The organism is Microcoleus sp. BR0-C5, assembly GCF_036705045.1.
Taxonomy (GTDB): domain Bacteria; phylum Cyanobacteriota; class Cyanobacteriia; order Cyanobacteriales; family Microcoleaceae; genus Microcoleus.
In genome coordinates this window covers 57,672-173,014 of sequence record NZ_JAUBTR010000004.1, presented here as the reverse complement: position 1 = coordinate 173,014, position 115,343 = coordinate 57,672, and the positions used below count along the sequence as shown (strand labels likewise).

Genomic DNA, 115,343 nt, shown 5'->3' with positions numbered 1-115,343 from the left:
GGGGGGCAAGAGCGCGTTAAATGTTGGGGAAGTCTGCTTCTGTATCAACACCCAAATAATGCCGCTGAATTACCTCTACACTATTACCGCAAGCGGTAGCGAGAAGTAATAAATCTGTACCAGCGTGTGCCATAAGGGTAATAAAAGTGTGACGAGTATGGTAGGGGGAGAGGTAGCAACTTATCTTACCTTCCTCAACTAATTGAGTAACTATACCGGGGTAGCGGTAGACCTTACCTTTTGTGCCACATCGAGCCTCTTGCCATAAGTCACCCAAAAGGTTTGTATTGTAAGAATTGCCTTGTGTGTTAACAAAAACTAAATCGGTCTGATTAACATCCGCAGGTTTGATGCGTAGCAGTAAATCATTAAGGTTGGGATAGATTTTAAACAACCGTACCTCACCCGTTTTAGTAACCTGAGTGTTCCTAAGCCTTCCGTTATAAGACTTGTTAAACCTGATATAGTTTTTGTCGCGACCGATGAAAACATCTTGCCACCTTAAGGCGAACGCTTCACCGCTGCGACAACCTGTTAAAAACAAAAACTCAATTAGTGAGGCTGCTTGTCGGTGTCTGCGACTTGACGAATTATAGAAAGCATTGACAATTGCGTCACGTTCCTCCTTGGTAAAAGCGCGTCTGTCTTCTTCCTCTGGATCGACACCAATACCATCAACCTGCCACCATTCTTTAATATCCCCAGACGGTGTTATTGTTGACTTGTATTTGTCAGCTTTATTTTCTACATTCTTGCTGATAGTGACAAACGGATTAACCGTAAGCTTAGTTTTGCCTAATGACTGCAAGCGACCGAAGGCTTGAGAAAGTTCAGCCTCGATTCTAGTTCTATTCCTAGCACTTGCAGTCTGTTGAGCAATTCGTTGCTCTAGCCTACTGTCATTGACTGACAGGCTATATATTTCACTCCCGTTATCAATAAATTTGTGCTGAGAATGATCCCAGTGCAGTCCTTTAATGATATTGGTGTAAGTTCCACAAAAAATGGTTTTGAAAGTAGTAGGTTGTAATTGAGGTTGCTTCCAGATTAGGTAGTCCTCCCACATCTCACCTACTGTTATCTCAGGCTCCGGTTCCGGAATTGGTGTTGCCAGCTTTAATTCAGCGGTGTACTTAGTTTTTAGGCCGTACTTGGCAAAAGTTGGATCGAACAGTTGTTGCCAATCTGGATGTTGCAAGTCACCTTCGATCCGCCACGCAATAGCGATCGCCTTTTGGTAGTTATCAGGGGTATCTTTCATTCCCAGCCCCTGATGCTTGCGCTTGCCCCCAAAAATGGGATTGTACTTGGTGCTGAACTGCAACCGGAGTGAACCATTATCAGATTGAATCTTGACTGTTTCAGGGAGTGCTTGTGTTTTGGCGTACATATTCTGTTTTCAACGTTCTGTATGGGTTTCAGGCTTCTATCAAGTTTCTAGCAAACTTTGATAAATCGAGCCGTGTGTGTATCTCGATTGAAGCTAGAAGGTAGTATATCATGGTTAACGTATGAGTGTACTGACTTTGATGCTAATTTTGGCTACGAACCGACGATCAATTGCTGCTGGGGCAAACTGTACGTTACCACTGAGATATTGCACCATTCTCAATTAGCCTTTTATGAACAGGCTGGACGGCCTGTTCCACAAGAAAATTTATCTCTTGTGGAACAGGCCGTCCAGCCTGTTGCTGACAGTGATGCAAACTTTACGGTATCAGGAGTGAAGGGCAATTTAGGCCGATCGACCCGCGCGCCCGATCGAATAGCTTTAATATTAAGAAACAATAGCAGGTGCTTGAGAAAAGAATGAGTCAGGACATGAAGCGGGAATTTGCCAGCCGCGACGAATTAATTGCCTACGTGCGCGAACAGTTCCCCGAAGCCGCCGGGGACAGCAGCCTACCCCCAACCCCAGGCGGGCGGAAAGCAGCCGAGACAGCCCTGCAACAAGTCGATCCCGGCCAGTACGCCTCAACCCGCAATTTCCTCAACGGTGCGGTAACGCGCTTGTCGCCCTATTTGCGCTACGGCGTTTTGAGTCTTGCCGAAGTCCGGGATGCCGTACTGGAGAAGGTGCGGCATCCAGAAGAGGCAGTAAAACTCGTCAACGAGTTGGGTTGGCGGGATTATTGGCAGCGACTGTACGCCGAATTGGGCAACGGGATTTGGCAAGACCGGGAAGCCTACAAAACTGGTTACACTGCTAAAGATTACAGCGAAACTCTGCCGCAGGATGTCGTCGAGGGCACGACTGGTTTGGTTTGCATCGACAGTTTCAGCCGCGAGTTGCGAGAAACTGGTTATTTGCACAATCACCAGCGGATGTGGATGGCAGCTTATCTCGTACACTGGCGCCGCGTGCGTTGGCAAGCCGGAGCTCGCTGGTTTTTGCAACATTTGCTAGATGGAGATCCGGCGAGCAATAATCTTTCTTGGCAGTGGGTAGCAAGCACATTTAGTCACAAACCTTATTTTTTTAATCGGGAAAATTTGGAGCGTTACACTAAGGCGGTTTATTGTCGCGATTGTCCTCTGTATGGGCAATGCGATTTTGAGGGAACTTACGAATATTTGGAAGGGCAGTTGTTTCCTCATGGAGAAAAGGTCGATCGTAGTGGCGGTTCTAAAAGTTGGGATCGGCCTAAAAAAGGTCGCAGAAATTAAAATGTCAGTTGTCAGTAGTCATTAGTCAGTAGTCAGTAGTCATTAGTTATCAACAGTTAACAGTTAACAGTCAACAGTCAACAGTTAACAGTCAACAGTCAACAGTCAACAGTTAACAATTACTAATTTATGAACAATCCGATTATTTGGCTGCACGGTGACTGTTTGAGTCCTGAAGGCCCGGCTTTTCAAGCGCACCCACAGGCACCGGCAATCTGGGTTTGGGATGATGCGCTGATTGATGAATGGCAGTTGAGTCTCAAACGAATGGTGTTTATTTACGAATGTTTGCTGGAGTTGCCGGTAGTTATTCGGCGGGGCGATGTGGCTGCAGAAGTTATCGCTTTTGCGATCGAATCCGGCGCGAATCAAGTGGTAACTACCGAAAGTCCCAGTCCTCGATTTCAGGATATTTGCCGGGAAATTAAGCGATCGCACCCAGTAGAAGTTTTGCCACCGGAAGCCTTTGTCCGCTACGATGGTTACATTGATTTGAAGCGTTTTTCTCGCTATTGGCGCGTCGCTGAAAAATATGTTTTCTAATTGTAATTGGAAATTGGAAATTGGAAATTGGAAATTGAAAAGAGGTGTTCTTTTCTCTTCTTCCCTCTTCCTTCTTCCCTCTTCCTTCAACTCCCCTTCAAACGCTCCAACAGCCATTGAAATCTCGATGCCGCCAAATCTGGATTTTCGACATTTTGCGGGATGCCGTCCTCGCCGTCGGGATCTTCATATATTAAACCATCACTATCATCGCCGAAGCGTTTGACTGTACCCCGCAGTCTCGACGACAGAAATTTGGTAATCGCCCGATAAAACCGCAGGGAAAAAAGCACGTCTTGCTCGAGTTTTTCAGTTAGCAGCCGGCGGGGAATTGACAGGATGAGGCACTCTTCAATTGCCGTGACGCTAGCAGAAGGAAGCCTCCCGTCTACAAAAGACATTTCGCCTAACACTTCCCCGGAAATAATTTTTCCAATTTCTTTGTCGCCCAAAGATGATACAGAAACGCTCAAAGTTCCCTCCAGAACTATGTACAGGGCGTCTAAGGGCTTACCTTCGGTGATCAGGGTTGTGCCGGGGAGGACTTGGGTGCGGGTGCCGTTGGCGAGCATCCAATCGATGTCGCGATCGCTCAATTCGCCTAATATCACTAGAACTTTGCTCATAAAGTCAGGTTGAGATGAGATACTTTGTATTTTTTTAGTTGTTTACTAGCGTGCAGTTGTTAGATGGTCAGACCCTGAGCGAAAGCGAAGGCTAAACTTTACAAATAGAAGACTAAATTTTACACAATTTTCATAATATGCAGTAATTTTGACACGATCGAGCCCCAACTCTTTCTCGGATCGGTGGTATTATTCTACATTACTTGTCAGGGACTGTGCAGCAGCCGATCGCGTTGTATTAACTGCACTTGCTTGGGACGGCGGGGTTGCCCAAACTGTTTTGAAAGCTTGCTGTCTCTTGGTTTCGAGCTGGTGCGCGCTCAAAAACCGGATTTTTTCGGCGTGGCTGCGAGTGCAGCGCCCCCAAGTAAAGTATTGTAGGATGCAAGCGAGGCGAACGATCGACCCCTCAATTAAACAGGATTAAGGATGAAATCATCCCTAGGATTGATTTTTTGCCGATCAATCGGTAAATTTAAATTAGCCTCTAAACCGGCCGTCAGTTCTTAAATCTAATCAGCTTGAGAGTTGACTCTTCAACGGTTGAGTGCCAATCTAGGAACAACACAACTCATATTTGTGTCTTTTTTTAGCAAAGCTCTCGACGGTCGCCCTCAAACACTTACACTTTTAACACAGCCTTCATTGAGGAGTTTCTATGAATAGTCTATTTTCCAAGTCTACTTTTGCGTTAATAAATCTTGCAGCTTTAGCTGTTTGTTGCAGTGCCATGTCAGCGAAAGCTGAAACTGGCAACTTGCCCGATGTCGCTACAACTGCAACAATCGCAGCTCAAAATATTGACCAAATTTCTGAGCCGACGGCAACTTCAGCAGTTAAACCCGACGCAGAAACAACGGCTAGTAATAAAAAAATTGATTCAATCAGTTGGAGCGAACTAACAGAAGCGGGAGAGCCAGCAGCCTCTGAACAGGCCGCCAACTTGCAAGTATCTATGGCTGCACCCGAAAAATCGGAAGCAGCAACATCTGAAATTGCTGAGACAGAAACAGCGCAAAATACCTCCATTGCTGCTGAGACCCAAAAGTCCGAAGAAACCGCTAAAATTGCTGATAATGGTGTGAAAGTGCAGTCAACAGTCGAGACTGTCAAAAAGAGCGATCGACCTACCTCAATTGTTGCCGAGAGTAATAATTCTGAACCGACTGCAACCAAAGAAGAAAAAGAAGTCAAAACAGCACAAGAATTGTTGAGCAATCCTGTCAGCACTTCCGCCTCAGCTTTGACAAACCAACCGAAAGTTGCTGAAAAACCGCCAACTGTCTCGGAACCAACTGAAAAAGTAGCTCAAGGAACTCAAATCCGACCAGGCCGGGCTACCCGTTCTGGGCCCAGCTACATCGGCATTGGCGGCAATCTAGGTTTTGGCGGAGATTCAGCTTTAGGCGACGGTTCATTTGCCATTATTAGCAAAATCGGTTTGACGAACAATTTATCGGTCAGACCGACTGTTTTGTTCCGCGACAACTTAGCTTTTCTAGTTCCTGTTACCTACGATTTTGTATCTCAAGAGACCGTCGAAGTCAGCGAGGATTTTGTGATTACTGCTGCTCCTTATGCAGGTGCTGGCGTGCTAATTTCTACCGGCGATGACGGTACTTTTGGCTTCCTGATTTCGGGGGGTGTAGATGTGCCGCTGTCGAGAAATTTTACAGCCACAGCCGGACTGAATATTGGTTTTGTAGACGGAGCTGAAGTGGGATTGTTGGTCGGTGTCGGCTATACGTTCCCGAATATTGCCCGGTAGTGTTGCTGTTTGAGCAAACGCAGGACAAATAAATAAGCGCGGGGTTGGCTGTAGGAATACAGTCAACCCTTTTTGATGATGGAAAATCTGCCTATGCGATCAATGTAGGGTTCGCCATAAGCACAGAGCGGTAATGTAAGGTTTGAAATCTTCGCAGAAACCGGGTTTCTTTACTCGTCCTGGACGCACAAGCCCGATAGATGAAGGATAATAGGTCGTTTCAGCCATCAATCTAAGTCCAGAAAGCCGGGATATTCGTGACAGCGCGCAAGTCTGATAGTTGTATAATAGACAGACTAGCCAAGCGTAAAAAGTAGAATCCTATGCCGCAGGGAATCTTCAACAAAATCCTCAATCAGCTTGACACTCTGGAACTGCTAGAACTACAGCAACTAGAGCGCGCTATAGGGATATATCTGGCCCAGAAAGAACAAACTGCTCAACGGACAAAATTGCACCAAGCGCTGTTAACTTCTGGTTTAGTAAAAAAAATTAAGCATTCTTCTGGGAGTCAGCAAACAGAACGGCGACTAATTCAGGTACAGGGTAAGCCTGTTTCTGAGACAATTATTGAGGAACGCCGCTAGATGACAATTTATTTTGTAGATAGCAGTGCGCTGGTCAAACGCTACATTAATGAAATAGGTTCGGCATGGGTTTTGAGTTTGTGCGATCCTGCACTTAACAACGATAGATATATTGATTGGTGCTATTACAAGTGTTGAAATTGTTGCTGCAATTACCAGAAGGTCGCGCAGCAGAAGTATCTATCAATGCGACAGATGCTACAGCAGCCTGCAATCAGTTCAGGAGTGACCTACAATCTGAATATCAGGTTGTAGAATTCACCGAAACCATTATTAACTCTGCAATGGCATTAGCTGAAACCTACGGATTGCCAGGGTATGATGCTGTGCAGCTAGCAACAGGCTGTGGCATAAATAACCTTTGCACAGCTAACAGTTTGCCTGCGATGACTTTTGTATCTGCTGACAAGCGAATTTCAAAGGTGGTACCCGCCACGTGATTTATCCGTGGAATCAATCCCAAATCTCAAATCTAAAATCCTCAAGAAAGAGCATTTATCCGTGGGGTCGCCTCTAAAATCTAAAATCTAAAATCTAAAATCGATTGACGGGGAGCTGAATGCAGCAGCAACAAGTGAGGGTTTGATAGTTGAAAATGCCAACAACTACCCGTAAGGTCGCAAGCCCGTACAGTAAAAACCGCACAAATCTCGTTTGTAGCCGAGTATCGGGATGCTCCCGGATCGATCGTACTTTCTCACCAACCACCCGAAAAAACCGTGACCAAAACAGAAATCTTAGCAGCACTCAAAAATCTGACAGCAGAAGAACGCCTAGAAATCATCGAAACAGCTTCGCGGATGATGCGCGAAGAAATACAAGAAAAAGCCCAGCGCAAAGTTGAGAGAAAGCGGAGACTCAGAGCCGCAGCAGAAGCAGCAGTTCCTTTGTATGAACCAGGAGGGCCGCTGCACGATTTGTGGTCGCCCGACAGTGAACCGTATTTCGATTCAGAGGAAGAATACCTGAGCGCAGGGGTATAAACTAATGCGTAAGGGCGAAATTTGGCTTGTCAGACTAGATCCAACGGTGGGAGATGAAATTGGCAAAACTAGACCTGTTGTGGTTGTCAGTGATGATGAAGTGGGAAATTTGCGGCTCAAAGTAATTGTTCCAATTACAGCATGGAACGATCTTTTTTCCCCGCTTGATTGGATGGTGCAGCTCGAACCGACATCAGAAAATGGCTTGGCCAAACTCTCCGCCGCCGACGCTTTTCAAGTCCGTTCCGTTTCTCAACAAAGATTTGTCCGACAACTCGGAACCCTGTCTGAGACAATTATGGAAGAAATTACAGAAGCACTGACAATTGTTCTGGATCTAGATTGAATAACTAGGCAACAGCGTACAAATAGTGTTATTTATAGATAGATTGTATGGCGCGATGGCCTAAATGATTCCTATACAACTTACACTCAAAAATTTTCTCAGCTATCGCGAAGCTGCTTTAGACTTTCGCGGCTTGCACACTGCTTGCATTTGCGGGCCTAACGGTGCTGGCAAATCCTCCCTCTTAGAAGCCATATCCTGGGCACTTTGGGGCTGTTGCCGCAGCGATACGGAAGACGATATCATCCATATCGGCGAAATTGATGTGCGCGTTGATTTCACTTTCTCCACCGGCGGCCAAATCTACCGGGTGATTCGCAACCGCCGGCGCGGACAATCGGGAAGTTTGGAATTTCAAGTAGCAACAAACCCCCCCTTCCCCCCCCTTGGTAAAGGGGGGCCAGAAGAAGTGAATTCTTCCCTTGGTAAAGGGGAGCCAGAAGAAGTGAATTCTTCCCTTGGTAAAGGGGAGCCAGAAGAAGTGAATTCTTCTCCCCCCCTTGGTAAGGGGGGGTCGGGGGGGGTGAATTTTCGCACGCTCACAGACAAAGGTCTGAGAACAACTCAGCAAAAAATCCTCGAACACATCAAACTAGATTACGATACTTTCATCAACTCGGCGTATTTGCGGCAGGGGCGAGCTGATGAATTTATGCTCAAAAAGCCGATCGAACGCAAACAAGTTTTAGCCAACCTGCTCAAACTCGACTCCTACGACACTTTATCCGACCAAGCCAAGGATACGTCCAAACAATTTAAAGCTCAAGTCGAAGTGCTCAAACAGAGTTTGCTAACCGTACAAGAGCAACTGCAACAAAAAGAGACGATCGCCTCCGAACAAACTCAATTGCAGCAAGCAACCGATTTGCTTCAGCAGCAGCAGCAAGCCGACACAACCGAGTTACAGCAACTGCAACTCCAGCACCACAACCGTCAAACTTGGCAAAAACTCCTCGCCGGCCACCAGCAACAACACTACAATATCTCTCAAGAATGCCGCCGCTTGCAGCAAGAACTCGCCGCCGCCAAACAGCAGCAAAATGAGCTGCAAGCCCTCCTGGAGCAAGAAAATGAAATAACAACAGGCATTGCGTATTTCCACAGCTTGCAAGCGACAGAAGAAACTCTGGCTGGCAAATTCAAAGCTAACCAACAAGCCCAAAATCAGCGTCAAAAATTGCAAGAACAGCAGAGGCAAGAACTGAGCTTTTTGCAAAGCAAAATTCAGCAGTTGCAAGCTCAATTAGATGTTTTAGAACAGGATGAAAAAGATGTTCTGGAGATTCTCAAACAGCAGCCGGAGGTTGACAAAGGACTCGCACAGTTGCAAGCAGTTCGATCGCGCCTCAACGAACTAGAGCAACTGCAACTGCAAGTTTCGCCGCTGCTACAACAGCAGCAGCAAAAACAACAAAAGCTCGATCGCGCCCGCGCTGGTTTAACCGCCCGCTTAGACGAAATCAACCGACAGGTGCAAGTTCAGCAGCAGCAGCGACAACCGCAATTACAGCAGGAAATCTCAGCCATCGCCAATCAAATTTTGCAGTTGGAAAACAAGCGAGTTTATCAGCAGAGAGTCCGCGAAAAAGGTCAAGAAAGACACGACTTTCTAGGAAACCTGCAAGCCAAAAGCCGCGACTATCAAACCAGACTCGCCGAGATCGACCAAAAACTGCAACTGCTGCGGAAACATGAAGGAGAAAAAACCGCAGGCGAAGGTAAAGCCTCGAATTTTGCGGAAAACGAGCCATCGAATTCCCCTTTAATGGTGCGGGATACAAATTTTGGCAATTGTCCTTTGTGCGATCGACCTTTGGACGAACACTACTGGAACTTGGTAGTCACAAAACACCACACCCAACAGCAGGAAATCTGGAACCAACTGTGGGTTGTCCGTGAACAGTTGGCCGTCTCCGAGCGCGAAATTCAAGTCCTCAGACATGAATACCGCGAACTAGAAGAGGAATTAGCGCCCTACCAAGAATTGCGGGAACGCCGCAGTCATTTACAAGCACAATTAGATAGCCTGGGCCAAGACGAAAACCGGCTGCAAAGTATGCGTCAAGACGCGGCAGAAATAGAGCGGTTGCTACGCACCGGCGAGTATGCAGCCGATGACTTGGGCCAACTCCAGCAAATTGAACAGCAACTGCAACAGCTCAATTACAGCGATAGCAGCCACTCCCTCGCCCGCAGCGATGAAAAGCGCTTGCGGTGGGCGGAAATTAAGCAAGCTCAAATCAAAGATGCTCAACAGAAACTAAATAAAATTAATGCCCGTCGCCCGGATTTGCAAACTCAATTAGCCACCGTACAGCAACAGTTAGAACAGCAAAAAAATACCTCGGAAATACAGCAGCAAATTCTGTCTTTAGATAGATACATTGCGGAAGTTGGCTATAATTTGGAACAGCACGAACACGTCCGCAGCGAAATGCGCCGATCGCAGTTTTGGATCGCGCGCGCCGAAAAACTGCGATCGGCAACTGTGCAGTACCCGCAAGTGCAGCAGCGGGTTAATGAAATAGCAAATTCTATCGCTGTGCGCGATCGAGATTTGCAAGCTGTCAGCGCTCAAACTTCAGCGATGAACCAGCAGTTGCAAGAACATCCCGATCCCACAGCCCGCATAAGTGCGATCGAACAGCAAATGGGTCGCCGCCGCCAGCAGCTAGACCAACATTTGGGAAGTCTCGGACGCCTCCAGCAGCAGCAGCAAAATCTGGAAACTCTGCAAGTTCAGCTAGTAGCTCAAAAAGAGCAAATGCAAGTTGCCAAACGCCAGCAGCGAGTTTATCAAGAGTTGGGTCAAGCCTTTGGAAAAAACGGCATTCAAGCTTTAATGATTGAAAATGTTTTGCCTCAACTCGAAGCTGAAACCAATCAGATATTGTCGAGATTGAGCGCGAATCAATTGCACGTTCAATTTATTACTCAGCGGGCTGCTGCTTCTAAAAAAGCAACTAAGTTGATTGACACTTTAGACATTTTAATTGCTGATGCTCGCGGGACTCGCGCCTATGAAACTTACTCTGGCGGTGAAGCTTTTCGGATTAATTTTGCGATTCGGCTGGCGCTGGCGAGACTGCTGTCTCAGCGGGCGGGTACGGCTTTGCAAATGTTGATTATTGATGAGGGGTTCGGGACTCAGGATGCTGAAGGGTGCGATCGACTGATTGCTGCAATTAATGCGATCGCCTCCGACTTCGCCTGCATTCTCACCGTTACCCATATGCCCCACCTGAAAGAAGCTTTTCAAGCCAGGATTGAAGTAAGCAAAACTGCTCGGGGTTCTTGCATCAGCTTGTCAATTTAAAAGGGTTGATGACCCGGATGGAAGGAGGAGAAGAAAAAAAGTTGAAAATATCAGGGTAAGCGCATCTTGTCAATAACGAGGGGTTTTAGGACAATAACTCGGCTTTATTGTTGTTTATTGAGAACGGCTTTTCCACCTATAGCGCTTTTGTCTCTACTCAAACGCTATATACGGGAATGTAGAAATTAGATGCGCTTACCCTGTTGAAAATATCAGTATATTCACCTTCTGTTTTCTTTCCGTCTTCGGTATATTCACCTTCTGTTTTCTGGATAAGTGCCTAATGCCTTCGGTGATACTAATTTCCCAAAAGAAGGCAACTGTAGACCCACGATCCAAACCACGATCTAATCAGTCATTGCCAATCCAAAATCTAACATCTAAAATGGTATTACTCGTCTCCCTCGCCGACTTTTTTGGGCTGCTGACTTTGTTAACAAAGCTAAACTAAAAATAAGATTATAGAATAAGAATGGCTTAAGGTGTTTAGAATTTTTATTCTTCTGTCCGCTCCGAAGGAGCGTGAATATTGCTACAGATGACAACAGACTCTTTCAACCTGTCTCTCCTAGAACGGGCGATCGCAGCGTCGAGCAACAGCATCCTCATCGCGGATGCTCGCAAGCCTGACACACCTATAATTTACTGCAATCCTGCTTTTGAGAAACTGACCGGTTACAGTACCCAAGAAGTTATTGGACGCAACTGCCGATTTTTGCAGGGCCCCGATACCGATCAGGCCGAATTAAATAAACTCCGCCGCAGCTTGCAAGCGGGAACGGAAATTCAGGTAGTTCTCAAAAATTATCGTAAAGACAAAAGTCCTTTTTGGAACGAATTAATGGTTTCCCCCATTCTCGACAATGAGGGAAAATTAACTCATTTTATCGGAGTTCAGAACGATATTACCAAAAGAGTAGCAGCCGAAACAGCCAGGGAAGAAAGCGAAGAAAGATTGCGGGCGATCGCCACTGTGACTCCCGTTCCTATGTCAATTACGCGCCTAGAAGACAACCTTATTTTGTATGCAAATCCTGCTCTCGGTGAAAGTTTAGGTTTGAGTTACGAACAAGTTGTCGCACGCAAAAAAATTGAACTTTATGCCAATATCAATGACCGCCTTCACTTGCTAGAATTAGTCAAACAAAACGGCTTTAGTGACAGCGAAAAAATCTGCCTCAAGAAAGCAAATGGCAGTTTTTTTTGGGTAAAAATGTCGATGCGAGCGATTAATTTTAATGGCGAAGCCGCAATTTTATCGGCATTTTACGATATTACCGATCGCGTAGAAGCAGAAACCGCACTACGGCAAAGCGAAGCGAGGTTTCAAAAACTAGCCGCCAACGTTCCGGGAATGATTTATCAATTTCAGTTAGCCGCAGACGGCACTATGTCATTCCCCTACGTCAGTTCCGGCTGCCGCGAACTCTGGGAATTAGAACCTCTTGTACTCCAAAACTCAGCTATTCCCGCGATCGAAATGATTCATCCAGACGATGCGCCAAGCTTCCAGGAATCTGTTGCTATCTCAGCTAAAACTTTAGATCCTTGGCGGTGGGAAGGCAGATTTGTTTTTCCCGGCGATCGGATTAAGTGGATTAGCGGGGCTTCCCGACCAGAACATGGCGAAAAAGGTGACATTATTTGGGACGGCGTGTTGATTGACATTAGCGATCGCAAACTTGCAGAATCAGCACTGATCCAAAGCGAAGCCAGATTCCAAAAAATGGCCGCCAATGTGCCGGGAATGATTTATCAATACTTGCTGCATCCCGACGGTTCAAATGAATTCATTTATGTGAGTTCCTGCTGTTGGGAACTCTACGAATTAGAACCAGAAAAAGTTCAACAAAACTCCGATTTAATTTGGGCAAGGGTGCATCCAGAAGACCAAAAAAATCTGTTAGAATCAATCGCAATTTCCGGCGAAACTCTCAAACCTTGGATATATGAAGGGCGGATCATAACCGGATCGGGAAAAGTGAAATGGATTCGGGGCATTGCCCGCCCCGAAGCGCAGCCTGGGGGCGATATACTGTGGGAAGGGGTGACAATCGACATCAGCGATCGCAAGCTAGCAGAAATCGCCCTCAGCGAGTCAAAAATCGCCCTGCAACAAGCCAATCAAGAACTTGAAAAGCGCGTCCTAGAACGCACGGAAGCCTTGGAAACATCGCAAAAAATGCTGTGGTTGGTAATCAATAACATCCCTCAGTTAATCGCCTGGAAAGATCGAGATTTAGTTTACTTGGGAGGCAACAAAAACTTTGCCAAAGTCGCAGGTTTCAATCACCCCAGTGAAATCGCCGGTCTCACCGACTTCGATATGCCCTGGAAGCCGGAAGAAACAGAATTGTTTCGAGCCGGCGACCGCCGCATCATGGCAACCAACACCCCAGAATATCACATCATAGAATCCAAAATGCAAGCCGACGGCACCCAGTGCTGTCTGGATACAAATAAAATACCTTTACACGACAATTCCGGCAATGTTGTCGGCATTTTGTCTACGTTTGAAGACATCACCGATAGGCTTTCTCTAGCAGCTCAAGTCCGGGCCAGCGAGGAACTATTTCGCACAATTTTTGAAGATGCACCCATCGCTATCTACTTAGCTAATTTAGATGATAACAAGTTAGTGAGAGTCAATAAAACTTACTGCGAAATGCTGGGATATACTGCAGCAGAATTGCTCGGCAAAACATTTATTGAACTTGGGCATCCCGAAGATTCTCCAAAAAATTTCCAAGTTGCTGATTCTCTGAAGCGGGGAGAAATTACTCACTATCAAATCGAACTCCGCCAGATTGCCGCTACAGGTAAAATTGTTTGGGTAAACGTGACAGCTACTTTGATTCGAGACGGCGAAGGAAAACCTATTTACAACTTAGGGATGATTGAAAATATAACGAACCGCAAAATTTCCGCCGCCGCACTCCAAGCTTCCGAATCTCAATTAAGAAAACAAGCCGCCCAATTGCAAGAAGCCTACGAACAGCTACAAAACGCTCAAATCCAATTAGTTCAATCCGAAAAGATGTCGAGTCTCGGTCAGATGGTGGCTGGGATTGCCCACGAAATCAACAATCCGGCAACTTTTATTAACGGCAATATTTCTCATACTTACAACTATTTTCACGATTTAATTGAACTGTTAAGTCTCTACCAGGAATGCTATCCGTCCCCAGTACCTCAGATTGCTGAAAAAGTTAAGGAGTTAGAGTTGGATTTTCTGAAGGAAGACTTGCCAAAAATGCTAAATTCCATGAGAGTAGGAGTCGAAAGAATCAGTAATATTGTGTTGTCGCTGCGGAACTTTTCGCGACTGGATGAATCAGAAATGAAGTTGGTAGACCTTCATGAAGGAATTGACAGTACACTGTTAATTTTGCAGCACAGATTGCATCATGAAAGTATAAAAAGCGGGATTGAAATTATTAAAGAATACGGAAAAATATCGAAAATACACTGTTGTGCGGGGCAGTTAAACCAGGTATTTCTAAATATTATCAGCAATGCGATCGACGCTCTAGAAAACCAACCGGAACCTCGGACGATCGTGATTCGCACCCTCATGAAAAAAGCTGGGTTGAAAAGCCACAGTAAAACCCAGCTCAGTGATTGCGATCGCATTGTAATTTGCATCGCCGACAGTGGGCCGGGAATGAGCGAAGAGGTTCGCAAGCGGCTATTTGACCCGTTCTTCACCACCAAGCCCGTAGGGGCTGGAACCGGCTTAGGATTATCCATCAGCCATCAGATTGTGGTAGAAAAACATAAGGGAAGCCTGCGGTGCATCTCAGCGCCCGGACAGGGAGCGGAATTCTGGATTGAAATCCCCTGCTGAGCGATCGTCCATTAATCTAAAAGTTTAAATATCTAACTTTTAATTCCAAATTGCCGTAGGTACTTGAGTTATCAGGGTTTGGAATTAACCGCACTCAGAGGCCGGAACAAATCGCACTCAGCGGTGTGCTAATCTGCTGCCCTTATTCGCTAGGCAAATATGCTGAAAAAACTACCTTTATCCTGGTCTCGCTACATTCCAGCCGGGTTGACGCTGGCTTTGGGTGTCGGGCTGTCGGCCCTGGCATTCGCCTTGGTTTGGGACTGGGAAGACAAGCGCCGCGATTACGAAATGCACCGCCGCATTGACGATATTTCGATCGGCATCGAACGCCAGCTCAACTCCGACTTAGATACTGTTCTGGCCCTCAGCGACTACATGAAAGCCTTCAGCGCCGTCGAGCGTTCCTCTTTTGCCCGGTTTGTCGCCCGTCCCCTATCCGTCCACCCCAGCCTGCAACTCCTGGCTTGGGCCCCCCGCGTCCCCAATTCCGAGCGGCGCAACTACGAAACCAAAGCTAGAACCGAAACAGATCCCAGCTTCGAGATTACAGAGCGCGGCCCGCGAGGAGAACTCCGCAAGGCCCTCGAGCGTTCCGAATACTTCCCGGCTTTCTACGTCGAACCACCCACCGGAAACGAGACAGTATTAGGCTTTGACCTCGCCTCACACCCTGAAATCCGCGCCGCCCTCGATCAAGGGCGCGATACAGGAGAAATGATTGTCACCAACTACATCGGCTTAACTCAGGGCAATTCCCCGGAACTAGGTCTTTTGGCTATAGTTCCGATTTACGAAAACAGCAGTAAACCGACTACCCTGGAATCCCGTCGCCAACTGCTACAAGGATTTGTTCTGGGCGTATTTCGAGGCAAAGATATTTTCCAAACCTCTTTAAAAGGACGCAATACCGACTACCTCAATATTTATCTCGTTAGCGAGGCTCCAGACAAGCAACAAGCACCCTCGCTATTACCCCAAACGGCCAACCCGGTTCTCAAAAATCTCCCTGCTGAGAGGCAAATTCAGCAATTTGCGGTGCAGTTCCAATCCGCGAGCCAACAAGTGCTTCCAGCATCAGCCGCTGCTGACCGATCCCTCATGCAAAACTGCCCAATTCTTGACAATCCAGGCCCTAACTATACAGCTTGCAAAAGGCGGCTGAAAATTAGCGGCCGCCAGTGGTCTATGTACGTGTCAGCAACGCCGGAAATTCGCAGGCTTCGCAAGCACTGGCGCTCTTGGGGAACTCTGACGATGGGGATGCTGTGGACTCTGATTCCGGTGACATATATGCTGACATCTTTGAGCCGCACCGCCCAAATCGAAAAGCTAGCCGGAGAAAGAATTCGCCAAGCCGAACAGTTGCAGGCTGCTTACCTACAGTTGGAACTCGAACAAGCTAAATCCGAGCAACTGCTGCTAAACGTTTTGCCCGCAGCGATCGCCCTGCGTTTGAAGGACAATGAACACAATATCGCCGAAAGTTTTGCGGAAGTGACTGTGATGTTTGCCGACATTGTGGGGTTTACAGAGCTTTCGTCGAGAATTTCAGCGACGGCGGTGGTGGAAGTGCTCAACGATATTTTTTCGGCTTTTGACCACTTGGCCGATCGCCACGGTTTGGAGAAAATTAAGACTATTGGTGACGCTTACATGGTTGTCGGCGGTTTGCCTACGCCCCGAGACGATCACGCCGAGGCGGTGGCGAACATGGCGATCGATATGCTGCACGAAATTAGGCTGCTGAGTTTAGAACATTCGGAACCTTTCAGCATTCGGATCGGGATTAGCAGTGGCCCTGTCGTTGCCGGCGTTATCGGCTTAAAAAAGTTTATTTACGACCTCTGGGGCGACACAGTAAATATTGCTTCGCGCATGGAATCCCACGGGATTACCGGCTGCATTCAAGTCACCGCCGAAACCTATGAGATATTAAAAGATAAATATACTTTTCAGAAGCGTGGCGCCATTCAAATCAAGGGCAAGGGATACATGGTTACTTATTTGCTGACTGGGAAAAAAGATTATTAATCCAGCCCAAAAACGGATACAAGCCTCCGATTCCCCGATCGACTAAGACTTTCGATCGCCAAGCTAAGATATGATAAGCTCAAGGTATTCTATCACCCCTGCACCAAAAAAAGGAAAAACCATGACGACGCTGCTAATTCAAACCGAAAGCGTCCCACTGACGGTCAATTTCCCTGCGATCCAATCGATGACTGTTGAACAGTTCTATGAATTCTGTATAGTTAATCGCGATTTGAGAATTGAGCGTACTGCCAGTGGGGAAGTCATTATCATGTCACCAGCTTTTTCAGATACAGGGAATCGAAACGGTAAGATTTTTCAGCAACTTGCAAACTGGGCAGAAGAAGATGGCACAGGTGAAACGTTTGACTCCAGTGCAGGCTTTACCTTGCCGAATGGAGCAACCCGCTCTCCCGATGCCTCCTGGATTAAACTAGAGCGCTGGAATGCCTTAACTGAAGAACAAAAAGCCTCATTCGCACCGATTTTTCCAGACTTTGTGATTGAATTGCGGTCTGCTAGTGACACTCTCAAGGGATTGCAAAACAAGATGCAAGAATATATTGAGAACGGTGTATCGCTCGGCTTTTTGCTCGATCGCAAAAACAGAAAAGTCTACATCTACCGTCCCGATCGCGAACCGGAAATCTTAGATAATCCTGAAACAGTCAGCGCAGATCCAGAGTTACCGGCATTTGTCTTGCGGATGGCAAAAATCTGGTGATTTAGATCGTTACACCATACTCAAAGACATCAATTCATCTGTCATTTCAAAATTAGCTGTCACGCTTTGTACGCCGTCCAAATCTTCCAGTGCATCCATTAACTTAAGGAGCGATCTAGCTTTTTCAGGAGTGTCTATTTCTACTGTATTGCTGGGAATCCAGCGATTTTCCGAGTGCAAAAATGCAAAATAATTTTGTTTCAAATGACACTACCCGCTCTTTCATAGACTGGCATTCTTGGTTCATAGATACCTTATTTTTTAGCTCGAATCACTAAATCAATTAACTGTTCTCTTCCCCAGAGTTGTACCCCATTCGCTTGAGCCAGTTTATGAGCATTGGATGTAAACATACTGTTTGTAATAACGATCGCATCTTGCGCCCCGTAATACTTAACCGCACTAACCACTTCTTGCACGGCGGAATTTCCCACTTTTCCTTGATAGCGTTTTGCCTGGACAACGGTTTTATTGCGGGCTTTAGAGAGAATCAAGTCCGCACCAAAATCCCCCGTTTTGGGTGTCATTTCGACCCCATAACCAAGATTGCGGAAACAGCAGGCTAAAAATTCCTCAAACTCTTCTCCCGTCATGCGATCGACCTGATCGATTAAATATCCAATCTCTGGGACTTCTAACCGCGTAGAACCTGCTAAAATCTGCTTAAAGTTTTTCAGCAGAATTGCACTCAACTTAGTAGAAGGAGAATGAGTAGATCGAGAGGGAGTTTGTGATTCAGTATCGATTAAATCAGCAATCTTTGGCACGTCTAATAGTGTAGCAACTTTTAATATTTTTTTGAAGTTTTGCAGCATACTTGAACTCAATTTATTAGTATAAGAATACGAAGATAAAGAGGGAGTTTGTGATTCAGCTTGGACTTCAGTTTGTGCTTCAGTGGGTTGCGATACCGCATCCTCGATTAAAGTTGGCTGGGGTTGTTTTTTCGCTTGCTTTCTTTTGCTCAAAACAGCCCGTTGAATTGTCAGCAAAATTTTTCCTTCTTGTTGATTAATTTCACCGTCAGCCTCGATAATCTCAGTGCATCGCTTTAAAAGTGGTTCGGCAAAGTCGAGTTCGAGTTGTTCGAGTAAAATATCCAACTTGGGAAGCAATTTAGACTTATTTGTCACAGCTTCAATCTCAGCTAAAGTCCTGGGATTTAAATTCGCAGCTTGTAATTCCGGTAATAACTCATCCCATCGGGTGAATTTTTGGCTGGCATAGACGACATACACCAAAATCCAATCCATCACCGTTTCTTGTGCGATCGCTTTTTCTAAATATTGCTCACTTTCCGCTTGCAATACCTCTCGTAAATCTTCGAGCTTAGTTTCGATTTCCGAGGAGTCGAGATGCGCTTCATAAAACCGACAAGCACCGTATCCCAGCGCGTAAATCATTGCTGCACTGGCGCTAGCATTAATCACGGCACCCGCCAAGGGAATATTGCTGACAAGGGTAACTCCAGCTTCGATCGCTAAATTGCTACCCAAGGATAAACCGAAAATAGCGACAACTTCTGCTTTGCGATCGCTCGATCGCAAATCCATGCCATAGGCGGCAGCAATTTGATAAACCAACTCGGCAGATAACGCCGTCATTGCCGCTAAATCCATGCCAGACAACGCCAAAGCCACGCCGGGAACTAAACTGCTCACCAAGCCACTTCCTGCCGCTAGCAAGGCTTTTTCCACCATCAAGTGATGTGCGATTTCTTCGGGTTTCTCGTGAGGATATTGGCGCTGTAACTCTCGAACTTGCGCCTCGGCATTTACGACATCAACTTTATCGATCGCACTGACTAACCAATCAATTTTGAAATTTTCAGTGAGTTTTTTCAGGATAGGACTCTGGGAAATCAAACCAAGGGCTGAACCAAAAAAATTGGGAAATTGGAGTGCTGCACTTCCGGCATTCCCTACCGCATTGCCTACCGCACTCGCGGTATTAACAACCATCTCACCTCCAGCACTGCTTGCTGCATTCCCCACCGCACTCGCGGTATTAACGATCGCACTTCCGGCATTGCCTACCGCATTGCCTACCGCACTCGCGGTATTAACAAAAATTGCACTTCCGGCACTGCCTGCTGCATTCCCTACCGCACTCGCCGTATCAACAATCGCACTTCCAGCACTAACGGCTGCATTCCCCACCGCACTCGCCGTATCAACAATCGCACTTCCAGCAGTGCCGGCGGCATTCCCCACCGCACTCGCCGTATCAACAATCGCACTTCCAGCACTCGCCGCTGCATTCCCCACCGCACTCGCCGTTGCAGAGACGGCTCCGAAAACGGAACCGAACCAATTGGATGTATCCTCTGGTTTAGCCTGCACCTCCGATTTGGATTGATCCTTGGTTTCTGATACTTCGGTTGCTGAGAGAACTTCTTGTGAGTGGGTGCTGTCTATTTTGCTTTCGTTGTTATCTAGCATGGCTTTACTGTGGGTTGAGATTTTCAATGCAGCTTTTTGAGCAATGCGTTGGATTGACACTCCCCACTCGCGTACAGATAGGGATTCGTTTCCTGGTAATAGTGTAGCGCGATCGTCCCGCTGGCAATTTTTCGTCTTTTGCAGCAGTGACAGCAGGACGATCCCGATCCCTCATCTTTAAACCATTAAACCATGACCGAAGACATCAATTCATCTGTCATTTCAAAATTCGCCGTCACACTTTGCACGTCGTCCAAATCTTCCAGTGCATCCATTAACTTCAAGAGCGATCTAGCTTTTTCAGGAGTGTCTATTTCCACTGTATTGCTCGGAATCCAGCGATTTTCCGACTGCAAAACAGCAATTTTTTTTTGTTTCAAAACATCAGCCAACTGTTCCAAATTAGCCACACTTGTAAATACTTCTGCACCCTCAGTATCCTCATCAAGTAATATCAAATCATAAGATTCCGCAGCCGCCTCTAGCGACGCTTCAAACAATTGTTCCTCATCAATCGGGCCGCGTACCGTACAAACTCCTTTGTGGTCAAACATCCAGCCGACACAACCAGTTTCGCCCAAATTGCCGCCATTTTTAGTAAAAGCTTCTCGCAAGTCAGCCGCCGTGCGGTTGCGGTTGTCTGTCAGCGCTTCAATCAGAATAGCAACCCCGCCAACGCCGTAACCTTCGTAGCGAATAGCTTCTAATTCCGAACTTCCCCCCGCCAAGCCGGCACCTTTGGCGATCGCCCTTTCTATGTTTTCATTAGGAATACTCGCCGCCTTGGCTTTTTCTATAGCCGTCCGCAGTTGAAAATTGCCAGCGGGATCGGGTACTCCGCTGCGGGCCGCGACAATAATTTCGCGAGATATTCTAGCAAAAACCTTGCCTTTAACGGCATCAACTCTAGCTTTTTGGCGTTTAATATTCGCCCACTTACTGTGTCCAGCCATACCGATTTAAGATTTTCAATTTAAAATGTGCGATCGAGATTAAACAATAACACTCCGATTCTCACTGATCGGATTAACGTAGGGTGCGCCCGGTCGCGCACCTTACACACATAGCATAAAATGCGATTTTTCGCACGAATCTCAAGTTTAATTAAACCGGATAACGGCTTCAGAGTCAGTCAGGTGAGAAGTATCGCCATTAAGTGCGATCGACCATCCTGCATCTTGTCGCACCACTTTCACCAAACAGCATAGAGAAGCATTAATTTCCGTTTCCGCACCGCCCGCCAGCCCGATCGCAGTTCCTAAAACCGACGCACCGTGACCTACTAATAACATATCTTCGGGAAACTCTGCCGCGAGGCGTTTAGCACTTTCCCCCGCCCTTTTGAAACAAGCTTCCCCAGTTTCGGGATAATTAGGAATACCGCCTTTGTAGGAAGCATCAATCCGGGGAAAACGCCTGCACAAATCCTCTACAGATTCAGTTTCTGGCATTTCTGTCATCCATTCCGGATTCAGCCATTCGCACAGTCCCCACTCTAGTTTAATTGACAAATCGAGAGCTTCGGCCGCGTGATTTGCTGTTTGGACAGTTCGCAGAAAAGGGGAAGCAAAAATATGAGAAATTCCTTCACCTTTGAGGCGATTTGCGAGTTGTTTAGCTTGAACCTGACCGTCTTCGGAAAGGTGGGGATCGTAGCGGTGTTCTGCGGTGAGAAACCAGTCGGGGGTAACAAAGTCGATGCGGTTTCCGTGTCGTGCGATCCAGACTGTTTGTGGCATGAGTTGGTTTGAGTTTTGCTTCTAGGTGTAATATTATATCAAAGATGCTGATTTGGGATCTTTATGAAATTCGAGTGGGATGAAAACAAGGCTGCGGTAAATTTGTCCAAGCATGGCATCTCATTTGAGGAAGCCAAAACGGTTTTTGACGATCGCCTCTACGTCGATTTCTACGATCCGGATCACTCTGATGAAGAAGAGCGCTATATTATTGTTGGAGAGTCCCAGCAAGGTAATTTATTGATAGTGTCGTATACAGAAAGAGCAGATTTTATTCGTTTGATTAGCGCCAGAAAAGTAACACGAGTGGAGCGAGAAGTTTATGAAGAAGGATGAAACAGGGATGGACGACGATCTTCGGTCGGAATATGATTTGAGGAAGTTGCGTGTAAGAAGGGTAGGCTCTGGACGAAAGACCTTTGGTGGTGTAAATATTCGTTTAGAACCGGATGTTGCAGAGATGTTTCCCGATTCTGAAGCAGTGAATGAAGCTCTGCGTTTTTTGATTAGAATTACTAAAGAAAACGTGGTATCTGAGAAATAAGCTGGCGAAATAAGCCCCAGGATCGATCCGTGAGGTCGCTTTAAAGTCTTTAATTAATTTTATCGCAACTGTGCCTTATAGTATGTGCAACTATTTGACACTGCGTTAAAATTACATCAGTCACTCTGTATTGTCCAATGGCTCAATCTATAAAGCAACTCCACCCCCAAATTCAAGCCATGCCCAGCGATTCGGTTAAGGCGATCGTGCTTTCATGGCTGAATCAGTCCAACGGTAATCTCAGCGACTTTGAACGCCTAATCGCAGAAATTGCCGAGGAAACGGAGGGATATCAGTGGGGCGAAATTGACACAGCAAACGAGTTTCAACCCCTCAGCGAAGAACAAATGATCGCCAATAGTCTGGCAGCCTTGCAAGATTACCAGACAAACAAGACGGGTATTGGACACGATCGGGTTAAGCAATGGGCAGATAGTCTAGGTTATGCTGAGTTTTTTTTGCTAACTCGCAGCATCTTATTCCCACCTTTTTGAAACTCATAAGGAGCCTCTTGAATTTCTACACTAAAACTTCTTTTTTTCAAGTCTGTGAGAATCGGATTTAAGTGATCGGATTCCTCCCCGCTAAAACTCTGCAATAGAGGGAATACCCGGACTTCCTTCGCAACCCGACACATTTCTGTAATTGCTGACCGATGAAATTCTTCGGAAAGTAGGTGAGAATAAGCAAATAAGAAATGGCTGCACAAAGCTAAATCGAATTGACCGTTCTCGAAAGGCAAAACTGGCAACTCAGCATTAATGTAGCGGCCTTGCTGCAAGCCAGATGGAAAATCTTCTAAAAATTCCTGCATCGCTTTCATTCGCACTTCGCCTAGCTGGTACGGGGATTCAAAATTATTCCACAGGTAGCCGTCTACATTGGCTTTAACACCGTCAATCACAGTTTGATATGTTTCTTGGATGCGATCGCCAATTTCCACCGCAGTAAACTGATAAACTGGATCGCAAGAAATTACCTTGTTACCTTGGCGAGTCATTTCCGCATTGAAACTCGCAGGGCCGCCCGCACAATCAAGAATTGCTAGCTTGAGGTCACTTGAGGTCAAGCTAAACATTCCTATGTATTCATCCAAGCAGCGCCCCCAGGGAATTACTTTATCCAATTTTAGTGACACTTGTCTTTGTCCTGCAGATAGAATTATCTAATATTTTACCTCAAATCAGGGCGGTTTTTTCCTATCTCCTTTCTTCGGCGGGTTGATTTGTATGCGGACTTATGTATGAATAATTTTGCTCAAACGAGATATTAATCCTGACAACAGTTGGCGGGCTTTACACTTTCTTTACAAACAAGGCACAAAATAGTTAAGTACGATCGCACAATTTTTATGCTTGCACCTGTGGATTTTGGAGCGAAGCGAGGCTACACTGGACAGCAGGGAAAATAAACTAAAATCCACTAGCTAAATTGCTCTTGTTCAATGGCAGGCTGCCACCAGGAAAGAAAGATGAAACATACCATTCAAACCGCTACAAGTCTGAGTTTGTCAGCACTCCTGGTGCTATTGAGTTCGCTGCCCAGTATAGCTCAGTTGCCTGCCGTCAGAACTCCTGCAGGCACTCCTAACCCAAACAGGCCGAGAGTACCGCCGCCACCACCTCCGGGTTCGAGTTTGCCGGGGAGCGGAAATTCTGGTTCGCTGACACAAGAAGCAGCTTATACTTTAGGATCGGGCGATCGCATTGCTTTAGAGATATTCGGCGTCCCTGAATTCAGCAGAGAATATCAAGTGTTAGTTGACGGGACGCTCAATTTGCCAATCATTCGCAGCGTCTCAATTCAAGGGTTGACGCTGCAACAAGCTGCTAACGTAATTACCCAGCGATACGAACCCTTCATCAATGTTCCCGTTGTTACCGTAACTCTGATCGTCGCTCGCCCCCTAAATATAGGTCTTGCAGGTGAAGTTACTCGCCCGGGTTCCTACAAGATTAATCCCACTAGAGAAGGAGGAGGAGTAAAATTCCCGACTTTGATGGAAATGCTGCAACTTGCACAAGGGGTGACATCAGCAGGAGATATGCGAAATGTCCAAATTCGTCGTCCCCGCAGAGGCGGGCAGGAGCAAGTTACTAATGTTGATTTGCAGGATTTTTTAGACACAGGAAATTTGCGTCAAGACGTTACCATTCGAGATGGAGATACAATTTTTGTACCGACAGCAAGGGCCCTTAATACTCAAGAAGTTCGTCAAAGAGCCAGTGCTAATTTTTCCGCTGATATTACTAAACCAATTGGCGTGGTAATTGTCGGGGAAGTAAACCGGCCGGGGCCTTATACTGTATTTGCTTCGGATGTGCGATCAAGCAACCAACAAACAGACTTGGCTTTTGTATCTATCGACCAACAGCAAGGAGCAGTTGTGGGCTTACCAACGATAACTAGAGCATTGAAAATTGCTGGTGGTATCACTACAGAAGCTGACATTCGCCGAGTGCAAATCCGCCGCCGAGTCAGAGGTGGCAATGAACAAACTATCATGGTAAATCTGTGGGATTTGCTACAAAAAGGCGACGCAACTCAAGATATTTTGCTGCAAGAAGGAGATAGCGTAATTATCCCGACAGCAGCTACTGTAGACTTGGCTGAAGTTTCTCAAGTCGCAAATAGCAGTTTTTCTCCGAACGCGATCAGCATCAATATTGTAGGAGAAGTAATTAGGCCTGGGGCTTTGCAGGTGCGGCCTAGTACATCCCTGCACCAAGCTTTGCTGACCGCAGGCAGTTTCAATCAATTGCGGGCTAAAAAAGACAAGGTAGAACTATTGCGATTGAACCCCAACGGTACTGTTTCTCGTCGCACGATCGAGGTGGATTTTGCTCAAGGCTTGAATCCTAATAATAACCCCACTCTCCGCAACAACGATGTGATTCTGGTAGCGCGATCGGGCTATGCTAGGGTAGGAGACAATATCAACAGTTTCTTGCAGCCAATAACAGGAGTAGCAACTGGGGTTAACACTGTTGGTGGCATTTTTACGGGGTTTCAAGCAACTATCAACGCTTTTGAAAACTTATTTTTGGGAGGGGATTTCCAGCGGCGAAATCAGCTCAGACAGCTTCGCGAACAACGTCAAGACAGACAAGAGCAACGTCAAGACAGACTGCTAGACAGAGAGCTACAACGTGAAGACAGACAGCGGCAAGCTGAAGACAGATTGCTGCAACTTGAAGACAGACGCTTGCAACTCGAAGACAGACAGCGGCAAATAGATCTTGAGAATCAGCAGCTTCTGATTCAGCAGCAGCAACTTCAGCAGCAAAATCAGCAGCAGCAAATGCAGCCACAGCAAATTCAGCCAACTACTCCTTGATCAGACTCGGGCGTTGAAAGTTAGCCACCCTCTTTATGAATCGGCGGTTGAAACCGCTGCATAGAGTCAAACTGTCGTCCGAGCAAAGGCAGGGCTGTTTCATTATCCGTAGGGGCCGTGCCAAGAGTGCCGGCCCTCTTGGTCGGATCTGCCGATCGAATCGTCTAGGTCGGGGGTAGGCATTCTTGGCACTACAAGAGTCAAAATTCATGTTTTTGGTGAGAATGAAACAGCCCTGCGAGCAAAGGGGGTATTAAAGCCGGATTTGCTATTACATGGCACATCCCAAATCTGCGGCAAACATCCTGGCGTTGCTGATTTACGGTATGAAACGTTAAATATGCCCGTCAGAGAAACCAGTATCCACAAAGGTGGTGGATTTTAAAGTTATTTTTTTTCATACCCTGATTAAGTAACGCCACCTTGAGATTGCTTCACTGAGTTCGCTGGGCGACAGAAATACGTTATTTTTGCGTAAGTCCTGTAATCCTAACAATTCGAGCCTTGAAAGGTATAAGTTGCTACATCAAAGGTAAAGGTTCGATTGACATTGTTCCCCTTTCTCCATGTCCCAAACTACATCAATCATGAGAAATTTTTTGTATTCGGGAAAATTAATCAACCTTTCCCCCTCAACAATTCCGGCTGCAAAACCTGATTTAATTTGCCACTGCGAAATCCCTCCAAATCCAAAGTCGCGTACACAAAACCAAACTCCTGAAACACCGCCACCAATGCAGGCAAATCGGTATTTAGCACAAACTCCTTAATCTCCTCTGCAGGTAACTCAATGCGTGCCGTATCTCCATCCGATCGCACTCGCAGATTTTTCAGTCCCAACTGCCGCAAATACCGTTCAGCGCGCCCCACTCTTTGCAACTTTCCAACGGTGATTTCTTCGCCGTAAGGAAAGCGCGAACTCAAACAAGGTTGAGCCGGTTTGTCCCACCAAGGCAAACCCAATTCTTTTGCCAATTGCCGCACTTCCAATTTAGTCATACCTACTTCTGCTAAGGGCGATCGCGCGCCCCGTTCCTTCGCAGCCTGAATTCCGGGACGGTAATCCTTTAAATCGTCAGCATTAACCCCATCCACCACATAAGGATAACCCTTTGCTAGTGCTAGGGGTTTCAAAGTATCGTGCAGTTCGCTTTTGCAGAAATAGCAGCGGTTAACTGGGTTAGAAGTGTAATTGGGATTTGCCATTTCCTGAGTTTCTACTTCCTGGTGGGCAATGCCAATTTCTGCTGCTTGAATCCGCGCATCTTCTAAATCTTCTGGCAATAAAGACGGGGAAACTGCCGTCACTGCCAAAGCGCGATCGCCCAATACATCAAAAGCGATTTTTGCCACCAAAGTGCTGTCTATTCCGCCGGAGTAGGCAATCAAAGCCCGTTCCATTTGTGCGAAAATATTTTTTAATTCTGCCAGTTTTTCTATTAACATAATTTCACCTTTTTTTAGCAACATATAAGTAAGAAAGCCAACTCAAGAAAGAAGGATGAAGACAGCATATCTCGATCGGGTTCTCTTTTTCCCTCGAACCTCTTCTTTCTTCCGACTTCCATCGGACTTCTAATGCTATTCGGGATCGATACCGAGGGCTGCCAATCGAGCCAAAAGCTCTTGATTTCGCTGTCTTTCCTGTTCCAGCAGCGTCTCGGCTAACTCTTTGTGTTGCTGTTGGCGATCGGCTCGCTGGCGTTCATTTTCTGCCCTTTCTTCCGGCCACAAAAGCAGTTCTCCGCCCTCCGTCCACCAGCGCAGCCAATATCCCGTTCTACCTTCGCGAGTTCCCTGCCACACTCCCAAAAATAGATTTAATCCAGGTATTAAATAACGGCCGTTTTCATCAGGATTTTGATTGTCATAACGATCGGATTCAAGCGCATAAACTTCTATTCTGCCTGTATGGGGCCGAAAAATGACATAGCGAGGAACTTTGATTACTTGTTCGTAAAAAAACCACTTGCCGATTTCTTCTGTGTGTTCGACAGAGTATTCGTCGCCGTAAGTAGCTGATAGAAATTCCATCACTACAAAAGGGACAGTTCCTTCGGTATGAGGCGTGTAACTGCGGCGGGGATAGTTGTGAACCCAAGGTTGAACTGGCTGCACGTACATCCAGTCTGGGGCTTTGCAAATAGTGCGATCGTCCACAGCAGCACACAAAGCAAAATTAGAAACTATTAGTGCGTCTTGGATTAGTTCCGGGGAATCCACTACAGACGGGCGCAAACCGTTAGCTAGCAAGGGATGGTTTATATCGTCTACAGGGTCGTCTGGTAGGATAAAATCATCGGGAAGCAGGGGCCAGGTAATTTTTAGCTGCGATATCGGTTTGTGAATTACAGTAGTCATAAGTCACCTCATTTTACCAATAAAAATTTTATTTTTAGTCGAGATAGGCGATCGATAACCTTCTCTATATCTTAGCGCGCTAAGTCGATCATAAAATTGTTTGTAGTGAGGATTTTAGTCTTCACTACAAACAATTACCCTGAAGGTGCGGAATGCGCGTTTTAAAATTCCCGGCGGGAAAATATGGCGATCGCAACTGACAGCAGCAGCACCACATACAGCAAACCGTAGCCAGCATCTGTAATCAAACCTGCCAAGTAAGGAACTTGTCCGTAAACAGCATCATTTCTCAAATTGAATCTGGCTAAATCCGGCAAAACCAGATAAAGTCCCATCATCAATTGTTCAAGGCCAGGATTTTTAGTTAACTTGCCCAAAGCCACTAAATCCCGCGTCGAATGTCCCATCAAATAAACGCCCAATGTCAGTAAAGTTGCCAACAGCGAACTGCTAAAAACCCCAAATAAAATCCCGACACCAGCCATCAGACACAGCTCAAACCAGACAAACAACGAAGCGATTAAAATGCTTTCCAAAGGGAAAGGAATCCGGCTCAAACTCAGAATAGCCAGATAGATAACAGTCATTGCTGCTACAAGCACCGCCAGCACCGCCGACAGCCCTAAGTGCTTGCCCACAATTAACTCAGCCCGACTTATCGGCTTGGCCACTAACAGATAAACAGTCCGCTTTTCAATTTCTTTGTTGACCAGTCCGGTAGCGACAAAGACTGTGGCAATTAGACCGAGAATGCTCATAGCAGCCAAACCGACATCTAAGATAATTTTATTTTCGGTTGTCGCTGCCAATTCCGGTATCAACCGTACCGAGGCGCCCATCAACAGAGCAAAAATAATAATTAAGTAAAGGATGCGATCGCGAATTACTTCCCAAAATACATTGGTCGCGACTGTCAAGATTCTTCTCAAATTCATCTAGTTATTAACCCGCTGGAAACTTTCGCCATACTTTAGTGTAAGGAAGAGGGAAGAAGGAAGAAGGAAGAAGGAAGAGGGAAGAAGAAAGAGGGAAGAAGAAAGAGGATTTTTTCCATCTCAGACTCTCAGACTCTCCCACTCTCAGACTCTCCCACTCTCCCGCTATACCGATCGCAATTAGTTAACAGAGACAGAATCAAACTTGACTGTCCCCCGCCGTTCCATCTTTTTTCTGTCCGGGTTGAGAGCGTTTTATCGCATCGCAGGTTACAGTCGCCCTATTGGCTATCTGGAACACCTCGCAAGATTTGGTAAACGAATATATTTCCGGTCTAAAAACCACTCCCAGCCAAGTTGCCTCCATCTCTAACTGATAGCGAGACTCTCCTTGGACGATCGAAGTTTTGACATCCCACCTCCCATCTTCTGGGACTACCCCAGTTGTTTTTAAGGCTTGATTCCGCAGAAAAAATCGCTCGTTGTCAATATCTATTAACATTTGCTCTACTTGCGCCCACGGTTTTGTGCGGGCTTCATTTTGCAGGTATCCCTCCATTGCATTGAGGATGACAACTCCTCGGGAGCGATTAATAGTTGGCCGTTGAAATGTCACCACATAATCGCTTTGCCTTAAATCCTGAGATAAAACGCTGGGATACTGTTGTATCCAACCTTGAATTAAAAAGTGAAAAGCAAACCAACAGGAAAACAGCAGGTGAACTAGAGTAATCATCAAAAACTGAGGGCGCACCAACGACCTGATACCTTCCCGTTTTGACTCACTATTCCAAATCTCTATTGTCGCCAGAATTACTACTGCTATAAGTGGGCCAGCTATCCATGCTATTTCCTTCCTATCCGACGGCAATCTTATCAGTAACCACAAGCCAATTAAGATGCTTGTCACCCACGGACTCAGACTTACTCCTTTAATCACAAAAGGTTGCTGGCTGGTCAGCAAACCCATTGAAAGTGTAAATAATAACCAGCTCATATCAAAAAGCAGAGTTCTCGTCCGCCAGTCAGTTACGGCTGCCACTGTCAGCAAAGCTAAAAAGATGCTGAGTAGTAAAGGAGTCTTCCAGTGAACAACTTTAGGCGGAATCATCGCCTTTTGGATTTTTTTATTGGTTTCCCAAAGGTTGTTTGTCAGCTTAGTGAGTTGCTGAGTGGCATCAAAGAATTGCTTCATCATAAATTTCAATAGACGCTTTGCAAAAACAACACGGTTAAAATAACGAGATTGCTAACTGTGTGGGCGATTAAAATTCCCCCAAACTGGGTAGTTACTTGAAAAGTTTTTTTGGGAGGACGGCGGGTGAGGGTGGGCGGCCCTAAAAACTGAGGTTTAGAAGCTTTTTTATTGCCGGAAACCATGTTGTCTATGAATTCTAATCCCTGCCATTTAGCTAGAAAAGTTACTGCTAATACGGAGAGTGCTATCATAGTTATTGGAGCGTAAACATTATCCCCACGTCCTAATAAAATATAACCGATAAGCTGTTCCCGCAATTCTTTGCTAAGAACGCTTTCAATGCCGAAGAAAACTAACCAGCCTACGCAAGTGCAAGAGAGATTGAGGATGGCTGTATATTCAATGCTGGTTTTGGGGCCGATTTTAAGTAGTTTTTGCAAAAACCACGATTCGATCGCGATCGCCAAAAACATAATTAAAATTTGCACCAAAACAGTCCGAAATGGGAAAACACTCGCAATCATAAGCCTTTAGGTATATCAGTCCGTGTTAAATTTTAATTGTACAGCACAAACGGAATAATCTTAACCGAAGGTGTGAGCATCTGATTGCGTTAGATCGCTGCTTAAAAGATTGGGGGTTAGGACTTATCGTATAATCTGTTGAGATCCGCCAACAGAATGGAAAAATTAAACATTCAAGGCGCGCGATCGAATACCCACCCCGATACAGACTCAAACAACTGCTGATTATGGTAAGGAATGGCATTGGTATTCGGACAGCCTCATCCCGGTCGGAACGCGCCGCGGGTCAGATTCACGTCTACGACGGCGCTGGTAAAGGCAAGTCTCAGGCAGCTTTGGGAGTAGTGTTGCGCTCGATCGGGCTGGGTATCAATTCAGACTCGCCCACGCGAGTCTTGTTGCTGCGCTTTCTCAAAGGCCCCGGCCGCTCCTACGACGAAGACGGGGCAATAGAAGCCTTGCAACGGGCATTTCCGCACTTGATCGACCAAGTGCGTACCGGCAGAGCCGAATATTTTGGGGCCGAAGCAATCACCCGCTTCGATCGCGCCGAAGCTCAGCGAGGCTGGGATATCGCCAAAGGAGCGATCGCCAGCGAGCTCTATTCCGTCGTGGTACTAGACGAACTAAACCCCGTATTGGACTTGGGTTTGCTGCCAGTTGACGAAGTAGTCCAAACCCTCAAAAACAAACCAGAATATTTAGAAGTCATCGCCACAGGCCGAGCGGCCCCGGAAGCTTTGCTGGAGATTGCCGACTTACACTCAGAAATGAAGCCCCACTATCACCCCGCAGCGGCAGAGCATCATATTTCCGGTATCGAAATATACACTGGAGCGGGGAAAGGCAAGTCTACGAGCGCTTTGGGCAAAGCTTTGCAGGCAATAGGTAGGGGTATCAGTCAAGACCAATCTCACCGGGTGTTAATCGTGCAATGGCTCAAAGGTGGCAGCGGTTATACAGAAGATGCGGCGATCGCAGCTTTGCGGCAAAGCTACCCACAGCTAGTAGATCACCAGCGGTGCGGCCGAGATGCTATAGTTTGGCGGGGGCAACAGCAAGAGCTAGACTGCATCGAAGCAGAACGCGGCTGGGAAATCGCCAAATGTGCGATCGCCAGCGGCTGGTACAAAACGATTATTCTCGACGAACTCAATCCCACAGTAGACTTAGAACTGCTGCCGGTAGAGCCGATCGTCGAAGCCCTGCTACGCAAGCCGCGGGATACAGAAATTATTATCACCGGGCGCTGCCACAAACCCCACGCTTACTTTGACTTGGCAAGCGTACACTCCGAGGTATACTGTCACAAACACTACGGCGATCGGGGCGTAGAACTAAAGCGGGGCGTAGACTTTTAAAGCCCGGAGCGGTACGGAGTTCAATCCCGGCCAGAATTATTAAATGACGGCCCTGCCTGGAAAACCGGAAATTGCCACAAAGCCTTGTTACCAAGTAACAAATCTCCCAATTTTCCTTGTCTTCCCGATCACCCTGATCTGCCTTTTTTAATCTTTAATTTCCTCCCCCGGACGCGATCCCCGACCGCCAATCCAGAATGGAACATTAAGAATATGAGCCGCGTCTTGTAGAGCGTGAGCACCTGAGACAGTGCACCAGGATTATTAAAGGGTGAAGACATTGAATATAAAAGCTTACAAGCAAAAAATCCGCGAGGGAGAAAGTCTAGACAGGGTTAACGCCAGTAGGCTAGACTTGCGGCTGGCAAACAGGTTAAACTACAGCGGAATCCAAACATTCGGTGTTCTAGGCAGTGTCTGTAGTCGCACCAGCGATGACCAACAAGTAGAGGAGTGAAGCTTTATGACAACGTTAAATGGCGATTCTAATCAACTAGATTTAAACCTTCCGGGACTGGGCCCGGATACAATCTTCGCCGGAGGCGGGGCGGATTTCGTTAGAACTTCCACCCTGGGCGGCAGCTTAATATTTGGCCAAGCCGATAACGATACTCTGATTTCAGTAGGCCCGAACGATACACTGTACGGCGGCGAGGACGAAGACTCAATCAGATCCCAGCGGACTCCGGCTTTGCTGTTGGGCGACACAGGCAATGACACCATAGTCGCTGAAGCCCGCGCTAGCCTGTACGGCGGCGAGGGAGAAGATTTCGTCCAAGGTACTGTCGAAGCTAACCTCATGTTTGGTAATGAGGGCGCAGATACGATGCTGGGAGGGGCGCAGAGAGGAGATTCCCTCTACGGCGGTAAGGACAATGACGCGATCGGCTTCTTCATCGCAGGCGGTGGCAACAACCTCTCTTTAGAGGGTGGCTTGGCTATTGGCTTCGCTGGCAATGAAGGCAGCAACTACTTGCGGGGTGATTTGGGCGACGACTTAGTTGTAGGTATCAATGTAAGAGACAGTCTCTTTGGCGGAAAAGGCAACGACACCCTAAGAGGTGTGGCCAGCAACAGCTACCTGTCGGGCGATCTTGAGGACGACATCTTAGTCATTACCAACAGTACGCAAAGCAGCCCATTTACTTCCTCCGTCATCACGATCGGCATTGAGAGAACCAGCTTGATTGGCGGTGGCGGCAACGATTCTCTCACCGGCGGTATCGGGGAGTTTGGCGGCGGCAGAAACTTCTTTGAGGGCGGCGACGGTAACGACACGATCACGGTTTTTGCCACGCAGGATACCGCTTTGGGAGGTGAAGGCGACGACTTCATCGTCTCGGCGTCGGTGCCGAATGTAATTTCGAGCGTAGGCGCCTCCAGTTCATTTCCCGGCTTCGCGGGTCGCAACTCGCTCGACGGCGGAGTAGGCAATGACACGATCGTTGCAGCTTTTGCGACTGATACAATGATCGGTGGTGAAGGCAACGACAGCCTGAGCGGTACCTTTACTAATGCAGGCGGTGGAGATGGCAACGATACTATCAATGCTACCAAGGCCTTTTTTGCTGGTACTGGTACTGCTTTGATTACTCTCGAAGGCGGACTCGGCGGCGATCTGTTAATTGGCTACACCAATCCTACTGGCAGCAGCTTCACCGTCACCAACCTTATGAACGGTGGCGAGGGAAGTGACAGCATCATCTTTGGCAGCGAGCGCGATCGCGTGATTGGCAACGTTGCGGGTAACGACTTCATCTCCTACGCTAGCGGCGTCGACTTTGCCGGTCTTACAGCGCCAAACTTGATTAGCGATACCTTAGGCAGCAACTTCATTACTGGTGGCAACGGCACTGATGTGATCACTACTGGTAACGGGGATGACATCCTGTTCGGCGACTCATCCAACGCAACATTGGGGGACGATACCTTAAATTCCGGCGCCGGAAACGACACCTTGCTGGGCGGGTTTGGTAACGACTATTTGATCGGCGGCGAGGGTAACGACTCTCTCGGCGGCGGGCCTGATGCTGACACCCTGATTGGCGGATCGGGTAATGACAGTTTCTACTACCAGAACTTCGGCGAGGGCGTCACCATCAACCCCGACGGGACATTGGGTACTAACCCAGACCAAATCGGCGATTTTACGGTCGGCCAAGACAAGATACTCTTGAATAGCAGTGCCTTCGGCTTAGGTAAAGTGAATGGGCCAAGCCGACCGGGTTCCACACAGTTCTTAGTGCTTGACACCGGGACGTACAATGGTCAGGGGAATGCGCAAGCTCCGGGACAAGCAGTCCTTATTTATGAAAATCGACTGAACGTAAACGATAACACGGGTCGCTTGTTGTTCGATCCTGACGGTTCGGGATCCCAGGCAGCCGTTACACTGGCAAACTTCAACGGCAGACCAGGCTTGACGGTGACTGACATTATCCTGATTTAATTTGGGCCAAAGTGGGTGGGGTCGATTCTGAAACATCGCCCTACCAACTCTCAAAACTAATTGTGCTATGTTTCGAGCTGGGGATATCCATCCCCGGCTTTTTTGTGGGCATTGGGAATTGGGCATCGGCCAAACAGGGAATCGGCCAAAAAGCATCTTCGCCAAACAGCATCTTCGCCCTGGGTAGCGGAGGGATCTGGTCGAAAAGTAGAATCTGTAGGTGCGGGTTCACCCATGAATTTTGCCACCCCTCAATAATTTTGATAAACCCGCCCCCCAACTCAAAGACGATATAATTGACATATGAGTAAAAGTCGATTATTGTAGGCGACTAATATTCTCTTTTGTCTTTCAAAAACAGTTATTAATAGTGAAACTGCCCAATGGTCATTTAGCAGATTTAGGCAATAAAATAGAAGAATATTCTCTAAATCCGAATCATCAAGAAGGAAAAAATAAAGCTGTTTTGTTTGCCAGTAAGTTAGGCATTACCCTAAAAAATGCTGAAATGCTCAAACAGGCTTTAAAAGAAGCTGCTATCAACGAAGATGTTGTTATTCAAAAAAACAATGAATACGGAACACATTACAACATGAAATTCTTGCTGAAAACCGAAGTAGGTGAATCTCTGATTCTAGCAGCTTGGATCGTCCGCTTAGGTGAAAGTTTCCCCAGATTAACAAGTTGTTATCCCGTCAAAAAGTGAGGTAAAAACAATGAAAACAATTAAAGACCTAGATATTGTTGCTTTAACTGAAGATTTAGAAGCCACCCATTTTGAAACAAAACAAATCATTAAATTATATAAAGGACAAGTAGGAACAGTTGTGATGGAATTTGATGGCAGTGCTTTTGAGGTAGAATTTTCTCATCAAGATGGTAGAACTTATGCAATGGAAACCATTCCGGCCACAAAATTAATGCTTTTGCATTATGAATTACTAGAATCTGTAGGGGCGGTTCGCCGATGAATTTTGCCACGCACCAATAATCTTTATAAACCCGCCCCCACCCAACGAATAACCCCGATTAAGCATCGTCGCCCAAGCGTTAAATTCAATTAATTCGGAATTTTGGGCGGGGTGGGGGCGGGTTTATGAGATAGTTGATTTTTGGCAATTATGGTTGGTAAAACCCGCCCCTACATAATAAAAAAATCCCGCAAACACATAATTTGCGGGATTTAGTAGGCAGGAAACTTGTAGCGAATACTGTTACTAAGGATCGTGAATTAAATAACTTACAATTTTAATTGTTATTGTGGGATGGGCGTCCCGCCCGTCCAAAAAAGACGGGCGGGACGCCCATCCCACTTTCAAGAGTGGAAGTTATTTAATTCTCATTCCTAAGCTTTGTCTACAATCTCTTTGGCTTTATCTTTGAGGTCTTCTTTCAGGTGAATTGCTGATGCTTCGTCCTGCTTGGCTTGACCTTCTAATTTATCTTTCTGATTCCCTGTAACTTCGCTAACGGCTTCTTGAACTTTGCCTTCAATATTCTTCGCTGTTGCTTCGACTCTATTTTTAATGCTCATAATTTTATATTCTAACTCTACAACTATTAATATATGATTTAAAAGTTGAGTCTGTATCTCTCTTTAGATAGATTTGTTATTACCTTTATTTCTAAGTTACAGGTTCGATTGGAATTTCCACAAGTTTATTTCTGGAGGAAAGACCGGATTTAATGCCGATCGCAGATTTCGGCACTTTAAACTTTTTCGCCAACAGCATGATTAATTCTTGATTGGCTTTGCCCTCGACTGGTGGCGACTTGAGATGTATTGTGAGGCTGCCGTCTGGTTGTTCTGCGATACTTTGCTGTTTGGAATTCGGTTTAACTTTGACTGTAAAAATAGTCATACTTCGACTTTCTCTGAATGTTCGATCTTCGTTCCCAAAACTTTCAGGAATTCAGCCAGCCAGTTAGGATGTGCTGGCCACGCGGGGGCGGTGACTAAATTGCCATCGACTACGGCTTCGGTAACTGGAACTTCTGTATATTTGCCGCCGGCCCGGAGTACGTCGGGGCTGCAAGCGGGGTATGCGGTGCAGCGTTTGCCTTCGAGTACGCCTGCTGCTGTTAGAACTTGTAAGCCGTGACAAATAGATGCGATCGGCTTTTTGCTGTTGGCAAAGTAGCGGGTAATTTGCAGCACTTGTTCGTTGAGGCGGATGTATTCTGGGGCGCGTCCTCCGGGGATAACCAAAGCGTCGTAGTCGGCCGGGTTGATTTCGTCAAAAGTCGCGTTTAAAGTGAAGTTGTGACCGGGTTTTTCGCTGTAGGTTTGATCGCCTTCAAAGTCGTGAATTGCGGTGCGAATTGTTTGACCGGCGGTTTTGTCCGGGCAGACGGCGTGGACGGTGTGACCTACCATTTGCAGTGCTTGAAAGGGAACCATTACTTCGTAGTCTTCTACAAAGTCGCCGACTAGCATTAATATTTTTTTGGCTGTCATGTTTACAACTCCTGTTATTTTGATTTAGTTAAATAGGATTAAAAAAAATGCGGGGCTGTTAAAAAGCTTGCCCCGCAAGCTATTCTGGAATCTAGAAACCGTTGCGTCCCCAAATGACCATTGAAATTGAGAAGGAGAACAGAACTAGCACCGAAACCCAACCGAGTGACAAAATATCCATAGCTATTTATTGAACAAACTGTACAAAGTGACTCCAAACCTTATGATAAGTCAATTTGAGCCATTTTTGAAATGAGGGCGCTGTGAAGGACTCGTCAAATTTTAGTGCGGCTGAACGGGTAGAATCTTTGAAGGCAGGGAGTGTTGCTGCTTTGTCTTGTTTGCTTGGTTTTGGGGCGATCGCCCTTGGTAATAGCTTAATTCTAGCGGATCGGTTGGATTCTCTGGCGAGTTGGCAGGTAAGGGAAATTGACCTAAATTTTGCCGCCCGAGGGGCGATCGCACTTTTGGGCGGTTTTTTGTTCGGCGTGACTTACCGCTATGCGATTCGCCGAGATGTTAACCCACAGCTTAAATCTGGTGTGGTGTTGGCTTTTGGGTTGGTGCGGGCTTTTGGACAATTGGATGCTGGATTGTTTTTTGAACCTGGGAAGATGCCCGCCCTACAGGAGTTATTGCCGTTTGCTGTTCGCGGTGCCGAGAGTGTGGTATTGTTTGCGATCGCAGGTTTGGTTTTGGATTGGGCGATCGGGCGATCGTGGATTAAGCCCTTTGATTCTTGAGTGTAAAATCTTGCAGCATTTTTAGGAACAGGCAAGATGCCTGTTCCACAAAAGTTCAATTTTCCTCTGGGCCGTTGCTCCTAGCCCGCCCAAAAAATACAATTTAGATGCGATACAGCTTATTTTGCGCTAAACCCGCCCCTAAAGATTTAATACCTCAAATTCTGGATTGCCGTAAAGCATTTGCCTGTCTACAGCCGACAAAAGTTTATTGTTAGCAGCATCAGAAACTAAACACTGACAAACTAGCTGCGCTACATCGGCCCGGTGAATCGTTCCAGCAACTAGACAATCTTCTGTTAAAATACCGTTGCCTGTTGCAGGTTCCGATTTGAGTCCGCCCGGACGAATCACTGTATAAATCATCCCGCTTGCTATCAAATGATTTTCGGCTTTTTCTTTCTCAATTAAGACCGAACCCAAAGTTTCCAAAACTTGCGGTTGCAAAGCAGCAGCACTGTTACCGCTACCTATGGATGAAACTAAAATAAATTTTTGCACGCCTGCTTTGACAGCCCCATCAATCAAGTTTTTGTTGCCCAAATAATCTGCTCTTTCCCCATCTTTTGGCAAGCCGCCAATTGTGCTGATTACGGCATGAATTGGCTCACCGCCAGCCATCGCAGCTTCGACAGCGGCAGCATCCAAAGCATCGCCAGTCACGACTTTGATGCCCATTGCTTCTAATTCGGTGCGGTTTGCGGGCGATCGCAAAAGTGCTGTTACTTGCATCTTTTGTGCTGTCAGACATTTCGCGATTTCTAAGCCGACTCCTCGACTAGCACCCGCTAAAAAAATGTGGGATTTCTCTGTCATATTAATTGGGATTTAATTGCTGCAGAAAGTGGTTTATTTGACTGTGGATAATTATACAACAATCTTCTGTCAATTGGTAAATTATTTTTTTTATTTTACCGCAGAGGGCGCAGAGTACGCAGAGGAAGAGAGGGGAATGATTCGCAATTACCGATTCCCAATTTTCCATTTACGTTAGATTTTTCTGCCCAATATTACTACCCAAGATTGAGCTTCGCGGGGTAAGCCGGGGGGGCGATAGTAGTGATTGACAATTGCAAATCCCGCTTGTTCTAAACAAGGCGCTAAAGTATGATATTCCCATCCGGCAGTATAGCGTTTTCCCGTTGGCCGCTCGTCGTATCCCTCCCAATTTCCCCGGCACATTGACATGACAATTGCACCGTTAACAACTAAGGCTTTGTGCAAATCTTGCAGCACTTTCACCATTTCGTCGCTGGGAACGTGAATCAGGGAAGCATTGGCAAAAATACCGTCAAATTCTGCTTTTGGCAAGTCGAGATTCAGAAAAGATTGCTGCCAAACTTCGCATCCCGATAACTTCTTAGCTATTTCAACAAAAGCTGGAGTTGCATCTAAGCCTACAACTGTGTGTCCTTGGCTCTTGAAGGCTACTAAATCTCGTCCCGGCCCGCATCCTATATCGAGAATTTTACCGGGATTGCGGGGCATGGCAGCGGTCAGTGCGGATCGATTTTGGGATACGTCGTGATGCCAAGTTCCTTCTCGAAAAGATTCGGCAGTTAGCTGGTATTCTGCGATCGTAATTTCTTCGCGTTTGTCCACAATTTCCCCCTCTTGTATGATTTTAGATTTTAGATTTTAGATTTTAGATTGAAGAATTTTAACCGTAGGAACACTCCAAAAGCCCATTGGTGTCAACTTAAGGCTAAAACCCTTGATAAATATCGGTTTTACCATAGTCTAGATCCCCCTAAATCCCCCTTCTTAAGGGGAGTAGGGGTTGACTTTGATCAAACTCTTGTCCCACCCCCTACTCCCCTTCGTAGGGACGGTGCCCCCGTGCCCACCCTTGGCGCCGGGGGGATCGAACCCTAATAGTCAAACAACAGAATGGTACTAAGTTTGACGTTAAGTAGACAGGCTTTGGGCACTGCCGTGTCCTACTCTATTTCATCCGATTGACAACTGGTATAAGAGTTACACAACCAGGGTTTTTTGTTCGGAGTTGGTAACTACTGAATCAACTTCTAAGAGAGAACCTTCGGGGGATTCGATCGCAAATCCCGCATCTCGAATCATGTCCCAATCTTGATGGGCAGCTTGTCCGGGAGTTGTCAGATAATCGCCAACAAAGATAGAATTAGCGGGGTAGAGTCCGAGAGGTTGCAGCGATCGCAAATGCACCTCCCGTCCCCCAGCAATCCGAATTTCTTGACTGGGAAGCAAAAATCGGAACAAACAGAGAATTCGCAAACATTGGCGGGGAGTTAACCGGTTCACATCTGCAAATGGCGTGCCGGGAATCGGAATAAAAAAGTTAACCGGCACGCTAGTAACACCTAACTTGCGAAGCGAAAGCGCTAAATCAATCGCATCGTCATCCGATTCGCCCATCCCCAAAATTCCGCCGGAACAAGTTGTGATTCCCGCTGCTTTTACGTGTTCGACGGTTTCCACCCGATCGCCAAAAGTGTGAGTGGTGCAAATGTCCGTGTGGTATGATTCGGAAGTATTGAGATTGTGATTTACGCGATCGACTCCAGCTTTAGCCAGCCGATGAGTTTGCTCCTGGCTCAACAATCCCAAACAAGCGCAAATTTTCAGGTTATAATTTGCCTTCACAGTCTCGACAGCATCCAAAACGCGATCGAAAGTAGATGCGCTGGGTTGGCGACCCGAAATTACCAAACAAAACGTACCTGCTTTTAAATCTGCTGCGCGTTGGGCGGCATCCAGAATTTTCTCCTTAGCTAAAAGCGGATATTTCTCAATTTCCGCAGTCGAAATTTTTGACTGAGAACAATAATGGCAATCTTCAGGACAAAGGCCACTTTGAGCGTTTAACAAATAGTGCAGCCTGACTCGGTTTCCCCAGTAGTGGCGGCGCACCCGATAAGCTGCGTTTAGTTGTTCCAGCAAAACCTCATCCGGTGCGCGCAATACGGCTAAAGATTGCTCGCGAGAGAGACATTTGCCCGCCAGCGCGTCGTCAGCCAAATCTTTCCAATTGGGTAAATTCATTACTAAAATTAAAGGGTTTACAGAGTATCCAAAACCTGACGAATCACCCGATAAATCGATTCTAGTTCATCAGGAGAAATGCAGTAGGGAGGCATCAAGTAAAGCGTATTTCCCAAGGGGCGGAGCAAAAACCCCGCTTCGAGAAATCTGGCTTTCAATACAGGAGCAATGTCATTAAAATAACCGGAAACGCTTTCGGTTTTCACATCCATTGCTACGATGGTGCCACAAGTCCGAATCCGTTCTAGTTTAGGATGATTTCTCAGCCATTGATTCAGATATTGGCGGTGCAGTTTTTCCATCCCTTGATAAACATTTGGGTTTTGCTCCAAAAGCTCCATCGATGCTACACTCACCGCACAAGCTAAGGGATTTCCGGTGTAAGAATGACCGTGAAAAAAAGCTTTGTCCCATTCATCTCGCCAGAAAGCTTGATAAATATCCTCTGACGCCATTGTGACAGCAATTGGCAAACAGCCACCAGACAATCCTTTAGACAAACACAGGATATCCGGTGAAGTTCCAGATTTAACCGAGGCAAACAGTTCACCCGTGCGCCCAAAACCCGTCATTACTTCATCGTAAATCAACAATACATTAAACTGGCCCGCAAGTTGTGCGATCGCCCGCAAAAACTCAGGGCGGCACATTCGCATCCCCCCAGAACCTTGCACCAAAGGTTCGATAAAAATTCCCGCATAGCCACCCTGCTTTAACAAAAACTCCAATTTCTCTAAACTCGCCGCCTCCTTGCTTTCCACCTCCTCGTCGCCGTCAAAAGTCGCGGGAAAAGGAACAACATCCCCAGCAAACATTAAAGGTGCAAAAGATTCCCACCACAGCGAACTTCTGCCAGCCGACATCGCGCCCACAGTATCGCCATGATAACCTCCCTCAAAACTAATAAAGCTAGTGCGGTTAGTTTCTCCGAGATTGCGCCAATATTGAAAAGCCATTTTCAGAGCCACTTCAACAGCAGTCGATCCGTTATCTGAAAAGAAAATCCGCGTTAAAGAAGCAGGCGTATGAGTTATTAATTTATCAGCAAGTTTCTGGGCCGGTTCGTGAGTAAATCCCGCAAAGATTACGTGTTCTAACTTTTGGGCTTGTTCGTAAAGAGCCTCAGCCAGAACCGGATGGCTGTGCCCGTGAACAGTCACCCACCAACTAGAAATGCAGTCGAGAATTTGCCGCCCGTCTGCTAATTCCAGCACCGATCCTTTGCCGCGAATTACCTTCAGCGGCGGGGCCGCCGTTTTCATTTGCGTGAAGGGCTGCCAAATCGGTGAAGTTGAATAATTCTGTTCCTGATTCGCAGTCATTTTTGCCCCGATTACTAATATTAACCTGCCTTTTAATATAGCAGCAATAATAACTCCCTTGTGAACTTTTTATTTGGTCTTCTTACTTCTTCTTACTTCTTCTCTTTCTTCGTGTCCTTCGCGTCTTCGCGGTTCGTTAAAACAAATCTAGTTGGGAGTTGAAGGCGGCTGCCCTACAACGTCGGCCGCCCTATCACGTATTCCCCAGCGATGGTTAAATTTTTCAGTTACAATTTTCGGCCTTTCAGCAAATAAGTCGTCATTGCTCCTTTGCCTTTAACATTAATTTTACCGCGCTTGTCCAACAAATACTTATCGCACAGCAACTCATAAGTTGAGCTGCTAACTTGAATTTTACCCGGAAGCCCCTGAGATTCCATGCGGCTTGCTGTATTCACAGCATCTCCCCACAAATCGTAAATAAACTTTTTAGTGCCGATGACACCTGCTACAACAGGCCCAGTATTAATGCCAATGCGGATATTGAGAGGTTCACCGCATTCGTCGCGGAATTTCATAATTTCTTGCTGCATTTCCAGGGCCATTTCGGCAATAGATTCGGCGTGATTTGTACAGGGAAGCGGCAAACCGCCTGCTACCATATAATTGTCGCCTATCGTCTTAATCTTTTCTAAGCCGTATTGCTCGCTCAAGCTATCGAAACATGAAAATATTTTGTTAAGCAACTCGACTAATTCTTCAGGAGACGTGCGCGAAGATATTTCGGTAAAGCCCACAATATCAGCAAACAAAACCGTAACTTCGGCAAATCCGTCCGCAATATTTATCTGACCTTGTTTTAGGCGATCGGCAATCATTACCGGTAATATATTTAGTAATAAACGTTCCGACTTTTCTTGTTCGGCGCGCAATACTTCTTCAGCTTGTTTCCGCTGTGCGATTTCCTTGTATACTCGGTGAAACATTTGATTGAATGCGACCATAAGTTCTCCCAACTCGTCATCCCGCTTGACAGACAGAGAGTAGAAATCAGGTTGTTTTCGATCTTTGCTCAAAGCGTCTCCAGCAGCGATCAAGTCATCGCGCAATCTCAAGATAGGTGCAATTACTGTCACCCCTAAAAAGAACATAGTCACAGAAGTGACAAAGGCTGATATAATGATGACTAGAACAGCAACCCGTGCGATAAATGCGTATAGTTCTGGCTGAACCGTGGAAGCATCGTGGCGAACAATTAAGATATAATCGCCTCCCAAATGTCTCTCCGTCCAAGCAATATCGTACCTCTTGTCATCGAAATTGTGATTGTGAACTATACGAGATTTTTTTAGTTGCTCGAAACGGATTTCTGGCGGTTCGCCAAGTGTATATATTAGCTCACCGTTAGCTTGGTAAATAGACAGTCCTAACACTACTTGAGAATCCTTAATAATGTTTTTTACTTCTTCTTGCAAGAAAGTGCGATCTGAAATATCTTGTTGGAGCAAAAACTCTAGGGAATCAACAGTCGCCCGAGATACCTGTTCCAGTTGAGTTAAAAGTTCACTTTCTCGCCGAAAATAAGAGGGAACTAAAATAATTCCCTCTATGACAAGAATGCTAGCAAATACCCACAAAGCTATTTGCCTAGACAAGCGAGATTGGAAAAATTTCAAGAATGATAAAATCCGCGATCGCATAAAATTTACTATTTTGCAAATGGCTAATGTAGGACATAAGAAAAAAAACCGGGTTTCTGGTAATCAATTTTGGGTTTGTCAACGAAGCAAGCGCGCAGAAACCGGGTTTTTCGCATCCCCTGTGTAATTCCTGTAATTGTCAGCACTCAGCAGCCAGCAGCCATTAACTGTTACTTTTTGGCTGCTTGTTGCTGACTAATATCATGTCCGATTGATTAACCATAATATCGCGGTCGGGGCGGGTTTTTCAGATTGTCAATTATTGGCAGGTATTGTTGGCTCACGGGCCCCTACGAAAATCGCGGTCGATCGACCGGACATGATATAATGACTGATGACTCTCGACTAACTAGCAGACCCCTTAATAATATAATAAACAAATTAAACCGAAACTGCGCTGACTAGCCTGCCTGCAAGCAGATAAGTATTCATATCGCCCTTGCCTTTGATGTGGATAATTCCTCTGTCTTCAAACAGATACTTATTTCTCAAGATATCGTAAGTTGATTGTGTGACCTGAATCGCGCCGGCAATCCCGTGGGATTCCATGCGGGATGCTGTATTGACGGCATCGCCCCAGAGATCGTAAATGAATTTTTTAGTGCCAATAACCCCCGCAATTGCAGGCCCGGTATTGATACCGATGCGAATGTTAATTCCTGCATGATGTTTGGCATTAAATTTTGTTAATTCCTCCTGCATATCTAAAGCCATTTCCGCAATGCTTTCGGCGTGGTTGGTGCTGGGATTGGGCAAACCTCCGACTACCATGTAAGCATCTCCAATTGTTTTGATTTTTTCCAACCCATACTTTTCCGTTAAACCATCGAAGGCTGAAAAAATTTCGTTGAGAAACTTGAGCAATTCTTCGGGAGATATTTGTGCTGAAAGCACGGTAAAGCCTACGATATCTGCAAACAAAATAGTGACTTCTGCGAAGCCGTCAGCAATACTGCTTTGACCGTTTTTTAGCTTAGCAGCAATGGATTCGGGTAAAATATTTAGCAGCAGGCGATCGCACTTTTCCTGTTCTTTTAGCAATTCTACATTAGTTTCTTGCAATTGTGCCGTCCGTTCCCTGACCCGCTGTTCTAATTGTTTAGCATTTTGGCGCAACCTGCTGATAGATAAAGTTAATCCTGTCACCCCTAAAGCTGAAAGTCCTACTAAGAGGACAAACAGGTTTTTAAGTTCACTTTGAGTAGTTTGAGTGATGGTATCGAGAGGTTGAGTAATTTCTAATATCCCCCGCACATCTCCTACTTTCCAATCACTTTTAGGACTGTCGCGGTGAGTATTGTGACAGTTAAGGCAGCTAGAACTTAGAATATCTGCCTCGGCATATCGAAAGGCTGGCTTGCCGCGAAAATTATCAACTCGGAAAAACTTTTGTGTCGGATTTTGCGTCAAATACGTAATAGCTTGCCGTTCAAAATCGTCTCGGACTCCGCCTTCTTCTCGCCGCCAGGGAAACGGGTAGTCGCTGTAGAGACGAAGCGATACTTCGGGATTTTTATTGGTGATATTTTTTCCTAGTTCTATTAAGAAAGTGGCCGGTACCGGAATTGTTACTTTTGTCGGGTTGTAGTCGTGGGTAAAGTTAATTGCTTTAGCGGCGTTGAGAGGATTGATAACATCGGAACTGTAAAGGGTGCGGGCTTCTTTAACTGCTTGGGCATAGAGGGTGGCATTTTGGAGGGCTTGCGATTCGATTAGGGTGGAGGAAAGACGAGACATATTTGCCATTGCTACTCCTACACCTACACAAAATAAAATTGTCACCGCAAGCAGAATTCGCTTGTAAATTAATTGGCTGATGGCAGCCCGAATTTTAGAAATCAACTGGCGCATGGTATCCTCAAGTGTGAGGTTTAATCTTGATTGGAATTTATGCACTACTAACATAACACTGCTTTTTCAGACTGTTTTGCTGGCGTCCGGGGTAAAGCAAGACTCTCTGGGTGTAACGGAGGGTCAATCGATTTTAGATTTTAGATTTTAGATTTTAGATTTGAAGTATTGACCCCACGGATGAATCCGGGGGCTTGTATCGTGGATGCTTTCGGTTAATTATTGTTTACCGCGAGGGTTTCGCTTATCCGTAAGAATACGCATAACTTTATAGTGGTTTTCTGTTGAGTGAAGTACAGATGATCGGGTAAGGACACGGCGCCGTGCCCTCTCCCTACTTCACGCAATTTTTGCTTGATATCGGTTAGGATAGCAATTGTAGTCTATGGTTGGCGATCGTGAATTCTGACTCTACTGTCTCACCTACTAACAACGAAATTTTTCCGGGAGAAGTTTTCGTCAATACTGCTGATTTTGATACTGGCATTCGGCGACTTTTACCTAAATATGACGAAATGCTGGATGTATTAGCAAGCTGCATTGCTAACGCAAACCATCGCATTTTAGAACTCGGCTGCGGTACGGGGGAACTAACTTTAAAAGTTCTCCAACGCTACCCTTCTGCGGAAATAGTTGCTGTCGATTACTCGCCGCGAATGCTTGATTTTGCCCGCGCCAAAATAGAGTCGGCAGGATACGCAGCCAGGTGGACTGGCATAGAAATGGATTTTGGAGAATGGGCAAACCATCCAAATTTATCAGGCTTGGGCGATAAATTCCATGCTTGCATTTCATCTCTGGCAATTCACCATCTTGAGGACGAAATGAAGCTGAAATTGTTTCAACGGATTCGCGAAAGTTTAAATGCTGGTGGCTGTTTTTGGAATGCCGATCCTCTTTTAGCAGAATCAGCAGCAATGAAAGATATTTATCAAGCAGCGCGAGAAGATTGGGCGTTAAATCAGGGGGAAACCTTAGCACAAATTCGCGCCAATGTGGGGACGAGTGTCTCTTACGGGTATTCTAATCCCGATCGCCTAGCTACACTTTCGGCACAGTTGGAAATGCTGGCAAAAGCTGGGTTTGAGACTGTTGCAGTTCCTTGGAAATACTACGGTATGGCGGTGTTTGGGGGATTTGTTAATTGAAAAAAGCAGTTTTGCTATGTAGGATAAAACCTCAGCAGCTTACTGCTTAAAGAAAGATTGCAGCTAGTATTTTAGGTTACTAAGTTCGGCTTGAGAAAATATATAATACTGCCAGCATGGAGTACACAAAATGACTGCAACTGCGATTCAAAGTATTGACTGGGATGCTTTTTCTTCGGAACTATCGGGAATTGAAAAAATTAGCGATCGCGCGCAAGTTGTCAAGCTATCTCAAGACTATTATCACTTCAGTCCAGTTTTGCAACCTCTCTTAAGTGATAAAATAGGAGATTTAGTAGTTCGTCCCGCCAGCGAAGCCGAAGTTTTGCGGATTGCAGCAGCCTGCGTCAAATTCAAAATTCCGCTAACTGTCAGAGGTGCAGGAACGGGCAATTACGGGCAGTGCATTCCCCTCAAGGGCGGCGTCATTTTAGATACCAGCAAAATGAACAGTATCCGCTGGATAAAACCGGGTTTAGCTTGCGTAGAACCAGGGGTGAAAATGTCGGTTTTCGACAAACAAGCGCGAGAAACTGGTTGGGAATTGCGGATGGTTCCCTCAACCTATCGCACCGCAACGATTGGGGGATTTATCGGCGGCGGTAGCGGGGGAATTGGTTCGATAACTTACGGGCAATTGCGCGATCGGGGAAATCTTCATGCCGTTCGAGTCGTTACAATGGAAGACGAGCCCCGCGTCATGGAATTGCGCGGCGATGAAGTGCAAAAAGTCAATCACGCTTACGGCACAAATGGGATTATTACTGAGTTAGAAATTCCCCTCGCCCCTGCTTATCCTTGGGCGGAAATCATCGTCGCTTTTGACGATTTTATGACATCGGCTAACTTCGGTCAAGCTTTGGGCGATGCTGACGGGATTATCAAAAAACTAATTTGTGTTTGTGCTTGGCCGATTCCTGCTTATTTTGCTGCTTTCCGCGATGCAATTCCTGAAGGTAAGCACTGCGCTTTGTTAATGGTAGCTGAATCTTGTCTGGAACCGCTGCAAGATTTGGTGCGGGAATATGGCGGCACAATTTGCTATCAAAAAAACGCGCAAGCAGCGAGCAAAGGTGCAGCTATTGCTGAATTTACTTGGAATCATACCACACTGCACGCTCGCAGCGCTGACCCGTCTCTGACTTATTTGCAGACGCTTTTTCCCGCAGATAAAGGTTTGAAATTGATTGAGGAACTGTACAATTATTATGGGGATGAGGTGATGATGCACTTGGAGTTTTTGCGGATGAATGGCAGGGCGATCGCCGCGGCTTTGCAAATAGTTCGCTACACTACGGAATCACGGCTCAATGAAATTATTCGCTATCATGAAGAGCAAGGCGCATTCATTGCTAATCCTCACACTTATATATTGGAAGATGGAGGGATGAAAAGTATTAATGTGGAACAGTTGCAGTTTAAAGAGTTGGTCGATCCCTACGGTTTGCTTAATCCGGGTAAAATGCGGGCGTGGTTGGAATTGGAACGGGATTAAGGGCGATGGTTTTTAGATCGTTCGGCGGTTGAAATCGCTGCTAGACAAACGAAGTCCGCCTAAGCGCTGGCTTCGCTCACGCGGACTGAGAAATAAACACACAGCAGTGGTAAATTTAAGGGACGGGGGCGGTAATTTCTGCTGGTGCGATCGCCCCTTCTGAAGGTACAGCTTGCTTTTCCAGTAGTAGGCGCTGTTTGTTGCGAAATTCGGTGGCCGCATCGTTCAAATTTTGGCGCTGTTCGGTATTAAATTCTTCCATGCTGCGGCCGCCTCCCAAATTGGATCTGTGAATTAAATCAAATATTCCGCTGCCGCTGCTGCGGCCGGAAAATGGGTCGGTATTGTCTTGAGTTTGAAAGTCTTGCAGCGGTTGGGCATTATTTAAACCGCTGGCTTGAGCGAAGGTTGCTTGAGGCGAGAACAGAGCACAGGATGCGATCGCGCTTGCAGCAATCCCCATCATCAATTTGCCGGATTTGGAAGTTTTGGTGTTCATAATTTATTAGGTGAACTTTCAAAAAAAACAATTCTATCTAAACAATATTCTGACTTGCGACTAAATATTATATTACTTCGCTGGGGCTCAGGACAGAGTAATGCCCATTGGTGTCAACTTAAGCTTTTAGTCCTGCAGTCCTCTCGCTTACCCGGTAGTCCGCCAGGGAATGAATTCCCTGTCTCATAGCGAAAGTCCTCTGAAAGAGGACTGAAGAAGTCATTAGTCCTCTCGCCTACCCGGTAGTCCGCCAGGGAATGAATTCCCTGTCTCATAGCTAAAGTCCTCTCAAAGAGGACTGAAGAACTCATTAGTCCTATGCAAGAGGACTTTGGCTTTGAGGATCTTGTTTCAAGCCCTGACGGACTATCGGTTTTAGCTTAAGTTGACAGGACGAAAGGCATCCTAGAATTGACGGTGCAGGTGAAACGATCGCCCTAAGCAAACCTGCGTCTCAGCAGCGGTTGAATGCTCAGCAGTGCCACCAAATCAAAGGCTAGCAATACTAAAAGCGCTCCTCCAAAGGTGACTGTACCCCAAGGAGCCTGCATCACGACACTCGCTAGAGACCAATCGCTGTGGAGGTACAGGTAGCGGATGGGTTCGATCGCGTAACTCAGAGGATTGAGAGTCACCACAACTTGCAGCCACTCTGGCATAAATGACAGTGGCGCGAGGGCTGTGCTGGCAAATAACAGCGGCAAGTTGGTAACAAAAATTACTGCGATTAATTCTACGTGACCGGGGAGAGCAAAAGCTAAACCGAGACTTAAGCCGGTGACGCCCAAAACTAATAGTAGGACAATTAGGGCGATCGCGCCGAGTCCGGCAATTCCGGGGAATCCCGATCCCAAAAAGGCTCCCGCCGTAACGATTGCGCCCGTTTGGATAAAGCTGAGGGTGACGATGAAAATAGCCGAAGCCAGGACGATCGAAAATCTGGAAGCCAGCGGCGCGACTAACAAGCGGTTGAGAAATCCGAATTCGCGATCGAACATAATCGGCAAACCGGCATTCAGCGCCCCGGCAAATGCAGTAAAAACTATCACGCCAGCGCCGAGAAATTGTCCGTAATTCTGGCTTTCGCCGAACAAGCCGGCGGGTGCATTTTTAAACAGAGCTCCGAATAAAACCAACCACATCAGCGGCTGAATAATGCCTGCAACTAGGGTGGAGGGGCGGCGCTGCAATTGAATAAACAGGCGCTTGGTTAAGGCCAGTGTTTCTTGAATAAAGTCTGCCAGCAGGGAACTGTTGGGGGGTGTAACAGCCGTTGAGGGCGATCGCTGCTGGTTGAGGTTGTTGGGGGATGTAACAGTACCGCTCATAATTGCTTGCGCTGATTTTGATTAAATCTGAGATATTGCACCAGTTGCAATCATCCTTTTAGGGCGGGCTAGGAGCAACGGCCCACAAGAAGAAAATTGACTCTTTGTGGAACAGGTCGGAAAGCCTGTTCTTGAGAATGCTGCTCTGGGCGTGAGTTAAATCGAACTCTCTTTAGGGTAGCAAGTCTGGAGGTATTGGTGGTGTTGGGCGGGCGATCGCCCTTACAACTGTTGGGGGTCAATCCCTTTTTCTCGCAGCAATTCTATTAAAGCTTGATAGCGCTGCTGTTCCTGTTGTCGCAGAGTGCGTTCTTCTTCTAGCTGTTGTTGAGCGAGTTGTTTTTCTTGCTGTTCGCGATCTGCACGTTGGCTTTCCTGTTCTCGAAGTTGATCTAATTCTACGGAAGTGAGGAATTTGCGATCGTCTGGGCGATAAATTTCGAGGGTTTCTGGTGTGATTTGAAACCGTATGCCCAAGCGGGGGCTAACCCAACCGTTGATTTCTTGGATTTCTTCTAGGCGATCGCCCACTCGCTGAGATCCTGTAAATTCTATGGTATCTGGGTCATAGATATAATATTCTTCTACTCCGTAGTTTTGATAGAAGAATAGTTTTCTGAGCATTTCGGTGTTGTTATTTCCAGGGGATAATATTTCAAATACTACTTGAGGCGGAATATTATCTTCTTCCCATTGTTTGTAAGAACCCCTATCTCCTTTTGGTCTGCCAAAGACTGCGAGTATATCTGGTGCTTTGCGAATTTTGTTATTGCCTTCGACGGGATACCAGAGTAGGTCGCCGGCAATAAATACGTCAGGGGAAGTAGCGAATAATATTTCTAGGTTTTCTTTGATTGTAACAATCCAGCGAAATTGTTTGGTGTTGTCTGCCATTGGTTGACCGTCGCTGTCGGGGTAGATGATTTGTGGTGTTGTTTGTGGGGCTAGTTGTTGTACCATGCCGTTCACCTTTTGGCTGCAATAGTTTGAATTATATCATGTAAAAGATATTGTGTTAAATTTGGAACAAGCTATCATTAACTCTGCCCGCTAAAAAGTTGATTTACTAGGAGGATAAAGCTATGTCATCAAGGGCGATCGCCACTTTGGTCAAAATCATGGAATCTTTGCCGGAAACTCTGCAAGATAGAGTTGTTGAACACTTGCGAGAATACATTCTGAAATCAAATATTACTGTTCCTGTCAACCCCGACGGTAAGTTAGAAATTCCTGCTGAGATTGAGGCTCAACTGAAGCCTGGGGATCGATATGCAGTTACAGTTACAGGAGATAGTATTGTTTTTCAGAAGGTAGCAGGTTTCGACTGGGAGGAATGGGAACGCCGAGTAGAAGCAGCGACTCCCGATCCTGATGAGTTAACAATGGAAGAAATTTGCGAACTTGTGCGGGAAGTGCGTCGGGAGAAACGTTCTGAAATAGAGTCGCACAAATGAAAATTGTAGTGGATACTAATATCTTTGTGTCAGGCTGGCTGTGGGGAGGTATCCCAGCTCGTTTATTCAGATTAGCTCGAACTCGTCAACTCATAATTTGTACTTCTGAACCAATACTAGCAGAATTAGAGACTACCTTGAACAAACAAAAACTCCAAGGGAAATTACAATCTTTGGGTTTTACCGTTAATGGTTTTGGTTTAATGAGGGGAACGCGAGAGATAGTGGAAGTTTATCCAGTTTCCACTATCGACGTGCCTGAGTTACGAGATGCTAATGACAATATGATTTTAGGAACTGCGATCGCTGCTGATGCTGATGCAATTGTTACGGGCGATCTGGATTTGTTAGTGTTGCAGGAATATGAGGGGATTCCTATTGTTACGGCTAGGGAATTTTTGGAGCGTTATTTTCCAGAAAATTAGGAGGCGATCGCTCTTGCTGTGACAGTGGTATGCTAGATAAGAGAGCGATCGGAATAGGGAGGAAAAAATCTTGTCAACTATCACCGATATAGGAACTTTAATTAGCCGTCAGCCTGACATACATGGTGGCTGTCCAATTATTGCCGGAACTGGTGTTACAGTCCGGCGCATTGCTATTTGGTACAAGCAAGGTTTGAGTGCAGAAGAAATTGCCGATCGCATCGGGCATTTAACTCTCACCCAAGTTTATGCTGCTTTGACTTATTATCATGCTAACCGAGAGGAAATTGATGCTGACATTGCAGCGGAAGAAGCTGAGGGCGATCGAATAGAAGCATTGAAGTGCGATCGTCAGAGTCAAAAGTTGCAGACCGATATAGATTTACAAAAACCAACACTAGCCGACTATCCCAGTCGCAGAGAATTTATGCAATTGCCGTTAGAAGAGAGGCGAAACATTCTAGCAAAACAAGCTGAGGTAATGTTGCAGCATTACCAGGAAGATAGAGAATGGCAAGAATTAGAAGCAGGAGATTTAATTGACTACTAACTCTCCTTCTCCTCAACGGGGTGATATTTGGTTGGCTAATTTTGACCCAACAGTGGGAGCAGAAATCCAAAAAATCCGTCCGGCTGTAGTGGTAAGTTCTGATAGTGTTGGTAAATTACCACTGAAATTGGCTGCACCTATCACAGATTGGAAAAAATATTATGCTGGCAATATCTGGCACGTTAAGATTGAGCCAGATATTGCTAATGGTTTAACGAAAGTTTCGGCAGTGGATCTGTTGCAATTACGGGGTATGGATGTACAAAGATTCATTCGTAAAATAGGAGAACTTTCGACTACTGATATGGAGGAAATTGCTAGGGCGATCGCGGCTGTAGTAGAGTATCAGTAGTTATTTATCAAGAGCGATCGCACTTGGTTTAAGTAAGGGCGATCGCAGACTTACAACTTAGCATTCCCAGGTTACGCAGTCAGAAGGCAGTTATGGTTTAGCAGCTTTTACCACATCCTCAACCATTTTAATCGCCTCTTTGATTGCAATTTGACCGCTTTCTACGGCCCTAATTAAATCCTGAGCGTCTTTCGGGCTAATTAAATCGAGCCTGACGGGTTCTTTCAAGGAAACAATAAATTTAGTTTTATCGCTGTCTTTCAGGTTATCGGCTCTTTTTTTGTCTTCAATATTTTTTAGCTGTTCTTCTAAGTTTTTAAGTATTTCTGCTTGTTTTCCCTGGTCAAAATTGCCATCAAATATTCGTTTTACCCCTACAAGAGCAGCAGCACCTAAAGCTGCACCGCCAACAACTAATCCTACGGGAGGTGCAACGACCCACAACCCAAATAGAACTGGTACACCACCGAAAGCTGCCACCGCCGCACCAGCACCGGCAGCCCCCACCACACCAATGCCAATATCTGCTAAAATCCCTAATTTATCATGTGGATTTTTTTTCAGTTGCTCTATTGACTTCAGAATTTGCTCTTTGGTTGGCGTTTTATTTGCCGACATATTCAACCTCAATTTTTTTTGCTAATTTTGGCAGTTAAGCAGTGATGACGTTGCGGAAAATTGTATTGAAAACGTCTACCAGTAATTGAAAAAAATCTTTGGCAATCTCAATAATCTCTTGAACAATTCCAATAATTCCATCAGACACCTCTTTGCGTCGATCGAGTCGGTGGCCGGCTATTGCACCAATTGGGATACCCAGCGCTGTTGCCAAAGGTTCTAATAACGGGCCGACAAATGGTATCGAACTTGCCAAAATTCTTACAGCGACACCAACAGCAACCCCTATCGCTAAATGGGGATGCGATTTGACAAATTCTATGATTTTAATGAGGAGAATTTTGCCGATAAGTAAAACTTTGTTAGCAGCTTTTTTCGTGTATGTGGCAAGTTCATGCAGCCGCATCGAGACTTCATGCGGCAAGCCCATATCATTTAACCACACATACAAGTCGCTGCTACTCATTGCATCAGCATCGACTTGCCAGAGAGCCATTTTTAAATTAGCTTGCGGTAGGGATAATGCACTAGACATAATTTTTTATCCTTTTGGGAATTACCAAATTTTTACGAACATTTCACGAGGCGAAAATCCCCTAGACATTGCTCACCGATGCAGCCACATTTTGAGCAACTTTTTTAACCGTTAGGGATGCACGGTGCTATCTGGCATAGTTGCGCCAGTCAGATTTACATTGTTAAAATCTTTTAGGTTGCCTAAGATTGTTTTCAAGCCCGTTATTAAATTTTAATTTAATTTTTATGTATTGGAAAGTAGGAGAATGTCACAATTTGCCAGGAGTTAATAAAATTAGCTAGCCGTTAAAAGTCATATTTTGTCCTTCTTAGCCATAAAACGTCAGAAAAAGTCTGATACAATAGATAAAACCTCCTACATTTACCCAATAAATGGATGTTCAAGAACTCTTAAGGTTGGCCGATGGCTTGGTGTTCGCTAAGACCGGCAAACGATTGGACGATCTGCAACAGGCAGTAGTACGGGGAACGTGGCAAGGTAAAAGATACTCCGAAATTTCTAAAGAGGTTCATTGTACTGAACGCCATGTCAGAAATATTGCCTCAAAGTTATGGCAAACTCTTTCAGAAATATTAGATGAAGATGTAATGAAATCAAATTTGCGCTCCACAATGGAGAGGTATGAATTTTCTAAAGTTTCAAATTTTGGTTATTTTAACCTTGTCCAAAAAGGGAATATAAACGTCTGCACAGAAACCTCACACCCTCCAAAAACTCCACAACACTCACCCCCAACACAAACCTCACGTGAAAACAACACCCAACAAAAACTCGATTTAAGAGACGCACCAGATATCAAAACCTTCTACAACTGCACCCCTCAACTCACCGCCCTCGAAAACTCGATCGCCCGCCAAAACTGCCGCCTCCTCACCATCACAGGCATGGCAGGCACCGGCAAAAGCGCGATCGCCCGTAACCTCATCCCCCAAATTCAAACTCAATTCGATCGCATCATCTGGCTCAGTCTCCGCACCTCCCCACCCCTCGAAACAACCCTCAAAAATCTGATTCAATTTCTATCCGAGCGCACAGATATTAACTTTTCCACCAACATCGATGCTCAGTTGTCAATCCTAATAGAAAGATTGCGCGAAAATCGCTGTCTCATCATCCTCGATGACGTGCAGCAAATTCTCAGCAGCGGGCAACTTGCAGGAAATTACAAACCTGGATATGAAAACTACGGAACCCTATTTAAACTCATCGGCGAACTTCCCCACAATAGCTGCTTAATTCTCAATAGTTGGGAACCACCCTCAGACATAATCACATTCACCGACGATAATTCAGCAGTATGTTTATTGCAGTTAACCGGTTTAGGTGAAGCCGCCACAGAAATTCTCAGACAAAAGAGTTTGTTGGATGAACAAGCCTGGCCTGAATTGATTAACCTTTATCAAGGTAATCCCCTGTGGTTAAAATTAGTCGCTCAAACCATTAATAACTTATTTGGCGGTAGAGTCTCTCAATATTTAAGCTATCAACCAGTATTTTTAAGCGATGAATTGACACCGATATTGCAGCAGCACTATCAGCGGTTGTCGGAAATAGAAAAACAGGCGATTTCGCAACTTAGTAATGAAATCGAGCCTATTTTGTTTACCCAATGGATGGCAAAATATCAAGATTCGCAGCGCGACTTATGTAAAGCAATTCAATCTTTAGCCAGACGGGGAATTATCGAAAAATTGAGCTGTGAAACTGAAATCGTTTTCACGATTCCACCTGTGTTAAAACAGTATGTTAAAATGGTGGCAGATCCCCCCTAGCCCCCCTTAACAAGGGGGGGACAAGATTCTTTTCAAAGTCAACCCCTACTCCCCTTCTTAAGGGGGATTTAGGGGGATCTAGATATGTGCAACTACCCATTAAATTGGTATAAGTCCTAATCTAGCTAAATGAGAGCAAACCACTATCGCAACTCAAACCCAACCTAAACAAATGCTCACTTTCGATCGATTCATCAAGCAACTTCCAGATGAAGACGGACGCTATGAACTTGTTAATGGAGAAATTCTCAAAATATTACCAACAATCAGAGTGCACGAAAATGTAGCTGATTTCCTTGAAAATACGTTCCAAGACGAGGTAAAAAGACTCCACCTGAATTACAGGGTATCTGGCCGAATTGTAGTCAGGACATTAACCCCAAATGGTAAAGAACAAGGCCGCCATCCTGATGTTACAGTAGTAGACAAAACCCTCTGGGAATCGCAGCCCTTCGCCTATTCAGCACTAACTGATCCCCCACAATTAGTTGTAGAAGTTGTCTCAAAAAATTGGGAAGATGATTATATCGACAAGCTGGATGAATATCAGCGGCTGGGAATTTCTGAATATTGGATAGTCGATTATTTAGCTTTGGGTAGCAGAAACTATTTGGGCAACCCGAAAGAGCCGACTGTTTTTGTTTATCTACTTGATGAAAATGGCGTTTATCAAATGACTGCTTACCGAGGGACTGAGCGAATTATATCCCGAACTTTCCCAGAATTAGCGCTGACAGCAGAGCAAGTGTTGGATGTATGATATCAAATCTGCCGAAAAGATAAGGATAAAGCATTGCTCATTGGTTTTCGCTTCAACCGAAAGGCCGCCAGGGAATTAATTCCCTGGCTAATAGCTAAAGTCCTCTAAAGAGGACTAATGAGTAATGATTTCTTCAGTCCTCTTCAGAGGACTTAAGCTTTGAGGCAGGGGTTTCAACCCCTGACGGGCTCAGGGAAAGAGCGTCTCGAACAGGCAAGATGCCTGTTCCACAATAATTATTGGAGAGGTTTATTAAACTAAACTACGATCGCATCGCCTGTTTTTGCTCGGCCTTCAAATCGCGGTTGCTAGCAGCAGCCAACTCCGCATCCAACAGCGTCTTACCAGTCGCAGCCAAATACACATCATCCAAACTCGGCCGAGATTGAGCAATCCCAAAAGTAGGCAATCCCGCATCTTTTAAAGCTTGCTGAATAGTCACCAGCGCATCGCTTTGCGGTGTTACTACTAAATTGAGAGAATTTCCTTGAGCCGTATTGACAATTACTTCCTGCACAAAAGGCAAAGATTGCATCAGAGTTTTAGCTTTTTCAGCTTCTTCGATCGGCGAAAACTCCCGAATCCGCAGAGTCACCCGATCGCCCCCAACCCGATTTTTCAACTCCTCCGGCGTGCCCTGTGCAATCACCGTACCCTTGTCAATAATCGCCACGCGATCGGCCAAAGCGTCAACTTCTTCGAGATAATGGCTGGTAATCAACACCGTTGTACCTTCCTCCCGCAACTGCCGCAGGAAATCCCACACCACTACCCGGCTTTCAATATCCAGCCCGACAGTCGGTTCGTCTAACACCAAAACATCCGGCTGGTGAAGCAACCCAGCAGCCAAATCCAAGCGCTTGCGGATACCGCCGGAATAGGTGCCCGTCTTTTTATTTTCCCACTCCTCCAAACCGAGGAGTTTCACCATTTCGTCAATCCGCCCTTTAATCGTATTGCGCGGCAAATGGTAAAGCGCTGCTTGCAGTTGCAGGAGTTCCCGCCCCGTCAGCACCTTATCAAGAGCCACTTCTTGGGCGACGTAGCCTAGTCTTTGTCTGACAATTCTCGGCTGGCTGACAGCAGAAATGCCAGACACTTCAATGCGTCCGCTATCGGGGGCACTCAAAGTACAAAGTACCCGCAGGGTTGTGGTTTTGCCTGCACCGTTGGGGCCTAGCAAACCAAATATTTCCCCCGGTTCTACCTTGAAGGAAACATCTTTAACGGCTTCTACAGTGCCGTAGCGTTTCTGAAGATTTTCAATTAAAACGGCGGGAGCCATATATTTTGGGGATGAACTGGTTGTTAATATTTTGACACTTCTGAGCTCAAATTGCCGGAATGGTCGATCGACCAAAGCGACTGGCTGTGCTTGTACGATCGCACAATCCTCCTCAACCGGAAACAGATTCTAGTTTTGATTCTTAATATCAGTTTATAAAATATTAACTTTATAGCGGTTCTCAACCCTGATATTCATCAGTTTTCCCACTATTTAATCTCCCATCTCAAATCATGTCCGGTCAATTAACCATGATTCCTATAGGGGCGGGTTCACCAAGATATTGAATAGAAACGGGAAAATCTGTAAACCCGCCCTGGCCTTTAATCGCGGTCAATCGATCGGACATGATATCAAATCCAAAAAATTATGAGTTTTGAGTTAATTATAACTTCTCAGTTAGTAACTCAAAACTCACAAGTTTTCAACAAGTAGAGATGCACCCGAAACCTGTTACTTTATAATTATCTCTACCTATAGGCTGATGTGTAGCGAGATTTTGATAATTAACACACTGGTCACACACATCACACTTTCGAGCCAACTATTAAACACAAAAAACTTCCCGAATTGGCAAGTTCTACTTGTAACGAGTTCCCCAAAAATGTAACTGTAGGCCCGTGAGCTCAACCCCGATAGTTATCAGTAATCACCAACTCTTTAATCGAAAATCGAAAATCGAAAATCGAAAATGGTATTAACTCCCCCAAAGGGAGTGGCTGCCAGGTCTTTAATCGACAATTTTTACCCAACCGCGGCGAACGTTGTACAGCAGTCGGTTGATGATGGCATACTCATCTTCATTCAGTGTTCTTTCTAAGAGTGCAGATCTGAGCTGTCTCCGGTCGTGGCGAGTCACGACGCTGGAGAACATGACCTGACCAAATAACTCTTCGAGTGTCATTTGGGATACTGACATGATAAACCTCCTAGTTGATTGAGACAGATAAAATTTTAACAGGCTTGTTGTATTTGTATTATCCACTCTGGGAGGGACTTCAAAGGCGATCGAAAACATTGACACGGTGTGATTTTTTGGTTAAAAATCTGTGACCGAGACTTTGATGCCCAGTGACTTGGATCTCTTAAATTGGTGATGCTTGTCACGGAAGTCAGAAGTCAGAAGTCAGAAGTCAGAAGTAAGAGGGAAAAAGACCCTTGCAGCGCGATCGCCCTCAAAAAGTCTCCATCTCGTCCTCATGGCTTCTCAACCTTATTTTCCCCTATGCCAATTTTCCAGCTAATTGAGGCATTGGTCAATAGTCGCCACAACCGACTCTGCCAAATCTTTCAGTGCGTAACCCCCCTCCAAACCAAAAGCTATGCGGCTGGTGAGTTGCAGGCAGTATCCGGTGAAAGTACCGAAATCTGACGGCATCAGAGTCATGCTCGCCAGCGGATCGGACGCAGTAGCGTCATAACCGGCGCTGACAATCAACAAATCCGGTTCAAATTTTGACAAAAAAGGCACGACAAGAGATTCAAAGGCGCTCAGGTATTCAGCTATGCCACTGCCGGGATAGAGGGGAATGTTCAGCACGTTGTCGTAGGCACCGCGCTCCTCGGCATCTCCTGTTCCCGGATAGCACGGAGATTGGTGCAGGGAACAGTAGGCAATTTGGCGGCAGCTTTCCACCAAAGATTGAGTGCCGTTGCCGTGGTGCACGTCCCAGTCGAGGATGGCGACGCGGTTGATTCCCGGCTGTTCCAAGGCGTAGTGAGCGGCGATCGCAGCATTGGAAAACAAGCAAAAACCCATCGCGCGGGCTTTTTCGGCGTGGTGTCCCGGCGGCCTGGCCAGCACAAAAGCCGGTTCCCCCGCAACCACCACTCGATCGACCCCATCGAGCCAAGCACTCGCCGCTAGCAGCGCTACATCGTAACTTTCAGCAGAAATCGGCGTATCACCGTCGAGGTAGCCGCCTCCCCGATGAGCCAAATGTTCGACTTCTTTGATGTATCTTTGCGAGTGAACTTTTTTGATAGCCGAGAACAGTTGTTGTTCGCGCTGCGCCACTGGGGTGGGCAGTTGCCACTCAATTTGATCCGCCCAAGGAGCAGCTTTCAGAGCATTGACGATCGCCGTTAAACGTTCTGGTCGCTCTGGGTGAAGCATTCCAGTCTTGTGCAGCAAGAAATCTTCGGAGTAGATGACGGGTAGCATCGGCTGATTTTAGATTTTAGATTTTAGATTTTAGATTTTTAGTTTGCTTTAAGAAGGCCTTCGGTTTTGTGAAATTAAAATTGCGATCGAGTAACCATTTTAATTTCTTATAGGGCCGTCAAAAAAACTCACCAAAGCATGAAAGCCTTCCCCTAAAAAAACCTTTCTAGCTTTTGCCAATTGATGACTAAATCACCAACTGCCAACTTACGAATTTCCCTTGTTTCGTCCCTTAAATTTTCTGGCAACTTTCCCATAAATTCCAAGGCAAATTGTGATATAATTTCAGGAGTAATTTGCAATATTTGGCAGCTCTACTGAATCCAAACCGATTTTATCGCATATTTGAGATTTATAGCGGTCAAATTTAAATTTTTAACGGAGTTTTTCAACCTATGAGTATGTCTGAGTCGCGGATAATCCCGACGGATCTGGGTGGTGAGATGTCCCGATCGTACTTGGAATACGCCATGAGCGTAATAGTCGGTCGGGCCCTACCAGATGCCAGGGACGGTCTCAAGCCCGTTCACCGACGCATTCTCTACGCCATGAACGAATTGGGCTTGACTCCCGATCGACCTTTCCGCAAATGCGCCCGCGTCGTGGGGGAGGTGCTGGGCAAGTATCACCCGCACGGAGATACAGCGGTTTACGACGCCCTGGTGCGGATGGCTCAGGATTTTTCCATGCGGGAACGCCTGATCAACGGCCACGGCAACTTCGGCTCCGTTGACAACGACCCGCCCGCTGCCATGCGGTACACCGAATGTCGCCTGACAGCTTTGACTAGCGACTCCATGCTGCGCGACATCGACTCGGAAACAGTTGATTTCGGCGACAACTTCGACGGTTCCCAGCAAGAACCCCTCGTACTCCCGGCACGTATCCCCCAAATTTTGCTCAACGGTTCCTCCGGCATTGCTGTAGGGATGGCCACCAACATTCCGCCGCACAATTTAGGCGAAATAATTGACGGTTTAGTAGCGCTAATCCACAATCCAGCACTTACTGACCTGGAATTGATGCAGTACATCCCCGGCCCGGACTTTCCCACCGGAGGGCAAATTCTGGGTAGAGGCGGCATTCGCGATGCTTACACCACCGGGCGCGGTTCGATTACAATGCGCGGAGTCGCCGGCATTGAAACCATCGAACATCCCGGCCGCCCCGACAAAGAAGCAATTATTATCACCGAATTGCCTTACCAAACAAACAAGGCAGCCCTAATTGAGAAAATTGCCGAACTTGTCAACGACAAAAGATTAGATGGAATTTCCGACATTCGCGACGAAAGCGATAGAGACGGAATGCGGATCGTGATCGAACTCAAGCGCGACGCCTATCCCCGCGTCGTCCTCAACAACCTCTACAAACAAACACCCCTCCAAGCCAACTTTGGAGCCAATATGTTAGCGCTAGTAAACGGGGAACCCCAACTACTGACGCTCTCCCAATTCCTCAATGTCTTCCTAGACTTCCGCATTGAGACAATTACTCGCCGGACTCAATATGAGCTCCGCAAAGCAGAAGAACGCGACCACCTTCTGCAAGGCTTATTAATTGCCCTAGACAACTTAGATGCAATTATTCACCTAATTCGCGCCGCTGCCGACTCCGCAGCAGCGAAACAAGAATTGATGGATAATTACGGTCTTTCCGAACAGCAATCAGACGCAATTCTCCAAATGCAGTTACGGCGTTTAACAGCATTAGAAGCACAAAAAATTCAGCAAGAACACGAAGAACTGCGAGCGAAAATCGCCGATTTGGAAGATATCTTAGCGCGGCGGGAACGCATCTTAGAAATCGCCGAATTTGAAGCAGTCGAAATCCAAACCAAAATTGCCACTCCTAGACGCAGCGTCATCGAACACGCCGAAGGAGAAATCGATGAAAGAGATTTAATTGCCAACGAACAAGCAATTATTCTGATCACCGAGCAAGGCTACATCAAGCGGATGCCGGTCAGCACTTTCGAGGCCCAAAGTCGCGCTACTCGCGGCAAAGCAGGCGCGAAAATGAAAGAAGACGACGGAGTAGAACATTTCCTTTCCTGCTGCGATCACGATAGCGTTTTGTTCTTCAGCGACAGGGGCGTAGTTTACTCTGTCAAAGCTTATCAAATCCCCGTCTGTTCCCGAACAGCCCGCGGCACTCCTGTGGTGCAACTGCTGCCGATTCCTATAGAAGAAAAAATCACTTCTATGGTGTCAGTGACAGAATTCACCAGCGAAGAATACTTGGTCATGCTGACTCGCGGCGGCTACATTAAGAAAACCGCACTTTCCGCTTTTGGCAACATCCGCACTAATGGATTAATCGCAATTTCTCTAGAAGAAGGCGACCAACTGCGCTGGGTACGGAGAGCAAAAGTTGGTGACAGCATCATCATCGGTACGCGCCAAGGTATGGCAATTCATTTCCGCACCAATCACGAACAGTTGCGCCCAGTCGGCCGCGCGACGCGGGGTGTAAAATCAATGAAATTGCGATCGGGCGATGAGTTGATCAGCATGGACATATTGCCGAGTTCAATTGTTGCCGAAATTGCTGAATTGGAAACTGAAGAGTCGGAATTTGAAGGGGCAGAAATTGCTCTGTTAGAAACGGGGGACTCGGAATTTGAAGTAGCAGAAATTGCTGAATTGGAAACTGAAGATCCGGAATTGGAAGATGAAGAATTAGAACTGCAAGCCGAGGAAATTGAAGGCGAAGATGCCGAAGAAATTCCGACAGTTAGCAGCGAAGTTCCTTCGGTGTTGGTAATCACTACCAACGGCTATGGCAAGCGGGTTCCAGTTTCTCAATTCCGCCTACAAAGACGGGCTGGCAAGGGATTGACGGCTACTAAATTCAAGTCGAAAAAGGGTAAGGATCAGGTAGCTGCCCTGCGAATTGTCAACGAAGATGACGAATTGATGATTATTACCAACCGAGGTATTATTATCCGTCAGGCTGTGAGTGCAATTTCTACTCAATCGCGCACAGCAACGGGTGTGCGGGTGCAGCGGTTGGACGAGGATGATTCGATCGTAGCTGTGGCTTTGGTGCCGCCTGCGGGTGAAGAATCTGCCGAAGAATCGGCATCTGAGGAAGCCGTAGAAGAGTAAAAGTTAATGGTTTGTAGGGTGCGCTTCGGTGCACCTTACTGCTGTTGAAGGTTCAAAGTGCGATCGCCCCTACTCTGAAGTTTTCCCTCAAAAGTCAAAGATTTTTTCCGGTGAGGTAATGATGAGTCAACTCCAAACCCAACTACTAACTGATACCTGGGTTACAGCGACTTGGGATGAATATATAGAAATTATTAAACAGCCGGAGTACGATCGAGCAAAATGCTACTACTACAACGGACAGTTGAGGATTGAAATGGCAGCAGTCGGGCCAGATCATGCTGATGACAACGGAATTATCGTCATCTTAATCAATTTATTTGGCATTGCTAAAGGTATAAAAATGAGACTGCTGGTCAACTGTAGCTACGCCAAAACAGGTGTCAGAGGCGCTCAACCTGATGCTTCTTACTACATCGGAGACCGGGTACAAACGGCACCTCGCGGCAGTTCTGTAGTGAATTTAGATAGCGCATTTTCCCCAGATTTAGCAATTGAAATTGCCGACAGTTCTCTCGTTGACGATTTGGGTACCAAAAGAATGATTTATGAAGAATTAGGAGTGTCTGAATATTGGGTAGTAGACGTACAAAAAGCGCAAGTTATTGCTTTCAAAATAATTGCTAACCGGGGAAGCGAACGTCTGACGGAATCTCAAGTTTTGCCGGGGCTAAAAGTTGCTTTATTAGAGGAAGGTTTGCGCCGCAGTCGCCAGAAGGACAATACAGAAGTAGGCAACTGGTTTTTAGAGGAAGTTCGAGGGAATCGTCAATAGTGCGATCGACTGCATTCTTTTTTTAACTGGAGGCTAGAAACCCGGTTTCTACGAGTTTTGTGAACAGGAACGAGAAATATAGGAAGAAACCGGGTTTCTGATGTCTGCGTGTGTCCTGGACACGGCAATGCCATGTCCGGCGCTTGAATCGTTGACAATCGAGCCCATAATTGCTATAGGATAATAGAATCAAAAAGTTAATAACAAAAGTCTGTAAAAATGCCTTATTTAACAGCAGCAAACGACATCAAAGAACTTATAGCTAAATTTTCCCAAGCTAAAATCCTGTGGGTGGATACAGAAATCGCTGACTATAAATCCAACCCCAGATTATCTCTGATTCAGGTGTTAGCTGACTCCACAGATTCGACGGGAGATGCCACTTTTCTACTAGATGTCTTGGATCAACCTGAATTGGCCAAAGATTTCATCAACCAAATCATGGTCAATCCAAATATTGAAAAAGTCTTGCACAACGCCAGCTATGACATCCGATTTCTCGGCAATGACGACGCTCAAAATGTCACTTGCACATTAAAAATGGCGAGAAAGATTCCAGCTTACATTCTGCCCTTACCTAATCGACAACTCAAAACTTTAATAGAAACACTTTGCGGCATTGCTTATGTCGATAAAACAGAACAAAGCGGCGATTGGGCAAAGCGTCCCCTGACCGAGAAGCAGCTAGAATATGCCAAGATGGACGCGGTTTATTTAACAGGAGTGCATCGCCGCCTGCTAGAAATCCTTGCCCAATGTTACCCTGATCCCGCAACGGAAAACTTGACAGCATTGGGCGAAAAATATCAGAAAATAGAATCTCAGTGGAAGCCACTAGATTCAGAAATCGCTGAAGTTAAAGAACGATTTAAAGCGGGGATGCTGGCGCAAAATCTCAAAGATAGTTCTTATTTTCAGCTTTCCAGTTCGATAACGATGAAAGTTGATTTTATGACGCTGGCCAGACTGACGCAAACTGAGGGAATTGAGTTAAATTTTCCGGTGACGCTGACGAAAGAAATTCAAAAACAGTTAGGCCAACTCATCGCCGATCCATCTTTGGAAGTTGAGGATATTGCTAGTTGGCGGTTAAATTCTAATGTACAGCAACGGCGAAAATCTACTAAGAAAATTGCGCCGGAACCGGCTAGCGAGGATTTAACAGCATTGGGGAAAAGGTATCAAGAAATTTTGCCTGAATGGAAGTTGCTGGATTCTGAAGTGGAGCATCTGAAAGAGCGCATTAAAAAAGCAATGTTGGTGCAAAATCAGGAAAATACTCCCCATTTTAAGTTATCCAGTTCCTCTATTTTAAAGGTAGATTTTGCTAGCTTGGCAAAACTTGCGCTATCTGTGGGAGTTGAGTTAGATTTTATGGTGACGCTGACTCAATACATCCAAAAGCGGTTAGCGGAAGCAATTAACAAAATTGATGTGCAAATTGAGTATATTACGAGTTGGCGAATGACGGCGAAGACTGTGGAAGATGAAGAGGAAGAAATTCCGTTTTAACTACTAAAATATCACATTTTATCTCATTTTTATGTGTTCTATGGGGGCTGGGAGCGTGACAAAAATGTCTAGGAACAAGACCGAATAAGGGTGGCAGCCTGTATATCCTGTTGATAAAAGCGACGTTTATTACGAGTTAAATTCATTAACTCTTGTACAAATTCAGAATATTTATCCAAATAATTCACCCAGTCCTCTCCATCTTGCGCCAACGCATCCATGTAATCCCTCTGTGGTATTTTTTGCTTTGTTCTTTAGGTGGAACTTCCCCGCTTTGGGGCAGGGCTGTTTCATTCGAGCTAGGGGCAAACCCCCCGTGGTTGCCCCGATATTTGAAACAGCGATTCCCTCGTCCGTGGAGAGGGTAGGCACGGGGCACTACCCCTACAAAACGATGATTTCCCTGAGAATGAAACAGCCCTACCTGCAGCCAAGTCCGATCGCCGAAACTTCCAAATTGCTGTTGCCAAGTTTGCGCGTTTGCATGATGACTCCTTCGAGGTTCCACCTCGGTTATTCAGATTTAAGGGATGCCATATCGATACAGAAGCGGTATTTCACATCGGACTTGAGCAGTCTTTCGTAGGCTTCGTTGACCTTCTGGATGGGGATGACTTCGACATCGGCAGTGATGTTATGTTCGCCGCAGAAGTCGAGCATCTCCTGGGTTTCGGCGATGCCGCCGATGCTAGAGCCGGAGAGACTGCGGCGGCCCATGATCAGGCTGAATGCCGAGACATCCAGGGGATTCTCCGGTGCGCCAACCAGGGTGATGTTACCGTCGAGGCCCAGCAGGTTGAGATATGCGTTGATGTCGTGCTTGGCTGAAACGGTGTCGAGGATGAAATCGAAGCTGCCAGCGTGCTTTTGCATTTCGTCGGCATTGCGGGAGACCACGACTTCGTGGGCACCGAGGCGGAGCGCATCTTCCGTCTTACCGGGCGAGGTGGTGAAGACGACGACATGAGCGCCGAAGGCACGAGCGAACTTCACGCCCATGTGTCCCAATCCTCCCAGACCGACCACGCCAACTTTCTTGCCCTCGGTAACGCCCCAGTGGCGCAGGGGCGAGTAGGTGGTGATCCCGGCGCAGAGGAGTGGCGCAACCCCGGCGAGATCGAGGTTATCTGGAACGCGCAGGACAAAGCGTTCATCGACGACGACGCTATCAGAGTAGCCACCATAGGTGACTGGAGCAGTCTTGTGCTTGTCTGGGGAATTGTAGGTGAGGGTCAGGTTCGGACAGAACTGTTCAAGGTTAGCTTTGCACTGGGGACAGGTTCCATCCGAATCAACCATGCAGCCGACTCCTGCCAGATCACCAGGCTTGTACTTGGTAACTGCCGAGCCAACCTGAGTGACCCGTCCCACCATCTCATGACCGGGAACGATCGGGTAGGTAGTAGACATGAAGTCGCTCCACTCATTACGAACCGAATGGACATCGGAGTGACAGATGCCGCAGAAGAGAATTTCGATCTGTACGTCGTGTTCGGTTGGATCGCGCCGTGCGATCGTGTCGGAGGCTAGCGGTGATGTTGCACTGGCTGCGGAGTAAGCTTTCGTGTTGTACATAAATTGATGCTCCTATTAATTTACTTTTGGTGCCTGGTATTGTTCGTCGCTGGCCTTTTCCATCCAGTCCAGGGGCTTGCCGTCGAGTACCTCCTGAGTGGCGATATGAGTCATCGCCGTTAGCAGTAAAGGTGGGGATGGCGACAATGCTTTGTTGTCGTGCGTTTAGGGTTCGATCGTGTTGGCGGCGAACATCACTGCACCGTTTGGCCGCCATCGATGACCATAGCGTGACCGATTATGAAGGCAGCCGCGTCCGAGCACAGCCAGAGGACTGCCGCAGCGATCTCCTCGGGTTTGCCCATCCGTCCGACCGGCTCCTCCGCGACCACCTTCGCGCGCCCTTCGTCTGTGCCGCCGGTGAAGCGACCCATCATCGGGGTGTCGATGTAGCCGGGACAGACGGCGTTGACGCGGATGTTCTGCGCGGCGTAGTCGAGGGCTGCTGCCTTGGTCAGTCCGATCACGCCATGTTTCGCGGCGGTGTACGCGGGGCTACCCTTGATGCCGATGATTCCCGCGCCCGAGGACGTGTTGACGATCGCGCCGCCTCCCTGCTTGAGGATCAGCGGGATCTCGTGCTTCATGCACAGGAAAACGCCGCGGAGGTTGATGTCGATAATCCGGTTCCACTCCTCCTCCTCGTACTCCGCAGTCGGAGCTGCCTTCCTCGGCTCGATGCCCGCGTTGTTGAAGGCGAAGTCCAGCCGCCCGAAAGCCTCAACGGTCTTGTCCAGAGCCGCCTTCACGTCCTGTGCCCGCGTCACGTCGCACCTGACGGCGATCGCCCGACCGCCGAGTTCTTCGATCGTGTGAGCTGTTTCTTGATTGCCCTGTTCTGAGATGTCAGCGACCGCCACGCTGGCACCTTCACGGGCAAAGGCCAGCGCAGTAGCTCGACCGATGCCGCTCGCTCCTCCGGTCACAAACGCAACCTTTCCTGTGTAGCTGCCATTCTCGTTCTTTGTCATTTTTTACTCCTTTTGTTGCCCATTAGGGAAGTCTTTATTGGAACTTCCTTTTCTTACTCGATCGGCTCCAGTGTTGCTTTTACAGAGCCAGGTACATTGAATGCTCCTACGCCAGCATCGATCTTGCCGATCGCGATGATGCCGGGGTCAGGGATTTCTTCTTCGTCGTGGCGATAATAAATAGCCACATCAGGACCGGGAGACCAGTAAATGATGTCTCCAACTTCATAGGTTTTGGTTCGCTCACCCTCCTCCGAAATTGCTCTCGGCAGGCGGGCAAACTTTTCTCTTCCAAACAAATCGTTCATCGTCAGCGTTAATGGCAGCAGGGAAACAAAATCCCGAGTGGTTTTACTGTCGGTCAGCGTGGCTGTAACGGCTTTGTCTCCGACCTTGATGATTATCTTCATACTGCTTGTCTGCTTGGTTGATAGGTCAGTCGGCAGCTTCGACGAGGCACTGCTAGGCATCCTGTTGTCGGCACGGCAGGCTGAGTAACTCAGGGACATCGCTAGGGCGAAGACCAAAATCAGCATTCTCTTCTGACAGTTTTTCCCCTTGATGGGAAACCATCTCAAAAGCCTCAAGATTTTCCTCGATACTGCTCGTCGCTGACCTGTTCCATCCATTCCACAGGCTTGCCGTCGAGCCATTCCTGAATGGCGATGTGCGTCATCGCTGTGGTTGCTGTGGCACCGTGCCAATGCTTCTCACCCGGCGAGATCCAGATCGCGTCCCCCGGCCGAATTTGCTCGATCGCACCACCCCAGAGCTGTGCGAGACCGCAGCCAGCAGTCACAATTAGCGTCTGGCCCAACGGGTGGGTGTGCCATGCTGTCCGAGCGCCGGGCTCGAAGGTGACGCTGGCACCAGACGTGCGTGCTGGTTCGTGCGCCTCGAACAGGGGGTCAATGCGGACAGTGCCGGTAAAATACTCGGCCGGCCCTTTTGCAGAAGGCTGTGAGCCACTTCTTTTGATGTCCATTTGGTTAATTCCTTCAATTAATGCCATTTTGGTTGCGACCCCAATCTTAGAGATTGAGCACTAATCGCTTCTCTATCAATAGGGATGGATTTTTTAAGAAGCAAGGTTAGCTTTGAGGACATTTTGGTTGTCACTCAGCAGGTTTCTTGCCCAATCAAAACAGAGTTTTCTCTTGTATAAAAATCCAGACGCTTGCAATTCGCCGGAATCGTTTTTCATTGCTTTAGCCTCATTCTAAGAATCCTCAAGGGCAAGCAATAGAACGATCGTCTAAGATTGTTGTACAATCCTGCAAACTTAGAAATGAACGCTGCCAAAACGAGTGAAAAGTCCGCTAGGTCGTTTATTAACGACCAGCAGGCTCTTCGCGAGGCAGATAGAGCGCAAGCCCACAGAGACGAACTGACTGAGGCGATTCCTCATGATGGGACGATTGAGCCACTGAAGGGATTGCACTTCAATCGATCCTCCTCACCTTCGGAATGCGTTGATAGTGTCTCTATCCCTGCCTTTTGTGTCATTGCCCAGGGCAGCAAAGAAGTTCTTCTGGGCTGCGATCGCGCTTCAGTACGACCCGATGCATTATTTGTTTGGTACGATCGAACTGACGTGAGTTTATTGGATGTGCCTCTGCTGGATGCTGACTATATAGAACCCATTTGAGATCTTTTAGGCGATCTCGTCTGACAGCGGATGGGTGAGTGAAAGCACTATATCTATAAGTCACAACTTTATTTCCAGATAATATCCCCCATAGGGATGATATCCCGAAAGTTTCCATCTATTACTCCTCATATGGGATGATAGATGGAAACTATTAACGAGACGCTCGACTTTCAGCCAATATTTTCCTGGATATTACCCCAGTTTGGGTGACTATACGGAAACTTTCCGTATAATAAATAGTTCGACCGCTAGATTCTCTTTAATACCATAGGAATACCCGTCTCAGTTAATACCTCTTTGACAATGTACGAGAAAAAGTTATTACATGAAATTGTTCACTGTCCTCATGCACGCAAGTGTCTAGAAGCTCCTTCTATTGAGAATCCATGTTGTGAAATTGTTAGTTATCAAAGACCCCTCGATCTAGCAGAGTTTCAAGTGCCTGAACCTTGGAGTGGGCATATCGAACAAGCACCTATTCTTTTTTTGAGTTCAAATCTATCAATTGATTCTGATGAAGTCTACCCCACTTGGCATTGGTCAGATAACGATATAGACGATTACTTTAGTCATCGTTTTGGAGGAGGACAAAAAGATTGGATTATGAATGGCACGAAATCATTGCTGAGGGATGGTACATATAGTCATGCTGTTAAATTTTGGGCAGCAGTTCGTCAACGTGCGATTGAACTACTTCAACGAGATGTTAATCCAGGAAACGATTACGCGCTCACTGAAATAGTGCATTGTAAATCTCCTGCTGAAATTGGCGTAGCACAAGCACAGGATCAATGTGTAGACGCGTATTTGTTGAGAACTTTAGAACTATCAAGAGCAAAAGTGGTTGTAGTGCTAGGAACGCGCGCAAAGCAAGTGATTCAAAGTCAATTTAATATTTCCTCAACAGCTTCTATATCCGAGTCCATTAAGATAGGGAAGCATGAAAGATTTTTTGCTTTTCTTCCGCATCCAAATGCGCGGAGCTATCGTTCTTTTGCTAAGTGTTTACAGGATGATGAACTTGAAAGGCTACGTGCTTCTTTGCGGTGATATTAAAATGTAGCGAGGGATGCGCGCAGTCGAACAACGCCCATGCACACCGACCGACAAGAGTTAAGCAGTTATGAGTCAGAGTTTTTTGGCAGCGGGTGATGGGCAACGTTATTACAGGGAAATATTAGGCAACTTTGGCTCTGTATAACTGCAATCCTCTCTAGCTGGCGATCGCCAATTGCTAAAAAGATCTCAAATGGGTTCTATAGCGGTTCTCAATAAAATGAGGTACACACCGCTCGTAACTGATGCCCACGGAGGCCTATGCCCACGGAGGCCTATGCCCTATGCCCGCGAGAGCACCTCATGTTACTGAGAAAGGCTATACCTCTTCCTTCCTAGTTTCAACCGAACTCAGCGCCGCTTTGAGGGTATGCCAAGCCAAAGTTGCACACTTAACCCGCATCGGATATCGGGAAACACCTTGCATGATATTGAGTTTCTCCAACGGAGGCTCAAACAGAGTATTTCCCGCTGCCATCTCGCGGAACTGTTCTACCATTAAAAGAACCTGTGAAATAGTTTTACCTTTGATAGCGATCGCCATTAAGTCAGCAGAAGCAAGGCACAAAGCACAACCTGCACCTTCAAATTTAATATCTGCAATTTTACTTTCTGCTTCATCTAGTAGCAGCGTTAAATCAACCACATCACCGCAATAGGGATTTTCTCCTCGGTGTTGACGGTGTACTGGGTTAGTTTTTCCTTTGTTTTGCGGTTTTCTGGCGTGTGTCAAAATTACTTGTTGGTAAATTTGGCGATCGTTAGTTTTCATAATCTATTCACTCTTTAAAATTATTTAAGAGCAACTGCTTGTAATCGTCCGGGGTATCAATATCAATCGCCGCTTCTGGTATTAGCAGAATCAATCCTGTATCTATATATTTTTTTATTAACGCTTTTGCACCTTTATCTCCTTCAAGCTGCATCAGTTCTGGAAATAAGGCATTGCTAAACAGGGCAGGTACGCCTGTAGTTTCGTTATACTTTGAGGCAATAATTACTTTTTGCGTTTCTTGATAAGACTGAATCAATTGATTGAAAATCTGCGGAGAAACTAGCGGCTGATCTGCAAGTGAGATGATAACTGCATCAAGTTTAGAGTGAGTCTTCAGTAGCATACTAATACCAGCGCGAATAGAAGAAGACATTCCCTCTTGCCATTGGGAGTTCTCGACAACTTGCACTGCCTTGGGCATTAGTTCCGGTTTAATTTGTTCTGCATAAGCTCCCAGGACTACTATAATAGGTTGGCAAAGAGAAGCTAAGGCAACTTCCACCGCATGGAGTATCAGGCTGCGTCCTTGATAAGAAAGCAATTGTTTTGGTCTTCCCATGCGGGTTGCAGATCCAGCAGCGAGAATAATTAGACCAATTTTAAATACCATACCCAAGTTTTGAATTTTTGATTGTTAAAAACATACTCGTATTAGCCATTATTTTTTTGATTGTTGACTATTGATTGAATCATGAATTGGTACAGGACGATTTCTTAAAAAACCACCTTGATGCTTTGCTGTTACTGCTTGAATTTCGGCGATTATCGCCAGAGCAATCTCTTCGGAATTATCTGCCCCAATGTCGAGTCCCACCGGACTGTATAAATTTTGTTGCTGTTGTGGAGTGGGGATAATTCCTTCTTGTTGTAGTTCTTGCAATAATCGGGCTGTTCTTTTCTTAGGGCCAAGTATACCTAAGTATTTTAAGCCAGAAGGCAATAACACTCTCAGCAATTCCAGATCGTCTAAATAATTATGAGTCATAACTACAGCAACAGTACGCTCATCTATTTCGATTTCTTTTAATACATCTTGAGGAGAACAAAATTTAACTCGATCGGCTTCTTGAAAACGCTTTCGGCTTGCTTCCCGTTGGCGGTTATCAACTACAGTAATATGCCATCCTAACTGTTTGCCAAAGCGAACAACGGGAAGAACGTCATACCCAGCACCCAAAATTACCAGCGACAGCGGCGGCCCAATGACTTGAATAAAAACTTCAACTTTCCCGCCTGTTAACTGATATTGTTTCCCTACCGAGGTTTTGTGTTGAAGTGCTGCTTGTGTATCCCTTAAAACCGCTGCTGCTAATTCCTCATCGCTGATGTGGTTGATGATATCTGAATTTAGTAGCAAGCGATCGCCTATTTGAGATTTGCTTTCACCCTCTATATTAAATACAGTTGCAATAGCACTCTCAAACCGAGTATCAAGGCATTTGTGGACAAAACTAATTTGGTTCGGCTCGTTTACTGGCAACGATTCAATCAAAACATAAGCAATGCCTTGACAGCCAAGCCCCAATCCCCAAATTAAATCTTCCTCGGAGGTGGAATCATACTTAACCACACAGGGACTACCAGTGTTCATTACCTGCTGTGCTTTCTCAAATACATCACTTTCCAAACAGCCACCGCTAATTGCACCTACTATCAAGCCATCTGCACTCATCAACATTCGCGCACCTGGACGGCGATAAGTTGAACCTTCCACTTTAACTAAAGTTGCTAAGGCTAGCTTTTGCGTGGTGTCTTTTACTTGCTCTAAAGCAGCCATAATATCGTGTATTTCTTTCATTGCTCAGCCTATAAATTTTTGTATTTCACTGTTTAAGTTGGATTATAAGGACTTCAGCATAGGGGACGATATAACGATACTTGCAAGTTATTGTACAATCCTGCAAAATTCTTCTTCTAAATTAATCATGGGACGAGCCTGTAAAGCTTTGGTCTGATGACTTTTAGCTTTTACCTGCTTGTCCCTTTCTTATCCCGAACTCACGTTACATACAAATCACACGGTTCACGCGAACCCCGAAATCGGCATCCGGATTTGTCGTAGCGTCACCAAGTCGCTCTTGCAGCACTGCAACTGCTAAGTCCCGGCGCTTTGGCGATCGTGATGCGTCGGCAGATGCCAGCGCTGCCGCCATCTGTTCGCGCGTGAGATCGGTGCAATAGCACGGCGTGCCTGGTTGCTGACGCCACGAATCGGCGATCGTGCCCGCGTCGAAAGCATCAAGCCCGGTGTCTTCGACGAGGGCCATCGCCACGGAGCGATCGTTCTCGCGGTCAGCAGCCACAGGGAGGGCAATACGGCCAGGGCTCCCAGCAGGCTTGCCCTTGGTGGCGAAGGAGCCAGACCCGATCGCGTTCCACGCCTTGGCGATCGGCCGGCCTAGCTGTTCGGCCACCCAAAGGCTCTCAACCTGCCCGGCCTCGATAGCATCGATATTGTCGTCGCGATGGGGATAGTAATTCGACGTGTCGATGACGACTGTCTCGGCTGGTAGGTTGGCGATTAGCGGCGCGATTGTGGGAATACGGTTGAGAGGGATCGAGAGGATCACCGCGTCAACGTCCTCCAGCGCTTGGGCCGTCAAGACCGCGCGTGCGCCGAAAGCCAGCACATCGGCCTCGATCGTCTCTGGGCCGCGAGAGTTTGCCACCTTCACGTCATGTCCGGCCGCACTGAGTTTGCGTGCCAAAGTCTTCCCGATATGGCCAGTGCCCAAGATCCCGATGTTCATTTTATCCATGATCAATAATCCTTTTACGGAGTTGTTTGACGGGGTATTGCCAGCCCGTTCAAGGTGTCGCGAAGCTCGGCAAGGTCTTCATCGGAGAGACGGCAGGCCGTCTCGATCTTTTCAGGGATCGAGCACGCTGCCTCGCGGAGTGCCTCGCCCGCTTCTGTCAGCTCGATAAGAACGCGGCGTTCGTCCTGTTGGTCACGGGTGCGCGTCACCAACCCCGCGCTCTCCAGGCGCTTTAAGAGCGGCGTCAAGGTTCCGTTATCCATACCGAGTTCTTGCCCTACTTCCCCAACAGTGCGCGGGGTGCCCTCGTAGAGAGCCAGCATGACCAGAAACTGAGGATAGGTCAGGCCCAAAGGCTCAAGAAAGGGCCTATGAAGCCGAATGACGCGGTTCGACGCACTATAGAGGGCAAACGAAAGCTGCCTCCCCACCTGTCGCCGTTGGTTGATGTTCGAGTTGTTATCCATTTAAAAATCCAGTCAACAACTATTATATAGCGCACTACATAATAGTTCAATACCTATAATTCACTTTTTTCTGGACCAGTCTTGCACCCATTGCCATGCGTTGCACCAAGGCGACGGTACGAAGATTCTTCCACACTGCCCACCGTTGCCAGCGCGCACCGTTCCCCCTGACGTTCGCGGAGGCGATCGCTGCGACTACCGCTGGCACTTCATTCAACAAATGACCTGACTCACAGCAGCTTGTCCGGCGTAATCGGCAGGTCCCTGATGCGTTTGCCCGTGGCATGAAAGACAGCGTTGGCGATCGCCGCCGGGATGCCCACCATACCGAGTTCGCCCATGCCCTTGACACCGAGCGGATTGACGACTTTATCCTCCTCCTCAACGAATATCGTATCGATCTCCAAGACATCGGCATTAACCGGCACGTGATAGTGCTGCAAATTCGGATTCATAATCCGCCCGTAACGGTGGTCGATTTCAGTCGCCTCTTGCAGCGCCATACCAATGCCCCACACAACGCCGCCGATTTCCTGGCTGTGCGAGGCCTTCGGATTCATAATCTTGCCGCAGGCGCTTACTTCAATTGCGCGCGTAACGTGGACAGTCCCCACATCCGGATCGACCTTCACTTCAACGAACTGCGCGCCGTGCGCCAACGTCGCATACTTCTGGCGATCCTCTGAGGGACGCGACTCGAATGTTTCCGTGATTGCGGTGAGATTATTACGCTTCATCACTGCGGAGATGTTGACGGAACGATCCGGGTCGGTTATTAGTCGCAGTTGCCCGTCGAGCATCTCGACATCGGAGGAGGCTGCCCCCTTGAGCGGAGAATTCGGTTCCTGGTTCGCGAGGGCGAGCAACTTCGTGCCGATCGCCAGAGCCGCCCCCCGCACCGCCGAGCCGACGCTCGCCGTCGTCCAAGATCCCCCCTGCGACGGCGCTCGAGGCAACTTCGTGTCGCCGAGTGCAAATTTCACCTGCTCCAACTTCAGCCCCAGATACTCGGCAGCGATCATCGTCATCACCGTGTAGGTGCCGGGTCCGATGTCGCTGGTCGCACTTGCGACTTGCGCCGTGCCGTCCACCCGCAGCGTGACGAGGGCGGCAGCAGGCATCTGGAAAGCGCCCCAGACCCCGGTCGCCATTCCCCAACCGACGAGCAGGCGTCCGTCACGCATCGATCGGGGCTCGGACTTGCGATTCTTCCAACCGAATTTTTCCGCGCCCAGCCGGTAGCACTCCCGCAACGCCTTGCTCGAAAATGGCTTGCCGCTCTCGGGGTCGGTTTCGGCATAGTTGATCAGCCGAAGTTCGAGGGGGTCGATTCGCAGCGCGTAGGCCAGCTCGTCCATAGCGCATTCGAGCGCGAACATCCCGCTAACAGCCCCCGGTGCGCGCATCCAGGTCGGGGTGGCGAGATCCGTGTTGGTAATCTTCAGCGGCGCGTAGAGATTCGGGCACGCGTAGACTTGGCGCGTGAAACCCGTGGTGTTGTCTGAGAACTCCTCGATGGTGGAGGTGTTGTGCACGGCTTCATGAATCATCGCCGAGAGCTTTCCCGATCGCTCCGCGCCGAGGGCGATCTTCTGAATCGTGTGCGGACGATAACCGTGGCCAGTGAACATTTGCGTGCGCGTATAGACAACCTTGACCGGGCGCTTGAGTTCGCGCGCCGCCATCGCCGTTAGCGCCGGATAATAGTTCGGGCGCAGCGACGCTCCAAACGCCCCGCCGACGAAGGGCGAGACCACGTTCACGTTTTCCTCGGGCAGACCGAAGCTCGAAGCCAAATGTTCGCGCACGCCATAGACCTCCTGCGTCTTGTCGAAGACCGTTAGCTTGTCGCCTTGCCAGACCGCGATCGCCGCGTGCGGCTCCATGGGGTTGTGGTGCTCGATCGGGATGCGGTACTCGGCCTCTACCTTCACGGCCGCTGTACGCATCGTCTCTTCGGGATTACCGCGCCGCTTCGGAGGCGGCTCTTTAGTGGGGACGCGCGCGATCGATCGCACCGCCTCAGTGTCGGTCATGTGCTGCTGTGAGTTGTAGGAGACTTTAACGAGACGTGCCGCATAACGTGCCTGCTCGAATGTCTCGGCGACGACGAGTGCCACGGGCTGCATGTTGAAGAAGATTTTGTCGGACTGGAGCGCCCGAAACGACTTGTCTTCCTCCTCGGTGGCGCTGGGCGGGGACTGCTCCGTGGAAGACTTCGGACCAAGCTTCGGTGCGTTCAGGTGCGTGAAGACGCGAATTACGCCGGAGGCGCCTTCAGCCTCACGGGTGTCGATCGATTTAATCGTACCCTTTGCTACGGTTCCCAGCACGATAAAACCGTAAGCGAGATTGGGAACCTGGAATTCCGCCGCGTATTTAGCCTTGCCCGTAACTTTGGCTGCGCCGTCCACGCGGCTCATTTCTTTTCCGATGTATCTTGCCATTTCGTTTCTCCTCCCTACTTATATCAACTCCGCTAGCATCGCCGGGCGTCAAATCGAATCAACAGTCAATACTCAAGTATCATTCAGTTTTTCGACCCCTCCTTCAACAGTCAACAGTCAACAGTCAACAGTCAACAATAATTCCGGTGCAACCGGAATTGATATTAGGCCGCACCGCTCGTCAACGCTTGCTGCAAAGCCAGAACAATGGCGCGTTTTCCGAGTTCGACTTTATAACCGTTATGTTCAAGCGGTTTCGCATCTTTCAAAGCCGCAACGGCAGCAGCCTGAAAAGTTGTTTCCGTCGCAGGTTTTCCAATCAGAACCTTTTCCGCTTCGGCTGAACGCCAGGGCTTATGCGCGACGCTGCCCAAAACAACACGTGCCTGTTTGATGGTGTTGCCGCTTGTTTCTAAAGCAGCAGCCACAGCAAGCAGTGCGAAAGCATAGGAAGCGCGATCGCGGACTTTTAGGTAATAAGACTTATTGGCGAAGTTATTCTTCGGGATTTCGATCGCGACGATCAATTCCCCATGCTGAAGATTGTTATCTTTTTCAGGCGTGTTACCCGGCAAGCGATGAAAATCCTGGACCGGGATTGTGCGTTCTTGCCCGTTCGTGCCGCGAATCCTCACTACCGCGTCCAGCGCATAAAGCGCATTCGCCATATCGCCCGGATAAGTCGCCACGCATTTGTCGCTGTAGCCAAAAATGGCATGAATGCGATTGAGTCCCTGAAGCGCTCCGCATCCGCTGCCCGGTTCGCGTTTGTTGCAGGGCATAGCGATGTCGTAAAAATACTGGCAACGGGTGCGCTGCATTAAATTTCCCCCGTTGGTCGCCATATTGCGAAGCTGGGCGGAGGCACCGGCTAAAATCGCCATTGACAGAAGCGGGTAATTTTGCCGGATCAGCGGATGGTTGGCCGTGTCGGTATTTTTGGCTAAGGCGCCGATCGAAATTCCGTTCGAGGTCGATCGAATTTCCGCCAGATTCAAACCTGAGATGTCAACAAGTTCGCTGGGACGCTCGACGTATTCTTTCATCAAATCAATCAAATTCGTCCCGCCTGCCAGAAACGTTGCCGTTTGATTCGCGGAAACGGTGCCAACGGCGCTTGCCGCATCGGTGGCGCTGGAATATTTAAACGGTTGCATCGGCTTTGCCCTCCTCGTTTAATGCAGCGGCAATTTCTTCATCGCTGGCAAAATGCCAAGCCTGGGCTGTTTCGCGCCCGGACTGAACTTCTCTGATTGCCGCCACGATTCCCGGATACGCGCCGCAACGGCAAATATTGCCGCTCATGCGTTCTCTGATTTCTTCATCAGAGAGTGCTACATTCTGCGTGCTCGTCCGCAAATTGTTAGTGACGTGACTCGCGTCGCCGTTTTTGGCTTCCTGCAGCAGCGCCACCGCAGAACATATCTGCCCCGGCGTGCAGTAGCCGCACTGGAAGCCGTCGTGTTTGATGAACGCCGCCTGCATCGGATGAAGATTGTCGCCGTCAGCGATCCCTTCGACGGTCGTCACCTCTTTCCCCTCGCAGCTAGCGGCAAGTGTCAGACAAGAAAGCACGCGGCGTCCGTCAACGATCACCGTACAAGCGCCGCACTGTCCTTGATCGCATCCTTTTTTGGTGCCGGTCAATCCAAGTGTTTCGCGCAGGGCGTCGAGCAGGGCCGTGCGCGAATCCACTTCCAGGCGTTGGGCCGAGCCGTTGATTTTCAAAAGAACCTTAACGGCGTTTTCAACCCCAGGGGTCTGGGCGAACACCGCGTCGGGCGCAGCGGCGAGGGTGGCAAAGGCTTCCTCTTTAGCCAGCAGGTGGAACGCGAAGGTGCCGAGTAGGGCAGCCATGCTTTGCCCCAAGAATTTGCGGCGAGCAGCGCCGACAATACCGAGTTGGTCGAGCAGTGTTTCTTCGTCCGCGCTGAGCTGCGAATCGCTCTCGGTTGAACTGAAATCTTTCCGTTCTTGATTATCGTCCATTATTCTCCTTGCAAAATTCTCAAACAATCCCTGGACAAGCGTTTGTTTTTCGCGCCGACTCTTCTAACGCTCTGCACCCACCGAAGGCGCTTCTGTGCAATATTTATTTACAACCTGTCCCAATTTGCAGGTATCTCGGCGGCCACGCGTATTGAACCAATATCATCCATTCCAAGCTAAAGAGGATCGAGCCCCGGCTATATGTTCTTCCTTTCCAGTTAGCAAGGCGAATAAGGCGTATTCCACGGGATGAGCATTCCAGAGTTCTATGATGTGTTCCTTCATATAAGACCATACGAGCCCACCAGCACTTTGGTAATGCTCAAGCACATCCTGGAGAACTTGCTCGCCGAAGATGGCATAGAAACAGACGAAATCCTTGGCAGGATCGCTTACTGCGGCTTCTGTCCAATCGATTAGTCCCATCAAATTTCCGTCTTTGTCAACAAGCGTATGACCGGGGTGAAAGTCTCCGTGAATCAAAGCCGAATGCTGAGGCCACAAGGCATCATTGGCAATCCAGTCCTGCCAACGTGCCCAGCGTGTATCAGAAACACCAAGCAGTTCTCTGGTCTTCTCCATATTCTCTGCCATAGATTGCCGCACTCGATCGACTGTTTGAACTCGGATACTGAATTGTTTCACTACCTCAAGGTGTGTTCTGTGGAGTTGCGCCAGTGTTTTTGCCACCGAAGAAATGTATACAGCAGGCGGAGACTTCGGATCGATGTACCATACATAATCGCCGATATCTGGATCTATGGTTCCGGCAGGAATTCCCTTTAATAGCGGATAGGCAACGAGTTCATCCGAAACAATTTTCCAGACGGGAACGCTCACATCGACTTGGCTTTTAACCAGTTCAAGAACTTCTCTTTCATAATACATACGCTCAAGAACATCAAGTCTTCTGGGAAATCGCAATACCCATTTGCTATTATCCTCTTTGGCAGTAGCAAACGCAGTTATGAAGTCCATTCCGGATTTGTTAATATTTAAGTTATTTGCGTCCAAAATGAAGCCATTTTTGTCGGCAATGCTAAGTATTGTCCTGATTTGGTAGTCTTCACTAACAGATTTAGTCATTTTAAATTCGCTGCTTCATGAGCATTGCCTAACATCTATAGCGATCCTAAATCATTTGTGAATTTCTTACTCCCTCCCCGCGAGTTCGGGGAGGGCTGGGGTGGGGTAAAAAATTTACGACTCATTTAGGATTGCTATATATCAGGCGTTTACCTCAAATTAGCCCAACGTAACATCAATAATATATAGCCGCACTACACCAAAGGGCTAGAATGTGAAATCAAGGGCGACATTATTGGATTCTACTTTGTTAGAATGACGACCCTGGCGCACTGTACTGCTCGTCGCTGACCTGTTCCATCCAGTCGGTACTCTTGCCGTCGAGCTGTTCCACGATCGCGATATGCGTCATCGCGGTGTTTGGCGAGGCTCCGTGCCAGTGTTTCTGACCGGGCGGAATCCGGACGACATCTCCTGGCCGGATCTCCTCGATCGGGCCACCCCAGCGCTGCACCCGCCCGACACCTGCTGTCACGATCAATATCTGACCGAGCGGATGGGTGTGCCATGCCGATCGAGCACCAGGCTCAAATGTAACGTTGGCGCCAAACGTGTTTGCTGGAGCGATCGCCTCGAACAGAGGATCGACGCGCACCGAACCCGTGAAGTTTTCGGCTGGCCCCTTCCGCGAGGGCACAGAGCCGCTTCGCGTGATATTGATTGTCTGCAAATCTTGCATTGGCGCGGTCTGGGGAGCACCGGACCCCTCGGCGGTTCCTGCCGGATTTGCTTGGGCCGAGGCCGAAGCGAGCAGAGAAAGCGATATGACCGTTGCGGTGAGCAGTTTCATCCTTTGAATTCCTTTGGCTACCCCAATTGTAGAGATCGAGCACTTAGCGCCTGCTCTATCAATAGGGATGAATTTTTTAAGAAGCAAGGTTCGCCTTGATGCCCTTTTGGTTATCAGTAGGCGAATCTCTTGCCGAATCAAAACTGAGTTTAGTTTTGTATAAAAATCCAGAATGCTTACAAGAAGCCGAAATGGTTTTTCATTGCTTTGGCTTCATTCTAAGAATCCTCAAGGCCAAGCAATAGAACGATCGTCTAAGATTGTTGTACAATCCTGCAAACTTAGAAATAAACGCTGCCAAAACGAGTGGAAAGCCCGATATGGAGTTAATGAACAACCCGCAGGCAAAGCGTGAGGCAGATAGAGCGCAAGCCCACACAGACGAACTGACTGAACGGATTGCACAGGCGATCCGTCATGATGGGACGATTGAGCCGCTCAAAGGATTGCACTTCTACCGCTTCTCCTCACCTTCGGAATGCGTTCATAGTGTCTCTATCCCTGCCTTTTGTGTCATTGCTCAGGGCAGCAAAGAAGTTCTTCTGGGCAGCGATCGCTATCTGTACGACCCTTTGCATTATTTGCTGTCTACGGTAAAACTGCCGATCGCCAGCCAAATTTTAGAAGCAACCCAGGAAAAACCGTACCTAGGCCTTCGTCTCGATCTCGACCCTACCCTAGTTGGCTCAGTCATGGTGGAGGCAGGCGATCCCTCACCACAAAGGGATGCCAATGTAAAAGCGATCGACGTGAGTCCGTTGGATGCAGAACTGTTAGATGCTGTGGTACGGCTCGTCAGGCTGATAGATTCCCCGGCTGAAGTCCATGTGCTCGCACCGCTAATTAAACGGGAAATCATGTATCGCCTTCTCATGGGAGAACAAGGTGGCCGGCTCTGTCATATTGCAGTTCTGGGTGGCTCTACCCACCAAATTGCTAGAGCAGTCGATCGACTTCGTAAAGACTTTAACCAGCCGCTTCGGATTGAAAGCATCGCACGAGAGCTTGGAATGAGTGTATCGAGCTTCCACCATCACTTCAAGTCTGTCACTGCCATGAGTCCCTTGCAGTTCCAGAAGCAACTGCGGCTCCAGGAAGCTCGCCGTCTGATGCTGGGGCAAAACCTTGACGCTACCAGTGCTGCTTACCGTGTGGGTTATGACGATTCCTCGCACTTCAACCGAGAGTACAAGCGGCTCTTTGGTATACCACCGATGCGCGATGTGGAGCGACTGCGAGAAGCTGCTAGGGAGATTGCGAGTTCAAAATAGATATCCTCAAGATGCCCTTAAGACGGTGGAAGATGAAGATGAGGAAATTCCGTTTTAAGCCAGGATTAAGGCAAGCGTGTCACACTTAAATCTACTTGTAAGGATTTAGTAAATTACCTGCCTCCTGCCGACACCCCTCAATATAATTTTTTAAAGTAGCTAGGGAGTTCTCAGGTGTTGATTTAAGCCCTGAACCAAAAACACTCTTAATTGCTGTATCACATTCTCGAACAGGAACAATGAGCTCCAGAATAGTCTCAAAGCCATCGGCTTCAATATTTCTGAGAACAAGTTGCTCTAAGCACCATAATCTATGATTGAGAGATTCTTGAATGATAGGTAAGTTAACTTTTGCTAAGGCTTTGATGAATCTTTTATCTCCGGTAAAAATCTGAGCAGATTTATCTTTTTGGAGAATTTGTATAGCATGACTTGTGAGAATGGCTTCACCTTTATCGATATTTTCAATATTAGATAATTGAATAAAAATTTCTTTGTCAATATCAGATTCAGATATTTTTGGTAAAGTCTTAGTAAGGTAAAGAACTTGTTTATATTTAATCAAATGATCTTCGGGTTTTCGACTTTTCCCTCTTTCAAATTTTTTCCAATCGCCTTCAAATTTATATTGTGCCGTCTCTAGGATATTAACTTGCTCAGAACTAGCATCAAATAATTGAAGAGTCTTATCGAATAGCTGGAATGTAGCAAGCTTTTTGATGATGTCATTATCGATGCAATAGATACAAGCAGACAAAACTATTCTCCTAAAATCTGGTCTAAGTAATCAGCATTATCATCACTTAATTCCTCCCAATTTAGATGCTGCTCTAAAAATTGGTTAATAGTCTTGTGTCCTTCTTTAGCAGAATCGATTAAATTTACACATCCCATAGACAATGCAAAATAATCTTTATTATACCAGCCATAATTTAAAGCTAATGCAGATGGATCAATAGTTGAGTCACTTTGAAGAAGTTGAGTAATTTTATTCTTTAGGTCTTTTGCATTCTTAAATTTTTTCTTGCCGACGGAGTTGTCAAAACTGTTGACTAGCAGTTTAACTGCAAACTGATTGCTATCTTTTTCTTCTCGATCATTACAGTCTTGCTTAATATCATCATCAATCAAAATACCTTCTTCAATATGACCAAGGGCGAGATGACCCAGTTCATGGGCAAGATCGAATGCTAGACATACCGGTTGTTTATTACCACTACTCAAGACAATCACCGGATGATCGGCTTGCCATTGGATCATGCCTCTAATTTTGCGGGTATTTCTAGGGTAATTCTTAAAATAGACAACAGCGATACCATGTGCCCAACAGTAATCGAGCAAGCTGTATAAAGTGACTTGAGGATGTTTGGCAACTATCTCTGAACGAACTTGATGAGGGTCGGATGGGATGGGCTGAAATTCGAGCTTTATAGTATCAGCGACCACTTCCGCAACCCTTGAGGCAAGTTGATGGGCCACGTCAGGTACGTCTGCTTTATCCTGTTGATGGTACTTGAACTTGGTATGGAGTAAGGGCTTAAACTGAGGCTTCTGATCCTCGGCTAAAAGACTCTTGAGGTCTAGGTGCAGACGTTGGGCAATATGACCAGCACCCTCTAGGACGGCGACGGGTTTATTGTCTAGTTCTTCATTCCACCAACTGGGCAAACCTTTTTCTTTAACGAAACGTTTTGAGAAACCGATCGCCGAGAGTTTTTTATAGAGAACAGACATTGATAATGTTTGTGTCATTGGTTTGCCCTCCGTATGAGAATTGGCGTAATATCATTGTAACCTAATTGCAGAGAATTTGGCTACTAGATTTTTTATAAAGCGTTGTTCTCTATCCTACCAGAGGATAAACTTTCGCAAAAGCAACACCAAAGGAAAGTTACAAACCCGAACGATTCCGCTCCTTTCGTCTTGGCAACCTAACACTTGTCCCATCTACCTATTTCCTAGTCGCCACCGCTGCGCCTTTGCGGTTAATTTCAATCACCCATATTTAACCAAGGTGGGCAAATAATGCCCACCCTAATTCCTACTTCCCTACCGTGAAATACTCATTTTTAGCATACACGCTAATAATGCAGTCGCCGACTTCAAAAAACATCCCCTCTTGCTCATCTTTAGAAAATTGCAAATTCCCATACTTAGCACCAATTTCATCAGCAGTAGCAGCTTGTGCCTCCATTTCATCGGGGATAAGTCCGGTAGAACCGATGTAGAAAACCAGTGGGGAAACTTTCTCGCCATAAACTTTTTCAGCGTAGGTTTCCAGTCGCTCGTTGGCATTAGCTAAAGCAGCGACAAACTCATCTCGCTTCACATCTTCTCCCTGCCATTTCGCTTGCAAAAACCGCAGCAAACTATCTGCACCCACTTTGGCTAAAGTAGCGCTAACAATTCCGTTATCCTCCAATCCCAAAAACTCATCGAAAATCAGTTTCATCAAGTCGTCAACTTTGGTAATTTTTGTGCGGGCTGACAGCGTTTTGTGTGCGAAGACAACAGGCTCATCTAACGTGATGTCAAATGTCGGTTTTGCTAGCTTTTCGCCCGTGTTTTTGTGGTAAACTTCATAAAGGCGATCGAGAAATTTGTTAGCCGAGTGCAATTTGCCGAAGTTGAGGATGTTTTTGCTGCCGATGTCGATTTTGTAGCTGACTCGCGAATCTACTGAACCGTTGGCGATCGCACTTTTCAATTCCGTGTATTCCGTCGTCGTCGGAAAATTGATGTAAAGGCTTTTTGACAGATAATGCTGTTTCAATTCTTCTAATTGTTCCGCTGTGTAAGCCTCGGATTCTTCCTTCAAATGAGCGGAGAGAATGCTAGAGAGAATTTTGATTTCTGCGAGTTCCTCAAACACTCCGTCAAGGCTGCTGTAACGTCCGTCAAAAGGCACTAGCGGCAAACTCTCTAACTTAATGTCATACTCGGAATGGAAGTCAAATTCTGCCACAGGCGAACCGTCTTTTTCCAGGACACCTAATTTGTTGAGCAAATCAAACACTGGTTTGCTGCTGATTTTGGTTCGCAGCGACTTAATATTAACTTCGCCGTCGCTGACAATGGTATAATTGTTGAAAGTATTGAGGTCTGTAACTAGAATTCCCGCCACTTCTGCGATTAAAGTTCCATCCTCAACTTTTACCAGCTTAGCTTTTCGAGTAATCAGCATATTGATGGTAGCGGTATTTTGATTGATGGCAAATGAACCCATTCGCACGTATTCGCCACCATCTAAGAATTCAGTTTTCAGCCAAGGCTTGACAAGGTTGCCGTTTTCGTCTCGCTTTCCCTCAATTCGCTTCAAACCTTTTCGCTGATAGTTTTCTTGCAAGTGTTTTAAGTTGATAATAATGCTGTTGCTGTTTTCCTCCAATATCTTGACTAACTCCAGCAGGGAAATTTTATCGCTGACTTTTACCCGATCGCCAATTTCATGATTTTTCAACACATCAGGCGCAAAAACAGCCTGTTCCAAATCTTCCGTAAACTCCGCTATTTGGGCATTTGTCAAAGCTTTCGCGTGTTTTTCCGTCAAAGTAGCGTCGAAGGTGCTCGCCAGTGCATACTTAGCCGTATTTAAATTGCCGTCAGCGAGGTTAGCTTTCGCAAAAGCCAACACTGAGTCATCAGTTTGAGAAACGGGAACATCTACTTTGTCATACTCATCTTTGGCGACTTTCTGATATTTGTAAAACAGTCCCCGATCGTCTGCTTTCAGCCCGCAGATTTTCAGCGTGCTCGATGAACCGTTGATTTTTTTCCCACTTTTGGAAACAAAAACTTGATAATCGTATTCCTTGATTAACGGTTCTTCCAACGGCGGCGCCACGGAACTGCCTAACAGTTTTGTGCTGTCGTAAAGAGCATTATAAACCATTTTGACTTCGCCAGCGCGGATGCAATTTCCCGATAATGTGTTGGCGATTTTGGAGAGAAGTTTGAAGTCAGCAGAGGCATAGGATATCGTGTTAGCAAACACATCCATGTTTTTAAGTTCTTCGCAAATTTCCCCTAGTTTTGCAGCTTCCGAATTGGCACTGGGGTCATTTGCATAGCCGTCTGTGTGCAAATTGATCGCTGTCATTTCTCCCGCTTTAACCAGAGATTTAGCAAGTTGCATCGACTGCGATATACAGGTACAGCCAGCCGTGTGGATTTTTTGAATTTCTTTGATGTATTGAGAGTCAAACTTCAGCACTTCTTGAATAGGAATTCGCTGGAAGTGACAAATTACATCCCCCTTGTCAGCATAGGAAATCAGGCTGACAATTAGCTGGTAATTGTTGTATTCGTCTAAGGTCAAAAGCTTGATTAGGGTTTCTTTCAGCGGTTCTAAGTCATAATACATTGAGCCGGAACGGTCGATGATGATGATGCTGTGAGCGACGGATTTTTCTGGGAGATCACCGGGCTTTCTTTCTAAATTAATGCGATCGACTAGATAGAAAGCCTTTGCGTTTCGGGCAAAATTGTAGAGGGTAAATTTGGTGCGAGTATTGGAGGCTGCTTGGCTGCTGGAACTTTTAACTTGAGATGATTGTTTTGCTTGCCGTGCCATAGTTGTCACCTATGTTGATTTATTCCTCAACTTTATGATTACACGCGCTTCTGTGGATGTCAAGGCCTGTCTGAAAAATTATCTGGGAGGGTGAATAACCATTTATATTTAGCGCCGCGGTGCCAGGGAAAACTGCGGCGGTAGGGTAAAGGTGGGTAGTTTTGGCAAAAGTAGTGGATCTGCGTAAATATTTAGTAAAGATTTAGCCAATCATGCTTTATTTAGAAAATCCGCTGCTCAAACTTTATCTAAATCTGATCGGATGGGTGGCGTTCGGATTTTTTCTCGGCCACCTGTTACCGAGAAGCTATTCTACATATTTAGCCAAGTTTCTTTTCTTCTTTGGTACGCCATTGAGCATTGTTGCTTTCATCCGTAGCGCTAATTTATCTGCCGCTATTTTGATTGCGCCGCTGACAGCTTGGGCGGCAATTCTAGCAGGTGGAGGACTCGCTTGGATTTTGATAACTTTTGTTGTCGGCGAGGAACGTTTTAAGACTCTTAATCGGAGCCCCCAAAATAGCCCGGAGTACACCAGCGCTTGGAGTTTGCCCACTCAAGGCAGCTTCTTATTGGCAACGATGGTGGGTAATACGGGTTTTTTAGGCATTCCCGTCACCTTGTCCTTATTAGGCTCGGAACACTTTGCCTGGGCGTTGTTTTACGACTTGCTAGGCACTGGCATGGGAATCAATATACTGGGAGTTGCTATTGCTTCTCACTGCGGTAAAAGTGTGCAAAGTCAGAGTTGGTTAGCTCCCCTGCGGGCAATTTTTCAGAATCCGGCACTGTGGGCTTTTGGTTTAGGATTTGTCTCGCGAACCTTGCCGCTGTCGGCACAAATCGCAGAATTGTTAACAACAGGTGCTTGGACTGTAATTACTTTATCTTTAATTACGATCGGGATGCAGTTGAGCAAGTTGAATTCCTTGCACAACCTCAAACAAGTTTTGGCTTGTCTCGTGATTAAAATGCTGTTAGTTCCCTTGGTAATTGGCATGGGATTAACATTTTTTGGGATCGCGGGCGTGCCGCGACTTGTGCTAGTGCTGCAAATGGCGATGCCTCCTGCTTTTGGTACTACGTTGTTGGCCGAAGCTTTCAATCTCGATCGCGAATTAGCAGTAACTGCGATCGGGATGGGCTGCGTTAGTTTATTGTTTACTATTCCAATATGGATGCGGTTATTTGGTTTTTAAGCTGCTGTGCATCTAATTTGAGAGTCAATTTTTCTACAATTATTGTGGGACGGGCATCCTGCCCGTCTCGGTATTCAATTTAGATGCGTAGCAGCTTAATCAAAATATTAATTTTAGTAGACGATCGGCGATGGATGTTTGTAGTAGAAATTTGGCAAAAAGATAGTCAAGAACAGGCATCCTGCCTGTTCCACAACAATTATGGGAGATGTCTAGTGAGGACTTGCATTCGTCACTACAAACCAATTTGACGGCAACTCCCGACACTGGCAAAACTTGCCGCGCCACGGGAGCCAGATTGCCAAAATCTCAACTATGCTAACGTAGGCAAGCAGCAATCCCTTGTCACGAAGGCGATTAACATAATTTCAAACTATTTATTTTATTGAGGAGCGGTGTATCCCCTATGGCAAACCTGATAGGCACAGACAGCAACGACTTTATTCTAGGAACTCCGCTGGGCGATCGAATTCGCGGCTTAGATGGCGATGACACGCCCCTGGGTGCGGGAGGAGATGACACCCTAGAGGGCGACGGCGGCAACGACCAGCTTCTTGGAGCTGACGGAGCAGATTCGCTGCTTGGCGGTGAAGGAAATGACGAACTCATTGGCAACCAAGGCCGCGATTTTGCGAGCGGCGGGAACGGCGACGACTCGATTCGCGGCGGTTTGGGCAACGACATCCTCGAAGGCAACGACGGGATAGACAGCGTGGTGGGAGACGCCGGGGACGACTTAGTTAGTGGCAACGCAGGCTCGGATGTGATTGCCGGCGGTACTGGCAACGACACCCTCACAGGGGCTGACGGCGACGATTCCGTGTTCGGGAATGCTGATGACGACTTTCTCTACGGGAATGCGGGGAACGATTCTCTCAACGGCGGTAGCGGCAGGGATCAAATGTTGGGCGGTGGCGGCAACGATTACTTTACCGCCGACGAGGGCGACGACACTTTGTACGGCAATGCCGACAACGATTCGCTTTTCGGAGACGCTGGTAATGACCAGATATTCGGCGGCAAGGCTGACGATACAGCTTTTGGCGGCACCGGTTCCGATACCCTTCGCGGCGATGAAGGCGACGACTCGGTACTGGGAGATGAAGGTAATGACTTCTTGTTTGGTGGCAAAGCTAATGATGGTATCGACGGCGGTTTTGGCGATGACTCCTTGGCAGGAGGTATCGGCGACGATACCATTTTGGGCAGTTTCGGCAATGACAATTTATTTGGGGCAGAGGGTAATGATTCTTTAATCGGAGGCGAGGGGTCGGATACTCTGACTGGCGGCAGCGGCAGCGATGTCTTTGGATTGGGAGCCGGGCCTGGCAGTCTGGCTTTAATTACTGATTACAATGACACAGAGGATTTCTTTGGACTGCCGAGCAATTTATCTTTCGCTCAACTGCAAGTTCGGCAAGGTAACGGTGCCAATGTCAGGGATACAGTAATTACGACGCTCGACGGCAAGCTTTTAGCAATTTTGATCGACACTCCGGCGGCGCTGATAGAGGCGAATGATTTTATCGCTGTGACTGGGACGGTTACTCCCAGGCCAACTAGGACTACAGTTACAACCACAGTTACAACCACAACTACAGATATAGCGGAGGCTGCAACGGAGGCTGCAACGGAGGCGGAGTCTCCGACTCCAACTCCGCCTCCGACTCCAACTCCAACTCCTCCTCCGACTCCAACTCCTCCTCCGACTCCAACTCCGCCTCCGACTCCAACTCCGACTCCAACTCCAACTCCGCCTCCAACTCCAACTCCGCCTCCAACTCCAACTCCGCCTCCGACTCCAACTCCGAGTCCGACTCCGGCTCCGACTCCCACGCCGACTGCTTCGAGGATTCCGATTCCGCCTACTGTTAGCGTGCCTGATTCGCCTCTGCTATCAATTAGTTCGATCCCCCCGGCACCGAATCCCGGACTATTGCCAATGCCGAGCCAGACGCCGATATTCCCGACGGTGCCGAACCCGATACCCTTACCTCCTACACCTTACGGGTTCTAGGTGCGATCGCGCCGCTCAGTGATGAGTTTGAGTTAATGTAAAACTCACTAAACTCATCACTCAAAACTATTTAACGTCTTGGGGAGTTTCGGCCGAGTCTTCTGGCGACTCGGCTGGAGAATCTTCTAGGGGAGATAATTGTTGGCTGTACCCCAAGAGCGATCGAAGTTTCATGCGGTGGATGTAAGGCCAGCCGCCATTGGCTTCAATATTCCTGAGCAGTTTGTAAAGTGCTTGGCGGTTGTCGGGAAAAGACGCTTGAAACAAACCGTCCCGAATTTCCCGGTGCGAAGCTTCCAGCCTCCGCAGCAGGGCCAAAAGCAGCAGACTGTCTCCCTGACAACTTTCGGCTAAAGTCCGAATCGCCTCTGTCAGCGATTGCATTTGAGACTGCAACTTTTCTGACTCTAAATCTTTGCCGTTGTCCATACTGCTGCTTCCTTTGAAATCTACAAGGCCTTTGTCCCCAGCCTTTTGGTCAACCGACTAATCGAGCTAGTCGCGATCGCCATTCGGGGTCATAAGCAAAGTAACTTAAGTAGGTTGACTTAAGCAATATTAATTTCCAGTCCAAGTCAGGAAAAGAGCACAACCCGTCGTACCATGTGTATTGGGCTGCGATCCGAACATGATTGAGAAATCATAAGTTCATGCTTATTTTCACGACCCACTAGCTTGATTTTTTGAGTCAATGCCGGTCTCGGTGAAGCGAGGGATCAGGATCTAAATGCTACCCTAAGCGCTGGCCTAGCCTGCCGGCGGGCAATTATATTTTGCTCGAAGTAGGGCTTTTTCTTAATATAATCCGATGTTGGATATTGAGGTTTGGAATGAAATATCGTGCTTTAATTGTTGCACTTTTAGCTTTTTGCATGAGTGCGCTGGTTGCTTGTTCTTCTGCTCCTGACACGACGGTGGCGACTACCGAGTTGCTCACCTACGACGAGATTAGAGGTACTGGCTTGGCTAATAACTGCCCTAGCTTGGCAGAAACTTCTCGGGGATCGATCCCCATCGAAGCGGGCGCCACCTATAAACTGACTGGTTTGTGTTTGCAGCCCACAACTTATTTTGTGAAGGAAGAACCAGCAAACAAACGCCAAGAAGCGGAATTTGTGCCTGGTAAATTGCTGACCCGGTTCACGTCGAGCATTGACCAAGTTCAAGGTACGCTCAAGGTCGGTACTGACGGAACTCTGACTTTCACAGAAGAAGACGGCTTGGATTTTCAAGCTATTACGATTCAATTACCGGGCGGAGAGCAAGTACCTTTCTTGTTCACTATTAAAGAACTGGTAGCCAGTTCCGCTCCCGGAGTGGTTGCTATCAATACTTCCACCGATTTGAAAGGGGAGTTTAACGTTCCTTCTTACCGCAGCGCAGGCTTTTTAGACCCTAAAGGTCGTGGGGTATCGACTGGCTATGACAATGCTGTAGCGCTTCCGGCTACTGACAATGCCAAACTACAACGGTCTAATGTTAAGCTGGCTGACACTCGCACCAAGGCAGGCAAAATTTCTCTCCAAGTTGCTAAAGTCAACAGCGCCACGGGCGAAGTTGGCGGGATTTTTGAGAGCACGCAGCCTTCTGATACTGATTTGGGAGCTAGACCGGCTCTGGACGTGAAAATTCGGGGTTTGTTTTACGCTCGCATTGAGCCTTCTGTATCGTAAAATTGGCTTTCTGGATCGATCGAACTTGAGCAGTTTCTGGCCGTAAAGCTTCTGCTCGCCCTTCATTAGCCAACAGTCTTGAGCAACATAACTTAGGACTGTTGACTAATGACTAAATTTATGATTGAATTGTGGTCATTCGCAAGCTATTAAGTTGGGATTTTTTATTAATTAAAGTTTTGTATTCACAGCGCTTTCAGCTTATAATATAATTTTCAAAAATCCTGGTTAAATTCGGGATTGGGTCGAAAGCCTTCTAGCTGGTAAAAGTCTGCCTTCTGCCGAAAACCGTCGGATAATCCCGCTCAATCCGTTCACGTTCCGAAAACTCAACTGGTGTGTCCGCTATCACACCTATTAAGTGCTAGGATTACACTACCTAAAAGTGAATTTTTTTAGACTAGATTAGAAGCTAGATCTAAAGCAACCTCAGTCCTCTGCTCTACCAACCCTTATGTCACCATGTCTACCACAGTGCCGAACGAGCTAAAAAGCGAAAATTTGCAATTGTTGCGCGATTACCAACTTTCTGGATCGAATGAAATCCGCAATCAGTTAGTTAAACTGAATATTGGACTGGTCAGAAAAGAAGTTTACCACTGGCTCAACCAGTGCGGTGAAAGCTACGACGATTTGCTGCAAGTCGGATGTATTGGGTTGATCAGGGCGATCGAGCGGTTTGATATCGCCAAGGGACACGCTTTTAGTTCCTTTGCAATTCCCTACATACGGGGCGAAATTCAACACTACTTGCGCGACAAAAGCCCTTCGGTGCGCTTTCCCCGCCACTGGCAGTCCCTGGAGCGCAAATCAGTAGCAGCGATCAAGGATTTGCAAGTGCAGTTAAACCGCAAACCTACGGATGCTGAAGTAGCAGCAGCCCTTGAGGTTTCTGTACAAGAATGGCAAGAAATTAAGTTGGCCCATCTCAACAGATCGCCTCTGAGTTTGGACGCGCCGATGCAAGATGAAGATGAGGGGGCGACTTGTCTGGGAGAATTGGTGCCCGATAGCAAGTATCGGAGTTTTCAGTTGGCGCAAGAGGATCAAATTCGCGTACAGCAAGCTTTGGCTATGTTGGAACAACGGACTCGCGAGATATTGGAGTTTGTTTTTCTCTACGATTTGACCCAGAAAGAAACGGCTGAACGCTTGGGTATCAGTGCGGTGACTGTTTCTCGGCGAGTTAAGAAGGGGCTGGATTTGCTCAAAGAGATTATGACTAAACAGCTTTAGTCATTAGTCAGTTGTTGGTTGTCAGTTGTGAACAGTTAACCGTTAACAGTTAACCGTTAACAGTTAACAGTGAACCGTTAACAGTCAACAGTCAACAGTCAACAGACTAATTTTTAGATGCTGCGGACAAATTTATCGAGCCTTTCTACGGCTTTTTTAATTGTGCCTAAATCTGTGGCGTAAGACAAGCGAATGTGGTCGTCTGCACCAAACGCAATCCCCGGAATAACTGCTACTTGCTGCTGTTCTAAGAAAGCGTCGCAAAATTCCAGAGAATTCATTCCAGTCTTGCTGATGTTGACAAACATATAGAAAGCACCGTCTGGTTTAATACAGCTAATTCCAGGGACAGCATCGAGTAATTCAAATATTACCTGACGCCTTTCGGCAAAAGCTAGACGCATTGTTTCGACAGACTCTTGACTGCTTTCCAAAGCTGCGATCGCGCCGTACTGTGCAAAGGTACACACGTTTGAGGTACTGTGACCTTGAATGGTGCTGGTGGCTTTGATTAATTCAATCGGCCCGGCCAAATAACCGACTCGCCAGCCTGTCATCGAGTAAGCTTTAGCAAAACCGCTGCTGATCAGAGTGCGATCGAAGATTTCTTTGCCCAGGGAACCGATGCTGACGTGTTGGGCGCCGTCATATATAATTTTTTCGTAAATTTCGTCAGCAACGACTAAAATATCTCGATCGACTATCACCTCGGCCAATGCTTTGATTTCCGCCGGAGAGTAAACCATTCCCGTCGGGTTAGAAGGCGAATTCAGTACAAATAACTTGGTTTTGGGAGTAATCGCTTTACTCAGTTGTTCCGGTGTAATTTTATATCCTGTAGAAGCATCAGTCCGTACAATTACTGGCTTGCCGCTAGCGAGTTTCACCATTTCAGGGTAGCTTAGCCAGTAGGGAGCCGGAATAATTACTTCCTCTCCAGGCTCGATCAGAACCATCATCAGATTGTAGAGGGAATGCTTGCCACCGTTGGTGACAATGATATTTTCTGGTTGATAGTTGAGATTGTTGTCGGATTGGAGTTTGCGCGCGATCGCAGCTTTTAACTGCAGTTCCCCAGCTACAGGGCCGTACTTAGTCTTCCCCGCGTCTAAAGCTTGTTTTGCCGCTGCTTTAATGTGTTCGGGGGTATCAAAGTCGGGTTCTCCCGTACTCAAACTACAGACATCAATCCCTTCGGCCTTCATGGCTTTAGCCTTAGCGGCGATCGCCAAGGTTATAGAAGGAGGAACCTCACCCACTCGTGCTGCCAACTTAATCATTGGATTTTAGATATTAGATTTTTGACTTTAGATCTTAGGGTGACAAATGTTGATATTCAACCCTGTTGTTAGGGAATTATGACATTTGTTTACATACTACGTAAAGGATTAAGCAATTAAAGAATAAAAATTAAAAAAGTTCTTAGTTTTAATTTTTATTTTAAAATTTTAAAATTTTCACGTTATTATTGTAGCATTTTTGATGCCTCGTTACCCTCAACGCCGATCTGCAAGCTTATGGATCTCAAATCTCTGATTCGCGACATTCCTGATTTCCCCAAACCGGGAATTCTGTTTCGAGACATTACAACTTTGCTGCGCGACCCGCAAGGGCTGAGCTACACCATTGACAGCTTAGCCGAAAAATGCTCTGCAATGTCTGTTGACTACGTAGTGGGCATGGAATCGCGGGGCTTCATCTTTGGCGCGCCGTTGGCTTATAAAATGGGAATAGGCTTTATTCCTGTCCGCAAGCCGGGGAAACTGCCAGGTGCGGTTCATTTTGCTGAGTATGAGTTGGAGTACGGTGTCGATCGACTGGAGATGCACCGAGATGCGATGACAGCCGGCAGTCGCGTGCTGATTGTGGACGATTTAATCGCCACTGGCGGAACAGCGGCAGCGACGGCTAAATTGTTAGAGCAAGCTGGCTGCGAGCTTGTCGGTTTTGCTTTTATCATTGAATTGCAGGCCTTGGGCGGCAGGCAGAAATTGCCCGATGTGCCGATCGTCACGCTAGTGGAATATTAGTTAGTTAACTGTTGGCAGTTGACAGTTGACAGTTGACAGTTGACAGTTGACAGTTGACAGTTGACAGTTGACAGTTGACTGCTGAATAAAAACTCCTGACAAATAATATCCTTGATCTTTGCATCGCAATTATTTATTTCTCTCTTCTCTTTCTCTGCGTTCTCTGCGTTCTCTGTGGTTAAATCATTCCGATGCAACCGGCATTAATATCATTCACAATTCTTCAAATCTAAAATCTAAAATCTAAAATCCTATGACTTCTCTTAAATTGAATCAAAATTGGCGAGGGTTGAGTTCTCTGTTTAGCAGCGAGACATTTACTTATGTTTTCAAGCGACTGTTGCAGGCACTTTTAACCCTATTTTTGGCATCGATGCTTTGTTTTGCAATTATTGAGCTAGCACCGGGAAATTACTTGGATACATTGAGCCAAAATCCCAAGATTTCGCCGGAGACACTCAAGCAACTCGAACAGCAGTTCGGCTTAGATAAACCAGCGATTGTGCAGTATTGGCTGTGGCTGCAACAAATTGTGACGCGGGGGAATTTTGGCACGAGTTTTGTGTATCAGCGATCGGTAGCTTCGCTGCTGTGGGAACGGGTACCGGCGACGTTATTAATGGCGATCGCATCTTTGATTGTGACATGGGCGATCGCGATTCCTTTGGGAATTGTCGCCGCCGTCAATCAAAACCGCACAGTCGATCGAGTTCTGCAAGTAGTCAGCTACACGGGACAAGGATTTCCGAGCTTTATCACAGCGTTGCTGCTGCTATTTTTTGCTCAGAATACTTCGCCTCTGTTTCCCGTCGGAGGAATGACAAGTATCGACCACGCAGACTTACCTTGGTGGGGCCAAATCCTCGATTACGGCTGGCACTTAATTTTGCCAACAGTCGCCCTCAGCCTTACTGGTTTTGCGGGTTTGCAAAGATTGATGCGCGGACAATTATTGGACGTGCTGCGTCAAGATTATATCCGAACAGCACGGGCGAAAGGTTTGCCGGACGATCGAGTAATTTACATTCATGCTTTGCGGAATGCTGTTAATCCGTTGATTACGCTGTTGGGTTTTGAGTTTGCTAGTTTGTTGAGCGGTGCGTTTATTGCCGAATATTTCTTTAATTGGCCGGGTTTGGGAAAGCTGACTCTGGATGCGGTGAACAATCAAGATTTGTATTTAGTAATGGCTAGTTTGATGATGGGTGCGACGATGTTGATTGTGGGGAATTTGTTGGCGGATTTGCTGCTGAAAGCTGTCGATCCTCGGATTAAGCTGGAAGATTTGAAATAGAAGACTTCACTCAGTAATATGAGGTACGCAAGGGCGATTTGTAATAGTCAACAGTCAACAGTCAACAGTATTCCCATTACCCATTCCCGATGCCCCCTGACCCATCTCGGAGTGTTTTATGTCAGAACAACAACCAAACGAGCCAATGAGTTTTAGTCGCTTTGCGGACTGGTGCAGGCATATTGACAGTCTTTCAGAATCGGCAAGGTACACAGTTAAAGTGTTGTTAAACAAGGCTGTCACTGATGACCCTGAAGCAGCGGAGCAGATACTTTCAAGCATGACAACACTGTATCTCTACGACAATCAAATTACCGACATCAGCGTCCTCGGCTCGCTCACCAATCTGACCACACTGCATCTGGGCCACAATCAAATTACCGACATCAGCGTCCTCGGCTTGCTCACCAATCTGACAATACTGTCTCTTGACAACAATCAAATTACCGACATCAGCGTCCTTGGCTTGCTCACCAACCTGAGAGCACTGTCTCTTGACAACAATCAAATTACCGAGATCAGCTTCCTCGGCTCGCTCACCAATCTGACAGCACTGTTTCTCAGCACCAATGGAATTACCGACATCAGCTCTCTCGGCTCGCTCATCAATCTGACCAGACTCGAGGTGTGCGACAATCAAATTACCGACATCAGCGCCTTGCGTAAGCTCACCAATCTGACAGGAGTGAATCTCTACAACATTCAAATTACCGGTCTGTGCGTGTTAGGCGAACTCGCGCAGAAACGTCTTACTCTCTCGACTAGGCCAATTGATGCTCAAAAAGCCACAGAAGCAGTCAAAGTTGCCTATGCCGCTATTGACTTAGAAAAACCTGAAGTTATTATTTGCAGCAGTCCCCGCGACGCTTATCTCCAAATCTTCAACTTGCCCAAAGGCGACCATTTACAAAACTGCTCAGACGAAGGGGACAGCAATAGATTGGGGGAAAAGCTAGATTGGAAATGGATCTCCGTGTCCCCATCGATTGTGGGAGAATTTGCCAGTCCGGCGGTGTGGGACTATGAGCTCCGTAGCATGACGATCGAGCCCGAAGCAGACAGCACACTGAGTTCGCTAATGAGGGAATTGGTTAACAGCTATGGGCGATCGGAACAAACGATGGGGAATGTTTTTCCCGCTCATTTGTTATCCCTGAGATTCTTTGAAACCCCCACGAGTTTGTTAAAAAAAATCTCTTTGACCCAATTGTATATCTCTTCATTAGGCGTCAATATTTCCCAAAAGGCACAAGAAATAGTTTGCTCCCAAAAGCTGTTTTTCGAGCATTGCGGTTGGATATTTCCCTTTGAAAAGATTTGCTTTGTGTGCGATCGCCCCCGGCACCTGCACTTTGACAGTCAAAACCGCTTGCACGCGGAAGGAGAACCTGCGATTGAGTTTGCGGATGGATGGAATTTTTACTATTATCACGGCGTAAAATTGCCTGAAGAATACGGCAAACTCCACCCCAGTAAATGGCAATCCCAATGGCTTTTAACAGAAGAGAATGCCGAGCTGAGGCGAGTGTTAATTCAAGGAATTGGTTACGATCGCATAATTCAAGAATTGTCAGCAAAACAAATAGATAGTTGGCAGGAATATGCACTATTACAAATAGATAATGCCGATGTCGAGCCGATTTTTTTGTTAAAAATGACTTGTCCAAGTACGGGATTGATTCACGCTTTGAGAGTTCCACCTAACCTGACATCAGCTAGGGAGGCAATTCGCTGGGTAAATTGGGATATTGATCCAGAGGAATTTTCCCTGCAGACTTAAATCTATAATAACTCTCAATCCTTCATGAAGATTTGTAGGGGTAGTGGATGGTGCGGGCCTACCCCGATCTGGGCAATTTACGCACGGGTGATCGGAAACTGTTTTTTTTGGGAATACTTTAATTATAACACCTAAAACCCTACAAAAAACCAGGTTTCTTTGGTGTTGATGCGTAATATCCTGTCCGGTAGATTAGCGATTTGTCGTCGGGCGGGCGCTGGTTTATGAGATTGTCGGTTTTCGGCAATTATTGTCGGTGAACCTGCCCCTACAAGACATGGCGTTTGTAATAACGGATCGGATATATCTGAGATTTTTTAGCAGTTTAAATTACCAGTAGGGGCGAGTTCGTTAGTAGGATTAAAGTTGGCATACGGGTTAAACAAACCCGCCCTACCTACCAAAAATCTTCTTATTAACTGGTGTGTATAGCAATCCGATCTGAGTCTCACAACACAACGCCCTCTTGTCTTCCTAGACTTCTTGTATAGCAAGACTTTCAGATTTTACAGATCTAGAAAATCACTTAGGATTGCTATAGATATCAAATCTATCGGACTCTATCTAACTCTTGTTAATACCAGAGATTGCTCTATCAAACTTCTATCACCGCTGAAAATATGGTACAACAACTAGCAATAGAAACTCGCGGGCTGACGAAACAATTCGATCGCCATATAGCAGTCAATGACATCGATTTGCAAGTAGCAGCAGGCGAAGTATGCGGGCTCATCGGCCCCAACGGTGCTGGGAAAACTACTTTGCTGCGGATGTTGGCGGCGGCTGAAGAACCGACTATAGGGGAAATATACATCAATGGGGATAGGTTATTGCGCGATCGATCGCACCCAATTCTCAAACAACGCATCGGCTTTCTCCCCGACGACTTTCCCCTCTACGACGACTTGACTGTTTGGGATTATTTAGACTATTTTGCCCGACTCTACAACCTCCAGCAACCGCGCCGCCGAGAGCGCATCAACTTTGTTTTAGAACTCGTGCAACTCACCAACAAGCGCAACAGCTTAATTTCCACCCTTTCGCGGGGGATGAAACAGCGCCTGAGTTTGGGGAGAACGATTATTCACGAACCGCTGTTGCTGTTGTTAGACGAACCTGTTTCTGGCTTAGATCCGATCGCCCGAATGCAGTTCCGCGAAATTATCAAACTTTTGCAACAAGTGGGCATGACTGTAGTCATATCATCTCACGTCCTCAGCGACTTAGCCGAACTTTGTACCTGGGTTGGTATCATGGAACTCGGATATCTGGTCGAAAGCGCACCTTTACAAGAACTTTACAAACGCCTCAGCCGCCAGCAAATTTTGATGTCGGTTTTAGGCAATAATTTAGCAGCGCTAATATCCGAGTTAAAAAACTTTCCTTGGATAGAAAATTGGGAAATAGTCCAGGAAACTAATCAGGTGTGCGTTAACTTTTCGGGAAGCCGGGAAGATGCCGCCAATTTATTGCGCGAACTCGTCACGGCAAAGATTCCCCTAACCGAATTCCACTGCACTCAAGAAGACTTAGAAACCATCTTCCTCAAGATGGGACACCAGCAAGCATCTTAATTTAGTCGTTTCCATAATCAAATTAATTCTTTGTGGAACGGGCATCTTTCCCGTTATTGAAAATAATTCAACAGTGAGTTATAACTGAGTTATATTCTTTACGGTTGGACCGGAATTATTTAACCGCAGAGAGCGCAGAGGACACAGAGGAAGAGAAGAGAGAGAATTACCAATAACTAATCAACCATGACACTCAACTTACTGGACAAAATCGGCAACTGGAATCCCCAGTTATTTCGAGAAATCAAAGGCCGCTTGAATATTGGCAATATGGCGATCGCATCTGCTTTCTCATTAGGGCCTCAACTGCTGCTGTTCATGTATTACACCGCCCAGTTACCCGTTGCCCTTCGTAATGTCGATCGTACTGAACCGATTTATAACAGATTTTGTGTTTTAAAGACGACCACTGACACAAAACCAGGAACAAAATGTCTCACAGATACCTTGGGTAACATAGTAATTGATTGGCCCAAGTGGTGGGTAGAAATATTTATTTGGCTGAGTATATTTAGCGTGTTAGTCCTATTAGTAGCAGGGACTTATATGCTCGTCAGTGACTTAGACAAGGAGGAACGCCGGGGTACGCTCAACTTTATTCGCCTCAGTCCCCAATCTGCCAACACCATTTTTATTGGCAAAATTCTCGGTGTCCCTATTTTAGTATATCTAGCAGCAATTCTGGCGATACCACTACATCTATACAGTGGATTAGCTGCTCAAATACCTTTGAATGAAATTTTATGCTTCTACATGGCGATCGCAGCCAGTTGTAGTTTATTCTACAGCACTGCGATGCTATTTGGATTGACAACCAGTTGGTTGGGAGGATTTCAACCTTGGTTGGCTAGCGGTATCGCTTTGTTTGTGTTTGTAATCTCTACAATTAAGTTGACAGTAACTGCTGGGGATTTAGGAACATTTGTATCTGCCATTGGCATCCTAAGATATCTAATTGTTGGAAGAATGGATAACTACGAATTCAATTCATTAGGTGCAGACATACACCAGTTACAATGGTTTTACTTGCCCATCGGTAAAAATATTGTAAGTGGCATTATTTTGTCTATGTCAATTTGTAGTATCGGAACCTATTGGATGTGGCAGGGATGGCAGCGCCGTTTTCCCAATCCCACTACTACAGTTTTGAGCAAGCGACAAAGTTATTTTGCTGTTATCTGCTGTCAGCCCATTATCTTAGGCTTTGCACTCCAATCTGACCCCCTAGCCTACGGTAAAACTTTTCCTTTGCTAACCTTGAATTTGGTGATGTTCTTAATTGTAATAGCATCTTTAACATCTGACAGACAATCTTTGTATGATTGGGCAAGGTATCGGCAACAAATTGTTCCCAGCGGTCAAAAGTTGTGGCGACGTTACCCACTACTCGATTTGGTTTGGAGCGAAAAAAGTCCGGCTGTAGTTGCGATCGCGATTAATCTCCTCAGCTCATCCTTCATTTTACTCAGCGGACTAATTTTAATACATCGGGGCGAGTTTCAAAAGTCTCACACAAGCATATTTTGGAATGTCATTCTCGGTATCAATCTGATCCTCATCTACGCAACCATCACCCAACTATTCCTATTTCTCAAAACCCGCAATCAGGAAATTTGGGCCGTAGGTACTATCAGCGGTGCTATCTTGTTACCACCTGTGATTTTATCTATGCTCTTGCTCACTCCAGAAAAAAATCCTGTCTTCTGGCTATCTTCAACCTTTCCGATTTTTGGGTCTTTTTCGCCTGACATAGGATCTGGAACTACGATTTTGATTTCGATACTCAGTCAGTGGACTGTGTTGCTGTTGTTGAATCTCAAATTGCGATCGCAACTGAGACTCGCAGGGCAATCAGCTTCTAAAGCACTGCTGAAAGCTTGAAAAAGCAGGGGTAGGGATCAAACGTGAAACTCCGATTCAGGCAGGGGCTTAAACCCCTGCCTGAAAGCTTAAGTCGTCTTCAGACGACTGTTCGACTAACTTATTATGCCAATTCCGCATTTATACTCTACTTTATATTGAGCGCTGGTGGTCGCTGCTACACACAAAGCCCACCTTCGCAGGCTTTAAGATTAAATTTGAAAAATAATTTCTAACTGTACAGATCCAAAATTATAGAGTCAGCGTATATTACTAATGAACGCAATACAAAATTTCATAGGTTCGCACCCTAAAAATTTCAGCTTGCCTGTTTTCAGTTGAGGTGCGATCGCGCTTGGCTACACAGCAAACTCTAAAATACGGCTAAGTGATATGTATTGAGGAGTGGGTTTATTTGAATCGGGGGGCCGGTTTATATATCATTTTAGCGGCGTGTAATAGTTTTATGGCAACCCACCCCTAAAGCCGAAAATAATAAAAACTATCCTAAAAGTGCGAATTTGTGATATTTTGACTGAGAATACCGCCGCCGTTAGGCCACAGAAGTATCAAAATTAGAGGGTGATTAGAGCATGGCAGAAATTAGAGACACCGCACAAGCAAATTTGCTAGCAGGAACTCCAGAAGATGACCTAGTTTTTGGTTTGATGGGCAATGACACCATTGCGGGAAATTCCGGTAATGACAGCATTTTTGGAGGTAAGCAAAGCGATTTAATTGATGGCAATTTAGGTCAAGATTCGCTATTTGGAGATTTAGAGAACGACACTATTAACGGCGGAGAAGGTAACGATTTTTTAGTGGGCGGAAAAGGCAGCGATTCCATATCGGGAAACTCCGGCAATGATGTTTTGTCCGGGGATCGAGATACTGATGTCCTGATAGGGGGAGAGGGGGCAGACCTATTTGTTTTGAGGCGCTACGCTGAGGCTGACCCTTTCCTAACCAGTGGCGGTGTTAGTTTGGCAAATGCGGACGTGATCGCCGATTTTGTACCAGGTACAGATTTAATCGGTTTGGGGGAAGGTATCAGTTTTAGCGACTTGAATATTCTGGAAGCTGGAAACGATACTGTTATTCAAGACCGAGTGACTGGAGAATTTCTCGCTACTCTCAGAGGGGTGAGACAAAGTGCAATTAACCAGGCAAGTTTCACTAATAATATTGGCAGCGTTGTTCCCAGCCCCCCGCCTCCAGCGCGGACAACGGCTTATGCTTTAACTCCTGCTAATCGGATTGTGGGTTTTAGTCTTTCCAATCCGGGAAGTGTGCTCTCAGATTTGCCCGTGACTGGATTGCCAGCGGGAGAAAGTTTGCTGGGAATTGATTATCGGCCGGCTAACGGCAGACTTTACGGTGTGGGTTCTAGCAATCGCTTGTATACTGTCAATCCGATGACTGGCGAAGCAAGTCCAGTCGGTAACGGGCAGTTTGCTGTTCCCCTAACTCCGGGGGCTGCGGGTTTTGATTTCAATCCGACAGTCGATCGAATTCGGTTTGTCAATCAAGCCGATCAAAACGCCCGCCTCAACCCGGATAACGGGGCACTTGTGGATTTTGACACGCTGGCGGGGGGAATTCAACTCGACGGGAATTTGGCTTATGTTGCGGGCGATCGCAATTTTGGGTCAAATCCTGCAGCAGCAGGGGCTGCGTACACGAATAACTTTGCGGGCGCAACTTCGACCACACTATTTGCAATTGACAGCGATTTGGATGTTTTGGTGCGACAAGATCCGCCGAATAATGGAGGATTGAATACGATCGGATCTTTGGGAGTTGATGCTACTAGCGTTCTCGGCTTTGATGTCAGGAGTATTGGCGGCCGCGAGGTGGCAGTGGCGGCGCTGGAAGTTGGTGGGATTTCCGGCTTGTACAATATCAATTTAAGTAGCGGTCAAGCTTCCTTTGTCGGTCAAATTGCCGACGGGAGACAGATTAACGGTTTGGCTTTGCCTTTGCCTACAGCTTACGCTTTAACTGTCAGAAATGGCGCTGAAACAATTGTCGGTTTTAACGAGGCGGCACCGCGGGCGATTCTCAGCGACGTGGCAGTTACAGGGTTGCAGCCCGGAGAAAGTTTGCTGGGAATTGATTTTCGCCCCGCTAACGGTTTGCTTTACGGTGTGGGTTCTAGCAATCGCTTGTACGCGATCAATCCCGTTACTGGGGCTGCAAGTGCAGTCGGTAGCGGACAGTTTGCTGTTCCTCTAACTCCGGGGGCTGCGGGTTTTGATTTCAATCCGACAGTCGATCGAATTCGGTTTGTCAATCAAGCCGGTCAAAACGCCCGCCTCAACCCGGATACCGGGGCAATTGTCGATGTTGACACGCTGACGGGGGGAGTTCAACTCGACGGGAATTTGGCTTATGCTGCGGGCGATCGCAATTTTGGCAATCCCGGCGCGGCTGCTGCTGCTGCGTATGTGAATAACTTTGCAGGGGCAGCTTCGACGACACTGTTTGCAATTGACACCAATTTAGACATTTTGGTGCGGCAAGATCCGCCGAATAATGGCGTGTTGAATACTATCGGGTCTTTGGGAATTGATGCTGGTACCGTTCTCGGCTTTGATATCAGGAGTGTTGGCGGTAACGAGACGGCTTTGGCGGCGATCGATGTTGGCGGAGTTTCCAGTCTATACAATATCAATTTGACGACCGGTCAAGCTTCGATTGTCGGTCAAATTGGTGACGGGCGAGGGATTAAAGGTTTAGCACTGACTTTGATTTAACTGCTAGATTCCCAGCGATTTTAGGCATCAATTATGTACTTTTTAGGTAGAAAGTTGAAAAAAAATCAACTTTTCTACAATCTGAAATTGTCAGTCTAAAGTCGTTTGGGCAATTCCCAATTCCCAATTTGAGGTAACATATTATTTTGCCAACCAAGATAATATGTTATCTCAAGTTTTTTACTTGCTACGTTCCCGCAGTGACGGCAAATATCTGTCCGCGAATCCCAATCCAGATGCGGCAGTGAGTTACCTGCTGATGTTTCGCGAAGACTATGACGCTTTGAGCTATCTCAATGCCCACGCTGCTGATGTTGCCGATCGATTCGGAGTAGAATCGATTTCCGGTTCTCAGGTAAAAAAGCTGCTTGAACGTTGGGGCTTTAACGGTGTGGGGGTTGTTCAAGACCCGCTGTTACCGAATATTGAGTTTTTATTGACAAAGGATTGACAATTGACAAGATTTGCGCTTCACCCGGTTTCAGGAAGAAATCGGGTTTTTTCGTCAAGTTTTGAGGATATCGCCCGATCGAGCTTGTACAGTTCTGTGCCCCATATCTAGTGCAAATTGTCAAATATATTAACCTTTTACCCTAAATCTGAATCCTGTTGTATATTCGTAGTCTGTTGATTTATTCCGACACGTCAGTACACAACCTATGGTTCGAGAATTAGAGCGATCAAGTGCCAGCGATCAACGCAACCTGTCCGATTTCCCCGAAACAGCACCCGCAGCCAATCCAGTATTTTTTAGGACTTACAGCCGCCGTACCGAGACAGGAAGGGAAACTTGGGCCGAAGTGTGCGCGAGAACAGTCAAGGGGCTGCAAAAGCTGGGAAACCTCACTCCCGAAGAAACACAACTGCTGCACCGGATGCAAAACGAGCTCAAAACCCTCGCTTCAGGCCGCTGGCTGTGGGTAGGTGGCAGCAAATGGATCGAGCAACCAGAGAATTTTTCCGGCGCATATAATTGCTCATCAACAAATATTCTCGACTGGCGTTCCTTTGGCTTGTTGATGGACTTGGCAATGATGGGCTGCGGCACTGGGGCAGTCTTGGAACCACAATATATCAACCAACTGCCGCCTATCCGCAACCGTTTAACCCTAACCATGCAAGGCGAAATCGGCTCTACACCCGCCCAGTCGCGCCGTCAAGAAACAGAAGTAAAAATAGCAGAAAAAACCGCCACTATTTATGTCGGAGATTCTCGCCAAGGTTGGGTACAATCCTATCAAACTTTGCTGGAATTATCCACAGATGAAAGATTTGCAGGAGAAGTTCAAGTTTTCATCGATTTGAGCGATGTTCGCCCGGTGGGAGAACCTTTAAAAGGTTTTGGCGGAGTAGCAAATCCGGTGAAATTGCCAGACCTTTATCAGCGCTGCGCCGCAATTTTGAATAAAGCTTTAGGGCGGCAGTTAAATTCAGTTGAATGCTGCGTGTTGATAGATGAAGCTGCGGTCACGATCGTCGCTGGCAATATACGCCGAAGCGCGGGGATTCGTCAATTTGATTCAAGTGATGAACTGGGCGCAAATGCTAAAAATAATCTGTGGCAGCAAGATGAAAATGGCAACTGGAAAATCGACCCCGATCGAGATGCTTTGAGAATGGCAAATCACTCTCGCGTTTTTCATCATAAACCGACGCGGGAAGAGTGTATTGATGCCGTTCGCCAACAGTATTATAGCGGAGAAGGTGCGATTCAATGGTCTGGGGAAGCCATAGCAAGATCTAACTGTGATATCTTAACAAGTCCTGAACTCAAGGATGAATTTCTCAAAGCCTACGCTCTTGGCAACAGTAAGCATTGGTTGCAAAAGCATTATCCTCACATTTCTGAAACTGAAATCAATCACCGTTTGGCTCGCTATGGTTTAAACCCTTGTCATTCGGGCGACACATTAGTTTCAACTGACCAAGGATTAGTCCCTATCAAAGATTTAGTTGGCAAGCATTTTAAAGCCTTAGTTGATTTGCGGTCTGTGGGACTAGACGGGTTGAAATTAACTGATGCGATCGCCTTCTCTACGGGTGTACAGAATACCTACTCTATCACACTAGAAAATGGGCTTCAGATGAGATGTACTGCTGACCATCAACATTTTACCGATCTAGGTTGGGTAGCAACCAAAGACTTAACCCCCGATCGCGCTATCTTCATCCAGAGAGGAGAAGGGAGTTTTGGCAAAAGTACGATCGCAGTCACTCAAGCTCAAATGTTAGGTTGGTTGTATGGAGATGGTTCAATTTACCAAGGAGCTAAAGGCTTAGACGCAGTATTCTACATCAATCAAAAGGAATATTCAACTGTATTTCCTGTTCTATTTGAAGCCGTTGAATCTTTGACAGGCTATCCCCACAAGCCCAGTATAGTTAAAGGAGTCTATACTTTTCACAGTGGCTCACCTTTGATGCACTCATTCCTTGAAGAATTAGGGATTCAGTCTAAAGACTGTTTGCCGAATACATTTCTATCTCAATCAAAAGAGGTAATCATTGGTTTCCTTCAGGGATTGTTTTGTTCCGACGGTAGCGTGAGTATTAAAGCAAAGCACATAGAACTTCGCAACCGTTCTCAGGAATTACTGAAACAAATTCAACTATTGCTGCTCAACTTGGGAATCAAAAGCAGTCTAAAAATCAAGGAAAAACCAGGTGGTAAAGGAGTTCCATATACTTTAAAGGATGGCACTGAGAAAGTCAGTAATAACCGAGGGAGTTGGCGAATCATAATTTACTCAGGAGATGGAGCCAAAAACTTCTGTAAATTGATTGGTTTCCCACTTGTGCCAGAAAAACAACAGCGTTTAGAGCAACTTGCTATCAAACCGCAAACCAGGAATTACAGCGAAGCAGTTGTCAAACACCGCTATACTTCAAAAGTGAAAAGTGTAGAAGAGTTCGGAGAAGAAACAGTCTATGACCTCCATGTTCCCTTAACTCACTCTTTCATTGCTAATGGTTGTATTACTCACAATTGTGGGGAAATCATTGGCTCGAATTTTCATTGCAACCTTTCGGAGGTTCACCTCAATCAACTTGATCCTTACAATTTCAAAGAACAGGAGGAAGCTTTCACCGCCGGAGCTCTATCTGTCGCCGTACTTCTCAATCACAAATTTCTTGAACCCCGCTATCAATACAGCCGCGAATTAGACCCGATTGTCGGCGTATCTTTCACGGGATTGTTCGATTTCTTCGTTCATGCTTTTGGCGTTGAGTGGCTGCGCTGGTGGGTGGAAGGCCGCCCGCAAACTCCCCAAGGAATCGCGTTTAAACAGCGGGAAGAAGAGTATTTGAGTGGTTGGCGCGAGATTGTCGATCGGGTAGTATGGGATTATTGCGATCGCCATTCCTTAAAACGCCCAAATCGCTGCACAACGGTTCAACCATCGGGTACTAAATCTCTGCTGACAGGTGCTTCTCCCGGCTGGCATCCGCCGAAAGCCCAGCGTTTCATTCGCCGAATCACTTTCGGCAAAAACGACCCCGTAGCCCTCGCCTGCATCGACTACGGATACAACGTGATTCCGTCTCAATCTGACAAAGATGAAAACGGCAATTTGCTGAACAATCCCTTCGATGAACGCTGTACAGAATGGCTGGTAGAAATACCTGTTGCGGTAAGTTGGGCTGACTTGCCCGGTGCTGATGAAATTGACATTAACAAGTTCTCAGCAGCGGCACAAATGGACTTTTATATGCAAGTGCAAAAGTTCTATGTCAGACATAACACTTCGGCCACGATTGAACTGCGCGAAAATGAAGTGGAAAGTTTGGGCACTCGGATTTATGAAGCGATTCGCGATGATGAAGGCTACATTTCCGCAGCGCTTTTGGCTCGGTTTGATGCTCTTGAAACTTTCCCGCGTTTGCCCTTTGAACCGGTGAGCAAGGAAATTTACACCAAGATGGTGCAAGAGGCATTAGGACGCCGCGAAATTGATGTTTTTCACGCGGCTTTGAGTCGCTATGACTTAGGTGAAATGATGGATTCGGGGCCGGCGGGCTGCGATTCCGATAAGTGTTTGATGCCGGAGACTAAGGCTATATAATACCGTTGAACTAAATCCCCCAAATGGGGGATTTTTTGTAATTATTTTCAGCAAATAGACGGTTGAAACCGCCGCATAATCGAGGGGGGAGCTAAAAATGCTATCATTCGAAAATCAGAGATTAAAGTTGTGCTGAATTAATAAAATGCAGAGGCTTTAGTGCAATGTCAGACAACCAGAATGAACCTAGAGAATACGATGCCGTCCTCGGCGGTCAAAATTCAATTCCTGTCAATGCTGCGGTACTCGGAGGCATTCCCGGCGTTAAAAGCCGCTTAGCCTCGCCCGCTGTCGAAGCTAGAATCGCCGCACTCTCCGAAGCGTTGAGATATGGAAAAGCAGGCTTAGATTTGATAATTGGAGGATTGCAAGATGAGTCAATGCAGGTAAAATTTGCTGCCTATTCACTGCTAAAAGATAGAAATGAGGGGGAGATTAAACAACATTTACAGAACTATTCTCCTATATTTGAATTTGATGTCATCACAGTCGATGCGTATGGAAAAGAAAACAGTCGCAGTAAGTCCTTTGCTGGCTTTTTTCCTGAAGACTTAGGTGACGGAATTGTACTGGAAATGGTTTACATTCCCGGCGGCACATTTATGATGGGTTCCTCCAACAGCGAAGAAGGACGACAGACTTGGGAAAGTCCGCAGCATCAAGTCACAGTACCGGCCTTTTATACAGGAAAATACCCCATCACCCAAGCACAGTGGCAAGCAGTCATGGGAAAAAACCGATCGGGTTTCAAAGGTGAAAAACGTCCTGTAGAAAATGTATGGTGGACTGAGGCCATCGAATTCTGTGGCAAACTCTCGCAACAAACCGGGAAAAAATATCGCCTCCTAAGTGAAGCAGAATGGGAATACGCCTGTCGTGCTGGTACAACCACCCTATTTCATTTTGGGGAAACGATTACCCCGGAATTAGTCAACTATAAAGAAGACTACTTCTCCCCAAGGGCCTGCCAAAAACTTTCCTACCCCGAACAAACAACCGATGTCGGGAGTTTTCCCCCCAATGCTTTTGGACTGTACGATATGCACGGCAATGTTTGGGAGTGGTGCAGCGATACGAGCCACAATAGCTATAACGGCGCACCAACTGACGGAAGTTCATGGGAAACTAGCTCAAATAATAGCCGAGTGCAGCGTGGCGGTTCCTGGTTCAGCAGTGCGGTCTTTTGCCGGAGTGCGTATCGTAGCATGAATTCGGTGGGCTACAGCTTGAGGGATAGTGGTTTTCGCGTAGCAGTAGCGTCGGTTTCTTCGCCCTCCTAGTTTTCCCGCGAGGATTCTTCTCTACTCTTTTACCCTTGAGGAAATCGGCGATTGAAATCGCTTCTTGTCAAACGAAGTCCGCCTGCGCGGACTAAGAGAACATAGCCGTGTCCTGCGTTATTTGAAAATATCTTTCCGCTTCTGCAACAGCAAAGTTGCGGTTAAATAAACTGCTGCGTGCAGGCCTAAAATTCCCCAATTCAAAGCCAAGTTTTGCAAAGTCGGTTCGTAGACTGCACTCTTCTCGAATAACTGCGGTAAGATTGTACGATCGCACAATCTTACCGCACTTTTCTCAACCCTTCACATAATAATCCCGCGTTCCCTTCGCATTCATCGCTTCTCCGAGTCGATTTAGCCCGTACACGTAAGCAGCAGTTCTCATGGAAACTGACAATTCCTGAGATTTTTTCCAAATTGCTTCAGTTTCTTCGACCATTTTATGCTTCAACCGCTGGTTGACTTCCTCCAGCGTCCAATAAAGTCCGCTGCGGTTTTGCACCCACTCAAAATAACTAACCGTTACGCCTCCGGCATTGACTAAAATATCAGGAATTACCTGAATTCCCCTCGCTTCTAAAACCAAATCAGCAGCAGAATCAATCGGCCCGTTAGCTACTTCAAAAATAAACTTAGCCTTAACATCATTAACATTCGCTTCAGTTATTTGATTCTCCAAAGCTGCTGGAACCAGCACGTCTACATCTAATGCTAAAAGTTGCTCATTTGTCAATATTTCGTGTTCGATAATATTGCAAACCGAATCTTCGCAGTAAACAGCTTTGATACCTTTGTTAGAGTCTTTAAAGCTTCTAATACTGGGGATATCCAGACCTTGTTTAGCATAAATTCCCCCTTGGGAATCGCTGACAGCAACAACTTTGTAACCTGCTTTCCAGAGCAGTTCTGCTATTTCGGCACCGGCATTACCAAAACCTTGTACTGCTACAGTTGTATCTTGAGGATTTAGCTCAAATTTGGGTAGAATAGTTTGTACTACAAAAAAAGCACCCATTGCGGTTGCGGTATCTCTGCCCAAACTGCCACCAATTGTCACTGGTTTACCAGTCACTACCGCTGGAGAAAGCTGCCGCTTAATAATATTGTATTGATCCATCATCCAACCCATAATCATGGGGTTGGTGTAGACATCCGGCGCGGGAATATCGACATCGGGGCCGATGAAATCTGCGATCGCATCGACATAGCCCCGGCTCAACCGTTCCAATTCCAGTTTGGACAATTCCTTGGGATTGAGAGTAATTCCGCCCTTGGCTCCTCCAAAGGGCAAGTTCAAAACTGCACATTTAAAAGTCATCCAAAATGCTAAGGATTGCACTTCATCAAGGGTTACTCCCGGATGATAGCGCACTCCTCCTTTAGACGGGCCTCTGGTATTGTCGTAGCGCACCCGATAACCTTGGAAAATTCGCAGGGAACCGTCGTCCATCCGCACGGGTATCGATACAATTAAACTGGATTTGGGGTGTTTCAGCCGTTCGATCGTATCCTCGGAAAGCGACACATATTTTAAGGCTCGTTCTAATCGGCGACTGGCATCGGCAAATAATGAATCAGACATAAGAAGTTAGTTGTTAGTTGACTGTTGAGTGTTGAGTGTTGACTGTTATCAGAGAGAAGAAGGCTTTGGGTGCTTAAGCTAATTTAATCACAATCCAGGTTGAATTCTGTCAACTGTCAACGGTCAACTGTCCACACAGTGCCTTGTGTCGATCGACTTTTCGAGCAGTCCCAAGCAGCGATTAAGCAGATACACTTACAATAGAGGGTGATATTTAAGCTCAAGCCTCAATTTGAGTTCGATCGCTCAAATCAGTGCCAGCCATCAGGGGAATTAAATTCTGAAATAGATCGAGGCTTTAGCTGACGTTAGAAACTGAATTATTATTATTATGGTTGGACTCCTAGCCGCACTTTCTGCGTCTGCGGCAGGGGGTATGAGAATTGCCCTGCCCCTGCTGTTAATTGGTTTGTTGCGGATTGACAAACTTTGGTCGGAAATACCTCTATTGTCGGGGGTTCCCCCCCAGGTGGCTATCACCATCTTGGTGAGTTGGTCGCTGTTAGAGTTATTTGCTTCTAAAACTTTTGTGGGACAGCGGGTACTGCAAATTGTGCAAATTATTTTCAGTCCCATTGTAGGAGCAATTATGGGAATTGCGATCGCTCAGGTAAGTTCGATCGATGAAATTATTGCTCACCCTTGGATGCTGTGGATAATTGGTATTGTCGGAGGTTTGTTGGCTTTAGTGCTGCAACTGGTACAAGCAGGATGGTTTTATCGGCTGCGGGGTTTGCCGATTTGGGTGATTTTCCTCCAAGATGTTCTGTGCATTTCCTTGGTTTTGTTTGCCTTTGACGCACCGCGACAGGGAGGGTTAGTGGCGATGATGCTGCTGTGGCTGGCAATTCGCAGTTCTAAAGAGTGGTATCGCTGGTACAAAAGTCAGGGAATACCGGGCGATAGGGGAAATCCCCGCCGCCGCAAGCGCGATCCTGATTAATTAGTGATTAGTTATTGGTGATTAGTTATTGGTGATTAGTCATTTCGTTTACGGTTGTTTCGGAATGATTTAACCGCAGAGACCGCAGAGGGCGCTGAGGAAGAGAAGAGAGAGATGAATAATTCCTATACCAACGGATTTTATATCATTAGTCATTTGTAACAACAGTCAACAGCCAACAGTCAACTGTCAACTGTCAACTGTCAACAGTCAACTGTCAATTTAAAGCAATCCGATCGAGTGTAGCGGGCCCTGACCCGTAATTAACTCCAGCAATAGTGCCACAAAACCAATCATTGCCACACGACCGTTCCAGACTTCCGCCCCCGTGGTCAAGCCCCACTCCCACTGCTCTTGAGGGTACATTTTCACTATCTTGGAAGGGCGTATAACATCGGAGAATTTAACGCTGGGAGATTCGATCGACTCGATGACTAAATCGGCCAAGGCTTCAATAAACACCGGATGAGTATTCAGGGCGGGCACTCGGTAGAAATTTTTAATCCCGGATTCTTCTGCTAATTCTCGATACTCCATGTCAATTTCTTGCAGAGTCTCGATGTGTTCGGAAACAAAACTAATCGGAACTACCAACAAATCTTGGACTCCATTTTCTGCCAATTCGGTAATGGCATCTTCGGTGTAAGGCTTGAGCCATTCCACCGGGCCAACCCGACTTTGATAAGCTAGAGTGTGTTCGTTCGATCGGTTCAAATGTTCCATAATCAGACGAGTGCAATCTTCAATCTCGCGCTGATAGGGGTCTCCAGCCTCTTCTACGTAGCTGAGGGGGACGCCGTGGGCGCTGAAAAAGATGTGAACTCGATCGGGATTCGGATTGTGGTCTAGTTGTTGGGCTATCAATTCCGACATTGCCTGAATGTAACCAGGCCGCTGATACCAAGAAGGAATCGCGGTATATTCTATATCCTTGAGGGCAGGATCTTTGCCCCACATTTCTTCTAGCTGCCGGAAGCTAGAACCGCTGGTGCTGATGGAAAATTGAGGATACAGTGGCAAGATTGTCAAATGTTCAATGCGATCGCGCTTAATTTTGGCGATCGCCTCTTCAGTAAAAGGATGCCAGTAGCGCATCCCCACGTATACTCGAGCATCCTGTCCCTTTTCTTGCAAGAGTTCTTGCAGCGAAGCCGCTTGTTCCTCGGTAATCCGCCGCAAAGGAGAGCCGCCCCCGATTTGGCGGTAGTTTTCCTGGGATTTTTGAAAGCGCAGGGTCGAAATCAACCAGGCGAGCGGTTTTTGCATCCACGGAAACGGAATGCGAATGATTTCCGGGTCAGCAAACAAGTTGAACAGGAAAGGACGGACATCCTCGATTTGATCTGGCCCGCCCAAGTTTAATAGCAATACTCCCACACGACCCATAGCGGTTACAGCTCTCCCATCGTCTCAGTTCTGTTACTTATCTTTATCATATAACTTAATAATATCTTAAGTCGATAGCAAGGTATACATAATTTTGACTATGGCAACACTTTTTAGAGATTTAAGTTATCGGTATCAGTGTCTCTAGGATTGCGATCGGGCGTCTGGCTGCTTTGAGCGTAGGCGGCAATGCTCGTTTGGGTCACAACAGCCAACGAAAAATGTACCATCAGCCAATTATTATTTAGAAGATTTTGCCGACTGTCAGTTTGACAGGAGTACGCAGCAGCGTTGCGATGCACGAAATGCAACGGGCGCAATTGCGACAAATCTTTCAGGAAGTATACCGCGTGCTTAAGCCAGGTGGTCTATTCATTTTGGTAGATATTCATCGGCATACAAATCCGGTATTTAGGTCAGGGTTGGCTGTATTTTTGTGGTTGTTTGAGACTGAAACTGACTTGGGGAGTTTGTTTGCAGAGGTGGATTGCGATCGTACAATTCCGAATGAACTCAACAACAAAAACTTTAGGATGGCGGCAGCCTTCAAGTAATCCAAGTTCAAAAGTCATTAGTCATTAGTAAGGGACGAGCCAATTATTGACTAAACACTGCTGAATTCTTACTTTTAAAATGAGGAATATTTAGTCATCGCTAATCCTTCATAACTAATGACTAATGACTAATGACTAAACAAACTTTTTCGCTTCTGCCAAAGCCGCCTCAAACTTTAGCAATACATCCTTTTCTGTGTGAATAGCTTTCTCTTGTTCCAGCAGCGGGCGGCCAAAGCGAAAAATGCCGTCCTGTTCAACGTGGTCTACATAAGGTAGCGTTTCTGGATGCGGCAAAAATTTTCTGCCGATGGTGTACGGCGTGTGGAAAGAAAAGCTAAAGTCGGGAAACTTGTCGCTTTTGATTTCGAGATAGTAAAGCGAGTAATAATCTTTGGTTTCGCAGTACACACATTCGCGGCACTTATTTACAAGTTTGCGGTTCTGATAGAAAAAATCCCACTTATCCCAAAAGTAGCCATCTTTCATCATTTCCTGGTGGTCGTCGCACAGTTCGAGATATAATTTGTCAGAATCCGCCGGACGGTAGAAGTAAAGCATGGCGTAGGGCATTTCAATCAGTAACTTGACTGCTTGATTTTTTCGCTGATACCATTCCTGCTGGTGAGTTTCGTAGACTTCCTTATATTTAATTGCTTTAAAGCTGTTAAGCTGATTTTCTTTGGCCCAGCGCGACGCCCAAACAGTCCAGTAAGCTAGCTGGAAGGTTGCTGAAATTTCCGCCGAACCTTGTTCTTTCCAGTCGGCAATGATTTTTTCCCACTCGGAACTAAAAGCTAGTCGTGATTGTTCGTTTTCTTCGGGCTTTTCTGTATTAATTGGGGTGGGTACTTGGCGATTATTTTTAATCAGCCCTTTGGGTTCTTTGCGCCAATTATTAATATCGGTGGGCGTGAGACTTAAGATGAATCTTCTGTCGTGAACGGGATATTCTAAATGGATTCCTGATTTGCGGAAAGAGCGGTATTCTAGAACAGGGAGTTTGTCTTGTTCAATCCACTGCTGGCGTTCTGCTGGCGAACACTTGAGTATTGCTTCTAATTCTACGGGATCGACGGCTAATTCACTTTTGAATGTCTCCCAAAATCTTTCTTGTTCGGCTGGATTTGCTTCTAGGAGGGATACAATTCGATTGACGAGATGATCGGTTTGGTCTTGGCAATTGTCGGGAAGTCCTAAGAAGTCGAGGAGTTTGGTCTTGAGTATGCGTCTGGCTGAGATTAGCTCGGCTAACATGAGAAGCTCCAGTAGAGTCATGACTTGCGCCCTTGAACTGGCAAGATTTGCACAAGTCTTATATATCTTAATAGATTCTCCTGGGTTGTCGGCAATTGAAATTTTCGCGCGAGGGAAGCTATCCCGCGCGTGCGAGCCCGTTGCGGTAGGGAATCGCCCAACAGCAGCCCCCTCCCTAAGCCAAAATACTCAAAACAAGGCCAAAATACCGATTCCCTACGGGATAGCTACGCTTCACGACCTTTTGGCCTGATTGGCTAAAACTCATATGTTGCACCATTCTCAATTACTTGTTTAG

105 protein-coding genes and 3 pseudogenes are annotated in these 115,343 nt (G+C 46.7%); 54 read left to right on the top strand and 54 right to left on the bottom strand.

The annotated features are described in order from the left end of the window. Nucleotides 1–16: 16 nt before the first annotated feature. Nucleotides 17–1,390 (bottom strand): tyrosine-type recombinase/integrase, encoded by a 1,374-nt coding sequence (locus QUB08_RS03555; protein WP_333223492.1) that lies wholly within the window; start codon nucleotides 1,388–1,390, stop codon nucleotides 17–19. Nucleotides 1,391–1,462: 72 nt separating this feature from the next. Between QUB08_RS03555 and QUB08_RS03550 the strand changes: the two genes are divergently transcribed. The 3 genes from QUB08_RS03550 (at nucleotide 1,463) to QUB08_RS03540 (ending at nucleotide 3,210) form a co-directional block, all read left to right on the top strand. Next, nucleotides 1,463–1,813, top strand: a complete 351-nt coding sequence (locus QUB08_RS03550) for a hypothetical protein (RefSeq protein ID WP_333223491.1) — start codon at nucleotides 1,463–1,465, stop codon at nucleotides 1,811–1,813. Beyond that, nucleotides 1,810–2,667 carry an FAD-binding domain-containing protein gene (locus QUB08_RS03545; protein WP_333223490.1) on the top strand — a complete coding sequence of 286 codons (858 nt, stop codon included), beginning with the start codon at nucleotides 1,810–1,812 and terminating at the stop codon, nucleotides 2,665–2,667. The genes QUB08_RS03550 and QUB08_RS03545 overlap by 4 nt, the downstream gene beginning before the upstream one ends. Nucleotides 2,668–2,796: 129 nt before the next feature. After that, nucleotides 2,797–3,210 (top strand): hypothetical protein, encoded by a 414-nt coding sequence (locus QUB08_RS03540; protein ID WP_333223489.1) that lies wholly within the window; start codon nucleotides 2,797–2,799, stop codon nucleotides 3,208–3,210. A gap of 86 nt (nucleotides 3,211–3,296) precedes the next feature. Here the strand turns inward: QUB08_RS03540 and QUB08_RS03535 are convergent, their stop codons facing one another. After that, nucleotides 3,297–3,836 carry a cyclic nucleotide-binding domain-containing protein gene (locus QUB08_RS03535; protein ID WP_333103913.1) on the bottom strand — a complete coding sequence of 180 codons (540 nt, stop codon included), beginning with the start codon at nucleotides 3,834–3,836 and terminating at the stop codon, nucleotides 3,297–3,299. Nucleotides 3,837–3,984: 148 nt separating this feature from the next. On the opposite strand from QUB08_RS03535, the gene QUB08_RS03530 reads away from it, so the two are divergent. The 11 genes from QUB08_RS03530 (at nucleotide 3,985) to QUB08_RS03480 (ending at nucleotide 17,441) form a co-directional block, all read left to right on the top strand. Next, on the top strand, nucleotides 3,985–4,263 hold the full coding sequence (locus tag QUB08_RS03530; protein ID WP_333223488.1) for a hypothetical protein: 279 nt from the start codon (nucleotides 3,985–3,987) through the stop codon (nucleotides 4,261–4,263). Nucleotides 4,264–4,494: 231 nt separating this feature from the next. Further along, nucleotides 4,495–5,604, top strand: a complete 1,110-nt coding sequence (locus QUB08_RS03525) for a hypothetical protein (RefSeq protein ID WP_333223487.1) — start codon at nucleotides 4,495–4,497, stop codon at nucleotides 5,602–5,604. A 323-nt stretch (nucleotides 5,605–5,927) separates the two neighbouring features. After that, nucleotides 5,928–6,191, top strand: coding sequence for a hypothetical protein (locus tag QUB08_RS03520; protein ID WP_333025420.1), 264 nt, complete (start codon nucleotides 5,928–5,930; stop codon nucleotides 6,189–6,191). Continuing rightward, the gene (locus tag QUB08_RS03515; RefSeq protein WP_333223486.1) at nucleotides 6,192–6,329 is read left to right on the top strand and encodes a hypothetical protein; all 138 of its coding nucleotides are present in this window, start codon (nucleotides 6,192–6,194) and stop codon (nucleotides 6,327–6,329) included. After that, a complete protein-coding gene (locus QUB08_RS03510; protein WP_333223485.1) occupies nucleotides 6,308–6,631 on the top strand; it encodes a type II toxin-antitoxin system VapC family toxin in 324 nt (107 codons plus the stop codon). Before QUB08_RS03515 ends, QUB08_RS03510 begins: the two co-directional genes overlap by 22 nt. A 279-nt stretch (nucleotides 6,632–6,910) precedes the next feature. Beyond that, the gene (locus QUB08_RS03505) at nucleotides 6,911–7,174 is read left to right on the top strand and encodes a hypothetical protein (protein WP_333223484.1); all 264 of its coding nucleotides are present in this window, start codon (nucleotides 6,911–6,913) and stop codon (nucleotides 7,172–7,174) included. Between the two features lie 4 nt (nucleotides 7,175–7,178). Continuing rightward, nucleotides 7,179–7,520, top strand: coding sequence for a type II toxin-antitoxin system PemK/MazF family toxin (locus QUB08_RS03500; protein WP_333153853.1), 342 nt, complete (start codon nucleotides 7,179–7,181; stop codon nucleotides 7,518–7,520). A 64-nt stretch (nucleotides 7,521–7,584) separates the two neighbouring features. Beyond that, entirely contained in the window at nucleotides 7,585–10,836 is a 3,252-nt protein-coding gene (locus QUB08_RS03495; RefSeq protein WP_333223483.1) for an AAA family ATPase, read from the top strand. Nucleotides 10,837–11,374: 538 nt separating this feature from the next. Then, nucleotides 11,375–14,683, top strand: a complete 3,309-nt coding sequence (locus tag QUB08_RS03490) for a PAS domain S-box protein (RefSeq protein WP_333223482.1) — start codon at nucleotides 11,375–11,377, stop codon at nucleotides 14,681–14,683. Between the two features lie 159 nt (nucleotides 14,684–14,842). Continuing rightward, a complete protein-coding gene (locus tag QUB08_RS03485; RefSeq protein ID WP_333223481.1) occupies nucleotides 14,843–16,717 on the top strand; it encodes an adenylate/guanylate cyclase domain-containing protein in 1,875 nt (624 codons plus the stop codon). A gap of 121 nt (nucleotides 16,718–16,838) precedes the next feature. Beyond that, nucleotides 16,839–17,441, top strand: a complete 603-nt coding sequence (locus QUB08_RS03480; RefSeq protein WP_333223480.1) for a Uma2 family endonuclease — start codon at nucleotides 16,839–16,841, stop codon at nucleotides 17,439–17,441. Nucleotides 17,442–17,450: 9 nt separating this feature from the next. On the opposite strand, the pseudogene QUB08_RS03475 reads toward QUB08_RS03480, so the two are convergent. The 4 genes and pseudogenes from QUB08_RS03475 to QUB08_RS03460 all read right to left on the bottom strand — a co-directional run. After that, a pseudogene (locus QUB08_RS03475) lies at nucleotides 17,451–17,645 on the bottom strand (YebC/PmpR family DNA-binding transcriptional regulator); the annotation flags it as partial. A gap of 50 nt (nucleotides 17,646–17,695) precedes the next feature. After that, a complete protein-coding gene (locus QUB08_RS03470; protein WP_333223479.1) occupies nucleotides 17,696–19,942 on the bottom strand; it encodes a restriction endonuclease in 2,247 nt (748 codons plus the stop codon). A gap of 125 nt (nucleotides 19,943–20,067) precedes the next feature. Beyond that, nucleotides 20,068–20,835: a YebC/PmpR family DNA-binding transcriptional regulator gene (locus QUB08_RS03465; RefSeq protein WP_333223478.1), complete on the bottom strand. Its 768-nt coding sequence runs from the start codon at nucleotides 20,833–20,835 to the stop codon at nucleotides 20,068–20,070. Between the two features lie 147 nt (nucleotides 20,836–20,982). Beyond that, on the bottom strand, nucleotides 20,983–21,621 hold the full coding sequence (locus QUB08_RS03460) for a histidine phosphatase family protein (RefSeq protein WP_333223477.1): 639 nt from the start codon (nucleotides 21,619–21,621) through the stop codon (nucleotides 20,983–20,985). A 63-nt stretch (nucleotides 21,622–21,684) separates the two neighbouring features. Here QUB08_RS03460 and QUB08_RS03455 point away from each other — a divergent pair, with 63 nt between their 5' ends. The 3 genes from QUB08_RS03455 to QUB08_RS03445 all read left to right on the top strand — a co-directional run bounded on the left by QUB08_RS03455 (nucleotide 21,685) and on the right by QUB08_RS03445 (nucleotide 22,659). Continuing rightward, nucleotides 21,685–21,957 carry a BrnT family toxin gene (locus QUB08_RS03455; RefSeq protein ID WP_333223476.1) on the top strand — a complete coding sequence of 91 codons (273 nt, stop codon included), beginning with the start codon at nucleotides 21,685–21,687 and terminating at the stop codon, nucleotides 21,955–21,957. Next, nucleotides 21,944–22,165: a hypothetical protein gene (locus QUB08_RS03450; RefSeq protein WP_333223475.1), complete on the top strand. Its 222-nt coding sequence runs from the start codon at nucleotides 21,944–21,946 to the stop codon at nucleotides 22,163–22,165. Before QUB08_RS03455 ends, QUB08_RS03450 begins: the two co-directional genes overlap by 14 nt. Nucleotides 22,166–22,302: 137 nt before the next feature. Then, nucleotides 22,303–22,659 (top strand): hypothetical protein, encoded by a 357-nt coding sequence (locus QUB08_RS03445; protein ID WP_333223474.1) that lies wholly within the window; start codon nucleotides 22,303–22,305, stop codon nucleotides 22,657–22,659. On the opposite strand, the gene QUB08_RS03440 is transcribed toward QUB08_RS03445, so the two are convergent. Further along, nucleotides 22,608–23,303 carry a class I SAM-dependent methyltransferase gene (locus tag QUB08_RS03440; RefSeq protein WP_333223473.1) on the bottom strand — a complete coding sequence of 232 codons (696 nt, stop codon included), beginning with the start codon at nucleotides 23,301–23,303 and terminating at the stop codon, nucleotides 22,608–22,610. The genes QUB08_RS03445 and QUB08_RS03440 overlap by 52 nt on opposite strands. A gap of 333 nt (nucleotides 23,304–23,636) precedes the next feature. On the opposite strand from QUB08_RS03440, the gene QUB08_RS03435 reads away from it, so the two are divergent. Beyond that, nucleotides 23,637–25,502, top strand: coding sequence for a polysaccharide biosynthesis/export family protein (locus QUB08_RS03435; RefSeq protein WP_333223472.1), 1,866 nt, complete (start codon nucleotides 23,637–23,639; stop codon nucleotides 25,500–25,502). 618 nt (nucleotides 25,503–26,120) lie between these two features. Here QUB08_RS03435 and larE read toward each other — a convergent pair. The 5 genes from larE to fraC all read right to left on the bottom strand — a co-directional run bounded on the left by larE (nucleotide 26,121) and on the right by fraC (nucleotide 30,520). Next, nucleotides 26,121–26,948 (bottom strand): ATP-dependent sacrificial sulfur transferase LarE, encoded by an 828-nt coding sequence (gene larE / locus QUB08_RS03430; RefSeq protein WP_333223471.1) that lies wholly within the window; start codon nucleotides 26,946–26,948, stop codon nucleotides 26,121–26,123. A gap of 135 nt (nucleotides 26,949–27,083) precedes the next feature. Beyond that, complete coding sequence (locus QUB08_RS03425) at nucleotides 27,084–27,863, bottom strand: Uma2 family endonuclease (protein ID WP_333223470.1); 780 nt, start codon at nucleotides 27,861–27,863, stop codon at nucleotides 27,084–27,086. A gap of 161 nt (nucleotides 27,864–28,024) precedes the next feature. Further along, nucleotides 28,025–28,798, bottom strand: coding sequence for an ABC transporter permease (locus tag QUB08_RS03420; RefSeq protein WP_333223469.1), 774 nt, complete (start codon nucleotides 28,796–28,798; stop codon nucleotides 28,025–28,027). Between the two features lie 199 nt (nucleotides 28,799–28,997). Next, complete coding sequence (locus QUB08_RS03415; RefSeq protein ID WP_333153870.1) at nucleotides 28,998–29,996, bottom strand: DUF5357 family protein; 999 nt, start codon at nucleotides 29,994–29,996, stop codon at nucleotides 28,998–29,000. Between the two features lie 5 nt (nucleotides 29,997–30,001). Continuing rightward, nucleotides 30,002–30,520, bottom strand: a complete 519-nt coding sequence (fraC, locus tag QUB08_RS03410; protein WP_333223468.1) for a filament integrity protein FraC — start codon at nucleotides 30,518–30,520, stop codon at nucleotides 30,002–30,004. A gap of 227 nt (nucleotides 30,521–30,747) precedes the next feature. Between fraC and QUB08_RS03405 the strand changes: the two genes are divergently transcribed. The 4 genes from QUB08_RS03405 to QUB08_RS03390 all read left to right on the top strand — a co-directional run bounded on the left by QUB08_RS03405 (nucleotide 30,748) and on the right by QUB08_RS03390 (nucleotide 35,301). Then, nucleotides 30,748–31,881, top strand: a complete 1,134-nt coding sequence (locus tag QUB08_RS03405) for a cob(I)yrinic acid a,c-diamide adenosyltransferase (RefSeq protein ID WP_333223467.1) — start codon at nucleotides 30,748–30,750, stop codon at nucleotides 31,879–31,881. A gap of 463 nt (nucleotides 31,882–32,344) precedes the next feature. Further along, nucleotides 32,345–34,330 carry a calcium-binding protein gene (locus QUB08_RS03400; RefSeq protein ID WP_333223466.1) on the top strand — a complete coding sequence of 662 codons (1,986 nt, stop codon included), beginning with the start codon at nucleotides 32,345–32,347 and terminating at the stop codon, nucleotides 34,328–34,330. A 370-nt stretch (nucleotides 34,331–34,700) separates the two neighbouring features. Further along, the gene (locus tag QUB08_RS03395) at nucleotides 34,701–35,036 is read left to right on the top strand and encodes a DUF6883 domain-containing protein (RefSeq protein ID WP_333142475.1); all 336 of its coding nucleotides are present in this window, start codon (nucleotides 34,701–34,703) and stop codon (nucleotides 35,034–35,036) included. Nucleotides 35,037–35,046: 10 nt separating this feature from the next. Continuing rightward, entirely contained in the window at nucleotides 35,047–35,301 is a 255-nt protein-coding gene (locus tag QUB08_RS03390; protein WP_333153876.1) for a DUF4926 domain-containing protein, read from the top strand. Between the two features lie 374 nt (nucleotides 35,302–35,675). Here the strand turns inward: QUB08_RS03390 and QUB08_RS03385 are convergent, their stop codons facing one another. The 4 genes from QUB08_RS03385 to petN form a co-directional block, all read right to left on the bottom strand. Continuing rightward, nucleotides 35,676–35,864: a CsbD family protein gene (locus tag QUB08_RS03385; protein WP_333223465.1), complete on the bottom strand. Its 189-nt coding sequence runs from the start codon at nucleotides 35,862–35,864 to the stop codon at nucleotides 35,676–35,678. Nucleotides 35,865–35,955: 91 nt separating this feature from the next. Further along, nucleotides 35,956–36,192, bottom strand: coding sequence for a DUF167 domain-containing protein (locus QUB08_RS03380; RefSeq protein ID WP_333223464.1), 237 nt, complete (start codon nucleotides 36,190–36,192; stop codon nucleotides 35,956–35,958). Continuing rightward, on the bottom strand, nucleotides 36,189–36,788 hold the full coding sequence (locus tag QUB08_RS03375) for a DJ-1/PfpI family protein (protein ID WP_333223463.1): 600 nt from the start codon (nucleotides 36,786–36,788) through the stop codon (nucleotides 36,189–36,191). Before QUB08_RS03375 ends, QUB08_RS03380 begins: the two co-directional genes overlap by 4 nt. Before the next feature lie 91 nt (nucleotides 36,789–36,879). Then, nucleotides 36,880–36,969: a cytochrome b6-f complex subunit PetN gene (gene petN / locus QUB08_RS03370; protein WP_071883976.1), complete on the bottom strand. Its 90-nt coding sequence runs from the start codon at nucleotides 36,967–36,969 to the stop codon at nucleotides 36,880–36,882. Between the two features lie 82 nt (nucleotides 36,970–37,051). On the opposite strand from petN, the gene QUB08_RS03365 reads away from it, so the two are divergent. Next, nucleotides 37,052–37,531 carry a hypothetical protein gene (locus tag QUB08_RS03365; RefSeq protein WP_333223462.1) on the top strand — a complete coding sequence of 160 codons (480 nt, stop codon included), beginning with the start codon at nucleotides 37,052–37,054 and terminating at the stop codon, nucleotides 37,529–37,531. 141 nt (nucleotides 37,532–37,672) lie between these two features. Here the strand turns inward: QUB08_RS03365 and QUB08_RS03360 are convergent, their stop codons facing one another. The 6 genes from QUB08_RS03360 to QUB08_RS03335 all read right to left on the bottom strand — a co-directional run bounded on the left by QUB08_RS03360 (nucleotide 37,673) and on the right by QUB08_RS03335 (nucleotide 45,365). Beyond that, the gene (locus QUB08_RS03360) at nucleotides 37,673–38,347 is read right to left on the bottom strand and encodes an SDR family oxidoreductase (RefSeq protein WP_333223461.1); all 675 of its coding nucleotides are present in this window, start codon (nucleotides 38,345–38,347) and stop codon (nucleotides 37,673–37,675) included. Between the two features lie 174 nt (nucleotides 38,348–38,521). Continuing rightward, nucleotides 38,522–39,133 carry a methyltransferase domain-containing protein gene (locus QUB08_RS03355; protein WP_333223460.1) on the bottom strand — a complete coding sequence of 204 codons (612 nt, stop codon included), beginning with the start codon at nucleotides 39,131–39,133 and terminating at the stop codon, nucleotides 38,522–38,524. A 375-nt stretch (nucleotides 39,134–39,508) separates the two neighbouring features. Continuing rightward, nucleotides 39,509–40,552 (bottom strand): biotin synthase BioB, encoded by a 1,044-nt coding sequence (bioB, locus tag QUB08_RS03350; RefSeq protein ID WP_333223459.1) that lies wholly within the window; start codon nucleotides 40,550–40,552, stop codon nucleotides 39,509–39,511. A 17-nt stretch (nucleotides 40,553–40,569) separates the two neighbouring features. Continuing rightward, nucleotides 40,570–41,874, bottom strand: coding sequence for an adenosylmethionine--8-amino-7-oxononanoate transaminase (bioA, locus tag QUB08_RS03345; RefSeq protein WP_333223458.1), 1,305 nt, complete (start codon nucleotides 41,872–41,874; stop codon nucleotides 40,570–40,572). A 227-nt stretch (nucleotides 41,875–42,101) separates the two neighbouring features. Next, entirely contained in the window at nucleotides 42,102–43,514 is a 1,413-nt protein-coding gene (locus tag QUB08_RS03340; protein WP_333223457.1) for an adenylate/guanylate cyclase domain-containing protein, read from the bottom strand. Between the two features lie 381 nt (nucleotides 43,515–43,895). After that, the gene (locus QUB08_RS03335) at nucleotides 43,896–45,365 is read right to left on the bottom strand and encodes an adenylate/guanylate cyclase domain-containing protein (protein WP_333223497.1); all 1,470 of its coding nucleotides are present in this window, start codon (nucleotides 45,363–45,365) and stop codon (nucleotides 43,896–43,898) included. Nucleotides 45,366–45,763: 398 nt separating this feature from the next. Here QUB08_RS03335 and QUB08_RS03330 point away from each other — a divergent pair, with 398 nt between their 5' ends. Together QUB08_RS03330 and QUB08_RS03325 are read left to right on the top strand one after the other, a co-directional pair. Beyond that, nucleotides 45,764–46,513 carry a class I SAM-dependent methyltransferase gene (locus tag QUB08_RS03330; RefSeq protein ID WP_333223456.1) on the top strand — a complete coding sequence of 250 codons (750 nt, stop codon included), beginning with the start codon at nucleotides 45,764–45,766 and terminating at the stop codon, nucleotides 46,511–46,513. 130 nt (nucleotides 46,514–46,643) lie between these two features. Continuing rightward, nucleotides 46,644–48,008: an FAD-binding oxidoreductase gene (locus QUB08_RS03325; protein WP_333223455.1), complete on the top strand. Its 1,365-nt coding sequence runs from the start codon at nucleotides 46,644–46,646 to the stop codon at nucleotides 48,006–48,008. A gap of 115 nt (nucleotides 48,009–48,123) precedes the next feature. On the opposite strand, the gene QUB08_RS03320 is transcribed toward QUB08_RS03325, so the two are convergent. From QUB08_RS03320 to QUB08_RS03310, 3 genes are all read right to left on the bottom strand, one after another. Further along, the gene (locus QUB08_RS03320; RefSeq protein ID WP_333223454.1) at nucleotides 48,124–48,507 is read right to left on the bottom strand and encodes a hypothetical protein; all 384 of its coding nucleotides are present in this window, start codon (nucleotides 48,505–48,507) and stop codon (nucleotides 48,124–48,126) included. A gap of 437 nt (nucleotides 48,508–48,944) precedes the next feature. Beyond that, nucleotides 48,945–49,835, bottom strand: a complete 891-nt coding sequence (locus QUB08_RS03315; RefSeq protein WP_333223453.1) for an ABC transporter permease — start codon at nucleotides 49,833–49,835, stop codon at nucleotides 48,945–48,947. Nucleotides 49,836–50,057: 222 nt separating this feature from the next. Further along, entirely contained in the window at nucleotides 50,058–50,795 is a 738-nt protein-coding gene (locus QUB08_RS03310) for a Uma2 family endonuclease (protein WP_333223452.1), read from the bottom strand. Between the two features lie 122 nt (nucleotides 50,796–50,917). Here QUB08_RS03310 and QUB08_RS03305 point away from each other — a divergent pair, with 122 nt between their 5' ends. The 4 genes from QUB08_RS03305 (at nucleotide 50,918) to QUB08_RS03290 (ending at nucleotide 52,616) form a co-directional block, all read left to right on the top strand. Beyond that, entirely contained in the window at nucleotides 50,918–51,289 is a 372-nt protein-coding gene (locus QUB08_RS03305; RefSeq protein ID WP_333223451.1) for a hypothetical protein, read from the top strand. Then, entirely contained in the window at nucleotides 51,286–51,714 is a 429-nt protein-coding gene (locus QUB08_RS03300) for a putative toxin-antitoxin system toxin component, PIN family (RefSeq protein WP_333223450.1), read from the top strand. Before QUB08_RS03305 ends, QUB08_RS03300 begins: the two co-directional genes overlap by 4 nt. Nucleotides 51,715–51,784: 70 nt before the next feature. After that, nucleotides 51,785–52,264, top strand: a complete 480-nt coding sequence (locus QUB08_RS03295; protein WP_333223449.1) for a DUF433 domain-containing protein — start codon at nucleotides 51,785–51,787, stop codon at nucleotides 52,262–52,264. Then, entirely contained in the window at nucleotides 52,254–52,616 is a 363-nt protein-coding gene (locus QUB08_RS03290) for a type II toxin-antitoxin system PemK/MazF family toxin (RefSeq protein WP_333223448.1), read from the top strand. Before QUB08_RS03295 ends, QUB08_RS03290 begins: the two co-directional genes overlap by 11 nt. 90 nt (nucleotides 52,617–52,706) lie before the next feature. Here the strand turns inward: QUB08_RS03290 and QUB08_RS03285 are convergent, their stop codons facing one another. Both QUB08_RS03285 and QUB08_RS03280 read right to left on the bottom strand, forming a co-directional pair. Beyond that, nucleotides 52,707–53,234, bottom strand: a complete 528-nt coding sequence (locus QUB08_RS03285; protein ID WP_333223447.1) for a hypothetical protein — start codon at nucleotides 53,232–53,234, stop codon at nucleotides 52,707–52,709. Nucleotides 53,235–53,268: 34 nt separating this feature from the next. Beyond that, nucleotides 53,269–53,769 (bottom strand): hypothetical protein, encoded by a 501-nt coding sequence (locus QUB08_RS03280; RefSeq protein WP_333223446.1) that lies wholly within the window; start codon nucleotides 53,767–53,769, stop codon nucleotides 53,269–53,271. A 374-nt stretch (nucleotides 53,770–54,143) separates the two neighbouring features. Between QUB08_RS03280 and QUB08_RS03275 the strand changes: the two genes are divergently transcribed. Beyond that, on the top strand, nucleotides 54,144–55,544 hold the full coding sequence (locus QUB08_RS03275) for an NB-ARC domain-containing protein (RefSeq protein WP_333223445.1): 1,401 nt from the start codon (nucleotides 54,144–54,146) through the stop codon (nucleotides 55,542–55,544). 172 nt (nucleotides 55,545–55,716) lie between these two features. Then, on the top strand, nucleotides 55,717–56,304 hold the full coding sequence (locus QUB08_RS03270) for a Uma2 family endonuclease (protein ID WP_333223444.1): 588 nt from the start codon (nucleotides 55,717–55,719) through the stop codon (nucleotides 56,302–56,304). Nucleotides 56,305–56,566: 262 nt separating this feature from the next. On the opposite strand, the gene QUB08_RS03265 is transcribed toward QUB08_RS03270, so the two are convergent. The 3 genes from QUB08_RS03265 to QUB08_RS03255 form a co-directional block, all read right to left on the bottom strand. Then, a complete protein-coding gene (locus QUB08_RS03265) occupies nucleotides 56,567–57,589 on the bottom strand; it encodes an ATP-binding cassette domain-containing protein (protein ID WP_333223443.1) in 1,023 nt (340 codons plus the stop codon). 730 nt (nucleotides 57,590–58,319) lie between these two features. Continuing rightward, on the bottom strand, nucleotides 58,320–58,508 hold the full coding sequence (locus QUB08_RS03260) for a hypothetical protein (RefSeq protein ID WP_015175516.1): 189 nt from the start codon (nucleotides 58,506–58,508) through the stop codon (nucleotides 58,320–58,322). A 321-nt stretch (nucleotides 58,509–58,829) separates the two neighbouring features. Next, nucleotides 58,830–59,753 (bottom strand): histone deacetylase, encoded by a 924-nt coding sequence (locus QUB08_RS03255; protein ID WP_333223442.1) that lies wholly within the window; start codon nucleotides 59,751–59,753, stop codon nucleotides 58,830–58,832. Between the two features lie 395 nt (nucleotides 59,754–60,148). On the opposite strand from QUB08_RS03255, the gene gyrA reads away from it, so the two are divergent. The 3 genes from gyrA (at nucleotide 60,149) to QUB08_RS03240 (ending at nucleotide 65,150) form a co-directional block, all read left to right on the top strand. Next, nucleotides 60,149–62,863 (top strand): DNA gyrase subunit A, encoded by a 2,715-nt coding sequence (gyrA, locus tag QUB08_RS03250; RefSeq protein WP_333223441.1) that lies wholly within the window; start codon nucleotides 60,149–60,151, stop codon nucleotides 62,861–62,863. A gap of 28 nt (nucleotides 62,864–62,891) precedes the next feature. Further along, complete coding sequence (locus tag QUB08_RS03245; protein ID WP_333223440.1) at nucleotides 62,892–63,638, top strand: Uma2 family endonuclease; 747 nt, start codon at nucleotides 62,892–62,894, stop codon at nucleotides 63,636–63,638. Nucleotides 63,639–63,857: 219 nt separating this feature from the next. Continuing rightward, entirely contained in the window at nucleotides 63,858–65,150 is a 1,293-nt protein-coding gene (locus tag QUB08_RS03240; RefSeq protein ID WP_333223439.1) for a ribonuclease D, read from the top strand. A 513-nt stretch (nucleotides 65,151–65,663) separates the two neighbouring features. Here the strand turns inward: QUB08_RS03240 and QUB08_RS03235 are convergent. The 4 genes from QUB08_RS03235 to QUB08_RS03220 all read right to left on the bottom strand — a co-directional run bounded on the left by QUB08_RS03235 (nucleotide 65,664) and on the right by QUB08_RS03220 (nucleotide 68,708). Further along, nucleotides 65,664–66,725, bottom strand: coding sequence for an NAD(P)-dependent alcohol dehydrogenase (locus QUB08_RS03235; RefSeq protein WP_333223438.1), 1,062 nt, complete (start codon nucleotides 66,723–66,725; stop codon nucleotides 65,664–65,666). Nucleotides 66,726–66,919: 194 nt separating this feature from the next. Beyond that, nucleotides 66,920–67,696, bottom strand: a complete 777-nt coding sequence (locus tag QUB08_RS03230) for an SDR family oxidoreductase (RefSeq protein ID WP_333223437.1) — start codon at nucleotides 67,694–67,696, stop codon at nucleotides 66,920–66,922. A gap of 53 nt (nucleotides 67,697–67,749) precedes the next feature. Continuing rightward, nucleotides 67,750–68,106: a cyclophilin-like fold protein gene (locus QUB08_RS03225; RefSeq protein WP_333223436.1), complete on the bottom strand. Its 357-nt coding sequence runs from the start codon at nucleotides 68,104–68,106 to the stop codon at nucleotides 67,750–67,752. Between the two features lie 173 nt (nucleotides 68,107–68,279). Further along, on the bottom strand, nucleotides 68,280–68,708 hold the full coding sequence (locus tag QUB08_RS03220) for a (R)-mandelonitrile lyase (RefSeq protein ID WP_333223435.1): 429 nt from the start codon (nucleotides 68,706–68,708) through the stop codon (nucleotides 68,280–68,282). A gap of 276 nt (nucleotides 68,709–68,984) precedes the next feature. Here QUB08_RS03220 and QUB08_RS03215 point away from each other — a divergent pair, with 276 nt between their 5' ends. Together QUB08_RS03215 and QUB08_RS03210 are read left to right on the top strand one after the other, a co-directional pair. Continuing rightward, nucleotides 68,985–69,344 carry an AraC family transcriptional regulator N-terminal domain-containing protein gene (locus tag QUB08_RS03215; RefSeq protein WP_333223434.1) on the top strand — a complete coding sequence of 120 codons (360 nt, stop codon included), beginning with the start codon at nucleotides 68,985–68,987 and terminating at the stop codon, nucleotides 69,342–69,344. Nucleotides 69,345–69,650: 306 nt separating this feature from the next. Beyond that, on the top strand, nucleotides 69,651–70,397 hold the full coding sequence (locus QUB08_RS03210; protein WP_333223433.1) for a uracil-DNA glycosylase family protein: 747 nt from the start codon (nucleotides 69,651–69,653) through the stop codon (nucleotides 70,395–70,397). 325 nt (nucleotides 70,398–70,722) lie between these two features. On the opposite strand, the gene sufU is transcribed toward QUB08_RS03210, so the two are convergent. The 11 genes from sufU to QUB08_RS03155 all read right to left on the bottom strand — a co-directional run bounded on the left by sufU (nucleotide 70,723) and on the right by QUB08_RS03155 (nucleotide 80,716). Further along, the gene (gene sufU / locus QUB08_RS03205; RefSeq protein ID WP_333223432.1) at nucleotides 70,723–71,175 is read right to left on the bottom strand and encodes a Fe-S cluster assembly sulfur transfer protein SufU; all 453 of its coding nucleotides are present in this window, start codon (nucleotides 71,173–71,175) and stop codon (nucleotides 70,723–70,725) included. Nucleotides 71,176–71,182: 7 nt separating this feature from the next. After that, nucleotides 71,183–71,788, bottom strand: a complete 606-nt coding sequence (locus tag QUB08_RS03200; protein ID WP_333223431.1) for a nucleotidyltransferase family protein — start codon at nucleotides 71,786–71,788, stop codon at nucleotides 71,183–71,185. A gap of 48 nt (nucleotides 71,789–71,836) precedes the next feature. Continuing rightward, nucleotides 71,837–72,976, bottom strand: a complete 1,140-nt coding sequence (locus QUB08_RS03195) for an XdhC/CoxI family protein (RefSeq protein WP_333223430.1) — start codon at nucleotides 72,974–72,976, stop codon at nucleotides 71,837–71,839. Between the two features lie 205 nt (nucleotides 72,977–73,181). Beyond that, on the bottom strand, nucleotides 73,182–73,937 hold the full coding sequence (locus tag QUB08_RS03190; RefSeq protein ID WP_333223429.1) for an NAD(P)-binding domain-containing protein: 756 nt from the start codon (nucleotides 73,935–73,937) through the stop codon (nucleotides 73,182–73,184). A 14-nt stretch (nucleotides 73,938–73,951) separates the two neighbouring features. Next, nucleotides 73,952–74,404: a MarR family winged helix-turn-helix transcriptional regulator gene (locus QUB08_RS03185; protein WP_333223428.1), complete on the bottom strand. Its 453-nt coding sequence runs from the start codon at nucleotides 74,402–74,404 to the stop codon at nucleotides 73,952–73,954. Between the two features lie 46 nt (nucleotides 74,405–74,450). Next, a complete protein-coding gene (locus QUB08_RS03180) occupies nucleotides 74,451–74,621 on the bottom strand; it encodes a hypothetical protein (RefSeq protein WP_333223427.1) in 171 nt (56 codons plus the stop codon). 13 nt (nucleotides 74,622–74,634) lie between these two features. Further along, nucleotides 74,635–76,827 carry a xanthine dehydrogenase family protein molybdopterin-binding subunit gene (locus QUB08_RS03175; protein ID WP_333223426.1) on the bottom strand — a complete coding sequence of 731 codons (2,193 nt, stop codon included), beginning with the start codon at nucleotides 76,825–76,827 and terminating at the stop codon, nucleotides 74,635–74,637. Nucleotides 76,828–77,015: 188 nt separating this feature from the next. Continuing rightward, nucleotides 77,016–78,008, bottom strand: a complete 993-nt coding sequence (locus tag QUB08_RS03170; RefSeq protein WP_333223424.1) for a xanthine dehydrogenase family protein subunit M — start codon at nucleotides 78,006–78,008, stop codon at nucleotides 77,016–77,018. Continuing rightward, nucleotides 77,995–78,840 (bottom strand): 2Fe-2S iron-sulfur cluster-binding protein, encoded by an 846-nt coding sequence (locus tag QUB08_RS03165; RefSeq protein WP_333223422.1) that lies wholly within the window; start codon nucleotides 78,838–78,840, stop codon nucleotides 77,995–77,997. The genes QUB08_RS03170 and QUB08_RS03165 overlap by 14 nt, the downstream gene beginning before the upstream one ends. 162 nt (nucleotides 78,841–79,002) lie before the next feature. Then, entirely contained in the window at nucleotides 79,003–79,926 is a 924-nt protein-coding gene (locus QUB08_RS03160) for a macrolide 2'-phosphotransferase (RefSeq protein ID WP_333223420.1), read from the bottom strand. 250 nt (nucleotides 79,927–80,176) lie between these two features. After that, the gene (locus QUB08_RS03155) at nucleotides 80,177–80,716 is read right to left on the bottom strand and encodes a (R)-mandelonitrile lyase (RefSeq protein WP_333223418.1); all 540 of its coding nucleotides are present in this window, start codon (nucleotides 80,714–80,716) and stop codon (nucleotides 80,177–80,179) included. A 320-nt stretch (nucleotides 80,717–81,036) separates the two neighbouring features. Here QUB08_RS03155 and QUB08_RS03150 point away from each other — a divergent pair, with 320 nt between their 5' ends. Beyond that, nucleotides 81,037–81,987, top strand: coding sequence for an AraC family transcriptional regulator (locus QUB08_RS03150; RefSeq protein WP_333223416.1), 951 nt, complete (start codon nucleotides 81,037–81,039; stop codon nucleotides 81,985–81,987). Between the two features lie 91 nt (nucleotides 81,988–82,078). Here the strand turns inward: QUB08_RS03150 and QUB08_RS03145 are convergent, their stop codons facing one another. From QUB08_RS03145 to QUB08_RS03135, 3 genes are all read right to left on the bottom strand, one after another. After that, nucleotides 82,079–82,744, bottom strand: coding sequence for a hypothetical protein (locus QUB08_RS03145; RefSeq protein ID WP_333223415.1), 666 nt, complete (start codon nucleotides 82,742–82,744; stop codon nucleotides 82,079–82,081). A gap of 2 nt (nucleotides 82,745–82,746) precedes the next feature. Then, complete coding sequence (locus tag QUB08_RS03140) at nucleotides 82,747–83,739, bottom strand: ImmA/IrrE family metallo-endopeptidase (RefSeq protein ID WP_333223413.1); 993 nt, start codon at nucleotides 83,737–83,739, stop codon at nucleotides 82,747–82,749. 289 nt (nucleotides 83,740–84,028) lie between these two features. Then, nucleotides 84,029–86,560, bottom strand: a complete 2,532-nt coding sequence (locus QUB08_RS03135; RefSeq protein ID WP_333223411.1) for a VWA domain-containing protein — start codon at nucleotides 86,558–86,560, stop codon at nucleotides 84,029–84,031. 212 nt (nucleotides 86,561–86,772) lie between these two features. On the opposite strand from QUB08_RS03135, the gene QUB08_RS03130 reads away from it, so the two are divergent. The 3 genes from QUB08_RS03130 (at nucleotide 86,773) to QUB08_RS03120 (ending at nucleotide 89,776) form a co-directional block, all read left to right on the top strand. Next, nucleotides 86,773–87,759, top strand: a complete 987-nt coding sequence (locus QUB08_RS03130) for an AEC family transporter (protein ID WP_333223409.1) — start codon at nucleotides 86,773–86,775, stop codon at nucleotides 87,757–87,759. An 83-nt stretch (nucleotides 87,760–87,842) separates the two neighbouring features. Continuing rightward, nucleotides 87,843–88,010 carry a hypothetical protein gene (locus tag QUB08_RS03125; protein ID WP_333223407.1) on the top strand — a complete coding sequence of 56 codons (168 nt, stop codon included), beginning with the start codon at nucleotides 87,843–87,845 and terminating at the stop codon, nucleotides 88,008–88,010. Nucleotides 88,011–88,165: 155 nt separating this feature from the next. Then, nucleotides 88,166–89,776 carry a calcium-binding protein gene (locus QUB08_RS03120; RefSeq protein WP_333223405.1) on the top strand — a complete coding sequence of 537 codons (1,611 nt, stop codon included), beginning with the start codon at nucleotides 88,166–88,168 and terminating at the stop codon, nucleotides 89,774–89,776. A gap of 66 nt (nucleotides 89,777–89,842) precedes the next feature. On the opposite strand, the gene QUB08_RS03115 is transcribed toward QUB08_RS03120, so the two are convergent. Then, the gene (locus tag QUB08_RS03115) at nucleotides 89,843–90,205 is read right to left on the bottom strand and encodes a hypothetical protein (protein WP_015175500.1); all 363 of its coding nucleotides are present in this window, start codon (nucleotides 90,203–90,205) and stop codon (nucleotides 89,843–89,845) included. 401 nt (nucleotides 90,206–90,606) lie between these two features. Between QUB08_RS03115 and QUB08_RS03110 the strand changes: the two genes are divergently transcribed. After that, nucleotides 90,607–91,449, top strand: coding sequence for a photosystem II manganese-stabilizing polypeptide (locus tag QUB08_RS03110; RefSeq protein ID WP_333223404.1), 843 nt, complete (start codon nucleotides 90,607–90,609; stop codon nucleotides 91,447–91,449). A gap of 462 nt (nucleotides 91,450–91,911) precedes the next feature. Further along, nucleotides 91,912–92,685, top strand: a complete 774-nt coding sequence (locus tag QUB08_RS03105; protein WP_333223402.1) for an RNA polymerase sigma factor SigF — start codon at nucleotides 91,912–91,914, stop codon at nucleotides 92,683–92,685. A gap of 113 nt (nucleotides 92,686–92,798) precedes the next feature. Here the strand turns inward: QUB08_RS03105 and QUB08_RS03100 are convergent, their stop codons facing one another. Further along, nucleotides 92,799–93,965 carry a pyridoxal phosphate-dependent aminotransferase gene (locus tag QUB08_RS03100; protein WP_333223400.1) on the bottom strand — a complete coding sequence of 389 codons (1,167 nt, stop codon included), beginning with the start codon at nucleotides 93,963–93,965 and terminating at the stop codon, nucleotides 92,799–92,801. Between the two features lie 237 nt (nucleotides 93,966–94,202). Between QUB08_RS03100 and QUB08_RS03095 the strand changes: the two genes are divergently transcribed. From QUB08_RS03095 to QUB08_RS03055, 10 genes and pseudogenes are all read left to right on the top strand, one after another. Then, nucleotides 94,203–94,715 carry an adenine phosphoribosyltransferase gene (locus tag QUB08_RS03095; RefSeq protein ID WP_333223398.1) on the top strand — a complete coding sequence of 171 codons (513 nt, stop codon included), beginning with the start codon at nucleotides 94,203–94,205 and terminating at the stop codon, nucleotides 94,713–94,715. Nucleotides 94,716–94,968: 253 nt separating this feature from the next. Next, nucleotides 94,969–96,009, top strand: a complete 1,041-nt coding sequence (locus QUB08_RS03090) for an ABC transporter permease (protein ID WP_333223396.1) — start codon at nucleotides 94,969–94,971, stop codon at nucleotides 96,007–96,009. A gap of 118 nt (nucleotides 96,010–96,127) precedes the next feature. After that, nucleotides 96,128–96,715, top strand: a pseudogene (locus QUB08_RS32085) (leucine-rich repeat domain-containing protein); the annotation flags it as partial. Nucleotides 96,716–97,279: 564 nt separating this feature from the next. Then, a pseudogene (locus QUB08_RS32080) lies at nucleotides 97,280–97,789 on the top strand (DUF6745 domain-containing protein); the annotation flags it as partial. Between the two features lie 620 nt (nucleotides 97,790–98,409). Beyond that, the gene (locus QUB08_RS03080; RefSeq protein ID WP_333223392.1) at nucleotides 98,410–99,363 is read left to right on the top strand and encodes an ABC transporter ATP-binding protein; all 954 of its coding nucleotides are present in this window, start codon (nucleotides 98,410–98,412) and stop codon (nucleotides 99,361–99,363) included. A gap of 186 nt (nucleotides 99,364–99,549) precedes the next feature. Then, nucleotides 99,550–101,244 carry a hypothetical protein gene (locus tag QUB08_RS03075; protein ID WP_333223389.1) on the top strand — a complete coding sequence of 565 codons (1,695 nt, stop codon included), beginning with the start codon at nucleotides 99,550–99,552 and terminating at the stop codon, nucleotides 101,242–101,244. Nucleotides 101,245–101,816: 572 nt separating this feature from the next. Then, nucleotides 101,817–103,979 carry a DUF4394 domain-containing protein gene (locus tag QUB08_RS03070; protein ID WP_333223387.1) on the top strand — a complete coding sequence of 721 codons (2,163 nt, stop codon included), beginning with the start codon at nucleotides 101,817–101,819 and terminating at the stop codon, nucleotides 103,977–103,979. A gap of 163 nt (nucleotides 103,980–104,142) precedes the next feature. Continuing rightward, nucleotides 104,143–104,430 carry a hypothetical protein gene (locus QUB08_RS03065; protein WP_006630975.1) on the top strand — a complete coding sequence of 96 codons (288 nt, stop codon included), beginning with the start codon at nucleotides 104,143–104,145 and terminating at the stop codon, nucleotides 104,428–104,430. Nucleotides 104,431–104,638: 208 nt separating this feature from the next. Further along, nucleotides 104,639–108,043 carry a ribonucleoside-triphosphate reductase, adenosylcobalamin-dependent gene (nrdJ, locus tag QUB08_RS03060; RefSeq protein WP_333223385.1) on the top strand — a complete coding sequence of 1,135 codons (3,405 nt, stop codon included), beginning with the start codon at nucleotides 104,639–104,641 and terminating at the stop codon, nucleotides 108,041–108,043. A gap of 164 nt (nucleotides 108,044–108,207) precedes the next feature. Further along, nucleotides 108,208–109,323 (top strand): formylglycine-generating enzyme family protein, encoded by a 1,116-nt coding sequence (locus QUB08_RS03055; protein ID WP_333223384.1) that lies wholly within the window; start codon nucleotides 108,208–108,210, stop codon nucleotides 109,321–109,323. 117 nt (nucleotides 109,324–109,440) lie between these two features. Here QUB08_RS03055 and QUB08_RS03050 read toward each other — a convergent pair whose 3' ends face one another. Then, complete coding sequence (locus QUB08_RS03050) at nucleotides 109,441–109,602, bottom strand: hypothetical protein (protein WP_333223382.1); 162 nt, start codon at nucleotides 109,600–109,602, stop codon at nucleotides 109,441–109,443. Between the two features lie 16 nt (nucleotides 109,603–109,618). After that, nucleotides 109,619–110,905, bottom strand: a complete 1,287-nt coding sequence (locus QUB08_RS03045; RefSeq protein ID WP_333223380.1) for a Glu/Leu/Phe/Val dehydrogenase — start codon at nucleotides 110,903–110,905, stop codon at nucleotides 109,619–109,621. A 331-nt stretch (nucleotides 110,906–111,236) separates the two neighbouring features. Here QUB08_RS03045 and QUB08_RS03040 point away from each other — a divergent pair, with 331 nt between their 5' ends. After that, complete coding sequence (locus QUB08_RS03040) at nucleotides 111,237–111,848, top strand: DUF4126 domain-containing protein (protein ID WP_333223378.1); 612 nt, start codon at nucleotides 111,237–111,239, stop codon at nucleotides 111,846–111,848. A 222-nt stretch (nucleotides 111,849–112,070) separates the two neighbouring features. Here the strand turns inward: QUB08_RS03040 and hemH are convergent, their stop codons facing one another. Continuing rightward, on the bottom strand, nucleotides 112,071–113,234 hold the full coding sequence (hemH, locus tag QUB08_RS03035; protein ID WP_333223376.1) for a ferrochelatase: 1,164 nt from the start codon (nucleotides 113,232–113,234) through the stop codon (nucleotides 112,071–112,073). Between the two features lie 254 nt (nucleotides 113,235–113,488). On the opposite strand from hemH, the gene QUB08_RS03030 reads away from it, so the two are divergent. Beyond that, nucleotides 113,489–113,788 (top strand): class I SAM-dependent methyltransferase, encoded by a 300-nt coding sequence (locus QUB08_RS03030; protein ID WP_445300880.1) that lies wholly within the window; start codon nucleotides 113,489–113,491, stop codon nucleotides 113,786–113,788. A gap of 135 nt (nucleotides 113,789–113,923) precedes the next feature. Here the strand turns inward: QUB08_RS03030 and QUB08_RS03025 are convergent, their stop codons facing one another. Further along, on the bottom strand, nucleotides 113,924–115,045 hold the full coding sequence (locus QUB08_RS03025; RefSeq protein WP_333223374.1) for a hypothetical protein: 1,122 nt from the start codon (nucleotides 115,043–115,045) through the stop codon (nucleotides 113,924–113,926). Nucleotides 115,046–115,343: the final 298 nt, after the last annotated feature.

Excerpts from the sequence above, each read along its gene's own strand:
- fraC (WP_333223468.1), bottom strand. The coding sequence starts at position 30,520 with ATGATTGCGAGTGTTTTCCCATTTCGGACTGTTTTGGTGCAAATTTTA.
- QUB08_RS03380 (WP_333223464.1), bottom strand. The coding sequence starts at position 36,192 with ATGACTATTTTTACAGTCAAAGTTAAACCGAATTCCAAACAGCAAAGT.
- QUB08_RS03255 (WP_333223442.1), bottom strand. The coding sequence starts at position 59,753 with ATGCTACCCGTCATCTACTCCGAAGATTTCTTGCTGCACAAGACTGGA.
- QUB08_RS03170 (WP_333223424.1), bottom strand. The coding sequence starts at position 78,008 with ATGCAACCGTTTAAATATTCCAGCGCCACCGATGCGGCAAGCGCCGTT.
- QUB08_RS03125 (WP_333223407.1), top strand. The coding sequence starts at position 87,843 with ATGCGTAGCAGCTTAATCAAAATATTAATTTTAGTAGACGATCGGCGA.
- QUB08_RS03115 (WP_015175500.1), bottom strand. The coding sequence starts at position 90,205 with ATGGACAACGGCAAAGATTTAGAGTCAGAAAAGTTGCAGTCTCAAATG.
- QUB08_RS03540 (WP_333223489.1), top strand. The coding sequence starts at position 2,797 with ATGAACAATCCGATTATTTGGCTGCACGGTGACTGTTTGAGTCCTGAA.
- petN (WP_071883976.1), bottom strand. The coding sequence starts at position 36,969 with ATGGATATTTTGTCACTCGGTTGGGTTTCGGTGCTAGTTCTGTTCTCC.
- QUB08_RS03340 (WP_333223457.1), bottom strand. The coding sequence starts at position 43,514 with ATGCGATCGCGGATTTTATCATTCTTGAAATTTTTCCAATCTCGCTTG.
- QUB08_RS03445 (WP_333223474.1), top strand. The coding sequence starts at position 22,303 with ATGGCTCAATCTATAAAGCAACTCCACCCCCAAATTCAAGCCATGCCC.
- QUB08_RS03235 (WP_333223438.1), bottom strand. The coding sequence starts at position 66,725 with ATGTACAACACGAAAGCTTACTCCGCAGCCAGTGCAACATCACCGCTA.
- QUB08_RS03075 (WP_333223389.1), top strand. The coding sequence starts at position 99,550 with ATGACACTCAACTTACTGGACAAAATCGGCAACTGGAATCCCCAGTTA.
- QUB08_RS03525 (WP_333223487.1), top strand. The coding sequence starts at position 4,495 with ATGAATAGTCTATTTTCCAAGTCTACTTTTGCGTTAATAAATCTTGCA.
- QUB08_RS03185 (WP_333223428.1), bottom strand. The coding sequence starts at position 74,404 with ATGGATAACAACTCGAACATCAACCAACGGCGACAGGTGGGGAGGCAG.
- QUB08_RS03175 (WP_333223426.1), bottom strand. The coding sequence starts at position 76,827 with ATGAGCCGCGTGGACGGCGCAGCCAAAGTTACGGGCAAGGCTAAATAC.
- gyrA (WP_333223441.1), top strand. The coding sequence starts at position 60,149 with ATGAGTATGTCTGAGTCGCGGATAATCCCGACGGATCTGGGTGGTGAG.
- sufU (WP_333223432.1), bottom strand. The coding sequence starts at position 71,175 with ATGAAAACTAACGATCGCCAAATTTACCAACAAGTAATTTTGACACAC.
- QUB08_RS03325 (WP_333223455.1), top strand. The coding sequence starts at position 46,644 with ATGACTGCAACTGCGATTCAAAGTATTGACTGGGATGCTTTTTCTTCG.
- bioA (WP_333223458.1), bottom strand. The coding sequence starts at position 41,874 with ATGACTGCGAATCAGGAACAGAATTATTCAACTTCACCGATTTGGCAG.
- QUB08_RS03260 (WP_015175516.1), bottom strand. The coding sequence starts at position 58,508 with ATGTCAGTATCCCAAATGACACTCGAAGAGTTATTTGGTCAGGTCATG.
- QUB08_RS03495 (WP_333223483.1), top strand. The coding sequence starts at position 7,585 with ATGATTCCTATACAACTTACACTCAAAAATTTTCTCAGCTATCGCGAA.
- QUB08_RS03215 (WP_333223434.1), top strand. The coding sequence starts at position 68,985 with ATGAACGCTGCCAAAACGAGTGAAAAGTCCGCTAGGTCGTTTATTAAC.
- QUB08_RS03405 (WP_333223467.1), top strand. The coding sequence starts at position 30,748 with ATGGTAAGGAATGGCATTGGTATTCGGACAGCCTCATCCCGGTCGGAA.
- QUB08_RS03090 (WP_333223396.1), top strand. The coding sequence starts at position 94,969 with ATGACTTCTCTTAAATTGAATCAAAATTGGCGAGGGTTGAGTTCTCTG.
- QUB08_RS03210 (WP_333223433.1), top strand. The coding sequence starts at position 69,651 with ATGTACGAGAAAAAGTTATTACATGAAATTGTTCACTGTCCTCATGCA.
- QUB08_RS03190 (WP_333223429.1), bottom strand. The coding sequence starts at position 73,937 with ATGGATAAAATGAACATCGGGATCTTGGGCACTGGCCATATCGGGAAG.
- QUB08_RS03285 (WP_333223447.1), bottom strand. The coding sequence starts at position 53,234 with ATGTCGGCAAATAAAACGCCAACCAAAGAGCAAATTCTGAAGTCAATA.
- QUB08_RS03485 (WP_333223481.1), top strand. The coding sequence starts at position 14,843 with ATGCTGAAAAAACTACCTTTATCCTGGTCTCGCTACATTCCAGCCGGG.
- QUB08_RS03375 (WP_333223463.1), bottom strand. The coding sequence starts at position 36,788 with ATGACAGCCAAAAAAATATTAATGCTAGTCGGCGACTTTGTAGAAGAC.
- QUB08_RS03520 (WP_333025420.1), top strand. The coding sequence starts at position 5,928 with ATGCCGCAGGGAATCTTCAACAAAATCCTCAATCAGCTTGACACTCTG.
- QUB08_RS03070 (WP_333223387.1), top strand. The coding sequence starts at position 101,817 with ATGGCAGAAATTAGAGACACCGCACAAGCAAATTTGCTAGCAGGAACT.
- QUB08_RS03335 (WP_333223497.1), bottom strand. The coding sequence starts at position 45,365 with ATGCGCCAGTTGATTTCTAAAATTCGGGCTGCCATCAGCCAATTAATT.
- QUB08_RS03515 (WP_333223486.1), top strand. The coding sequence starts at position 6,192 with ATGACAATTTATTTTGTAGATAGCAGTGCGCTGGTCAAACGCTACATT.
- QUB08_RS03270 (WP_333223444.1), top strand. The coding sequence starts at position 55,717 with ATGCTCACTTTCGATCGATTCATCAAGCAACTTCCAGATGAAGACGGA.
- QUB08_RS03200 (WP_333223431.1), bottom strand. The coding sequence starts at position 71,788 with ATGGTATTTAAAATTGGTCTAATTATTCTCGCTGCTGGATCTGCAACC.
- QUB08_RS03280 (WP_333223446.1), bottom strand. The coding sequence starts at position 53,769 with ATGTCTAGTGCATTATCCCTACCGCAAGCTAATTTAAAAATGGCTCTC.
- QUB08_RS03110 (WP_333223404.1), top strand. The coding sequence starts at position 90,607 with ATGAAATATCGTGCTTTAATTGTTGCACTTTTAGCTTTTTGCATGAGT.
- QUB08_RS03460 (WP_333223477.1), bottom strand. The coding sequence starts at position 21,621 with ATGCCACAAACAGTCTGGATCGCACGACACGGAAACCGCATCGACTTT.
- QUB08_RS03240 (WP_333223439.1), top strand. The coding sequence starts at position 63,858 with ATGCCTTATTTAACAGCAGCAAACGACATCAAAGAACTTATAGCTAAA.
- QUB08_RS03435 (WP_333223472.1), top strand. The coding sequence starts at position 23,637 with ATGAAACATACCATTCAAACCGCTACAAGTCTGAGTTTGTCAGCACTC.
- QUB08_RS03025 (WP_333223374.1), bottom strand. The coding sequence starts at position 115,045 with ATGTTAGCCGAGCTAATCTCAGCCAGACGCATACTCAAGACCAAACTC.
- QUB08_RS03155 (WP_333223418.1), bottom strand. The coding sequence starts at position 80,716 with ATGAAACTGCTCACCGCAACGGTCATATCGCTTTCTCTGCTCGCTTCG.
- QUB08_RS03135 (WP_333223411.1), bottom strand. The coding sequence starts at position 86,560 with ATGGCACGGCAAGCAAAACAATCATCTCAAGTTAAAAGTTCCAGCAGC.
- QUB08_RS03500 (WP_333153853.1), top strand. The coding sequence starts at position 7,179 with ATGCGTAAGGGCGAAATTTGGCTTGTCAGACTAGATCCAACGGTGGGA.
- QUB08_RS03455 (WP_333223476.1), top strand. The coding sequence starts at position 21,685 with ATGAAATTCGAGTGGGATGAAAACAAGGCTGCGGTAAATTTGTCCAAG.
- QUB08_RS03310 (WP_333223452.1), bottom strand. The coding sequence starts at position 50,795 with ATGGTACAACAACTAGCCCCACAAACAACACCACAAATCATCTACCCC.
- QUB08_RS03165 (WP_333223422.1), bottom strand. The coding sequence starts at position 78,840 with ATGGACGATAATCAAGAACGGAAAGATTTCAGTTCAACCGAGAGCGAT.
- QUB08_RS03080 (WP_333223392.1), top strand. The coding sequence starts at position 98,410 with ATGGTACAACAACTAGCAATAGAAACTCGCGGGCTGACGAAACAATTC.
- QUB08_RS03160 (WP_333223420.1), bottom strand. The coding sequence starts at position 79,926 with ATGACTAAATCTGTTAGTGAAGACTACCAAATCAGGACAATACTTAGC.
- larE (WP_333223471.1), bottom strand. The coding sequence starts at position 26,948 with ATGTTAATAGAAAAACTGGCAGAATTAAAAAATATTTTCGCACAAATG.
- QUB08_RS03490 (WP_333223482.1), top strand. The coding sequence starts at position 11,375 with ATGACAACAGACTCTTTCAACCTGTCTCTCCTAGAACGGGCGATCGCA.
- QUB08_RS03425 (WP_333223470.1), bottom strand. The coding sequence starts at position 27,863 with ATGACTACTGTAATTCACAAACCGATATCGCAGCTAAAAATTACCTGG.
- QUB08_RS03390 (WP_333153876.1), top strand. The coding sequence starts at position 35,047 with ATGAAAACAATTAAAGACCTAGATATTGTTGCTTTAACTGAAGATTTA.
- QUB08_RS03040 (WP_333223378.1), top strand. The coding sequence starts at position 111,237 with ATGGTTGGACTCCTAGCCGCACTTTCTGCGTCTGCGGCAGGGGGTATG.
- QUB08_RS03045 (WP_333223380.1), bottom strand. The coding sequence starts at position 110,905 with ATGTCTGATTCATTATTTGCCGATGCCAGTCGCCGATTAGAACGAGCC.
- QUB08_RS03555 (WP_333223492.1), bottom strand. The coding sequence starts at position 1,390 with ATGTACGCCAAAACACAAGCACTCCCTGAAACAGTCAAGATTCAATCT.
- QUB08_RS03315 (WP_333223453.1), bottom strand. The coding sequence starts at position 49,835 with ATGAGCGGTACTGTTACATCCCCCAACAACCTCAACCAGCAGCGATCG.
- hemH (WP_333223376.1), bottom strand. The coding sequence starts at position 113,234 with ATGGGTCGTGTGGGAGTATTGCTATTAAACTTGGGCGGGCCAGATCAA.
- QUB08_RS03130 (WP_333223409.1), top strand. The coding sequence starts at position 86,773 with ATGCTTTATTTAGAAAATCCGCTGCTCAAACTTTATCTAAATCTGATC.
- QUB08_RS03305 (WP_333223451.1), top strand. The coding sequence starts at position 50,918 with ATGTCATCAAGGGCGATCGCCACTTTGGTCAAAATCATGGAATCTTTG.
- QUB08_RS03140 (WP_333223413.1), bottom strand. The coding sequence starts at position 83,739 with ATGACACAAACATTATCAATGTCTGTTCTCTATAAAAAACTCTCGGCG.
- QUB08_RS03400 (WP_333223466.1), top strand. The coding sequence starts at position 32,345 with ATGACAACGTTAAATGGCGATTCTAATCAACTAGATTTAAACCTTCCG.
- QUB08_RS03225 (WP_333223436.1), bottom strand. The coding sequence starts at position 68,106 with ATGAAGATAATCATCAAGGTCGGAGACAAAGCCGTTACAGCCACGCTG.
- QUB08_RS03385 (WP_333223465.1), bottom strand. The coding sequence starts at position 35,864 with ATGAGCATTAAAAATAGAGTCGAAGCAACAGCGAAGAATATTGAAGGC.
- QUB08_RS03065 (WP_006630975.1), top strand. The coding sequence starts at position 104,143 with ATGTTATCTCAAGTTTTTTACTTGCTACGTTCCCGCAGTGACGGCAAA.
- QUB08_RS03100 (WP_333223400.1), bottom strand. The coding sequence starts at position 93,965 with ATGATTAAGTTGGCAGCACGAGTGGGTGAGGTTCCTCCTTCTATAACC.
- QUB08_RS03265 (WP_333223443.1), bottom strand. The coding sequence starts at position 57,589 with ATGGCTCCCGCCGTTTTAATTGAAAATCTTCAGAAACGCTACGGCACT.
- QUB08_RS03195 (WP_333223430.1), bottom strand. The coding sequence starts at position 72,976 with ATGAAAGAAATACACGATATTATGGCTGCTTTAGAGCAAGTAAAAGAC.
- QUB08_RS03545 (WP_333223490.1), top strand. The coding sequence starts at position 1,810 with ATGAGTCAGGACATGAAGCGGGAATTTGCCAGCCGCGACGAATTAATT.
- QUB08_RS03415 (WP_333153870.1), bottom strand. The coding sequence starts at position 29,996 with ATGATGAAGCAATTCTTTGATGCCACTCAGCAACTCACTAAGCTGACA.
- QUB08_RS03220 (WP_333223435.1), bottom strand. The coding sequence starts at position 68,708 with ATGGCATTAATTGAAGGAATTAACCAAATGGACATCAAAAGAAGTGGC.
- QUB08_RS03095 (WP_333223398.1), top strand. The coding sequence starts at position 94,203 with ATGGATCTCAAATCTCTGATTCGCGACATTCCTGATTTCCCCAAACCG.
- QUB08_RS03230 (WP_333223437.1), bottom strand. The coding sequence starts at position 67,696 with ATGACAAAGAACGAGAATGGCAGCTACACAGGAAAGGTTGCGTTTGTG.
- QUB08_RS03120 (WP_333223405.1), top strand. The coding sequence starts at position 88,166 with ATGGCAAACCTGATAGGCACAGACAGCAACGACTTTATTCTAGGAACT.
- QUB08_RS03360 (WP_333223461.1), bottom strand. The coding sequence starts at position 38,347 with ATGACAGAGAAATCCCACATTTTTTTAGCGGGTGCTAGTCGAGGAGTC.
- nrdJ (WP_333223385.1), top strand. The coding sequence starts at position 104,639 with ATGGTTCGAGAATTAGAGCGATCAAGTGCCAGCGATCAACGCAACCTG.
- QUB08_RS03055 (WP_333223384.1), top strand. The coding sequence starts at position 108,208 with ATGTCAGACAACCAGAATGAACCTAGAGAATACGATGCCGTCCTCGGC.
- QUB08_RS03300 (WP_333223450.1), top strand. The coding sequence starts at position 51,286 with ATGAAAATTGTAGTGGATACTAATATCTTTGTGTCAGGCTGGCTGTGG.
- QUB08_RS03275 (WP_333223445.1), top strand. The coding sequence starts at position 54,144 with ATGGATGTTCAAGAACTCTTAAGGTTGGCCGATGGCTTGGTGTTCGCT.
- QUB08_RS03150 (WP_333223416.1), top strand. The coding sequence starts at position 81,037 with ATGGAGTTAATGAACAACCCGCAGGCAAAGCGTGAGGCAGATAGAGCG.
- QUB08_RS03420 (WP_333223469.1), bottom strand. The coding sequence starts at position 28,798 with ATGAATTTGAGAAGAATCTTGACAGTCGCGACCAATGTATTTTGGGAA.
- QUB08_RS03465 (WP_333223478.1), bottom strand. The coding sequence starts at position 20,835 with ATGGCTGGACACAGTAAGTGGGCGAATATTAAACGCCAAAAAGCTAGA.
- QUB08_RS03105 (WP_333223402.1), top strand. The coding sequence starts at position 91,912 with ATGTCTACCACAGTGCCGAACGAGCTAAAAAGCGAAAATTTGCAATTG.
- QUB08_RS03320 (WP_333223454.1), bottom strand. The coding sequence starts at position 48,507 with ATGAACACCAAAACTTCCAAATCCGGCAAATTGATGATGGGGATTGCT.
- bioB (WP_333223459.1), bottom strand. The coding sequence starts at position 40,552 with ATGAATTTACCCAATTGGAAAGATTTGGCTGACGACGCGCTGGCGGGC.
- QUB08_RS03535 (WP_333103913.1), bottom strand. The coding sequence starts at position 3,836 with ATGAGCAAAGTTCTAGTGATATTAGGCGAATTGAGCGATCGCGACATC.
- QUB08_RS03480 (WP_333223480.1), top strand. The coding sequence starts at position 16,839 with ATGACGACGCTGCTAATTCAAACCGAAAGCGTCCCACTGACGGTCAAT.
- QUB08_RS03450 (WP_333223475.1), top strand. The coding sequence starts at position 21,944 with ATGAAGAAGGATGAAACAGGGATGGACGACGATCTTCGGTCGGAATAT.